This window comes from Kitasatospora sp. NPDC048545, assembly GCF_040651155.1.
In the GTDB taxonomy this organism is placed as follows: Bacteria; Actinomycetota; Actinomycetes; order Streptomycetales; family Streptomycetaceae; genus Kitasatospora.
Genome location: NZ_JBEZIQ010000021.1, coordinates 1 through 115,343 on the forward strand (window position 1 = coordinate 1; position 115,343 = coordinate 115,343).

Consider the following 115,343-nt stretch of genomic DNA (forward strand, 5'->3'; position numbering starts at 1 on the left):
TTGCGCCCCGGTCTCCCGCGGCGACTCCGGAACTGTACGGGGACGGACCCGCCACATGCAAATCGCCCCTGCCCGGGCTCCCGGGCAGGGGCGATCAGGGCCGGTCACGACCGATCAGCGGACCTCGGTGATCTCCGGACCGCGCGCGAACGGATCGAGCGAGGTGCCGCCGAAACGGTTGTCGCCCTCGCCGGCGGTGGCGGCCGCCCCACCACCGTCGGCGACCATCTGGGCGTCCTCGGGAAGCTTCAGCACGATCGGGTCGCGGGGAGCCATCGGGGCCTCACCACGCACGACGACGGTCTGGCGGAAGACCTGCTCCAGGATCCCGGCCATCTCCGGCTGCACGGCGGCCTGGCCCGAGATCACACCGCGCAGGAACCAGCGCGGACCGTCACAGCCGACGAACCGCACCAGCTGGACACCCTGGGTGCCGTCCGGCAGCTGCACCGGGACCTGGGCGCGGAGGTGCCAGCCGAGCGGGCCCTCCTCCTCGTCGATGATGCCGCCCTGCGAGGTGATGCCGTTGGCGATCTCCTCGCGGACCTCTCCCCAGATGCCCTCGGACTTCGGGGCCGCGAAGGCCTGGAGCTGGATGGCGCTGTTGCCGAGCACGAGGGTGGCGGCCACGATCGCGTCACCGGCGACCTCGACGCGCAGCTCCATGCCCTCGACACCGGGGACCAGCAGACCCCCGAGGTCGACTCGCCCCTCCTCGGGGTTCTCCAGCTCCGAGTGGTCCCACGGACCGTCCGGCCGGGGGGCCGGCGGCAGGCCGACCCTGTCGGCCGGGTCCAGCTCGGTCACGTTCTCGCTCTCGGCGGAACCTTCGACGTCATCGGCCGTCTCGTCGGCGCTGATGGCGTCGTCGGCGAGCTGCTCGACAGCGTCCTCGCTCTTCTGGCGACGACGGAACACGGTCACTGTCCTTCCCGGTCCAAGACCGATGCGAATACCTGCTCGGCTTCCTGCGAGGCCGCGGGCATGCTAGACCGCGGCGTGGCCGCCGGTCGACCCGAACCCACCCTCGGCACGTGCCGACCCAGGCAGCTCCTCCACCTCGTGGAAGCGGGCCTTCTCGACCTGCTGGATGACCAGCTGGGCGATCCGGTCCCCTCGGCGGAAGCTGACCCCCTCGCGCGGGTCCAGATTGACGACGATCACCTTGATCTCTCCACGGTACCCGGCATCGACCGTCCCCGGGGCGTTCACGAGAGCAACTCCGCAACGAGCTGCCAGCCCGGAGCGGGGGTGGACGAAGGCCGCGTAGCCGTCCGGGAGCGCGATGGCGATGCCGGTGGGCAGGACAGCCCGCTCACCGGGGGCCAGCTCGGCGTCGACGGTGGTCCGCAGGTCCGCGCCGGCGTCCCCGGGCTGCGCGTAGGCGGGCAGCGGCAGCTCGGGGTCGATGCGCTTGATCAGGACGTCCAGCTGCGGGCGGGGGGTGTCGCTCAAGGGTTCACCTCAAAGGCTCGTGCGCGCTTCATCAGATCCGGGTCGTCGAGGACCTTGTCGATGTCCTCGGCACGACCGTGCGTGGTGAAGTGTTCCAGCTTCACCTGGACGAAGAGCGCCTGCGCGCGCACGGCGACCGGTCCGTCCGGGCCGCCGATCCGTGCCTCGGCGGCGCTGTAGATCTTGCGGCCGTGGACGCCGGTGATCCGGGCGCGCACGTGCAGCACCGAGTCGACGGGCACCGGGGAGAGGAAGTCCGTCTCCAGCCGGCCGGTCACGGCCGGGGCGTGCAACAGCCAGTTGAGCGTGCCGAGGATCTCGTCCATGGCGGTGGTCAGCAGGCCGCCGTGGGCCAGGCCGGGGCCGCCCTGGTGGACGTCCCGGACGGCGAACTCGGCCGTGACGTCGAGTCCTTCGCCCGCGACGGCGTCGATCCGCAGGCCGCCGGGGTGCTGCGGGCCGCAGCCGAAGCAGTGTTCGTAGTGGGAGCCGAGCCGGGTGCCGGGGGCCGGTGCCTCGGGGGCGCGCGGCGGCAGGACGGCGTCCGGCGGCGGGGTGGTCGGGGACGGCGGCATCGCGGGCGCCGGCCGGTCGGCGGGGGTGCTGGGGGCTGTCGTACCGGTCACGGGCCCCAACCCTACCCAGGGGTAGGTGGGCCCCCGGTGGGGGTGGCGTCCCGCGCCGGGCGTCAGGGCGCCCACAATGGGGGCATGTACGACGAACGCCTCACGGTGCCGCGCTCCTGGTGGCTGCTCCCGGCCGCGGTGGGCCTCACGCTCGCGCTGATCCTGATCCGGGTCAGCGGCCCGGCCGCGCTGGTCGGGCTGGTGGTCGGCGTGGCCGCCGGCGCGGTCGCGATCAGCAGCTACGGCTCGGCCCGGATCCGCGTGGTCCAGGGTTCGCTGGTGGCCGGACCGGCCCGGATCCCGGTGGACGCGCTCGGCACCGCCCGGGCGCTGAGCCCCGCCGAGGCGGTGGCCTGGCGCGGTCCGAAGGCCGATCCGCGCGCCTTCATGCTGCTGCGCAGCTACGTCCCGACGGCGCTGCGGGTCGAGGTGAGCGATCCGGCCGACCCGACGCCGTACCTCTACCTGTCGACCCGCTCGCCGATGAAGCTGGCGGAGGCGCTGGAGGAGGCCCGGCGCGGCGCCCGTACCTGAGCGGGCGGGCGGGGCCCGGAAGGGCCCGACGAGGACCTGGAAACGGAGAGGGACGGTTCCGCTGCTGCGGGACCGTCCCTACGACTTCGTGCGTGCCGACGCGTCGGCCGACTCCGTCCTGCCGGGTCCGTCCGACCGGACGGTTCCCGGAACTGCCGTCCGGCCCCGCTGCCCGGGGCCGGAAGGAGCGGTGTGCCGGTCCCGCGGGAGCCGCGGGCACCGGGCCGTGTCCGCCGCGGTGCTCAGGCGCCGCAGTCCCGGCAGATCGGGTTGCCGTTCTTCTCGCTGTACAGCTGGCTGCGGTGGTGGACCAGGAAGCAGCTCATGCAGGTGAACTCATCGGCCTGCTTGGGCAGCACCCGAACGGCCAGCTCCTCGTTCGAGAGGTCGGCGCCGGGGAGTTCCATGCCCTCGGCGGCGTCGAACTCGTCGACGTCGACGGAGCCGCCGCCCTTGTCGTTCCGCCGAGCCTTGAGCTCCTCGATGCTGTCTTCGTTGAGCTCGTCGTCGGTCTTGCGTGGGGTGTCGTAGTCGGTTGCCATTTTTCGCTCTCCCCCTCCGGGTTTGTGCGGTGTGTGCGGTATCTCCAGCGCACGTAACGCATGGGGGGTCGGTCTTGTGCCCGACCCGAGGCGGAGATTTTGCCTTACTTCAAGCCCTGTTACTCAATCGACACTCAGCGCAGGGTCCATCGGGGTGATCCTCGGGGCTGCTGAAGGCCTCACGCTGGGCCATCGCAACCCCTCTCCGGACCCGGCGGAGCGACCACGCACAGTGAGCAAGGGTGGCGCGGATACCCGTCGAATCCCTTGCCCATCAGGGATGCCGACCGATCCGGCGGATCCGGCTGGGGGCGAAATCCGGTCACGGACGGCGATCGGCACCTCCGGCCGGGTGATCACTCTCCGGGGTTGACCGAAACCGTGGAGCGACACGGTGTGAGCTTGGTCACGTTATGAATCTTCCGGGGCAAACCACGGAAAATCCACCCACTCCGACCGCTGGCGGGAACGTTCTACTCGGCGCTCCGCCGGGCCGCCCGGCGGGCCAGCATCGCTGCCTGGCGCTCCTCGAACTTCCGCGCCTGCGAGTCCAGCCCGTCCAGGAAGACGCCCAGCTCGTTCTGCGCCATCATCCCCTCCGGGCCCAGGCCGTCGATCTCCATCACCTTGAGGTGGCGCAGCACCGGCTGCAGCACGTCGTCGTGGTGGATGCGCAGGTTGTACACCCCGCCGATGGCGATCTGCGCGGCGGCGCGCTCGAAGCCTGGGATGCCGTGGCCGGGCATGCGGAAGTCGGTGACCACGTCGGCGATGGCCCGCATGGCCTGGTCGGGGGCGATCTCCAGGGCGGCCTTCAGCAGGTTCCGATAGAAGACCATGTGCAGGTTCTCGTCGTTGGCGATCTTCGCCAGGAGCTGCTCGCAGAGCGGGTCGCCGGCGTACTTGCCGGTGTTGCGGTGCGAGATGCGGGTGGCGAGCTCCTGGAAGGCCACGTAGGCGACCGACTGCAGCATGCTGTGCGCGTTGTCGGACTCGAAGCCCTCGGACATGTGGCTCATCCGGGCCCGCTCCAGCTCCACCGGGTCGACGGCGCGGGTCGCGAGCAGGTAGTCACGGATGGCTATGCCGTGGCGGCCCTCCTCGGCCGTCCAGCGGTGCACCCAGGTGCCCCACGCGCCCTCGCGGCCGAACATGCTCGCGATCTCGTGGTGGTAGCTGGGGAGGTTGTCCTCGGTCAGCAGGTTCACCACCAGCGACACCCGGCCCAGCGCGGTCACCTGCGACTGGTCGAGCGCCCAGGCCTCGCCGCCCAGGACGCCGTCGAAGTCACGGCCCTGGCTCCACGGGACGAACTCGTGCGGCATCCACTCCTTGGCGATGCCCAGGTGGCGGTTCAGCTCCTTCTCCACGACCTCTTCGAGGGCCAGGATGAGCCGCGCGTCGGTCCAGCCGCTCGATCCGAGCGAGGTGCTGCTCTGCACGGCACTGCTCTGCACAGGGGCGATGGTCACGGTCTTGCTCCTGGGGGACGGGCACGCGCTGGGACGGGCGCGTTGGGCGGGCACGCGTCGTGCGGGTCGTCGGCGGAGCGTCGACGAGACCCACTTACGGTTGCGTAGGTTACGACACCGTAAGTTGCTCGGGCCGGAAAAGACAAGCCGCCCCCGCCAGGCCTTATGTCGTCTTGACGGGCCTGACGGGGGCGGCTTGTGCTTCGAACCCCTGCGGCTGGGGCTACCGCGAGGGGACGCGGACCCGCATGGTGAGGCCTCCCCCGGCGCGCGGGGTGGCCTCCACGCTGCCGCCGTGGGCGCGCACCACCGAGCGGACGATGGACAGGCCGAGCCCGACCCCCTTGTCGCTGCGGGTGCGGTCGGCGCCCTTGACCCGGCGGAACGGCTCGAAGATGTGTTCCAGCTCGTACCCGGGCACCACCGGGCCGGTGTTGGAGACCACCAGCTCGCCGCCGCCCGGCACCTCGGCCGTGGACAGCTCGACCCAGCCGCCCGGGGTGTTGTACCGGACGGCGTTCTGCAGCAGGTTGAGCGCGAGCCGCTCCAGCAGCACGCCGTTGCCCCCGACCACGGCCGGATCGAGCTTCGAGCGCAGCTCGACCTCGCGCTTGTCCGCCTCGGCCCTGGTCTGCTCCAGCGCCCGGGTGGCCACCTCGGACAGCTCCACCGGGCGGCGGTCGGTCAGCTCGTTCTCGCTGCGGGCGAGCAGCAGCAGGCCCTCGACCAGTTGCTCGCTGCGCTCGTTGGTGGCCAGCAGGGTCCTGCCCAGCTGCTGCAGATCGGGCGAGGCGGCCGGGTCGGAGAGCTGGACCTCCAGCAGGGTGCGGTTGATCGCAAGCGGGGTGCGCAGCTCGTGCGAGGCGTTGGCGACGAAGCGGCGCTGGGAGTCGAAGGACCGGTCCAGCCGGTCCAGCATGTCGTCGAAGGTGTCGGCGAGTTCCTTGAGCTCGTCGTCCGGCCCGTCCAGCTCGATCCGGCGATGCAGGTCGGAGGAGGCCACGTCGCGGGCGGTGCGGGTGATCCGGCCGAGCGGGCGCAGCACCCGGCCGGCCATCGCGTAGCCGGCCGCGAACGCGATCACGGACAGGCAGACGAGGACGGTGAGAAGCTTGCGCAGCAGGGTGTTGAGCGCCTGGCTGGCCTGGTAGGCCTTGTTGTCGTTCAGCCACTGGTCGAGCGCGGACTGGTTGGTGAGGGTGAGGCCGTCGGGGGTCCGCACGGAGATGCCCGGCCCGTTCAGCAACAGGTGCGGCTGGCCGACGTTCTGCAGGGCCTGCTGGACGAAGAAGTACATCACCAGCAGCAGCACCACGCCGGCCATCAGGAACATCCCGCCGTAGAGCAGGGTGAGCCGCATCCGGATGGTGGGGCGGAAGGGCAGCCAGGCGAGCATGCCGTCACCGGGGACGTAGGTCTGGTTCGACCGGGCCGAGCGCGGCGGGTGCACGGGCTTGGGCGGCACGGCGCGCGGGCCGCCGGCGGGCGCGCCGGAGGGCCCGCCGGCCGGGGGCGGGGTGGTCATGATCGTCCTCTCGGGGCGTCCGCCGGGGCGGGCGCGGGGTGGTGGGATCCGGGGCCGGGCCCCGCGGCGGGGATCCGGGGGTCAGATCCGGTAGCCGGAGCCCGGCACGGTGACGATGACCGGCGGGTCGCCGAGCTTGCGGCGCAGCGTCATCACGGTGACGCGGACGACGTTGGTGAACGGGTCGGTGTGCTCGTCCCAGGCCTTCTCCAGCAGCTGCTCGGCGGAGACGACGGCTCCGCCGGCCCGCATCAGCACCTCCAGGACGGCGAACTCCTTGGGGGCGAGCTGGACGGTGCGCCCGTCGCGGATCACCTCGCGCCGACCGGGGTCGAGCGAGATGCCGGCCCGCTCCAGCACCGGGGGCAGCGGGACGGTCGCGCGGCGTCCCAGCGCCCGTACCCGGGCGACGAGTTCGCTGAAGGCGAACGGCTTCGGAAGGTAGTCGTCCGCGCCGATCTCCAGGCCCTCGACCCGGTCGCTGATGTCGCCGGAGGCGGTCAGCATGATCACCCGGGTCGCCAGGCCCTGCTCGACCACCTTGCGACAGACGTCGTCGCCGTGGACCAGCGGGAGGTCGCGGTCCAGGACCACCACGTCGTAGTCGTTGACCGCGATGCGCTGGAGCGCGGCCTCCCCGTCGTACACCACGTCGACGGCCATCGCCTCGCGGCGCAGGCCGGTCGCGACGGCCTCGGCAAGCAGCTGCTCGTCCTCGACGACGAGAACCCGCACGGTCGTTGTCCCTTCTCCAGGCCGGCCCCGGAAAGCGGACGCACGGCTCCGACGGTGGCTCCATCCTGCCTGGTCCTGCGGTAAAGCAGCGATAAGCTGCCCCTCGGGCAAGGGGTGCGGCTCCCCGGCGGTGACCGTTCGTGTCGGCACCAGTCCGGTTGGACTGTGACACGGGCAACTTTCTTCCACCGGGAGGTTTCCCGGCCGCCCCCCGGGGGAGGACAGCTGCACACCCGCGATCTGGCTGTTGGCCGGTCGCACCCACCCGCCGTGCGTTCATCCGCGCCGGCCCTGGGGCTGGGACATCACCGGGAGCGGCCAAAAGCCGTCTCCGCGTCCGACCGGAGATCCACCGCCGGCCGGGACGCTTTCACCGGCTGGACCTTCCTCGGGGCGGAGAGCGCACGACCGTGCACGTCCGACACAGTAAGGGGGCCCGTATGGACGCCTTCAAGGCCGGAATCCTGCAGCGCATAGCCAACGCCGAGCAGGATCTGCACCGCGCGATCGAGGCCGGGGACGAGTTCCTCGCCGAGGTGGAGCAGTCCGAGCTGGACGACCTCCGCCGACTCGCCGCCGAACACGGCGTGGACACGGTGCTGGAGCGCCACCGCACCGCTGCCTGACCCGTTCGGCACCACCGACCCGTCGCCGGTACTCCGGCACCTGCGGCCCTGAGGGGGCCGTGCGAAACCCAGGCCCTGGCATCCCCCGTATGCCAGGGCTCTTCGCATGTCCGGGCCCTTCGCGGGTCCGGGCTCTTCGCGGCTGCCGGTGAGAGTGCTTCCGGCCGGCCGGGTCCGGCGGACCCGGCCGGAACCGGTCGGAACCGGTCAGTCCGCCCAGGCGCGCAGCGCGGCCAGGCGCTCCTGCAGCGGCTCGTACACGCCCGGGGCCGCGGCGACGGTCAACTCGCCCTCCGGGCCGTGCCCGGGGCGGCCGCCGGTCAGGGCGCCGGCCTCGGCGGCGATCAGGCAGCCGGCCGCGCGGTCCCACGGGGCGAGGCCGCGCTCGTAGTAGCCGTCCAGCCGCCCGGCGGCGACGTCGCAGAGGTCGACCGCGGCTGCCCCGCCCCGGCGGATGTCCCGCACCTCGGGCATCAGTGCCAGCAGCACCTCGGCCTGGCGCACCCGCACCGGCTGGACGTAGTTGAAGCCGGTGGCGATCAGCGCCTGGCCCCACGGCGGGGCCGGGCGGGTCGCGAGCGGCCGGCCGTTCAGCCGGGCGCCGCGACCCAGGACGGCGTGGAACAGCTCGTCGCGCGCCGGGGCGTACACCACTCCGACGACCGCCCGGCCGTCCACCTCGGCGGCCACGCTGACCGCCCAGGAGGGCAGTCCGTACAGGTAGTTGACCGTGCCGTCGAGCGGGTCCACGACCCAGCGGACCCCACTGGTGCCGGGCCGCTCGGCGCCCTCCTCGCCGAGGTAGCCGTCGGCCGGGCGGCGCCCGGTGATCAGCTCCAGCACAAGCTTCTCGGAGGCGAGGTCCATCTCGGTGACCACGTCGACCGGGCTGCTCTTGGTGCCGGCCACGCCGAGGTCGGCGGGGCGGCCGTCGCGCAGCAGGGCGCCGGCCTGCCGGGCCGCGTCCAGGGCGACGTCCAGCAGGTCGTCGAGGAGCCGGTCGTCGGGCTGGGCGGGGGCGGTCACGGGATTCTCCTCCATAGCGGCGGGACGGGCGGTCAGCGCTCGGCGACGGCCGGGCGGGGGGCGCGCGGGTTGGGACAGCAGGCGACCGGGCAGACGTCGTGGCCGGGGCCGAGCGCGCCGAGTGCGCAGCGGGTCACGTCCTCCCCGCGCTCGGTGGCGGCCCGCTCCAGGACCAGCTCGCGGACGGCGGCGGTGAACCGGGGGTCGGCGCCGACGGTGGCGGCGCGGGCCACCGGCAGGCCGAGTTCGGCGGCCTTGGCGACGGCCTCGGTGTCGAGGTCGTACTTGACCTCCATGTGGTCGGAGACGAAGCCGATCGGGACCATCACCACGGCGGGTGCGCCCTCGGCGTGCTGGGCCTCCAGGTGGTCGCAGATGTCCGGTTCCAGCCACGGCGTGTGCGGGGCCCCGCTGCGGCTCTGGAAAACCAGCTCCCAGGGCCGGTCGGCGACGCCGGTGCGTTCGGCGACGGCCGCGACGACCAGCCGGGCCACGTCCAGGTGCTGGGCGACGTAGGCGCCGCCCGGCGTGCCGCGGGCCGGGTCGTCCGGGGCGCCGGAGGTCTCGGCCATGGTGTCCGGGACGGAGTGGGTGGTGAACGCCAGCCGGGCGCCGTTCCGGACGGCCTCGGGCAGCTCCGCCAGTGCGGCCAGGGTGGCGTCGATCATCGGTTCGACGAAGCCGGGGTGGTTGTGGAAGTGCCGCAGCTTGTCGACCCGCAGGGCGGGCACGCCCTCCTCGGCCAGGGCGGCGAGCGCGTCGGCGAGGTTCTCCCGGTACTGGCGGCAGCCCGAGTACCCGGCGTAGGCGCTGGTGGCGAGCACGGCGATCCGCCGGTGGCCGTCGCCGGCCAGCTCCCGCAGGGCGTCCACCAGGTAGGGCGCCCAGTTCCGGTTGCCCCAGTAGACCGGCAGGTCAAGACCGTGCTCGGCGAAGTCCTTGCGCAGCGCGGCAAGCAGCTCACGGTTCTGCTCATTGATCGGACTGACCCCGCCGAACATGAAGTAGTGCTTGCCCACCTCCTTCAGCCGCTCCGTGGGGATGCCGCGGCCCCGGGTGACGTTCTCCAGGAACGGGACGACCTCCTCGGGGGCCTCGGGGCCGCCGAAGGAGAGGAGCAGCAGGGCGTCGTACGGAGCGGCGCCGGAGGGGGAGGGTTTGCGCGCGTCGGACATGGAACCGATCCTGCCACTGAGGGGCCGGGCGCCGCCGCCGGGGCCGCGCTGGTGTCCGGAAAATACCGTTTGCCAACGTACGTAAGCTGTGTACGCCAGCCTCGTTCCTTACCCCACCCCCGACCCGGAGCTCCCGTGCTGTCCAGCTACCGCCGGATATTCGCCTCCCCCGGCACTCTGGCCTTCTCCACCACCGGTTTCGTCTCCCGACTGCCGATCTCCATGACCGGCATCGGCATCGTGACCATGCTCTCCCAGCTGAGGGGCTCGTACGGGGTCGCCGGCCTGGTCTCGGCCGCCCTCGCGATCTCCGCCGCCGTCCTGGGCCCGCAGGTCTCCCGACTGGTGGACCGGCACGGGCAGCGTCGGATCGTCGTCCCGGCGATGGCGATCACCGTCGTCGCCGTCGTCGGCCTGCTCCTCTGCGCCCGGTTCGAGGCGCCGGACTGGACGCTGTTCGTCTTCGCGGCCGGCATGGGCGTGATGCCGAGCACCGGCGCGATGGTCCGCGCCCGCTGGGCCCACCTCTACCGCGACGACGCCCCCAAGCTGCACACCGCGTACTCCTTCGAGGCCGTCGTCGACGAGATCTGCTTCATCGTCGGCCCGATCCTCTCCATCGGACTGGCCACCTCCGTCTTCCCCGAGGCCGGCGTACTGCTCGCCGGCGTCTTCCTCGCCGTCGGCGTGCTGCTGTTCGCCGGGCAGCGCTCCACCGAGCCGCCGGTCCACCCGGCCGCCCGGCACGAGGGCCGCTCGGTCATCCTCAACCGCGGCCTGCAGGTGCTGATCCTGACCTTCGTCGCCACCGGCGCGATCTTCGGCTCGGTCGAGGTCGTCACCGTCGCCTACTCCCAGGCCCAGGGCCACAAGTCGGTCTCCAGCGTGATCCTCGCCCTGTGGGCGCTCGGCTCCTGCCTGGCCGGCGTGGTGTACGGGACCCTCAAGCTCTCCGGCTCGATGGCCGCGCGGTTCTTCCTCGGCGTCCTGTTCATGGCGCTCAGCATGGTGCCGCTGCTGCTGGTCGCCCACGCGGTGCACGGCATCGGCGGGCTGGCCGCGGTCGGCGGCGCGCTGCTGATCGCGGGCATCGCCATCTCCCCGACCCTGATCACCGCGATGGCGCTGGTCGAGCGGCTCGTCCCGGCCTCCCAGCTGACCGAGGGCATGACCTGGACGACGACCGGCCTCGCCATCGGCGTCGCGGCCGGCTCCTCCGCCGGCGGCTGGCTGGTGGACGCCCGCGGCGCCGCCGCGGGCTACTGGGTCCCGCTGGCCGCCGGCGTCCTCGGCGTGGCCGCCGCCCTCGCCGGCCTCGGCCGGCTGCGGGCCGGACTCACCGCCGACCAGGACCCGGAGGCCCCCGCCGAACCGGTCGGACGACCCGTAGACGCCGAACGGTGAACTGACTAATCTCTCGCCCTACCCGTGGCCCTACCCATGGGTAGGGCGGCCGCGCCGCCCCGGACCGCGCCGACCCCGGTGCCACGGAGCAGGAGGCCGCACAATGCCCCAGGCCAGTACCGCGACCCGCACCCGGTGGACCAACTGGGCCGGGAACCAGAGCTCCCAGCCCACCCGGACCGCCACCCCCGGCACCGCGGAGGAACTGGCCAAGGAGATCCTGCGCGCCGCCGACCGGGGCCGCACCGTCAAGGCCGTCGGTTCCGGCCACTCCTTCACCTCGATCGCCTCCGCCGGCGACGGCGTCCAGATCCGCCCGCACGCGCTCACCGCCGTCCGCGAGATCGACCGCGAGGCAGGCACCGTCACCGTCGAGTCCGGCCTCCCGCTGCGCCGCCTCAACCGGGTCCTGGCCGCCGAGGGCCTCTCCCTCACCAACATGGGCGACATCGAGGTGCAGACCGTCGCCGGCGCCACCAGCACCGGCACCCACGGCACCGGCCGCGACTCCGGCTCACTCGCCGCCCAGATCCGCGCCATGGAGATCGTCCTCGCCGACGGCACGGTCGAGCGCTGCTCCCCCACCGAGAACCCCCGGCTCTTCCAGGGCGCCCGGCTCGGCCTCGGCGCCCTCGGCGTGATCACCGCCCTCACCTTCGGCGTCGAACCGGCCTTCCTGCTCACCGCGCACGAGCAGCCGATGGCCTTCGACGAGGTGCTGGAGCGCCTCGACGACCTCACCGCCGTCAACGAGCACTTCGAGTTCTACTGGTTCCCGCACACCGACCGCTGCGCCACCAAGCGCAACAACCGCAGCCAGGGCCCGGCCGCCCCGCTGCCCCGGTTCAAGGAGTGGCTGGAGGACGACTTCCTCTCCAACACCGTCTGGGAGGGCGCCTGCCGGGTCGGCCGGCGCTTCCCCGGCTCGATCCCCTCGATCGCCGCGCTGGCCAGCCGCGCCTGGTCCGACCGCAGTTACACCGACACCGCGCACCGGGTGTTCACCAGCCCGCGCAAGGTCCGCTTCGTGGAGATGGAGTACGCGGTGCCGCGCGCGACCGTCGGCGAGGTACTGCGCGAGCTGAAGGCCCTCGTCGAACGCTCCGACTGGAAGGTCAGCTTCCCCGTCGAGGTCCGGTTCGCCCCCGCCGACGACCTCTGGCTCTCCACGGCCTCCGGCCGGGACAGCGCCTACATCGCCGTCCACCTCTACCGCGGCACCGCCGACCAGGGCTACTTCACCGGCGTCGAGAAGCTGATGACCGCCCATCAGGGCCGCCCGCACTGGGGCAAGCTGCACACCCGCGACGCCGAGTACCTGGCCGGCGTCTACCCGCACTTCGGCGACTTCACCGCCCTGCGCGACGAGGTCGACCCGCAGCGGGTCTTCGGCAACGACTACCTGCGCCGGGTGCTGGGGGCCTAGGGTCCGCCCCCGCACCGCCGCCTACGGGGCTTGGTCCGCCGGGGCCTGGGTCCCGGCGGCCGGCGGCGGGGCCACCGTCGACCGCGCCGACCCGTCGCCGGTCGCGGGCGGCTGCGAGGGGGTCTCGTCGGTGGGCTTCCCCCCGCCCGCCGACGGGGAAGCGCCGGCCGACGGGGTCGCGCTCGCGCCCGCCGAGGGCGAAGCCGTGCCCGCGCCGCTGCCCGGGGTGCCACTCGGCTCCCGGCTCGGCCGCGCGGTCGCCGGGGACGAGGCCGCGCCGGAGGGCGTGGCCTCGGAACCGTGCGGGCCGCCCGGCTCTCGGCGCTCCGCGGGCGCGTCCTGCGGTTGCGAGGACCTGGGCGCCACCGAGCCGCCGAAGGACGTGCCGTTGCCGGACTCGCCCTTGACCGTCGCCGACACCGGCTGCCCGGTGGCCAGTTCGAAGGCCACGATCGGCGTCATCGCCAGGACGAACACCAGCCCGGACACCACCGCGTAGGTCTTCCACGTCCATCGGCGTCGCGCCCGCGCCACCTGCGGCTCGTTCCACTCCGCGGTGATCACCGGCGCACCCGCCACCCGCTCGGGCCCGTCGGGCCGGCCGCCCCCTCCGGGCCGCCCGGACTCCACCGGCACCTGGCGCAGCGCGTTCGCGGTCCGGTTCGGCCCGCGGTCCACCGCCCCGCGCAACTGTTCGCCGGTCCGCTTGAAGGCGTGCTGGAGCACCGCGCCGCCGGTGGTGGCCCCGATGCTGACCACCGCGGCGCCCATGATGGTTCCGTACACGCCCAGTTCGGAGGCCAGCAGCGCGCCGACCACGGCAGCCAGGGCGCTCGCGACGACCTGAGCCACACTCAGATCGATCCGCTTGCGCTCCTCCTTCCCGCCCTCCTCGACGGGGCTCCGCTCCGGCATCGACATCCCTCGGTCCGTACGACTGTTTCTCGAACAAGCCACTCCATCTTGCCCAAAGAAGGACACAAGGGGCGAAAATGCGGTTCTGCACGCCCGGATTGTGTGAAGATGATCACCGTCCATCCGCCGGTGGTCCGCCATTGCGGGGGCGCGCTCTTGAGATTCCCGTGAATCGCGGGAGACTTGAGCGGCGAGCCGCCCCTTCGGATGCCACGAATGGAGTACTGTTCGTAAAGCCTGAGCCTTGGGTCGACTTGTCGACTGCGCCCACACCGGTAGCTTGACGAAGAGCCACGGAGCAGGCACGCACGGCGACGCCCGTCCCGGATCGTCGCGATCACTGCGCGTGCGAGGACGGCCGGGACACCCAGGCGCGACGTCGACGGATGGCGTGGCAAAAAGGCAACCGTGCCACAGCGGCGTGCCCGGGCCTAAGCCCGACACGCCGGGGAACTCAGCAAGGTTGTGGCCAGTCGCGAGTGGGCAGGCCACACTCAGTACGGGAGCAGCGACGCAGGTGACGTCGGCAGGCACCACCCGGGAGGTAACCGTGCCCGAACTGCGGGTTGTGGCCGTCAGCAACGACGGCACACGGCTGGTGCTCAAGGCTGCCGACAGCACGGAGTACACCCTCCCCATCGACGAGCGGCTGCGCGCCGCCATCCGCGGCGACCGGCCGCGTCTCGGCCAGATCGAGATCGAGGTCGAGAGCCATCTGCGGCCCCGGGACATCCAGGCCCGGATACGAGCCGGTTCCTCCGCTGAGGAGGTCGCCCAGGCCGCCGGGATCTCCGTCGACCGCGTCCGCCGCTTCGAGGGTCCGGTCCTCGCCGAGCGCGCCTTCATGGCCGAGCGCGCCCGCAAGACCGCCATCCGCCGCAACGGCGAGTCCACCGGCCCGCAGCTCGGTGAGGCCGTCTCCGAGCGCCTCGCGCTGCGCGGCGCCGAGAAGGACACCGAGCGCTGGGACTCCTGGCGCCGCGACGACGGCACCTGGGAGGTCATCCTCTCCTACCGGGCCGACGGCGAGGGCCGCAGTGCCTCGTGGACGTACGACCCGCCCCGGCGCCTGGTCCAGCCCAACGACGACGAGGCCCGCGCGCTGATCGGCGAGAACGTCGAGCGCGAGGAGGAGTCGGTCTTCCCGTTCATCCCGCGGATCGCCCGGCTCCCCCAGGACCGGCCGCCCCGCCCGATGATCGACCGGCCCTCGGCCGACCGCATCATGTCGGCCCGCGAGGTCCGCGAGTCGCGGGAGGCCACCGCCGAGTCCAGGGACTCGCTGACCAGCCTGCTCGACGTGGTCCCCGCCTTCCGCGGCGACCTCGCCGTCGGCAGCCCCACCCCGATCGAGCCGGTGCCCGCCGAGGTCGCCGAGGAGACCGAGGAGCCGGCTGCGGCCGCCCCGGCGGTCGGCGCGGGCTCGGCCTACGCCGACATCCTGATGCCGCGCGCCGTCGCACCGCACCGCGAGCGCCTCGTCGGCACCACCGACCGGCAGGCCGAGGCGGACGGCGTCCGGCCCGGGCGCCGGGCCACCGTGCCCAGCTGGGACGAGATCGTCTTCGGCAGCCGACGCAAGAAGCAGGAGTAACAGCGGTCCGCGGGGCGGGAGGCCAGGCCTCCCGCCCCGCAGCGTTTCCCCGGCTCAGCCCGGCCGGCCGGTGACCGCCACCGGGCGGCCCGCGTCGCTCGACCACTCGCTCCACGACCCCGGGTACAGCGTGGCCGGCAGGCCCGCCACCTCCAGCGCCAGGATCTGGTGCGCCGCCGTCACACCCGAACCGCAGTACACCGCGGTCTCCCGCTCCCCCGCGCCCAGCGCCCGGAAGCAGGCCGCCAGCTCGGCGGCCGGACGGAACCGCCCGTCCGGGCCCACGTTCTCGGTCGTCGGCGCCGACACCGCGCCCGGGACGTGCCCGGCCCGCGGGTCCACCGGCTCCGTCTCGCCCCGGTAGCGCTCGCCCGAGCGGGCGTCCAGCAGCAGGTTGCCGCGCGCCCACGCGGCCGCGCCGTCCGCGTCCACCGTCGGCAGCTGCCCCGGCACCGGCTTGAAGTCGCCCGCCGCGGGCTCCGGCAGCTCGGCCGTCACCGGCAGCCCGGCCTCCCGCCAGGCCGCGAATCCGCCGTCCAGCACCCGGACGTCCCGGTGCCCGGCCCACCGCAGCAGCCACCAGGCTCGGGCGGCCGCCATCGAGGCCGCGCCGTCGTACACCACGACCGGGCGCCCGCCGCTCACCCCGAAGCCGCGCATCGCCGCACCGAAGTCCTCCGGGTCCGGCAGCGGGTGGCGCCCGCCCCGGCCGGGCGCGCCGGGCGGAGCCGCCAGGTCCCGGTCCAGCTCGACGAAGTGGGCGCCGGGCAGGTGCCCGGCCCGGTACTCCTCGGCCGCGGTCGGGCCGCCCGGCGCGGCGCCGACCAGCTGGTAGCGCACGTCCAGCAGCACCGGCGGACGGGCGGAGGCGAGCGCCTCCCGCAGCTCGGCCGCGGAGATCAGCGGGGAACCGTCGTTGTAGGTGGTCATGGCGGCCATTGTCGCGCAGCAACGCCGACCCGCCGCTCTTTGTGCGGACTTTGCCGGGATTTCCGCGCGGCCCGAGGGTTGGGCGCCCGTCAGGGTGGAAGCATCACCCTCGCGCCCGAGGATTCCGTGCGCCAACCACCCACGAGGAGGCCCGCATTGCCCGCGGTGGAACTCCGACTGGCCCAGGGCACGCCCTGCTGGGTCAGCCTGCTGACCGACGACCCGGCCGGAGCCCGAGCCTTCTACGGCGCGCTGCTCGGCTGGACGTACACCCCAGGGCCCGGCCAGCTCGGCGACTACGTCCGGGCCGAACTCGACGGGGCGCCGGTCGCCGGCCTCGGCCTCTCCACCGCCACCGGCTTCCCGGTGCAGTGGACCACCTACTTCGCCGTGGACGACGCCGACCGCACCGCCCAGCTGGTCCGCGAGTGCGGCGGCACCGTCGCCGTCGGGCCCCTGCAGGCCGAACGCGCCGGGCGGATGGCGATCGCCTCCGACGTCTCCGGCGCCGTCTTCGGCCTCTGGCAGGGTGAGGAGCACCTCGGTCGGGAGACCGGCACCGACCCCGGCGAACCGGCCTGGGCAGAACTGCTCACCCCCGACACCGAGGGCGCCGCGGTCTTCTACGCCACCGTGCTCGACCGCCAGGTCCGGCCCGGCGCGGACGAGAGCGCGCTGCTCGTGCACGGCCGGCCGGTCGCCGGCATCCGGCACCGCGCCGACCTGCGCGGCCACCCGCCGCGCTGGCGCACCCACTTCGCCGTCCGGGACGTGGCCCTGACCGCTCGTCACGCCGTGGAACTCGGCGGCCGGATCCTGGTCGAACCGCACGACACCGCCCGCGGCCGGGCCGCCCGGCTGGCCGACCCGCAGGGCGGGCACTTCTCGGTGCTGGAGACCGCGGCCTAGGACGGTCTTCCGGACACGCCACGGGGGGAGCCCGGCGGCCTGCGCCCCCGGGGACCGCTCAGGCCTGCTGCTCCTCGAAGGGCAGCACGTCCGGCGAGAGCACCGAGGCGCGGGCCGTCGCCGCGGTCAGGCGGCGACGGTGGTGGCGGCGGCACAGCACCTCGTAGCCGACCTCGTCGTCGCGCACCGAGATGTCCCCGATCACCACCTGGGCGCCCTCGACCACCATCACCCCGCCGACCGTACGGGCATTGTGGGTCGCCCGCGCACCGCACCAGCACAGCGCCTCGACCTGCAGCACCTCCACCCGGTCGGCCAGCTCGATCAGCCGCTGCGAGCCCGGGAACAGCCGGGTGCGGAAGTCGGTGGTGATGCCGAAGGTGTAGACGTCGATGTCCAGTTCGTCCACCACCCGGGCCAGCTGGTCGACCTGCTCGGCGGCGAAGAACTGGGCCTCGTCGCAGATCAGGTAGTCCACCCGGCCGCCCGCCGAGAGCCGCTGCACCACGTGCGCGTGGAAGTCGAAGTCGTCCGTCACCTCGACCGCCTCCGCCTGCAGGCCCAGCCGGCTGGAGATCGTCGCGGCGCCCGCCCGGTCGTTGCGGGTGAGGATGACGCCCCGCCGGCCGCGCGCGGCATGGTTGTGGTCCATCTGCAGCGCCAGCGTCGACTTGCCGCAGTCCATCGTGCCCGAGAAGAACACCAGTTCAGCCATGGGTGGAGCAAGGGCCTTTCAAATCAGGGAAGTTCGGGCACAGAAGGATCAAGGGAGCGACTCAGCCCCGGACTTCGAGCAGCGGCACGAACTGCTCGACCGGAGTCATCGAACCGTGCAGGCCGATCATCGCGGACTCGCCGGGCTCGTTGCGGGAGGCGACGATCGCGATGTCGTCGCGCGCCGCGGCGACCACGTCACCGATCCGGCCGTACACCCGCTCGTCCACGACCGGCCCGAACCAGCCCGCCTCGATCGCCTGGTCCCGGGTGGCGACCCACATCCGGTCGCCCAGCACCTCGCTCCACACCGTGTGCACGTCGGCCGCGGCACCGGGCACCGCGTACACGTGCCGGGCTCGGCCCTCGCCGCCGAGCAGGGCCACGCCCGCGCCCAGCTCCCAGTCCTCGTCGAAGTCGATCCGGTCCTCCGGCGCGATGTCGATCATGCCGTGGTCGGCCGTGACGTACATCGCCGAACGCGGCGGCAACCGCTCGGCCAGGCGGCGGGCCAGCCGGTCCACGGCGTCCAGCGTCATCCGCCACTCGTCGGAGTCCACCCCGAAGCGGTGGCCCGCGCCGTCCAGCTCGCTGACGTAGGTGTACACCAGCGCCCGGTCGTGCTCGGCCAGCCAGGAGGCCGCCAGGTCCATCCGCTCCTCGCCGGTGGTGCGGCCCAGGAAGGTGCCGCCGGACAGCGCCACCCGGGTCAGCGGGGTCTGCGCGAACAGCGGGGAGGAGACCTGCGCGGTCGCCACCCCGGCCTCGTGCGTCCGCTCGAAGACCGTCGGGTACGGCTGCCAGGCGTGCGGCTCGGTCGGCGGCTGCCAGCGCAGTTGGTTCATCAGGTAGCCGGCGCCCGGCACCGCCACCGTGTACCCGGCCAGGCCGTGCAGGCCCGGCGGCGTCCCGGTGCCGACCGAGGCCAGCGAGGTCGCCGTGGTGGACGGAAAGCCCGCGGTCAGCGGACGGCCGCTGCCGCCCAGCGAACTCCCGGCCAGCGAGGAGAGGAACGGTGCGTACTCGGGGTGGCGCAGCAGCAGCTCCCACCCCAGGCCGTCCACCAGGAACACCACCACCCGGTCCGCCGGGGCGATCGGCAGCGTCGCGGTGAACCCGGGGACACCGAGCCCCGCCGCCACCGAGGGCAGCAGGTCGCACAGCGAACCGCTGCCGTAGGGGGGCGCGGGGGCAGCGGCCGGGTCAAGGATCTCGAAGGCGTCGTAGCCGTCGGCAGGAACGAAGGACATGGAACCGGATTCGTAGCGGTCGGAGGCGGCGGCGATCAGACCCGCGGGCCGTTGTCGATCGTCGCGTCGGACAGGGCCCGGGCGAACAGGAGCGCCTGGGACACCGTCTCCGGGCCGTCACCGGCCTCGCTCACCCGAAGCGAGAGGTCGTCGGCCGTCGCCGAACCCGTGTAGCCGTGATCCGCCTCGCAGTTCGGGTCCGAGCAGCCGGCCGGCTCCAGGTCCAGGCGCTGCACCGCGCCCCATCCGATCGTCAGGACCACCTCGCGCGGCAGCGTCCCCGGCGTGTACGTCTCCGGGTTCGCCACCATCCGGCTCACCACGACCGAACCGATCCGGTCCAGCCGCACGCTCTCCGTCGAGGTCGTCGCGAACGGCACCGAGGGGCTGCCCTCGGCCCCCGACTGCTCGTCGGTGTGGCTCACCACGAAACGGGTCGGGGTCAGCACCAGCACCGTCACGTGCCGGCGAACCTCGTTGGCGTCGAATGTCGTCTCCTGGTGCACCAGGTAGGAGCTGATCGGCTCCGGGCCCACCGCGGACTCCACCGCCTCGGACACCAGGGCCGGGTAGTAGCCGCTGCGCTCGATCGCCGAGCGCAGGTCCTGAGTGGTGGTGGTACCGGTCTTCGCCATATCTCCATCCTGGCATGGTCCGCCGACGAAGCGGGCGGCACGGCGCCGAGCTTCGGACAACAGCGCCCGGGCAGGGCGCAACCAAGGAAGGTTACAGCGTGCTCATCGCGCGCGGGCCCAGATCGCTGCGGACCGGCAGGGGCGCGACCCGCACCCGCGCCCCCAGGATCGCCAACCCGTGCGGGGCCACGACCACGGGTTCGAGGTCCACCGACGCGATCTCCGGGACGTCGTCCACCAGCTGCGACACCCTGAGCAGCAGTTCCTCCAGCGCACCGGTGTCCACCGCCTCGGCGCCGCGCCAGCCGAACAGCAGCGGCGCCGCCCGCACCTCCCGGATCAGCCCGGCGACGTCCTGGTCGGTGGCCGGAACCAGCCGGTGCGCCGTGTCGCCCAACAGTTCGGCCGGCGCACCGGCCAGGCCGAAGGACAGGATCGCGCCGACCGCCGGGTCCACTGTGGCACCGATCACCGTGTCCACGCCGCGCGGTGCCAGTCGCTGCACCACCAGTTCGGCCTGCGCGGCGCCGCCGAGCAGCACGTCCAGCTCGCGGTGGGCGCGGCGCAGGCCCGGCTCGCCGGTCAGGTCCAGCCGGACGCTGCCCAGGTCGGGGCGGTGGCGCAGGTGGGGGGCGGTCGCCTTGAGGGCCACCGGGTAGCCGAGCGAGGCTGCCGCCGCGACCGCCGCCGCCTCGTCCGGGGCCGGCAGCGTCGGCGAGACGTCGATGCCGTAGCGGGCCAGCAGCTCACGGGCCTCGGCGTCGGACAGGGTGATCCGGGCGCCGCCGGGCTGGGTGCGGGCGGCGACGGCGGTCCGGGTGCTCAGCGCCGCCGCCACCAGGGTGCGGGCGCCGGGCTCGTCGATCCGGTCCAGATCCGGGACGCGCGCGGTCTCCTCGGCCTCGGCCGTCCGGCGCCGCCACTGCGCGTAGTGGACGGCGTGGGTGAGGGCGAGGACTGCCCGCTCGGGCGCCGGGTACGCGGGGATGCCGCCCGGACGCAACCGGGCCGGCAGGTCGGTCAGGGCCAGGTGCGCGAGCAGCAGCGGCTTGCCCAGTTCCTCGGCCCGCTGACCGGCTTCGAGCAGGCCGGCGGCGATCTCCGGGTCGTCCGAGCCCATCTCCGGGTCGTCGTCGCCGGTCAGCCGGCCGCCCATGAAGGCGTGCGCGGAGGTGCCGATCGGCGGGATCGCGACCGCGATCACTGCGTCGACGGCGGGGTCGGCGAGGGCGACGTCCAGCGCGATCCGGAAGTTCTCGCCGGTCGCGGCGGTGGTCAGGTCGACCGGGGTGTGCGGGCGCAGACCGGCGCTCAGCAGGGCGTCGTAGGTGAGCAGGCCCAGCGAGTCCGAGTTGCCGACCACCGCGACCCGGTCCCCCGGCGGCAGCGGCTGCAGGGCCAGCAGCTCGCCGGTGTCGTACAGCTCGGTGATGGTGGAGACCCTGGTGACGCCCGCCTGTTCGAACAGCGCGTCGACGGTCGCGTCCCGCAGGCCGGTGGCGGTGGCCGGGACGGCGTGGCCCGGCGGCAGGCTGCCGGTGTGCCGGGCGCCCTTGACCACCACGACCGGCTTGGCGGCGGCCAGGCGCCGGGCGATCCGGGTGAACTTGCGCGGGTTGCCGAAGGACTCCAGGTACAGCAGGACGACCCGGGTGGCCTCGTCCTCCGCCCAGTACTGCAGGAAGTCGTTGCCGGAGACGTCGGCGCGGTTGCCGACCGAGGCGAAGGAGGAGACGCCGAGGCCGCGGCGGTGGGCGGCCTCCAGCAGGGCCACGCCGATCGCGCCGGACTGGCAGAAGATCCCGAAGCCGCCGCGGCCGGGCAGGCGCGGCGCGAGCGAGGCGTTCAGCGGGTTCGCCGGGTCGGTGTTGATCAGGCCGAAGGCATTCGGGCCGACCACCCGCATCCCCGCCGCGCGGGCCTGGCGGACCAGGGCGCGCTGCCGGTCCCGGCCCTCCGGACCGGTCTCCGCGTAGCCGGCCGTGAGCACCACCAGGCCCTGCACGCCGTGCGCGCCGCACTCCGCCACGGCGGCCGGGACGGCTCCCTCGGGGACGGCGATCACGGCGAGGTCCACCGGCCCGGGAATGTCCAGAATCGAACGGTGCACCGGGACGCCGTCCAGTTCGGTGCCGGGCGGGGCGTTGCGGTTCACCGCGTAGACCGGGCACCCGGCCGGGGCGCCGGCCAGCACGTCGCGCAGGACCGCCCGGCCGACCGTCTGCGGGGTGCGGGAGACCCCGATCACCGCGACCGAGCGCGGCGTGAGCAGGCGCTGCACCGAGCGCGCCTCGGCGCGGTGCTCGCGGGCACGCATCACGGCGAGCGAGCGGTCGGTCTGTTCGAGGTCGAACTCCAGGTGCACCACGCCGTCGGCGAAGCTGCGGTGCTGGGTGTAGCCGGCGTCGGTGAAGACCTTCACCATCTTCCGGTTCTCCGGCAGCACCTCGGCCTGGAAGCGGCGGATGCCGCGCTCCTGGGCGACGGCGGCGATGTGCTCCAGCAGCGCCGAGGCCACGCCGCGGCCCTGGTGGGCGTCCTGCACCAGGAAGGCCACCTCGGCATCGGTCCCGGTGACGGAGGGGCGGCCCTCGGCGTCGATCCGGTCGTACCGGACGGTGGCAATGAAGTGGTCCCGGACGACCACCGCGAGGCCGACCCGGTTCACGAAGTCGTGGTGGGTGAAGCGGCGGACGTCCTTGTCGGAGAGCCGGGGATAAGGGGCGAAGAACCGGAAGTACTTGGACTGGTCGGAGACCTGCTCGTAGAACTCCACGAGGCGGCCGGCGTCGGAGGGAGTGATCGGCCGGATCCGGGCCGTGCCTCCGTCGCGCAGCAGGATGTCGGCTTCCCAGTGCTGCGGGTAGTCCGGATGCCGCTCGGGGTTCGTTGCCGCGGGGTCGTCCACATTCGTCAGGTTATCCGGCGGTGGGCCGGATGGCGCCGGGCGCGTGCCCACGGCAGGGTGGACGGGACCGGGCGCCGGGGTTTATGCCCCGAAAAGAAACAATCACAAGTCCTGAACACCGCGGTTCTCAGGGCCCCCTGCGTGCAACACTGGTCTAGACAACATGGCCGCTTCCCCCGCTCCCCGAGCACGGCCGTGACCAGCTTCACCGGAAAGGCACGTCTCATGGCTGAGCGCCGCGTCACCATCGGTTGGGCCGAGGGCCTGCACGCCCGTCCCGCCTCCGTCTTCGTCCGGGCCGTCACGGCCACCGGCGTGCCGATCACCATCGCCAAGCCCGGCGGCAACCCGGTCAACGCCGCCTCCATGCTCGGCCTCCTCGCCCTGGGCGCCCAGGGCGGCGACGAGGTCGTCCTGGCCTCCGACGCCGAGAACGCCGACGACGCGCTCGACCGTCTCGCCAAGCTCGTCCAGGAGGGCCTCGACGAGCTCCCCGCCGCGGCCTGAGGCCCCGCGAACGCCCGATCGGGGTGCCGCCGGATTCCGGCGGCACCCCGATCCATTGTGGTCAGCCCTTGACGCAGACGACCTGCTTGAGGTGCGCGACCACCTCGACGAGGTCCTTCTGCTGCTCGATGACCTTCTCGATGTTCTTGTAGGCGCCCGGGATCTCGTCCACCACGCCGCTGTCCTTGCGGCACTCCACGCCCGCGGTCTGCTCGGCCAGGTCCCGCGTGGTGAACCGCTTCTTCGCCGCGTTGCGGCTCATCTTGCGGCCCGCGCCGTGCGAGGCGGAGTTGAAGGACGACGCGTTGCCCAGGCCGCGGACGATGTAGGAACCCGTCCCCATCGAACCCGGGATGATCCCGAGGTCCCCGGAGCCGGCCCGGATCGCACCCTTGCGGGTCACCAGCAGGTCGACGCCGTCGTACCGCTCCTCCGCCACGTAGTTGTGGTGGCAGCTGATGACCTCGTCGAAGGTGACCTCCGCCTTGGCGAACTCGCGCCGGACGACGTCCTGGAAGAGCGCCATCATCACGGCACGGTTGTGCTTCGCGTACTCCTGCGCCCAGAACAGGTCCTGGCGGTAGGCCGCCATCTCGGAGGTCTTCGCGAGGAAGACCGCGAGGTCCTGGTCGATCAGGCCCTGGTTGTGCGACAGCGAGCGGGCGACGCCCATGTGGTGCTCCGCCAGCTCCTTGCCGATGTTGCGGGAACCGGAGTGCAGCATGAGCCAAACAGAACCGGATGTATCGACACAAACCTCGCAGAAGTGGTTCCCCGAGCCGAGCGTTCCCATCTGCTGCATCGCCCGCTCGCGGCGCCACTTGACCTCCTCCGCGATGCCGTCGAAGCGCCGCCAGAAGTCGTCCCAGCCGCCGGCGCTTACGCCCTGCAGCTTCGCCGGGTCGACCGGGTCGGCGTGCAGGCCACGGCCGACCGGGATGGTCCGCTCGATCTCGGAGCGCAGGCCCGACAGGTCGTCCGGGAGGTCGTCGGCGGTGAGCGAGGTCTTCACCGCGCTCATCCCGCAGCCGATGTCGACGCCGACCGCCGCCGGGCAGACCGCGCCCTTCATCGCGATGACGGAGCCCACCGTCGCGCCCTTGCCCAGGTGCACGTCGGGCATCACGGCGAGGCCGTGCAGCCAGGGCAGCGAACTGATGTTGCGCAGCTGCTGCAGGGCCTGGCCCTCGACCGTCGCCGGGTCGGTCCACATCCGGATCGGGACCCGGACGCCGGGTACCTCGGTGTACGTCATGATCGAACGACCTCCACGGGTCGGGTGGTTCACGGGAAACGGGGTGCCGCGCGAAAGGATCCCGGCGCGGCTCGGGGAAGTTCAGGGGGGGCTCAGGCGCCCGGCGCGGCGGCACGGGGGGAGTACGGCCTCGGGGAGCGTCGTCGTATGGCTTGCTCGACCCGCATGGTGACCGCCTCCCTTCGTTCGTCCCGATCCGCGTTCGCACGTGCTGTGCGTCGGGGAACATCTATCCATGGAACGGGTTGGGCCCGCAACGGATTTAGGAACGCGTCCGGCCCGGCGGAGCGGGTGCTCCACCGGGCCGGTGCGACAGGGTCCGGGGCCGTCAGCCGACGACGGTGACCTCGCCGATGCCGAGCGCCCGCACGTCCTCGGCGATCACGGCCGCGTCGCCGACCAGGACGGTGACCAGACGGTCCGGCGGGAAGGCCGCGACGACCGCCTCGGTGGCGGCGGCGGTCGGCAGGTCGGCGAGCTGCCGGTAGATCTCGGCCTGGTAGTCGTCCGCCAGGTACTGCTCGACCTGGTCGGCCAGGGTGCCGGCCACCGAGCCCGCGGTCTCGTACTTGAGGGGCGCCACGCCGACCAGGAACTGCACGGCCTCGTCGCGCTCGGCGTCGGTGAGGCCCTCGGCGGCGAGGGTGCGCAGGATGGTCCAGGTGTCGGCGAGCGCCGGGGCGGTGGAGGCGGTGTCCACCGAGCCGCTGATGGCGATCAGCGAGCGCCCGCTGCCGTCGGCGGCGGAGCGCAGCGGCTGGACGAAGGCCCGGACGCCGTAGGTGTAGCCCTTCTCCTCGCGCAGGACGCGGTCCAGTCGGGACGTGAGGGTGCCGCCCAGGCAGTAGGTGCCGAGGGTCTGCGCGGCCCAGACCGGGTCGTGGCGGTCGGGGCCGATCCGGCCGATCAGCAACTGGGTCTGGACGGACCCGGGGCGGTCCACGATGACGACACGGCCGTGGTCGTCACCGGCGACCGGGGCGTGGACGGAGGCCTCGGCGGCCGGGCCGGTCCAGGTGCCGAGGGTGCCCTCCAGGAGGGCGGGCAGGTCGACGCCGGTGAGGTCGCCGACTACGACGACGGTGCTGGTCGCCGGGCGCACGTGGGCGTCGTAGAAGGCCTTGACGGCGGCACGGTCGATCGACTTGACGGTGTCGGAGGTGCCGGCGCGGGGCCGGGAGAGCCGGTCGGCGGCGTCGAAGAGCTGGGCGTAGAGGGCCTTGGCGGCGCGCCGGGCGGGGTTGGCCTGCTCGTGGACGATCTCGTCCAGGCGGTTGGCGACCAGGCGCTCGATCTCGGCCTCGGGCAACGCGGGCGCGCGCAGGGCGTCGGCGAGCAGGGACAGGCCGCGCTGCAGGCGGGAGGCGGGCACCTCCAGGGAGACCCGGATGCACGGGTGGTCGGCGTGCGCGTCCAGAGTGGCACCGGCCCGCTCCAGCTCGCCGGCGAACTCCTCGGCGCTGAGGGTGTCGGTGCCCTCGTTGAGGGCGCGGGCGAGGATCGCGGCGATGCCGTCGAGGCCGTCTGGCTCGGCGGCGAGCGGGACGTCGAGGAGGACCTCGACGGCGACCAGCTGCTGGCCGGGCCGGTGGCAGTGCAGGACGGTGATGCCGTTGCCGAGGGCGGCCCGCTCCGGAGCGGGGAAGGCCCACGGGCCGGGGGTGCCGGGCTGGGGCTGCGGGTGGAAGGTCATGGCGGGGACGTAGTCGGTGCTCATACGGCGGCACCCTCCTCTTCGGAAGCGGCGTCGGAGTCGGCGTCGGTGTCGGCGGCGGTCGGCTCGTAGGCGAGGACGGCCCGGTTGTCGGGGTGGAGCCGGGCCGCGGCGACGGCCCGGACCTCCTCGGCGGTGACGTCGAGGACCTTGGGGAGGGCGTCGTTGAGCAGCTTGGGGTCGCCGAACAGGACGGCGTAGCGGCAGAGTTCGTCGGCGCGGCCGGCGACGGTGGTGAGCCGGTCCAGCCACTCGCGCTCGATCTGGGCCTGGGCGCGCTCCAGTTCCTCGGGCGTGGGGCCCTCGGCGGCGAAGCGGGCGAGTTCCTCGTCGACGGCCGCGTCGATCTGCGCGAGGGTGGCGTCGCCGGAGGTCTTGACGTCGAGCCAGCCGAGGCTGGGGGCGCCGGCCAGGCGCAGCAGGCCGAAGCCGGCGGCGACGGCGGTGCGGTCGCGGCGGACGAGCCGGTTGTAGAGGCGGCTGGACTCGCCGCTGCCGAGGACGGTGAGGGCGAGGTCGGCCGCGTCGGCCTCACGGGTGCCGTCGTGCGGGAGGCGGTAGGCGGCCATCAGGGCGCGGGAGGGGACGTCCTCGTGGACCTCCTCGCGGATCTCGCGGCCGATGGTGTCCGGGAGTTCGCCGGAGCGCGGGGGCTGCTTGCCGTCGTGGGCGGGGATGGAGCCGAAGTACTTCTCGACCCAGGCGACGGTCTGCTCGGGGTCGATGTCGCCGACGACGGACAGGACGGCGTTGTTGGGCGCGTAGTAGGTGCGGAAGAACGTCCGGGCGTCCTCCAGCGTGGCCGCGTCGAGGTCGGCCATGGAGCCGATGGGCGTGTGGTGGTACGGGTGGCCGTCGGGGTAGGAGAGCGCGGTGAGCTTCTCGAAGGCGGTGCCGTACGGGACGTTGTCGTAGCGCTGGCGGCGCTCGTTCTTGACGACGTCGCGCTGGTTCTCCATGGACGTCTCGTCGAGCGCGGCGAGCAGCGAGCCCATCCGGTCGGCCTCCAACCAGAGGGCGAGCTCCAGCTGGTGGGCGGGCATGGTCTCGAAGTAGTTGGTGCGCTCGAAGCTGGTGGTGCCGTTGAGCGAGCCGCCGGCACCCTGGACCAGTTCGAAGTGCCCGTTGTTGGAGACGTTGGCGGAGCCCTGGAACATCAGGTGCTCGAAGAGGTGGGCGAGGCCGGTGCGGCCCTTGACCTCGTGGCGGGAGCCCACGTCGTACCAGAGGCAGACGGCGGCGACCGGGGTGAGGTGGTCCTCGGAGAGGACGACGCGCAGCCCGTTGGCCAGGCGGTGCTCGGTGATGGCGATGCCTCGGCTGGAGGCGGGGGCCGGGTTGGCCATGCGCTCGGGTCCTTCCCGTCGTCGATGTCGGGGGTTCGTGTGGCGTCCCCCATTGTGGTGCAACGTGCGGGAGCCGTGTTCGTGTCCGCGCGGACGGGGTCGTTCGCCAGGGGCGGAAGAGGGCCGCTGACCGGGAGTGTCCGCGCGAGGGTCCACAATGGGGGCGCCGCGCCCTGTCGACCACGCCGGGTTGACGGGTCCGGCGCGGGGCGGCACCGACCGCCGCCCCACCGAGACACAGCCAGCGACACGTAAGGGAGCCCCGCCGCGATGGCCCGCCGCAGTTCGCAGACCCCGCCGCCCGGAGACTTCGAGGAGCGGATCCTCGACGTCGACGTCGTGGACGAGATGCAGGGCTCCTTCCTGGAGTACGCCTACTCGGTGATCTACTCGCGTGCGCTGCCCGACGCGCGGGACGGTCTGAAGCCGGTGCACCGCCGGATCCTGTACCAGGCCAACGAGATGGGCCTGCGCCCGGAGCGCGCGCACGTCAAGTGCGCACGCCTGGTGGGCGAGGTGATGGGCCGGCTGCACCCGCACGGTGACGCGTCGATCTACGACTCCGTGGTGCGCATGGCCCAGCCGTTCTCGATGCGGCTGCCGCTGATCGACGGGCACGGCAACTTCGGTTCGCTGGGCAACGACGACCCGCCGGCCGCGATGCGCTACACCGAGTCGCGGCTCACCGCGGCGTCGATGGCGATGGTGGAGTCGATCCACGAGGACACCGTCGACTTCGGCCCGAACTACGACGGCAGCGAGCAGGAGCCGCTGGCGCTGCCGGCCGCGTTCCCGAACCTGCTGGTGAACGGCGCGACGGGCATCGCGGTGGGCATGGCGACCAACATGCCGCCGCACAACCTGTCCGAGGTGGTGGCGGCGGCCCGGCACCTGATCAAGCACCCGACCGCGGACCTGGACACGCTGATGCGGTTCGTCCCCGGTCCGGACCTGCCGACCGGCGGGCGGATCGTGGGCCTGTCCGGGATCCGGGACGCCTACGAGTCCGGCCGCGGCACGTTCAAGATCCGGGCGACGTGCACGGTGGAGGCGGTGACGGCCCGTCGCAAGGGCATCGTGGTCACCGAGCTGCCGTACAACGTCGGCCCGGAGAAGGTCATCTCGAAGATCAAGGACCTGGTCAACGCGAAGAAGCTGCAGGGCATCGCGGACGTCAAGGACCTGACCGACCGCGAGCACGGGCTGCGGCTGGTGATCGAGGTCAAGAACGGCTTCGTGCCGGAGGCGCTGCTCGAACAGCTCTACAAGCTGACGCCGATGGAGGAGACCTTCGGCATCAACAACGTGGCGCTGGTGGACGGGCAGCCGCTGACGCTGGGCCTGAAGGAGCTGCTGGAGGTCTACGTCGACCACCGCTTCACCGTGGTGCGCCGGCGCAGCGACTTCCGCCGCCGCAAGCGCCAGGAGCGGCTGCACCTGGTCGAAGGCCTGCTGGTGGCGCTGCTCGACATCGACGAGGTCATCGCGATCATCCGGTCGAGTGACAACGCGCAGCAGGCGAAGGAGCGCCTGATGGAGCGCTTCTCGCTGTCGGACACGCAGACCGCGTACATCCTGGACACCCCGCTGCGCCGGCTCACCCGCTTCGACCGGGTGGAGCTGGAGCAGGAGAAGGCGAAGCTCAACTCGGAGATCGCGGACCTGACCGAGATCCTGGAGTCGGACACCAAGCTGCGCAGCGTGGTGTCGACCGAACTGGGCGCGGTGGCGAAGCAGTTCGGCACGGAGCGGCGGACGGTCCTGCTGGAGGCGGGGGCGGCGCCGTCGGCGGCGCTGGCGGTGCCGCTGGAGGTCGCGGACGACCCGTGCCGGGTGCTGCTGTCCTCGACCGGCCTGCTGGCACGGACGGCGGACGGCGAGCCGTTCGAACTGTCCGAGAAGCGGTCGAAGCACGACGTGATCGTGTCGGCGGTGCACGCGACGGCGCGCGCCGACGTGGGCGTGGTGACGTCCGCGGGCCGGGTGCTGCGGCTGCCGGTGATCGACCTGCCCGCGATGCCGCCGACCCCGTCTCCGAACCTGGCGGGCGGGGCCGCGGTGGGCGAGTTCCTGCGCCTGGAGACCGGGGAGCGGGCGCTGGCCCTGACCACGCTGGACGAGTCCTCGCCGGGGCTGGCGCTGGGCACGCTGCAGGGCGTGGTGAAGCGGGTGGTGCCGGAGTGGCCGGCGAACAAGGACGAGTTCGAGGTGATCGCCCTCAAGGAGGGTGACGAGCTGGTCGGCGCGGTCGAACTGCGCACCGGTGAGGAGGACCTGGTCTTCATCGCCTCCGACGCGCAGCTGCTGCGCTACCCGGCGGGCCAGGTCCGCCCGCAGGGCCGTCCGGCCGGTGGCATGGCCGGCATCAAGCTCTCCGACGGGGCGCGGGTGCTGTCGTTCACGGCGGTGGACCCGGCCGCCGACGCCGTGGTGGTCTCGGTCGCGACGGCCTCCGGCACGCTGTCCGACGGCGAGCAGACGACCTGGAAGGTCACCCCGTTCGAGCAGTACCCGCGCAAGGGCCGCGCCACCGGCGGCGTCCGCTGCCAGCGCTTCCTGCGCGGCGAGGACGCCCTGGCCTTCGCCTGGGCGGGTGCCGCGCCGGCCCGCGCCGCCACCGCCAAGGGCGTCCCGGTCGACCTGCCCGACCGTGACCCGCGCCGCGACGGGTCCGGCACGCCGGTCACCGCCCGGGTCGACGTGGTCGCCGGCCCGGCGTAACGGCCGGGTCGACGTGATCGCCGGCCCGGCACAACGGCCGGCCGCGGCGGAGGGAGGGGCGTTCCCGGGCGTCCCTCCCTCCGCCGTTCCCGGACCCGCGCCGTCACGGGCTCCGCCACGACGGGGCCTCCCCCGCCCCGGTCCCGGGCCTCCCCTGGGGCCGGTCCCGGGCCTCCCCCGCACCGGTCCCGGCCGTCCCGGGCTCGGCGACCGCTCCGGCAGGTGAGGGTAGCCTTGCCCGGGTGAGCACCTGTGCGACGCTGTCGCGTGAACTTTCGGAACCGCTGGCCGCGACAGCGGCGGTGGCGAGCACCTGGCTGCTGGTGGAGCAGAACGGGCCGTGGGGTGCGAAGGCGCTGCGCGAGAGCCACCTGGACCCGGCGGTCGGGCGGGCCCTGGAGGAGGCCGCGGCCGGGACGGGTGTGCGGGTGGCGCTGGTCCGGCGGCCGGGTCGGCACGCGGACTGCCTGCCGACGGCACGGCACGAGGTGGTCGTGGCGCACACGGTGCCGGGCCGCGGCTGGGTGCGCCGGACGCAGGTGGCGGACCCGGCGGAGCTGCTGGGCCTGGACTTCGCGGCGCTGGGTGCCGGCGACCACACGGGCTTCGGTGCGGAGCACGTCGGCGGCCCGGTGGCGCTGGTGTGCACCAACGGGCGGCGGGACCGCTGCTGCGCACTGCTGGGCCGGCCGCTCGCGGCGGAGCTCGCGGCGGCCGGGCACAGCGAGGTGTGGGAGGTGACCCACCTGGGCGGGCACCGCTTCTCCCCCACGATGCTGGTGCTGCCGCACGGCTACGCGTACGGGCGGCTGACGGCGGAGAGCGCCAAGGAGGTGCTGGCGGCGACGGCGGCCGGGCACGTGGTGCCGGAGTGGTCGCGGGGCTGCTCGGGCTGGGAGCGTCCGGGTCAGGCGGCGGAGCACGCGGTGCGGCTGGCGACCGGCGAGACCGGGGTGGACGCGCTGACGCTCACCCAGCGGCCGGACGGCGGGGGCCGCTGGCTGGTGACGGTGCTGCACCGGGACGGCCGGGCCTGGGAGGTGGACGTGATCGAGTCGGCGAGCGAGCCGCCGCGTCCGGAGAGCTGCGGCAAGGCGGCGGGGACGCCGTCGCGCATGGACGTGCTGTCGGTGCGCGGGATCTGAGCGGGGGTCCGGACGGCGGCGGCCCCGCGCCCGTGGGGGTGAGCGCGGGACCGCGGCGGCACGGGGGCGGGCTCAGCCGGTGGCCTTGCCGACGAACTCGGTGGTGTACGTCCTGGACAGGTCGATCGACCCCTCCTTGCCCTTGACGTCCGGGTGGAACGCCGCGAGCACCGCGAGCACCGTCTTCGGCCCGTCGGCGGGCATCACGCCGTCCGTGGTGAACATGGGCAGCGTCGCCTTGATCGCCGCCGCGTACTGCTCGGCGCCGCCCTGCGCGTAGTCGGCGGGCATCTTCGCGGCGATCTCCTCGGGGGTGTGGGTGGACATCCACTTGAGGGTCTTCACGAAGGCGTTGGCGAGCTTCTGGGTGGTGTCCTTGTTCTTCTCCACCCAGTCGGCGTTCATGTACAGCGAGGACGACGGGTACAGCCCGCCGAGCGCCTGGCGCGAGCCCTCGGGGGTGCGCATGTCGTAGAGGACCTTGCCGAGGCCCTTGTCCAGGATGGTGGCGACGGTGGGGTCCGTGGTCATCCCGGCGTCGATGCTGCCCTGCTGGAGCGCGGCGATGAAGGTCTGGCCGGCGCCGACCGCGATCGGGCTGAACTCGCTGACGGCGGTGCCGTTCTTGACCGCGAGGTACTTGGTGAGGAAGTCGGTGGAGGAGCCGAGGCTGGTGACGCCGAGCTTCTTGCCCTTGAAGTCGGCGCCGGACCTGACGGTGTCGGCCTGCTTGGTGGAAACCACCTCGACCTCCCCGGGCGCCTGGGCGAACTGCACCACGGACTCGACGTTCTTGCCCTTGGCCTGCAGGTCGATGGTGTGGTCGTAGAAGCCGACGGCGCCCTGGACGTCCCCGGCGAGCAGGGCGGTGGTGGCGTTGACGCCGGCCGGCTCGGTCATCAGCTCGACGTTGACGCCGGCCTCGGCGAAGGCGCCGAGCCGCTGGGCGAGCATCGCGGGCAGGTAGATGACCTTGTCCAGGCCGCCGACCATGATCTTGACCTTGGGTCCGTCGACCTGCTGCCCGGCCGGGGCGGCGACCGCCCCGTGCCCGGCGGTGGCGGCGTCGTTGGCGCAGGCGGAGAGCGGGACGAGCAGGGCGGCGGCGAGGGCGGCGGCAGCGGCTCTGCCAGTGGAGTTCGGGCGCATGGGTGGGGGTGCCTCTCTCTTCTTCTCAGGCAGGGGTGTCAGCGGCCGTCGCCCGCGTCGGCGGGCTTCCAGCGGAACAGCTTCTTCTCGGCGAAGGTCAGCAGGCCCTCGGTGAGCAGCGCGACGACGGCGAGGATGGTCATGGCGGCGTACACGCCGGCCGCGTTGAAGGTGCCCTGGGCGGCCGCGACCAGCAGGCCGAGGCCCTTGGTGGCGCCGATGTACTCGCCGACGATGGCGCCGATCAGCGCGAAGCCGAAGCTGACGTGCAGGCTGGTGAAGATCCAGGTGGTGGCGGCGGGAATGACCACCTGGAGGGTGACCCTGCGGTTGTCGGCGCCCAGGATGCGGGCGTTGGCGACGAGGTTGCGATCCACCTCGCGGGCGCCCTGGAAGGCGTTGAAGAACACCGGGAAGAACACCAGCACCACGGCGGAGGCGACCTTGGAGGCCGGGCCGAGGCCGAACCAGATCAGGAAGATCGGTGCGAGCACGATGCGCGGGATGGCGTTGAGCACCTTGATGTACGGCCCGAACACGTCGGCCAGGAAGCGGATCCGGCCGAGCGCGATGCCCAGCAGCACACCACCGGTGACACCGATCACCCAGCCGGTGAGGGCCTCGTAGAGGGTGTAGCCGATCTGCTCGCCGAGCGAGCCCTGGGCGGTGCCGTGGGTGATCCACTGCCAGATCTGGTCCCAGATCTTCGACGGCTGCGAGAAGTTGAACGGGTCGACGACGTTCGTCCGGGCGCAGACCTCCCACAGCCCGAGGAAGGCGACCAGGACCGCGACCCGGGCGCCGTAGACGCCCAACTTCCGGTTGCGGGCGGCCCGTTCACGGGCCTCGGTCCTCGTGGTGACGACCGGGGGCTTCCCGGCGACGGCGGATACGGACTCAAGCGGCACGACCCGCTCCTCTCTCCCGGGTGATGCGCACCTCTTCGCCGAGCGAAGCCCAGATCTCGCGGTACAGCTCGACGAACCTGGGTTCCAGCCGGACGGCCTCCACGGTGCGCGGTCGTGGCAGGTCGACGGTGAAGACCTCCTTGACGGTGGCCGGTCCGGCGGTCATGACGACGACCCGGTCGGCGAGCGCGATGGCCTCGTCCAGGTCGTGGGTGACGAAGACGACCGACGAGCCCGTCCCGGCCCACAGCTCCAGCAGCTGGTCCGACATGAGGGCGCGGGTCTGCACGTCCAGTGCCGAGAACGGCTCGTCCATCAGCAGGATCGTCGGGTCGTTGACGAAGGTCTGGGCGAGCGCGACGCGCTTGCGCATGCCGCCGGACAGCTGGTGCGGGTAGCGGTCCTCGAAGGCGGCGAGGCCGACCCGGCCCAGCCAGTCCCGGGCCCGCTCCCTGGCCTCGGCGGCGGGCACGCCGCGGAAGCGCGGGCCGGCCATCACGTTGGACAGGACGGTGCGCCAGGGGAAGACGGCGTCCTGCTGGAAGACGAACCCGACCTTCGAGTCGATCCCGGTGACGAGCTCGCCGTCCACCCGGACCTCGCCCTCGGTGGGCTCCTCCAGGCCGCTGACCAGTGTCAGCGTGGTCGACTTGCCGCAGCCGGTGGGCCCGACGACGGCGACGAACTCGCCCTGGGCGACGGTCAGATCGAGATCACGGACGGCGGTGTGCAGCGCCCCGGACGGGGTGCGGAACCGTTTGGTGGCGCCGGTCAGCTCGATCGCCGGGGTCTTGCTCATTCGTTCCTCCCGGGTCAGTGCTTGCCCCGGAAAGGTAGGAGCGGCCCCGGCCCCGGCGGGAGCCTTCTCCGCGTACTGCGGGTTCTCCGCGTTGAGGGGTGTTCTGCTCGTTTTGCTTCCGCTACAACTGCGGGGGCGCGGCTGACAGAAACACGCCGGAAACGTAGGGTGTCCCGACCCCCACCCCCGCGGAACGCCCTACCCCCCGCTCGGAACCATCCCCCTCGGAACCACCCCGCCCCTCGCGGACGCCCCCCACCCCCGCAGAACCGCCCGAAGCCGCCGAGAGGAGGCCCGGATGAAGCTCCCCCACTGGCCCCGCCGGGTCTTCGCACAGCTGCTGCTGAGCCAGACCGTCGTCACCGTCGGTGTCACCGCGGTGACCGCCGGGCTGTTCCTGGCCCCCGTCAGCAGCGAGCTGGACCACGACGCGATGCAGCGCGCGCTGTCGATCGCCCAGGCCACCGCCACCGACGAGGCGATCGCCCGGGCCGCCGACACCCGCGACGTGGTGACCGCGCAGCGCAACGCCGAGCAGATCCGCCTGGCCACCGGCGCCAGCTTCGTGGTGGTCACCGACCTGGACGGGATCCGGCTCTCGCACACCGACCCGGGCCGGATCGGCCAGCGGGTCAGCACCGACCCGGAGCCGGCGCTGGGCGGCCGCAGCGTCACCGCGATCCAGCAGGGCACGCTGGGCCGCACCGCGCGCGGCAAGGTGCCGCTGCGGATGTCGGACGGCCGGATCGTCGGCGAGGTGTCGGTGGGCATCAGCGACGACTCGATCCGCCGCCGGCTGCTGGGGATGCTCACCGGCATCCTGCTGTGCGCGGGCGCCGGCCTGGCCGCCGGTACGGTCGCCACGCTGGCCCTGGCCCGCCGGCTCAAGCGCCGCACCCACAACATCGCGCTGGCCGACATCTCCGCGCTGCTGGTCGAGCGGGAGGCGATGCTGCACGGCATCCGCGAGGGCATGGTCGCGCTGGACGAGCACGACCGGATCCGGCTGGCCAACGACGAGGCGGTCCGGCTGCTCGGCCTGCCCGAGGGCTGCACCGGCCGCCCGATCGCCGACGTGCTGCCGCCGGGCCGGCTTGCCGACGTGCTGACCGGGCGGATCACCGGCGCCGACCTGCCGGCCGTCCGGGACGACCGGGTGCTCGTGGTGAACCGGATGGCGACCGCCCCGGGCGGGCCCGCCGGCGGGGCGGTGGTCACGCTGCGCGACCGCACCGAGCTGGAGTCGCTGGTCCGCGAGCTGGACACCACCCGCAGCCTGACCGAGGCCCTGCGCGCCCAGGACCACGAACACGCCAACCGAATGCACACCCTGCTGGGTCTGCTGGAGCTGGGCCGCCACGAACAGGCGGTGGCGTTCATCTCGGAGCAGTCCGGCTCGCACGCCGTGGTCGCCGCCCGGATCGCCGAGCAGGTGCAGGACCCGCACGTCGCGGCGCTGCTGGCGGGCAAGACGGCGGTCGCCGTCGAGCGCGGGGTCCGGCTGGTGCTGGCTCCGGCGGCGCACCTGCCGGACGCGGTGGTGGACGCGCGGGCGCTCGTGACGGTGCTCGGAAACCTGGTCGACAACGCGGTGGACGCGGTGGCGCCGGACGGGGGCGGCCGGGTGGAGGTGAGCCTGGCGGCGGCCGGCTCCACCCTGCTGCTGCAGGTCGCGGACAGCGGCCCCGGCGTGCCGGAGGAACTGCGCGAACAGGTCTTCGAGGAGGGGTGGACCAGCAAGGACGCACCCGCGCACCGCCCGCGCGGGCTGGGGCTGGCGATGGTGCGGCGGCTGGTCGAGCGGACCGGCGGCCGGATCGTGCTCGACACCGGGCCGGTGGGCGGCGCCCGGTTCACGGTCGAACTGCCCGAGGCCCTGCTCACCGACCGGCTCGTGGAGGCGTGATGATCGACGTACTCGTGGTGGACGACGACTTCCGGGTCGCCGACGTGCACGCCGCGTACGTGGCCAGGGTGCCGGGCTTCCGGGTCACCGGCACCGCGCACTCGGCCGGGGAGGCGCTGGCCGCGCTGGAGCGCCGACCGGTGGACCTGCTGCTGCTCGACCACCACCTGCCCGACGAGACCGGGCTGGCCCTGGTGCGCCGGCTGCGGGAACGCCAGGTGGCCTGCGACGTGATGATGGTGACCGCCGCCCGGGACGTGTCGACGGTGCACGCCGCGATGCAGCACGGCGCGCTGCAGTACCTGGTCAAGCCGTTCACCTTCGCCGGGCTGCGGGACAAGCTGACGGCGTACGCGCAGCTGCGGCACGCGCTGGCCGCACCGGCCCGGGAGGCCGGCCAGGACGAGGTGGACCGGCTGTTCGCGACGCTGCGCAGCGCCGCCGCCCCGGCCGGGACGCTGCCCAAGGGCCACTCGGCGCCGACCACCGACCTGGTGATGGGCGTGCTGCGCCGGGCGGGCCGGCCGCTGTCCGCCCAGGAGGTCGCGGACGCCACCGGGCTGAGCCGCTCCACGGCGCAGCGCTATCTCAAGCAGCTGGAGCGGGACAGCCGGCTGCGGCTGACCCTGCGCTACGGCGACACCGGCCGGCCGGAACACCGCTACGGGCTCGCGGCGCGGGCGTAGGGCCCGTCTTCGAACCGCCGGCCCTGTGGACGCGGGCTCGGGGACGGGCCCTGGCCGAGGACGGCGCGGACACGGCGAACCCGGCGGCCCCAGGGCCGCCGGGTTCCCCGGGCGCGACGGCTCAGGCCGCGCCCGCACCGGTGAGGGCACGGACCTCCAGCTCGGCGAAGCGGTCGGCGTCGGCCGGCTCGGACGAGGTGACCGTCCCGATCCAGCCCGCCAGGAAGCCGAGCGGGATGGAGACGATGCCGGGGTTCTCCAACGGGAACCAGTGGAAGTCGACGCCGGGGAACAGCGCCACCTTGGTGCCGGAGACCACCGGGGAGAAGAACACCAGCACGATCGCCGGGACCAGCCCGCCGTACACCGACCAGACCGCGCCGCGGGCGGTGAACCGCGACCAGAACAGGCTGTACAGCAGGACGGGCAGGTTGGAGGAGGCGGCGACGGCGAAGGCCAGGCCGACCAGGAAGGCCACGTTCAGCTGCTGGGCGTAGAGGCTGATCACGATCGCCGCCGCGCCGATCCCGCCCGCCGCGAACCGGGCCACGACCACCTCCTGCTGCTCGCCGGCCCCGGGCTCGGGGTCCTCGGCCGCCCGGGAGGCCGTGACGCCCTCCTCCGACCGGGACGCCGGGACGGCTTCGGTCCGACGGCGGCGACCCCGGCCGCCCGCTGCCCGGTCGCGCAGTGCCCGTCCGCGTCCCCGCCGCGGCCGGTTGCGCCAGGCCCCGGCCCAGATGTCGTGGGCGAAGGCCGCCGAGGAGGCCAGGGTCAGCCCGGCGACCACGGCGAGGATGGTGGCGAAGGCGATCGCCGAGATCAGCGCGAACAGCACCACCCCTCCGGTGCTGCCGTTTCCGCCGCCGAGGACCAGGGCGAGCAGCGGCACGGCGGTGTTCCCCGCCGAGTTGGCGTGCCGCACCTCGGCTGAGCCGACCAGCGCGGTGGCGCCGAGGCCGAGCACGATGGCCATCAGGTAGAAGCCGCCGACCAAGCCGATCGCCCACATCGTGGAACGGCGCGCGGCCCGCGCGGTGGGCACGGTGTAGAAGCGGGACAGGATGTGCGGCAGGCCGGCGGTGCCGAGCACCAGGGCGAGGCCCAGGCTGAAGAAGTCCAGCCGGCTGGTGAAGCCGTGGCCGTACTTCAGGCCCGGTTCCAGGTAGCGGTGCCCGGCGCCGCTGTGCTGCGCCGCCTGGCGCATCAGCTCGCCGAGGTCGCCGTGGAAGCGGACCACCAGCAGCACGGTGAGCAGCACCGAACCTGCGGTGAGCAGGAAGGCCTTGACGATCTGGATCCAGGTGGTGGCCCGCATCCCGCCGATCGTGACGTAGACGATCATCAGGGCGCCGACCGCGATGATCGTCCAGGTCCGGGCGTGCGGACTGCCGGTGCCGAGCAGCAGGGCGACCAGCGAGCCGGCGCCGACCATCTGGGCGACCAGGTAGAGCAGGGTGACGACGACGCTGGCGCCGCCGGCCGCGGCCCGCACCTTGCGGCGGCGCAGTCGCAGCGCGAGCACGTCGGCGAGGGTGTACCGGCCGGCGTTGCGGACGAGTTCGGCAACCAGCATCAGCACGACCAGCCAGGCGACCAGGAAGCCGATGCTGTACATCACCCCGTCGTAGCCATACAGGGCGATCAGCCCGGCGACACCGAGGAAGGAGGCTGCGGAGAGGTAGTCGCCGGAGAGCGCGAAGCCGTTCTGCAGCGGGGTGAAGTCGCGGCCGCCGGCGTAGAAGTCCTCGGCGGCGTTGCCCTGGCGGCCGACCCACAGGGTGATGCCCAGGGTGACCAGGACGACGACGGCGAACAGCGCGATCGCGAGCGAGTGGTGGTCACCGGTGGGGGCGACGGGGGGCGGGGTGGCGGTCGTCAGCACGGTCGTCACCGTGTTCTTCACCGCGCCGGGCATCAGGGTGGTCATCACGCTCGTCATCGCAGTTGGTCCTGGGTGTCCCAGCGCAGGCCCAGGGCGGCGCGGTCGCGCTTGGTCCGGGCGTTGCGGGCGTAGAGCCAGGTGAGCAGGAAGGTGGAGGCGAACTGCAGCAGGCCGAGCAGCCAGGCGACGTTGAGCGGACCGGCCACCCGGGTGCGCATCAGGTCCGGGGCGGCGGCCTGGGCGGCGACGTACATCAGGTACCAGCCGAGGAAGGCGCCGGTGACCGGGAAGGCGAACGACCGGTAGCTGCGGCGGATGTCCTGGAAGGCCGCTCCGGCCTGGACGGCCCGGTAGACCTCGGTGCTGTCGGTGGCCTCCGGGACGGCCGCGGGCCCGGTCGGGGCCGGCTGCTCCGCGACGGTGGAGGCCGTACGGGCCGGGGAGGGCTGCGCCGGTACGGCCGTGCGGCGGTGCGGCGCAGCGGGTTCGGACGGGAGGTCCGAGCGGACGCCCGGCGGGGCGTCCGGGGGTTCACCGACCGCGGCGCCGGAGGAGGTGGCGGCGGCCGGAGCGGCCCACCAGTCGAATCGCTGTCCCTGCCCGGGACTGCTCGTCTGCTGTTGTGGCACTGCTGCTCCTGAACGGCCGGACGTTCTGACCCGAACCATGATGGCGGCCGCCGGACAGCCTCTCGGACCATCGCAGATACGTTCACTCGATGAGGTGATCGATCATCAGACAGGCGCTCATCTGACTACTGCTGCGTACCGGTGATTCCGTGTCGGAACGCGTACGCGACCGCCTGTGCCCGGTCCCGCACCGCGGTCTTGGCGAACAGGTTGTTGATGTGCGTCTTCACCGTGGCCTGGCTGACGAACAACCGCTGGGCGATCTCGGCGTTGGAGAGGCCCTCCGCGATCAGTGCCAGCACCTCCGCCTCCCGGGCGGTCAGCCCGTCGGGCAGCTCCCCCGGCCGGGCGGCACGTCGTTCGACCGACGGCACGACCCGGTCCGGCCGCTCCGAAAGCCTCTCCAGCAAACGGAGTTGGACCTGCGGGGAGAGTCCGGCCGCGCCCGCGCGGACGTCAGCGATGGCCCGGGCGATCTCCTCGCCACCGGCGTCCTTGGTGAGGTACCCGCGGGCCCCCGCCTGCAACGCCGGGAACAGCGAGTCGTCGTCGGCGTAGGTGGTGAGGACCACGACCTCGGTCTCCGGGTGGGCCGCCCGGATCCGCCGGGTCGCCTCGACGCCGTCGCAGCGCGGCATCCGCAGGTCCATCAGCACCACGTCCGGGTGATGCCGCTCCACCAGGGCGACGGCCTCCTCCCCGTCGCCCGCCGCACCGACCACCTCGATGCCGGGCAGCAGCCCCAGCAGCATCACGATGCCCTCGCGCACCACCGTCTGGTCGTCCGCCACCAGCACCCTGGTGACCGCCGCCGTCATGCCGGCACCCGCAGCAGCACGCGCCACCCTCCGTCCTCCGGGCCCGCCGTCAGCGTGCCGTCGAGCAGTTCCGCGCGTTCGCGCATCCCCAGCAGACCGTACCCGCTGCCGCTGCCGGCCAGCTCCGCCGGCGACGGCCCGTCCGCCAACTGGCCACGCGGTGGGCGGGTGTTGCGCACCTCCAGCTCCACCGCCCCCTCCAGGTAGCGCAGTTCGACGGAGCAGCGGGTACCGGGCGCGTGCTTGCGCACATTGGTCAGCGCCTCCTGCGCGGTGCGCCGCACCGCGAGGGCGCACTCGGCGGCGAGCGGGCGCGGGGTGCCGACGACGGCGAGGGCGGCCCGCTCCCGGCCGGTCAGCTCGACCAGGAAGTCCCCGACCGGGGTGAACTCGCCGCGCAGCGCGGACAGCGCCTGCCGGGTCTCGGCCAGGCCGTCCTGCGCCATCCGCCGTGCGGCGACGACCCGTTCGCGGATCTGCTCGCGGTCGGTGTCGCGCTCCAGCATCAGCCGGGCCGCCTCCAGGTGGACGAGCTGCGCGGACAGGCTGTGGGCGAGCACGTCGTGGATCTCCCGGGCGATCCGGGCCCGTTCGGCGAGCGCCGCGCTCTCCGCCTCGGCGGCCCGGGCGGCCCGCTCCTGTTCGAGTAGCCGGCGCGCGGTGCCGCGCGCCTCGACGTCCAGCCGCAGCAGGTAGCCGAGCAGACCGATCCCGACCACGGTGGCGCCGACGCCCAACCAGTCCGCCGGGTTGACCGCCGCGTACGAACCCATCGCGGCCCCCGCGACGACCACGGCGGGGGCGAGCGGCAGCCGGACCAGCGAGAGCACGGCCAGCCCGCACCACAGGACGTCGCCGAGCGTGGGGGCCTGCCCCCGGTGGGCCAGCCAGCCGGCCGCGAACAGGGTGGCGGCGAAGGCGAACGCGGGCGCCGGGCGCTGCTCCCGGGAGGCGCGCAGGAAACCGGCGCCGATGACGACGGAGGCGGCCAGCCCGACCACCGCGGCCACCAGCGACCAGCCGGCGTACCTGCCCCCGGAGAAGGTCCCCCAGCACACGGCGGTCAGCATCACGACCCGGCCGAGCACCGTCAGGGTCCGCCGCGGTCGGCTCTCCGCCTCGCGTTCCAGCCCCTCGCGGGACGGCCAGCGGGTCCAGTACCACCCGGCCACGGGTGCCTCCTCGGTGCTCACGGCGGCTCGGGGCCCACCTGCGGGATCACTGCGGTGTACCGGCGGTCACGGTCGACGCGCCGACGGGTCACCGCGCTACGGCGGTCCGCTCCGCGGGCTCCAGCATCCGGGCCCTCCAGTTCACCACGAGCGAGCGGACCAGCAGCATGACCGCCATGCCGAGCATCAGCGCGCTGCCGGACTGGTGGACGTGCAGCGCCGATCCGATCCCGTACAGGCCGATCCGGACGGCGATCATCCCACCCCAGGCGGCCATGGTGGCCTTGGTGCCCTTGGCCAGGACGGAGCCGTCGGTGTCCCGCCAGAGCCGGACGGTCCAGCCCCAGACGGAGCCCATCGCGAGTACCGTCAGCAGCCCGGCGGCCAGCAGGGCCGCCGAGAGCCCGGTGTGGTGGTGGTCGATGATCTGCGGGTCCCGCAGCGCGAGCACGCCCAGGATCAGCGGCAGCAGCCAGAACCGGCGCTCGGAGTCCAGGCGTTGGACGCGCATCTGGCGCTGGACCACCAGGACCACCACGGCGGCGACCACGAGGACGTCGGTGAAGGCGTTCATGCCGTCACCTCGCCGCACTCGGCAGGGGCGCCCGCCCGCACGCGCCTCTCGACGACCCGCTCGTTGCGCTCGTTCATGGGAGCTTCTCCGTCCCGACGGAAGGGTTTCTGCTGACCCCTCCGACGCTACGGACCGGGCCGTTCCCGCTGATCGGAGCCGGGGTGGACCTCGGGTGGAACGGAACCGGCCGGGCCCTCCACCCGTGGGTGGAGGGCCCGGCCGGACGGGGTGCGTCAGGCGTCGATGCGCGAGCGGTCCAGGGTCGCCGCCGAGTCCACGATGAACTCCTTGCGCGGGGCGACGTCGTTGCCCATCAACAGGTCGAAGATCCGCTCGGCCTGCTCCAGGTCGCCCAGGTTGATCCGGCGCAGCGTGCGGTGGCGCGGGTCCATGGTGGTCTCGGCCAGCTGGTCGGCGTCCATCTCGCCGAGACCCTTGTAACGCTGCACCGGGTCCTTCCAGCGCTGCCCCTTGCGCTGGAACTCCAGCAGGGTGGAGCGTAGTTCGGCGTCGGAGTAGGTGTAGTGGTACTTCTCCTGGCCGCGCTTGGGGTTGGTGAGCTCGATCCGGTGCAGCGGCGGGACGGCGGCGAAGACCCGGCCCTGCTCGACCATCGGCCGCATGTAGCGGTGGAAGAGGGTGAGCAGCAGGGTGCGGATGTGCGAGCCGTCGACGTCGGCGTCGGCCATGAAGATGACGCGGCCGTAGCGGGCCTGGTCGATGTCGAAGGTGCGGCCCGAACCGGCCCCTATCACCTGGATGATCGCGGCGCACTCGGCGTTCTTGAGCATGTCGCTCACCGAGGCCTTCTGCACGTTGAGGATCTTGCCGCGGATCGGCAGCAGCGCTTGGAACTCGGAGTTGCGGGCCAGCTTGGCGGTGCCGAGCGCGGAGTCGCCCTCGACGATGAACAGTTCGCTGCGCTCGACGTCGTCGCTGCGGCAGTCGGCCAGCTTGGCGGGCAGCGAGCTGGTCTCCAGCGCGGTCTTGCGGCGCTGGGCCTCCTTGTGCTGGCGGGCGGCGACCCGGGTACGGGCAGCCGCTACGACCTTCTCCAGCACGGCCCGGGCCTGGAGCTTCTCGTCCTTCTTGGCCGAGGTGAGGAAGGCCTTGAGCTCCTTGGCGACGACGGCGGCGACGATCCGGTTGGCCGCCGAGGTGCCGAGCACCTCCTTGGTCTGGCCCTCGAACTGCGGCTCGGCGAGCCGGACGGTGACCACCGCGGTGAGGCCCTCGGTGGCGTCGTCCTTGGTGACGTCGTCCTCGGCGACGCGCAGCAGCTTGCCCGCCCGCAGCGCCTCGTTGACGGTCTTGGCCAGCGAGCGCTCGAAGCCGGTGACGTGGGTGCCGCCCTTGGGGGTGGCGATGATGTTGACGAAGGAGCGCAGGGTGGTGTCATAACCGGCGCCCCAGCGCAGCGCGATGTCCACGCCGAGGGTGCGGGTGACCTCGGTGGGGGTCATGTGGCCGAGCTCGTCCAGAACCGGCACGGTCTCCTTGAAGGCGCCCTCGCCGCGCAGCCGCAGCACGTCGCAGACTGGCTTGTCGGGGGCCAGGAACTCGCAGAACTCGGCGATGCCGCCGTCGTAGCGGAAGACCGACTCGTCGACCTGCTCGCTCTCGGTGAGTCGCTCGTCACGCACGACGATGGTCAGGCCGGGCACGAGGAAGGCCGTCTGCCGGGCGCGGCTGTGCAGCGTCTCCAGGGAGAGCTTGGCGTCCTTGAGGAAGATCTGCCGGTCGGCCCAGTAGCGGATCCGGGTGCCGGTGCGGGTCTTGGGCACCTTGCGGGCCTTGGTCAGCCCGTTGGCCGGCTCGAAGGGCGCGTCCGGACTGGTCTCGGTGAAGATGCCGGGGGTGCCGCGGCGGAAGCTGATCGCGTGGGTGTGGCCGCCGCGGTCGACCTCGACGTCCAGCCGGGCGGAGAGCGCGTTGACGACGGAGGCGCCGACGCCGTGCAGACCACCGGAGGCCGCGTAGGAGCCGCCGCCGAACTTGCCGCCCGCGTGCAGCTTGGTCATCACGACCTCGACGCCGGAGAGCCCGGTCTTGGGCTCGACGTCGACCGGGATGCCGCGGCCGTTGTCGCGGACCTCGACCGAGGAGTCGGGGTGCAGCACGACGTCGATGCGGTCGCAGTAGCCGCCGAGCGCCTCGTCGACGGAGTTGTCGATGATCTCCCAGAGGCAGTGCATCAGGCCGCGGCTGTCGGTCGAGCCGATGTACATGCCGGGGCGCTTGCGGACGGCCTCCAGCCCCTCCAGGACGAGCAGGTGCCGCGCGGTGTAGTTGGAACCGTCGTCGCCGGCCAGCAGCGCGGACGGCACGGTCGTTTCGGCACTCACGCGGCACTCTCCTCGGTGAAGTTCTGTCTCATCGGTCACATCCGGACGGATCCGGACCAAACGCCAGTGCAGCACGCCGCACCGACATTCGTCGCTCTGCGTGCCCACACCCCTCCGCCGGGTACGCAGCACGCCGGCCCGGCCCCGCGCAGCTTGTACGCGCTGCGCGAACAAGGACCGCGTCCGGGCGTTGGCCCCGGGGGCGCCATCTCCTCCCGGTACCACCGGTCCTGGCGGTCCGTGGGGCCCGGCACAGGCTCGGGAACTGCCGTTATGCAGGCTACCGGGGCCCGGGACGGGGCTTATGCTCCAACCCGGCAGAGGATTATGCTACGCGGACCTCGAACCCGATCCCGATCGGACGTTCGAGCGACGGGCGGATCCCGGGATTTCGGCACGCATGAACCACCGGCACCCGGGGCACGTCCTCATCAACGACAGCAGAATCCTCAGAGAAGAAAAGCCACGAGCGGGAACGTTTTCGGCCTGGTTGGATGTTGACCCTGGTACGACAGCTCGTCGAGCTAGAGAAGAGGCGACGTGACTACTGTTCTGACACCTGCGAGCCCGCTCACCGCGGCTGACCGCTGCGACCGCTGCGGCGCCCAGGCCTACCTGCGCGTCGTACTCGCCAGCGGCGGAGAGCTGCTCTTCTGCGCCCACCACGGCCGGAAGTTCGAGCCCGAGCTCAAGAAGATCGCCGTGGAGATACAGGACGAGAGCGGCCGTCTCACCAGCACCACGGCCACGGCCGACGACGACGACGAGCGCTGATTCCTGGCGCCACCGACAGCCGACGTCGAGCTGTGTCCGGCCGCGCACTGCGCGCGACCGGTGAGCCGGGCGACCGACCCCGAGGGGTCGATCGCCCGGCTCTGCCGTTCTCCGGCTGTCCTCCGGTCGTTCTCGGAACTGCCCTCCGGACTGCCCTCCGGGCTGTTCTCCGGACGGTTGCCCCTCGTTCACCCACCCCGGCCCGGACGACCCGACGTGACGTCATAACGTGATCGCCACATCACTCACCGCGAGGAACGCGCCCACTGCCGGCCGCTCCTGACCGCTCACAGCACCGAGTGCACCGCGTCCACGACCGTGGACAGCCGCGTGTAGACCCCCGGGTGGGCCGCCTCCGCACAGCCCGTCCCCCAGGACACCAGGCCCACCAGCCGCCCGCCCACGACGAGCGGGCCACCGCTGTCGCCCTGACAGGCGTCCTTGCCACCCTTCTCCTCGCCCGCGCAGACCATGCCGCGGGCGTCGAACTTGCCATCCGGCCCGCCCGGGTAGGCGTGGGCACAGGTCTCGTCCGGGACCATCGCCACGTCCACCCCGCGCAGCACCGGCGAGTAGTCGCCCCGCCCGGTGGTGTCGCCCCAGCCGTACACCTGCGCCGTGGTCCCGGCCTCGTAGGGCGCCGCCTCACCCTGGCCGACCAGCTCGACCACCGGCCGGGAACCCTGGGACTCGCCGAGGGTGAGCACCGCGACGTCGTTCATGTTGGCGGCGAAGGAGTAGTCGGGGTGGATCCATACCGACCGCACCGCCACCTCCCGGCCGGACGTGCCGCGCATGTCGTCCCGGCCGACGATCACCTTGAGGCCCGGCCGGTCCACCCGACCCTTGGCCTCTTCGAAGAAGCAGTGCGCGGCCGTGACCACCTTGGTCGGGCTGACCAGCGCACCCCCGCAGAACTGGCCCGAGCGCCCGCTGCCGAACTGCTGGCGGCTGGCCAGTGCCACGATCCACGGGTGGTCGGCGGTGCTCGCGGCGTTGCCGCCGACCACCCGGCGCTGCGCCTCGGCCGGCGCGGCCGATCCGAGGGAGACCAGCGGGACCGGCGCGGCGGCGAGCAGCGCCAGCGCGGCCACCCGGCGACGGCGGCCCACCCGGGCGGCGGCCGGGTCCACCACGGACTGGACGGGGGTCGGCAGGTCAGTGCGGTCCGGCTCGGTCGGCACCGTGACTCCAGAAGGCTCGGCAGCAGGCAACCGGCACAGCGTAGGTGATCGACTACGTTGGGCGATCGGCAACCGTCGTGCCGCCACCCGGACGAGCGACAACCACCACCCGGACGCTGACGCACACGGGCCCGGACAGCCGCGAAGGCCCGGAGCCGTACGGCTCCGGGCCTTCGCTTCGACGATCGCCGCCGATCAGTCCAGGTAGTCGCGCAGCACCTGGGAACGCGACGGGTGGCGCAGCTTCGACATGGTCTTCGACTCGATCTGGCGGATGCGCTCACGGGTGACCCCGTACACCTTGCCGATCTCGTCGAGCGTCTTCGGCTGGCCGTCGGTGAGGCCGAAGCGCATCGAGACCACGCCGGCCTCGCGCTCGGAGAGGGTGTCCAGCACCGAGTGCAGCTGCTCCTGGAGCAGGGTGAAGGAGACCGCGTCGGCCGGGACGACCGCCTCGGAGTCCTCGATCAGGTCACCGAACTCGCTGTCGCCGTCCTCGCCCAGCGGGGTGTGCAGCGAGATCGGCTCACGGCCGTACTTCTGGACCTCGATGACCTTCTCGGGGGTCATGTCGAGTTCCTTGGCCAGCTCCTCCGGGGTGGGCTCGCGGCCCAGGTCCTGGAGCATCTGGCGCTGGACGCGGGCCAGCTTGTTGATGACCTCGACCATGTGCACCGGGATGCGGATGGTGCGGGCCTGGTCGGCCATGGCGCGGGTGATCGCCTGACGGATCCACCAGGTGGCGTAGGTCGAGAACTTGTAGCCCTTGGTGTAGTCGAACTTCTCGACCGCACGGATCAGACCCAGGTTGCCCTCCTGGATCAGGTCCAGGAAGAGCATGCCGCGGCCGGTGTAGCGCTTGGCCAGCGAGACCACCAGGCGGAGGTTGGCCTCCAGCAGGTGGTTCTTGGCCCGGCGGCCGTCCTCGGCGATGATCTCCAGCTCGCGCTTGAGCTTCGGGGCCAGCTTGTCGGCGGCCGAGAGCTTGTCCTCCGCGAACAGGCCGGCCTCGATGCGCTTGGCGAGCTCGACCTCCTGCTCGGCGTTGAGCAGCGGGACCTTGCCGATCTGCTTCAGGTAGTCCTTGACCGGGTCGGCGGTGGCACCGGCGACGGCGACCTGCTGGGCCGGCGCGTCGTCCTCGTCGTCGTCGGAGAGGACGAAGCCCTCCGACTCCTCCTCCGGGCCCTCGGCCTCGGCCTTGTCGCCCGGCAGCGCGGTCTCCTCGAGGATCTCCTCCTCGCCGAGCAGCTCCTCGTCGCCCTTGCCGGACTTCGTGGCGGCGGTCTTCTTGGCAGCGGTCTTCTTGGCCGGCGCGGCGGCCTTCTTGGCCGCGGCCTTCTTCGCCGGGGCGGCCTTCTTCGCCGCGACAGCCTTCACCCCGGTGACGACGGAGGTCGTCTCGGCGGTGATGTCGGCGGAGACGGTGGGGGCCGGGGCCGCGGCGGCGGCGACGGCCGGAGCCGCGACGGGAGCGCCGGGGGCGATCCGCACGGGCGGCTTGGTCGGGGCCGACGGGGTCCGGGTGGTGACAGCCTTGGTGGCGGTGCGCTTGGTGGGGCTCTTGGCAGCAACGCTCTTGCGCTTGGCGCCGGCCGGTTCGGCCGCGCTGACCATGAGGTCCACCCCCTCCTCAATCAACACCTGGTTGAGGCTGCGCATGACGTTCTTCCACTTGGTGACCGGGATCTGGTCCGCCTCGAACGCCTGGCGCACGTCGTCACCGGCGATCTGCCCCTGGGCCTTGCCCCGCTCGATGAGCGCCAGCAGAGCCGCGGACTCGGCGATCTCGGGGGGAAGTGAACGGGATGTGCTGGCCGACACGAACAACCTCTCGGACGATGAGTGGACTCGAACCCGTACCGGCCGCCCGAGCGGGCGGGGAAGGAGATCGCGCGCCTGACGCGCGGTGTCGATTCCGACCGACTCGGGCTTGAGGACTGGGTTTGCAGGACGGCAGCAGCGCCGCGGACCAACACAGCATTCTGACATGTTGGAGTATTCCGCAGCTGCTCCCGCTCAGGAGACATCGCTGCTACTCGTCAAGTGTTACGCATGGCCTTCGTGTCGCGGGTCACACCACACGGCGCCCGCGGCCACCGGGCCGGGTTCCATCATCGCGCACACTCGCCGAAGTGTTTTGTCATGGCCGCGATGACTGTCGGGGCCGACCGCCCCGGGCCCCGGAGGACCGTCCGCATGCGGAGGCCCTCCGGCTGCGCCGCGCGGTGCGGCCGGAGGGCCCTGGCGGAGCGGACCGCCGGACCCGGCGCCTCCGCTCGTCGGAACAGCCCGCTCAGTGCTCTCGGGGCGCGGGGACGGACGGCTCGATCTCGGGGTGGACGGTGAGCAGCGCCCGCATCGCGACCTCGGCCGCGGCGCCGTCGCCGGCCCCCAGGGCGTCCACCAGCCGGGCGTGCAGGCCGACCGAGGACTCGGAGGGCCGCTCGCAGGAGATCGCCGGGCCGCCCGAGACCTGCAGCGCACAGGCGACGATCCCGGACAGGTGCTCCAGCATCCGATTGCCGGCCATCTGCAGGACCAGGCCGTGCAACTCGGCGTCGGCCCGGGTGTAGGTGGACAGGTCGGCCTGGGAGGCGGCGTGGCCCATGATCTCGACCAGCTCGACCAGCCGCTGCTGGACGTCCTCCCGGCCGTGGCCGGCAGCCAGCCGGGCGGCCAGCGGATCGATCGCCCAGCGGAGCTCGAACAGCTCGCGCCGCTGCTCGTCCCGCTGCGGACCGAAGGCCCGCCACTCGATGATGTCGGGGTCCAGCAGGTTCCAGTCGCCGACCGGGCGGACCCGGGTGCCGACGTTCGGCCGGGCGCTGACCAGGCCCTTGGCCTCCAGCACGCGCAGCGACTCGCGGACGACGGTCCGGGAGACCTCGAAGCGCTGGCCGATCTCCTCCGGCACCAGCGGGCGGTCGGCGCCGAGGTCGCCGGAGACGATCATCTGGCCGAGCTGCTGGACCAGCTGGCCGTGCAGACCGCGGCCGCGGCTGCTGGTGGTCTTGCGGCCGACCCGGGCGATGTCGGACTCGGCGCCCTCCCAGCGGGGCGCCGGCGGGGTCGGCCGGTCGGCGTACGAGAAGCGGTCCGGATCGCCGGAGCCGTGGATCGGCCCGTCGGCGGAACGGGCGGGGGTCATGGTGGGGTGCGCAAGGGTACTCACGCCTCCTTTGTCGGCGATCGGCAGGCGCGGCTTGAGAATTCTCGTGAAAAGCACACGAAAGGGTGATCGACCGTGACTGGATAATTGACTTCTTATCAGGAAGAACCGCTCATTTCGGCCACTGCTGGTCGATCTTGGTTCTTCGGGACGGCCGACCCCCCGGCGCTCGCCGCAGCGGGCCCTATAGCGCGCGCCGACGCGCCTGGACGAGCAGCGCCGCGAGCAGCAGTACCGCCCCGGGAGCCGCGACCGCCACGATCAGCGCCGGGTCCGTCAGCGCCGCGCTCCCGGCCGCCCCTCCGCGCGCGCCGCCGTACACCCAGCCGTAGGCCCACTCGATGCCGGACTGGAAGGGCAGCAGTTCCGCCGCCCGCGCCGGCCACGGTCGGCCGGTCCGGCGCAGCAGCAGGGCGACACCGGACTCCAGCAGCGGCGGCAGCGCGCACAGCAGCAGCACCCCGGCGGCGGCACTGCGGGTCAGCGACGCGGTCAGCACCCCGGTCCAGGCGGCCACGACGGCCACCAGGACGAACGCCAGCAGCGCCGCCGGCACCCCGTGGCCGACCACCAGCGCCAGCGGAGCGAAGGCACCCGGCAGGTCGGACAGCCCGGACAGCCCGGACAGTCCGGCACCGCCCACCGCCTCGGACACCCGCGCCGACAACGCGGTGGGCTCCGCCCAGGCCTCCACCGTCACCCCGTCCGGCAGCGCGAGGTGCACGGCCACCGTGTCGAGCAACAGGCTGGCCAGCGCCAGCAGCGCCGCCACCGGACCGACCACCAGCAGCTTGGCCAGCAGCAGCCGCACCCGGCGCGGGTACGACACCATCGAGGCGGGCAGCCCCGGGTGGTTCACCTCGTGCCCGTACGAGAGCGCGCCCAGCACGCCGGCGGCGAGGGCCGCGAACGGCAGCGGGACGAGCGGGACGGTGGCGGTCAGCAGGCGCACCCCGGCGGGCGCGGCCAGCGGGCCGGCCGGAGTCTGGCTCGCCAGGACGGCGGCCACCGCGGCGTCGCCGAGCAGCACGGCGGCGAGCAGCAGCCAGGTGGAACGCAGGCCGCGCAGACGGCGCAGCTCGTAGGCCAGGACACGCACGGTTCACTCGCTCCGGTGGTCGTCGGTGGTGGCGGGGGCCGAGGCGGCGGTCGCGCCCGAGGTGAGGCGGCGGAGCCGGACGGTGTCGTCGGTGAGCAGGTCGGCGTTCTCGCGCCGGCCCGGGGGCTTGGCCCGGGTGGCTTCCCCGGCCGGGGCCCGGTCGTCGCGGAAGAGCCGGTCGACGGCGACGATCGGGACCGGCTCGTCGCCCCCGGTGCACTCGATGGACCGGCTGGGGTTGGCGGACGCGGCCCGGGGGGCGGGCGTACCGGCGGTGGGTGTACCGAGGGCGGGGAGCGCGGCGGCGACCACGGCGACGGGCAGGGCGCGGGTGGGCAGCGAAGCGTCGTCCTGGGGGCGCGGCGTCCGGCGCCGCGGGGTGGTGGCTTCGGAGTCGGGATCGACGGCCGGCCCGGTGACGGGCGCGAAGGCAGCGGTGGCGGGCGCGGCCGCCGCTGCCTCGACAGGGGCCTCGGTGACCGCTTCGGCCGCGAACCGCCGGACCGACGCGGAGGGCGACTCGGGGTTCGGTCCGGTGCGCGGTTCGGGGTTGTTTCCGGAGCTCGACTCGGGGCTCGGTCCGGAGTTCGGTGCGGCGTCCTGGGCCGCCCGGACGCGGAGGTGACCGGAGCGGCCCGAGGCGGCCGGCAGGACGACCCGGGGCACGGGCTGCTCGACCACCCGGTCGGCCAGCTCGTGCAGCAGGATCCCGTGCCGGTAGGCGAGTTCACCGATCTCGGTGCGGTCGACGCCGGCCACCGCGAGGCCCACGCTGCCGTCCTGGCGGACCTCGGCTCCCTGCTCGACCAGCAGGTCGGCCAGTCGCGCCATCTGCGGCCCCCGGACGGCCACTTCGGGCCTGAGCCGGGTCCGCCGGAACTCCTCGACCGGCTGGTCGGCCACCAGTCGGCCGCGGTCCAGGGTGACGACCCGGTCGGCGAGCTGCGCGGCCTCCTGCGGGGTGCGGGTGGTCACCAGGACCGTCCCGCCGGCGACACCGAACGCGCGCAGGAAGGAGTGGAACCACTCGACGTTGCGCGGCGACAGGCCCTCGGTTGGCGCGTCCAGCAGCAGCGTGCCGGGGTCACCCAGCAGGGCGGCGGCCAGGGCCAGCCGGCGGTGCATGCCGGGCGAGAAGGTGCGCAGCCGCTGCCCGGCGACGGCGGCCAGCCGGGTCTGCGCCAGCAGCTCGTCAACGCGCCGGGCCGGCGCGCCGACGGCCGCCGCGAGCATCCGCAGGTGGCCGTGCGCCCTGCGGCCCGGGTGCCCGGCCACCGCGGTCACGCCCTCGCCCGGACCGGCCAGCAGCACGCCGACCTCCCGCTCGGGGCGGCGGATCCGGCGGTAGGGGCGCCCGTCGAAGAGCGTGACGCCCTGGCCGCGTTCGAGTTCCAGCATCAGCCGCAGCGCGGTGGACTTGCCCGCACCCTCGGCGCCGAGCAGCACGGTCACGGCGCCGGGCCGGGCGTCGAAGGTCAGGTCCAGTACGGCGGGCGGGGCACCCTTGCGGTAGACCCTGGTCAGTCCGGTGATCTGAATCATCGCTGGCTCCCGTGCCCTCGGCCGACCTGCTCGACGCGGAGCACCCCCTGATGGGCCGGCGTTGCGCCCGCCGCACGGCTCCGCGCCAGCACATTAGGGGGCCACGGCGGCTATTCCGGACATTGCGGGAACGGCACGGGCCCGCCGACTGCCCACCTCACCCGATCAGGGGAAAATCCGATCCTGCGATTCACGGGACCACCCGCTGCGGGGCCCGGGCCGGAGCCGCGCCGTCCCCCGGTCGCCGGTCCTACCGGGACGGCCAGGGCAGCGGCGGGAGCTGCTCGCCGCCGCAGACCGCCCGGAACTCGTCGACGGCGGCCTGGCCCTCGACGGTGGTCTCGCCCAGTTGCTCGCGCTCGGCGGCCAGCCGCTCCTGCACGGCCGCGATCGTCTCGGGTGCGGCCCGCTCGGCCTCCAGCTCTGCCAGCTCCTTCTCCGTGGCGGTGGTGGTCGCGTCGAGGCTCTTGTAGTCGGCCGCCAGCCCCTCGATGAGGAATCGCTGGTGCGCGCAGTCCTTGAGGGCCATGACGGGGCTCCTGGGTGCCAGAAGGCCTCCGGCCCGGCGGCCGGAGCGTCCACCGACACTCTGCGCCGGTGCACCCGCGGCCGCAGCCAGGCCGGGCCATTCGGTTGCCCGGCACACGCCGCTGGGGAGGAGGCCGGGGGTGCCGTCGGGGGCGCCGCCGGGACAGGGCGCGGGACGGGCCCCGGGCGCGGCCCGGACGCGCCGGGTGGGGCGCGGCCCGGCCCCGCGAGGTGGCCTCAGGACTCCGGGCGGAGCATGGGCGGGTTGAGGACGGTCGCGCCGCCGGCGGTGAACAGCTGGGCGGGGCGGCCGCCCTGACGGGTCGTCGTGCCGCCGGAGGGCAGCAGGAAGCCGGGGGTGCCGGTGACCTTGCGGTGGAAGTTCCGCGGGTCCAGCACCACGCCCCAGACCGCCTCGTAGACCCGGCGCAGCTCGCCGACGGTGAACTCGGTCGGGCAGAAGGCGGTTGCGAGCGAGGAGTACTCGATCTTGGAGCGGGCGCGTTCCACGCCGTCGGCGAGAATCAGGCCGTGGTCGAAGGCGAGCGGGACGCCGTCGGTCGGGTTCCCTCCGAGGAGTTCTGCCACCGGGGCCCACCGGGCGCTGCTGGCGTCGCCGCCGGCCCGGGGCGTCGGCAGGTCGGGGGCGAGCACCAGGTAGGCCACGCTGACCACGCGCATCCGGGGGTCACGCTGCGGGTGGCCGTAGGTGGCGAGCTGCTCCAGGTGGGCTCCGGCCGCACCGGGGCCGGCCGCGTCGTGGCCCGGGGCCGAGTGCGCGCGCAGGCCGGTCTCTTCGGCCAGTTCCCGGGAAGCGGCCTCGGCCAGGCCCTCATCCGGCCGGACGAAGCCGCCGGGCAGCGCCCAGTACCCCTGGAACGGCGGCTCGCCGCGTCTGACCAGCAGGGCGCAGAGCGCGTGGTCGCGCACCGTCAGCACCACCAGGTCAACCGTGACAGCGAACGGGGGGAAGGCCGACGGATCGTAACGCGACATGGCGCCGATCATAGTCGTCTCTCTGACGATAAGCACAGGCCTTGCGCGCGGCCCGCGCACGGCCCGTTCGGGGCCGGTCGTCCACCCGCCCGGAACGGTTCGCGCACGGGCGGGCTGGGGCTCCCGGGCTGGAGGCGCCGATGGGCGGTCGGTGGGTCCGGCACCGGCGCTGCGCGGCACCGGGTGCGGTGGCACGGGCCGAGCGCGGCCGCGCCGGGCCGGGGTGCGCGGTCAGCGGGCGACGAGCTGCAGGTCCGCGGAAGCCTCCTCGACCATCGCGACGCCGATCCGGCTCACCCGGACCGAGAACGGTTCGCCCGCCACCCGCAGCCCGGTCAGCCCCAGCTCGCCGAGCGGCGCGGTGCTGGCCGGGCGGATCAGGACCCGGCCGCCCGGAACGTCGGGCCGCACCCCGGCGAGGGCGAACACCGCGTGCACGGCACCGGCCGCCGACACCGCCGCCGGACGGCAGGCGGCCGGGTGCGGCACCGGCGGGCAGCCGGGGGTGCGCTGCTCCCCCGCGTACATCTCCGGCAGTCGCCCCTCGAAGTGGGCGGCCGCGGCGAGCAGGCCCTCCAGCAGGGTGCCGGCCTCGTTCTCATGGCCGGCCTCGGCCAGTCCGGCGATCGCCAGCGCGGTTTCGTGGACCCGTACCGCGCCGCCGCGGTGGCCCAGCGGGTTGAACCGGGGGGACTTGGCGCTGAGCGTGCGCAGGCCCCAGCCGCTGTCCAGCTCCGGGGCGACCAGGCGCTGGGCGAGCAGCCGGGTCTGCTCGCGGTCCAGCAGGCTCTCGTGGCGGCCGCCGTCGGCGGCGAGCCCGGTGTCCAGCAGGTGCACCAGGCAGGAGGCGACGGCGGGCAGCGGTTGACCGCCCGGGGCCAGCCCGGCGGCGGGGCGGCCGCCCGAGAGGTCGTCGACCCAGAACCGCTCGCGGAAGCGCCCGCGCAGATCGGCGGCCCAGGTCCGCCAGCCCCCGGCGCCCGGGCGACCGAAGGCCTCCAGCAGTTCGGCGCCGTGCAGGGCGGCGCGGTGGGCCTGCGCCTGGACCTCGGCGCGGGCGGCGACCGGGTGGGCCGAGCGCTCCTCGGCAGGACGGCTCAGATCGGTGACGAAGCCGTCGACCAGCCCGTCGCGCAGCGCGGCCAGGGCCCGCTCCGCGGCCGGGAGCAGGTCGGCGACCTCCGACCCGGGCAGGCCCCAGCGCCAGGCCTCGGCCAGCACCGTGACGAACAGCAGGGTGGCCTCGGTGGCGGTGCAGGTGGGCGGCAGCTCCGGGCCGCCGTGCCGCAGGCTCCCGGGCAGCAGGCCCTCGGTGCGGCCCGGGGCGGGGGCCGGCTGCTGACGGCGGGCCAGTGCCCGCAGGGTGCCGACGGCCAACCGGGTGCCGAGCGGCAGGGTGAGCCGGGCGGCCCAGAGCGCGTCGGCCGGGGCGAGGCCGAAGCGCCAGGGCGCGCCGGAGGCCGGGTAGAGGTCGGTCGGGCGGTCCGGATCGGCGAACAGCAGCCCGCCGAGGGCGTCCAGGGAGCGGGAGACCAGCGGGGCGGCCCGAGAGTCGTCGCTGCGGACCTCCGGCTCGGACCAGGGCAGTGGGACACCGGTGCCACGCCCACCGGGCGGCCGCGGGCCGGTGGCGGCGCTCTCCAGCTCGGTGCGCAGCTCGACCGACCAGCGGGCGCCGGGCTGGACCTCCAGGTCCCAGCGGAGCACCCCCGCGCCGGCCAGGACGGCGTGCGGCGAGGGCTTGGCACTGACCACGGCACTGTGTCCGGGGCCCGTCCAGCGGAGCCCGGCGGACTGCACCTGGCCCGGCAGGTCGGGCGGGCGGTGTCCGGCGGCGATCTCGGCGACCGGGCCGAGGTCCGTGCCGACGGCGATCTCCAGCGGCAGCCGGGCGGGCCGCGGGCCGGTGTTGCGTACGACGACGGTCTCCACGCCGTCCGCGTGGCGCAGCCGCTCGACGGTGAGCGCCGGGTCCGGGTCGAGGTCGCCGGGGACCCGGACGGCGCCGAGGAAGCGGGCCTGGGCGGTGCCGGTCAGGGCGCCCTGGAGCGGCAGCGGCTCCATGCCGCCCAGCCGTACCTCCATCCGGGCGAGTGCCCGGACGCCGTTGCGGTAGAAGCCGTGCAGGCCGTGGCCTCGCAGCTGGCCGTCGGGGCCGGAGGCGGCCATCGCCGGGGCGTTGACGCAGATCACCGCGTGGTGGACCGCGGGGGGCTGCGGGCGCGGCGGGGCGGCGGGGCGGCCCGGGCCGGCGGGTGCTCCCCCTGGCCCGGTCGGCGGGACCAGGTCGGGACGCCCGACCGGTCTCGGCGCTCCGACAACGCTCTCGGCCGGCATGGCCTGTGGCTGCCTCATGGCGGTCACCGGACTCTCCTCCCCTCGGCGGTCCGTGGCCGGGTCAGGCCGGTGGGCCGCGAGCATGCTCGATCGCATGCTGATGGTGCCGGGCCGACGGGGTTTCCCGTCGGCGGTGTGCCGTGTCTGGCCGTACCCGGCGGCAGGTCGTGCCAAGCGGTGCTCGGTACCGGGCCGGTACCGGCGCGCCGCGCCGTCGCGATGGGCCCGCCACCGCGCCAGCACGTCCTCGGGGCGGGCGCCCCGGCACGCCGGGGCCACCTGCCGCGTGGCCCGCGCCCGCCGGGCCGGCCGGTTCCCGCACGGCGACCGGCCCCGCTGCCGCACTTGCGCCGCCGACCGCCGCCGGTGGCCGGGGTCCCCGGTCCCGCGTCGCCGGGCGGACGACCCGGCCGGATATGCACCCGGCCGGTCTCCGTTCGGACACAGGGCCCCCGGGGTGAACGCCGCGCACCGCCGCCAGGTCACGCCCCACCCCGACCGGCACCGGTCGGCGCCCGCCCCACCGGGCGGTCGTGCCGCTTCCGTCGGAGCGGCGCCGGGTCCCGCCACGAGCCCGTCGTGGCCTGCGGCCGAGGCTTCGTCCCGGGCTTCCCGTGCTGCCGTCGGCGCTGCTCGGAGCGGGTGTCGACCGGGGTCGGCCGCCCGATCGGACGGACAAGGACGGTCGAACCGGCGCTCGACCGCCGCCAGGATACGGTGCGGGGGTCGCGGCCCCGCATCCGGTGACCCCGTGAACCGCGACGCCACCACTGTGACCAGCAGAGACCGAGGAGTCCCATGTCCACCGTCAGCCGGCTGCCCGGGATCGTCACGACCGACCGCGTGTTCCAGGTCCCCCTCGACCACGCGGCCCCGCAGGGCGAGCAGATCGAGGTGTACGCCCGCGAGGTGGTGGCCGCCGGCCGTGAGCGGGACGACCTGCCCTGGCTGCTCTTCCTCCAGGGTGGGCCCGGTGGCAAGGCCGCCCGGCCGCTCACCCGGGACACCTGGCTGAAGCGCGCCTTGGACGACTACCGGGTGCTCCTGCTCGACCAGCGCGGCACCGGGCGGTCCACGCCCGCGACCCGGCAGACCCTCGCCCGGCGCGGCGGCCCACGCGAGCAGGCGGACTACCTCGCCCACTTCCGGGCGGACTCGATCGTCCGGGACTCCGAGCTGATCCGCACCCGGCTGCTCGGCGCCGACCGGCCCTGGAGCGTGCTCGGCCAGAGCTTCGGCGGCTTCTGCACCCTCACCTACCTCTCCGTCGCACCCGAAGGCCTGACCGAGGCCTTCATCACCGGCGGTCTGGCCGGGCTCGCCGACTCGGCCGACGACGTCTACCGCGCCGCCTACCCGCGCGTGGTCCGCAAGAACGAAGACCACTACGCCCGGTTCCCGCAGGACGTCGAAGCGGCGCGGCGGATCGCCGCCCACCTCGCGGACTCCCCCGCGACCCTGCCGGATGGCGGAGTGCTCACCGTCGAGGCCTTCCAGGCCCTCGGGATGCTGCTCGGCGGCGGCAACGGCTCCGGCGCCCTGCACTACCTGCTGGAGGAGGCCTGGGTGGAAGGCGCGGCCGGACCCGAGCTCTCGGACACCTTCCTGGCCTCCGCCCAGGCCCAGCTCTCCTTCGCCGGCGGCCCGCTGTACGCGGTGCTGCACGAGTCGATCTACGGCCAGCGGTCGGTGGACCAGGGCGGCACCGGCTGGTCGGCCGGGCGGCTCCGCAAGGAGTTCCCGCAGTTCGACGCCCGGGCCGCGCTGGAGTCCGGCGCACCCGTGCTGTTCACCGGGGAGATGATCTACCCCTGGATGTTCGACTCCGACCCGGCACTGCGCCCGCTGAAGGAGACCGCGGAGCTGCTCGCCGCCCGCACCGACTGGCCCGACCTGTACGACCGGGAGCGCCTGGCCGCCAACCGCGTACCGGTCGTGGCGGCGGTGTACCACGACGACATGTACGTGGACACCGCCGCCTCGCTGGAGACCGCCCGCGCGGTGCGCGGCCTGCGGACCTGGATCACCAACGAGTGGGAGCACGACGGCCTGCGGGTCAGCGGCGGCACGGTGCTGGACCGCCTGATCGCGATGGCGCGCGGCGAGGCGTAGCCGCCGAGAGGCCGGTGCGGCGGCGAACTGGTCAGTGGGCACGGCGGCTCCCCCTGGCCGCCCGCCGGACCCCGGGGCACCGGTGCCGTCCGCTCCCGGAGCGGGCGGCGGCGGGCGCGCACACCGCCGCGCGGCCGAGCCTCAGACCCCGGGCGGTCCGTTCCCCGGCCGACCGGACACGCCCGGGCGCCGAGGCCCGGCCCGGCGTGGGCAGCAGGGCAAGCGAGCCGGCGGCGCTCCCGCCCGGGGCCGGGCCGCTGGCGCCGGCCTGACCGGCGGGGCCGCCCGGGCCGTGGTCGGCCGCGGCCGGACCCGATGCCGTGGACGAACCCTTCCGACGGGCTCCCCGGCGACGTCGGCGGCCGCCGGAGGCCCGACCGGGCCCCTCCGAGGGGAGGCTGTCCGCCGGAGCCCCGGGCACCGGGCCCGGCCCGTCGGCAGGCGGCGACGGGTCGCCGGTCTGGGCCGACGCGGGCGCCTGCCCCTCGCGCCGCCGTCGCTGGGCCTCGACGGCAGCCAGCAGCGCCCCGGGCGTCATGCCGTCGTTGACCGACTCGTGGAGCAACTCGGCCAGCAGGTAGTCCGGGGCGAGCCGCAGGACGTGGCCGAGCACGACCCGCGTCGTCGCCGTGTCACCGGCGACCCAGGACGCCCAGGCCAGCAGGGTGAGCGGGGCCACCGCGCAGCCCTCGTACGGCGGCACGGCCCGCCGGGCGAGGAAGCGCCAGAGCCGTTCGGCGGGAGCCAGCTCGTCGGGCCGGGCGTACTCGACGCCGCGGTCCCGGACGGTCCGGTCCCGTAGGGCGAACAGCAGCCGGGCCGTCCGCTCCGGGTCGAGCTCCCGGGCGCCGGCCCCGAACTCGGCGACGGCCTGGTCGAGCAGGGCGATGCCCTGCTCCCGGGAACCCGCGCTCTCCCCGGCCCGGACGAGCGCCTCGCGTTGGGCCGCGTCCCCGGGCGGGCCGACCGGGGCCAGCCCGCCGAGGATCGCCTTCCGGCTACCGCGCGGCACCAGTCCGGCGACCGTCGCGGCGGCGGCCGCCGGGCCCGGGCCGCGCCGCACCGGGTTGCCCGCCGGGTCACAGCACCCGGTGCCCCGGCAGAGGAAGGACCACCAGCGGCCGTCCGAGACGCACAGCGACTCCTTCACCGCGACGCCCCGCCGCCCGAAGGCCGCCCGGAGGTCGTCCGCCAGCGGCTGCAGGCCGTCCACGACCGGCGGGGCGTGCGGGGCGCCGGGATCCTGGCAGAGGTAGAGGAGCACCTGAAGCGGCCGGGCGCCGTTCCGCTCCGAGAGGGCGACCAACAGGGCGGCCGTCTCCTCCGCGGCGGCCGGCCACTGCGCGGGCGATTCCGGCAGGTCGGCCCGGACCACCCCGCCCTGGTGCAGGTCGGGGCCCTGGAGACCGACCGCGACGATGCTGTCGTCGGGGTGGAACCCCAGGAAATAGGGCAGCAGCTCGGCCATGTCGGCCGGGCCCCGCATGACGACCGGCCGGTGCTCGGAGGCCGGGCCGAGGGACAGAATGACGTTTTCGTTGTTCATCGCGTTCATGACCGCAAGAGTGAACGCGATCCGCGAACGGCACCGGACCCGACTTTTTTCTGTGGATAACTCCGCCTCCGAATTTCCCTTCGCTCATTCGGAGCAAGCGACACTCCCTCCGAAGAGTGGATTTTGACTGCCGTTCAGCGGACCAGCGGATGAAATGCACCCCGCCTTCGCCTCGCTCCCCACCCCGGCATTCGCCCCTTGTCGGCGGTACGGGGTTACATGGACGCCATGCAGCAGCCCGACACCCACACCACCGCCACCGCCGACCGCGCCGAGGTCCGGGCGCGGGCCGAAGCCGTCCTGCGCGAGCTCGCCGGCGCCGCCGCCACCCTGCGCGAGGACCAGTGGACGGCCATCGAGGCCCTCGTGGTCGACCACCGCCGCGCCCTGGTCGTCCAGCGCACCGGCTGGGGGAAGTCCGCGGTCTACTTCATCGCCACCGCCCTGCTCCGGGCCCGCGGCGCCGGGCCGACGGTGATCGTCTCGCCGCTGCTCGCCCTGATGCGCAACCAGGTCGAGTCGGCGGCCCGGGCGGGCATCCACGCCCGCACCATCAACTCGGCCAACACCGACGAGTGGGACGAGGTCCAGGCCGAGGTCGCCGCCGGGAAGGTGGACATCCTGCTGGTCAGCCCCGAGCGGCTGAACAACCCGGACTTCCGCGACCAGGTGCTGCCCAAGCTCGCCGCCTCCACCGGCCTGCTGGTGGTCGACGAGGCGCACTGCATCTCGGACTGGGGGCACGACTTCCGGCCCGACTACCGCCGGCTGCGCACCATGCTCGCGGAGCTGTCGCCCGGCGTCCCGGTGCTGGCCACCACCGCCACGGCCAACGCCCGGGTCACCGCGGACGTCGCCGAGCAGCTCGGCACCGGCACCGCCCACGAGCACGCCCTGGTGCTGCGCGGACCGCTCGACCGGGAGAGCCTCACCCTGGGCGTGCTGACCCTGCCCGACCCGGCGCACCGGCTCGCCTGGCTGGCCGACCACCTCGACCGGCTCCCCGGATCGGGCATCGTCTACACCCTGACGGTGGCCGCGGCCGAGGAGGTGACGGCCTTCCTGCGCGAACGCGGCTTCCCGGTGGCCTCCTACTCCGGCCGCACCGAGGACGCCGAGCGCCGCACCGCCGAGGCCGACCTGCTGGCCAACCGGGTCAAGGCCCTGGTCGCCACGTCCGCGCTCGGCATGGGGTTCGACAAGCCCGACCTCGGGTTCGTCGTGCACCTCGGCTCGCCCAGTTCGCCGATCGCCTACTACCAGCAGGTCGGCCGGGCCGGGCGCGGCGTGGACCGGGCCGAGGTGCTGCTGCTGCCCGGGCGCGAGGACGAGGCGATCTGGCGCTACTTCGCCTCGCTGGCCTTCCCCCCGGAGGAGCAGGTGCGGCGCACCATCGACGCGCTGGCCGAGGCCGGCCGCCCGCTCTCCACCGCCGCCCTGGAGCCCCGGGTGGACCTGCGCCGGGCCCGGCTGGAGACCATGCTCAAGGTGCTCGACGTGGACGGCGCCGTCCGCCGGGTCAAGGGCGGCTGGACGGCCACCGGGCAGAGCTGGGCGTACGACACCGCCCGGTACGCCAAGGTCGCGGCCTCCCGGGAGGCGGAACAGCGGGCGATGCGCGACTATGCGGCGGGCACCGGCTGCCGGATGGAGTTCCTGCGCCGCCAGCTGGACGACGAGCAGGCCGTGCCGTGCGGCCGGTGCGACAACTGCGCGGGGCCGCTGCACACCCCGGACGTCTCCGCCGAGGCGCTGGCCGCCGCCCGGGCCGCGCTCGGCCGCCCGGGCGTCAGCTTCGAGCCGCGCCGACTCTGGCCGACCGGGATGGACGCGCTCGGGGTGCCGCTCAAGGGCCGGATCCCAGCGAGCGAGCAGGCCGAGACCGGCCGGGCGCTCGGCCGGCTGTCCGACATCGGCTGGGGCACTCGGCTGCGCACCCTGCTCGCCGAGCAGGCGCCGGACGTGCCGGTACCCGGCGAGGCGGTGGACGCGCTGGTGGCGGTGCTGGCCGACTGGGCCCGCGGGCCAGGCGGTTGGGCCGGGCCCGCGACGGCGGAGGGATCCCGGCTGGAGCGGCCGGTCGGCGTGGTGATCATGGCCTCCTCGAACCGCCCCCAGCTGGTCGGCAGCCTCGGCGCGCGGATCGCCGAGATCGGGCGGCTGCCGCTGCTCGGCCGGATCGAGTACGTCGGCGGGCTGCCGCCGCACGGGGCCCGCAGCAACAGCGCCCAACGGCTGCACTCGCTGGCTGGGGCGCTCGTCCTGTCGCCGGAGGTGGAACAGGCGGTGGCGGCCGCCGGCGGGCCGGTGCTGCTGGTGGACGACCTCGTCGACTCGGGCTGGACGGTCACTGTGGGTGCCCGGCTGCTGCGCAGGGCCGGGGCGAGTGCGGTGCTGCCGCTGGTGCTGGCCGTTCAGGGGTGACGGGAGGGTCGCAGACCGTCGAGAGAACGACGGTCATCACTCGAATGGCCTAACAGAAAGGATCAAGCCAAGCGATTTCGATCACACCCGCCGGCCGGAGCGAAAAGGGGGTGGTCACCGTGCCGCCGACGGTTCACGTCGCGCTTCGAGCGTTGTGGATCAAGGCTCGGTGACACCTCGGCGACGCATGAGCGACAGTGGAACATATCCGGCAGACCATGGGCTATCGGATGGCGTTCGTCATTTCATCGTTGCCGCTCTGCCCCTCATGCCCCGAGAATTGGGAGGTACCCGAAACTCGGTCCGCCGGACTCGCCCTTCGGCGTACCCAGGCACCCCGCCTACCCACGGGTCAGGAAGGAGGATCGTGATCAACGGTATCGACCGAGGTCAGAATCCCCTCTCCGGGAGTTCGGCGCCAAGACGGGTGCTGGACCTGGAGACCTGGGCCGCCTCGGGGATCCCGTTGCTGCGCGACCCGCGCGAGTTCGTCCTGGAGCTGCACCAACGCCACCTGCCCCAGCCGGGCACGGTCGTGGTCGCCGTCCTGGACGCCCTCCACCACCTCGTCGCCTCGGCCTCCTTCACCCCTTGGCCGCACGACACCGACGGCTGGCAGCACCGGAACGCCCTGCTGGCGCACGTCCGGCGGATCGTTCCGCACGACCTGCGGCTGTCCGAGCCGAGCCGCACGGCCATACTGTTGCGCTGCCGCGACGGCGCGCCCGGCTGGACGGAACAGGACGGCGCCTGGATGTGGGCGCTGCGGGACGCGGCCGCGCTGCACGGGCTGCGCTGCGGCTCGTACATCGGGCTCACCCCGGCGGGCTGGCAGGTCCTCGGGGACGGGCGGGGCGGGCGCAACCCGCACGCGGGCTCGTGGGCGGACGGCCCGGTGCACACCGTGACGGAGCTGCCACCGCGCTCGGTGCTCGACACCCCGCGCGGGCAACGCACCCGCCTCCCGGCGGCGGAGGCGGTCGAACCCGGCGCCGACGCACAGCGCCCGTCGAAGTCCGGGCCCCCGTGGGTCGCGGCGGCCGAGCCGACGCGCCGCACCGGCACCCGCTGACCCCGCCGACCCCGCCGGACGGACGGGACGAGGACGGACAGGACCGGACGGACGGGACGAGGGCAGGAAGGCCCGACTCCCGGAGGACACACAGCCCCCGGGCCCTTCGGGCACGGGCACGGGCACCGTGCGCAGGGGCCGACGACTCGACGCACCCGGGTCGACGCACCCGGGTCCACCCACCGCGGTACGGACCCGGATCCGGTCCGGGTACGGCCCGTCGCGGGAAGGTCTCAGGGCCCGGCACCGTCGTACGGCACCGGGCCCGGAACGGATGGGCTGGGGTCAGGCCTTGACCGGGCGGCCGGGCGCGGCCGCCTCCGTGGTCGCCGGGCCGGCGTCGCCGCAGACCACCAGCAGGGCGGTCGCACGGCCGAGCGCCTCGGCGTACGCCTCGGCGGTCCCGGCGGGCGTGCCACCGTTGACCACCAGGACGACCGCCTCGCGGCGGACCGGACGGGTCAGCGCGGCGTCCGCGTAGAACACGTCCCCGCCCTCGGCGAGCTGCGCCCAGTAGCGCTCCTCGCCGAAGGACAGTTCGTGCTGCTGCCACGGGTGCGCCTCGCCGACCGTCAGCACCAGGATCTGGGCCGGGTCGCGACCGGAGTCCAGGAGCCGGTCGACCGCCTCGTCGGCGCGTTCCACGGCCAGATCCGGGGTGGCGGCGATCCACTGGACCTCGACCTGCGGCGCGGCCTGGCGGCGCGGCGCCGGACCGGGCTTGGGAACGGACCGCGGCGGACCGGGCCGGGCGGCGCGCGGCGCGGCCGGGCGCGGGGGCGCCGGGCGGGGGCCGGGCACCGTGACCGGGGCCGCGACGGTGGTGGGTGTGATGGTGGGCGCGCCGCCGGTGGCAGGCGCGCGGAGGGCTTGTGCGTCCGACTCGCGGGGGAAGGGAACGCCGGGGCCCGGGAGGCTCTCGTGAATCTCCGGCTCCTCGGGGAAGACAGGCATACCCGGATATCTATCAAATGCCGGTCGAACGCGCACGGGCACCCCACCCCTTGGGCACCGGACGCCCACTGCCCCCACCCGGGGCAATCCCAGACGGACCATCAGAAACCGAGCGTCAACTGTTCGTCCGCGGATCCCGAGGCTTCGCCCGCGCCCTCCCGAACGCGCTTCAGGTGACGCCACTTCGTCAGTCCGTCCATGTATGCCCAGGAGACCCGGTGGTGCTCGGTGGGGCCGAACTCCTCCAGCGCGGCGCGGTGCACCGGGGACGGGTAGCCGGCGTTGTCCGCGAAGCCGTACTCCGGGCACCCGTCGCCCAGTTCGGCCATCAGGCCGTCACGGTGGACTTTGGCGAGCACCGAGGCGGCGGCGACGCAGACACAGGACTGGTCGCCTTTGATCACCGTGCGCACCCGCCAGGGGCCACCGAGATAGTCGTGCTTGCCGTCCAGGATCACCGCGTCGGGCTCGACCGGCAGCGCCTCCAGCGCGCGTACGGCGGCCAATCGCAGCGCCGCCGTCATGCCGAGTTCGTCGCACTCCTGAGCCGAGGCCTGCCCGAGGGCGTACGCGGTGACCCAGTCGGCGAGGACGGGGGCGAGCGCGCGGCGGCGCAGCTCGGTGAGCAGCTTGGAGTCGGTCAGCCCCTCGGGCGCCTTGCGCAGGCCGGTGACGGCCGCGCCCACGGTGACCGGTCCGGCCCAGGCGCCGCGCCCGACCTCGTCCAGGCCAACGACGATCCTGGCGCCGGCCCGGCGGAGCGAGCGTTCGACGGAGTGCGTCGGCGGGACGATGGGCATGGCGATTTCCGTTCAGCTGGGCAGCCTCCAGCCTAAGCCCGCCCCGCGCCCACCGGATCCGCCGCCCGAGCCCGCTCCCGAGCCCGCACCCGAGCCGTCCGCCGGCCCGACGCCACCCCGGGCCGGGAGCGCACCCCGGGGCCGAGGTCGCTCCCGGCCCGAGCCCACCCCAGCCCGGACGCGCCCCCCGGCCTGGGTCCCCGGCCCCGGGCCACGCCCTGACCCGGACCGACCCTCAGGCGCGGATCATCGGATGCAGCACATCGTCCACCAGCCTGGTGGCGAAGTCCGGCCCCACGTCCTGGAATCCACGGATCTTGGCCTGGTAAAGCAGCATCGCCGGGATCACGTCGGCCACCAACGGGGTGGCCGCGCCGGGCCGCACGTCCCCGCGCGCGGCGCCGCGGCGGAGGATCTCCAGGATGGTCGCCGTGATCGGCCCGATGACCCGGTCCTCGATGAAGCCCTTGAAGACCTCGGCCTGCTCCTGGTCTATCTCGGCCATCAGCGCGTGGAGGGCCGCGCCCACCCGGGAGGCCACCGCGGCGGTGAACGCCTCGATGAGCTGCAGGAGTTCGTCCCGGGCGGACCCGAGGTCGGGGGTGTCGTAAGGGCGTGGAAGAGTGGCGTCCAGGGCGTCGATGACGAGTTCGTCCTTGGACGCCCAGCGCCGGTAGAGCGCGGCCTTCCCGGTCCGCGCCGCGCCGGCGACCCCTTCCATGGTCAGTCGCGCGTATCCGCCGGAGGTGAGCTGGTCGAGCGCGGCCTCGAAGATCGCGTTCTCCAACTCCTTTCCCCGGCGCCTCCCGGGCCGCGTCAGGGCCTGACGCGCGGTCCGCACCGGGCAGTGGGCCGACCCCGCACCCCGCTCCGGTCCGGGCACATCAGACGCACCAGGCACACCAGGTACATCCGGAACGTCCGGGACCGCCGAGGCTCCCGCCGGCCCCGCCACAGGGGCCGACCCGCCCGCTGACCTGCCCGCTGACCTGCCGGTCGGCCACCCCGAGGACCGACCGGACCGGTCCGCCACCAGGCGTCGTACCAACCGCTCCATCGCCACCACCCTTAAGGAACGCTTGCGTTCACAATCACGGCCAGGATATCGTCCGGATTAGTGAACGATCCCGTTCCTTCTCGGTCTGCGCAAGGGCGCAGCGCCACACCCGGAAACCGGCGGTCCGCCGGATCCACGGCACCGAGGCACATGGCCAGCAGGGGGCACATTCGTGGCTATCTCCGACACGCTCGACAAGAACTCACCACCACAGGCCACGAAGGGGCGGGGCAAGGGGATCACCCTGACCGTCATCGCGGCCACCCAGCTCATGGTGGTGCTCGACGCGACCATCGTGAACATCGCGCTGCCGCACATCAAGGACGCCCTGAACTTCTCGACCACCGACCTGTCGTGGGTCATCAACGCCTACACGCTGACCTTCGGCGGGCTGCTGCTGCTCGGCGGTCGCGCGGGTGACATCCTCGGCCGCCGTCGGGTGTTCATCTTCGGCACCCTGCTGTTCGGCCTGGCCTCGCTGCTCGGCGGTTTCGCGCAGGACAGCGGCCTGTTGCTGGCCGCCCGCGCGCTCCAGGGCATCGGTGGCGCGATCTGTTCACCGACGGCCTTCGCGCTGATCGCCACCAACTTCGAGGAGGGGCCGGAACGCAACAAGGCGTTCGGGGTGTTCTCGGCGGTGGCGGGTTCGGGCGCCGCGATCGGCCTGCTGGCCGGCGGCCTGCTCACCGAGTACCTGAACTGGCGCTGGGTGTTCTTCGTCAACGTCCCGATCGCGATCCTGATCGCGATCGCCGCGCCGCGCCACATCGCCGAGTCGGAGCGCCACCCCGGCCGCTTCGACCTGCCCGGTGCGCTGACCTCGACGCTGGGCCTGGTCGGCCTGGTCTATGGGTTCATCCGGGCCGCCTCGGACGGCTGGTCGGACGGCCTGACCCTCGGCTCCTTCGCGGCCGGCGCGATCCTGCTGGCGGCCTTCCTCGTGGTCGAGAACCGCACCGACCAGCCGATCACCCCGATGCACCTGTTCGCCGACCGCAACCGGACCGGTGGCCTGGTGATGATGCTCTGCCTGGCCGCGGCCATGTTCGGCATCTTCTTCTACGTGGTGCTGTTCGTGCAGGGCCCGCTCGGCTACAGCCCGCTGATGGCCGGTGTGTCCTTCCTGCCGATCAGCGTCTCGATCATCATCGCCGCGCAGCTCGCGTCCAACCTGCAGGCCAAGTACGGTCCGAAGCCGTTCATGGCGGGCGGCGCCCTGCTCGTCACCATCGGCCTCAGCTGGCTGACCCAGATGGGCAAGGACAGCGGCTACGTGGACGGCGTGCTCGGCCCCACGGTGGTGTTCGGCTTCGGCATGGGCCTGATCTTCGTTCCGGTGATGCTGCTCGCCGTCGCGGGCGTCCCGGGCGAGGAGACCGGCGCCGCCTCCGGCCTGCTCAACTCGATGCAGCAGATCGGCGGTTCGCTCGGCCTGTCGATCCTGACCACGGTCTTCGCGCACTACGCCACGGCCGAGGCCGCCACGCAGCTGCCGAAGTTCATGCAGAGCGCGACTCCGGACCAGCTGGCCTACCTGCAGCAGCACCACGAGTTCCCGGCGGGCACGGACGCCGCCAACACCGTGCTCACCCAGGGCATTTCGCACGGCTTCGTGGTGGGCGCCGCGCTCGCGGCGGTCGCCCTGGTGGTATCGGTCTTCGTGATCAAGGCCAAGGCGAGCGACCTGCCGAGCGGTGATTCGTCCGCCGTGGCCATGCACTGAGGCCACGGCGCACCATCCGCACGGCGCACCACCACCACGGCTCGGCAGCGCGCCGACACCGCACCGGCACGGCGCAGTGACGACGGCAGGGCCGGCCGGGAGCACCACGCTCCCGGCCGGCCCTGCCGTTTCCGCAGCTCCGCCGACCTCACCGGCCCCGCACCAGAGTTCGTACCGCGGCCCGCACCGAGGCATGTTCCGAGGGCCGCAGCAAGCCCGCCCCAAGGCCCGCATGAGGCCGCCGCCGGGCCGCCGCCGGGCCGCCGTCTGGCCGCTGCCGGGCACCGCGGCGGTCCCTGCCGCGTCGGACTACCGGGCCCCGTCCGCCGGCCCCGCCCGGTCGCAGGCCCGGCGGCCGATCGACGCCGAGTCCCGCAGCGGCCGGTCCGCCAGGATCTGCCGGGCCCGGGCGGCCGCGAGGTTGGTCGCGTACCAGGGCTTCGACTCCCGGTCCAGGTCCTGCCCGATCAGCTGCAGCGCACAGCTCCGCTTCGGTTCGGGGAGCCGGTCCAGGGCGGGCACCGCGTCCGCCGAGAGCAGGCGGACGTTGCGCAGGTCGATCGTGGCGGTGCGCGGGTCGGTCCGCAGGGCCTGCTCGTACCGGCTGACGTTCTGGTCGGCGACGATCGCGTCCGGCCCCATCAGGCCGTACACCGCGACGGTGAGCATCCCGCTGAGAACGACGACGCGCGGCAGCCAGCCGGTGCCGCGGGTCAGCCCGGCGGTGATCAGCAGCAGGAAGACGACGCCCAGCCAGACTTCGACCACGAGCACCCAGAGCCGCAGCCGGGTCAGCCCGGAGGCGTCCACGTAGAACCACATCCGGCCGAGCGCCGAGGCGACCACGGCCAGCGCGAGCACGCAGAGCAGTCCGAGCAGGATCCGCGCCAACCGGCGGTCGGCGTCGGTGCTGCGCGGCGCCCAGCGCTTGGCGACCGCCACCACGGCCAGCGTCAGCACGGTGATCACGCTCAGCTGCCAGAACCCCTGCCGGGCGTACTCGGAGCGGCTCATCCCCGTTTTGCCGAGCACCGCGTCCGCACCGCCGAGCACCACCACGGCCTGGATGACCGCGAAGACGCCGAACATCAGGTCGAGCGCGACCAGCGGCAGCGCCCACTCCAGCCGCCGCCGCTCACGGCCCGGCCGGATCACCGTGCGGTCCCAGCGGCGCGGGCCGGCCGCGATCCGGGCGAAGCCGAGCACGGTGAGCGTCCCGAGCAGGAACAGCAGCCCGCGCGCCGGGAGTTGGCCGAGGTCGAGGTCCGGGCTGAGGTTGCCCAGCAGGTCCGCCATGGCGGCGTCGGCGCTGGCGAAGAGCAGGCCGAAAACGGTCAGCAGGACGGCGGCGACCGCGAGCGCCTTGAGGACCGGGACGACCCGGCCGCGGCCGGGCAGCGGGCGACCCTCCATGCTGATCCAGGCCCACCCGACGGCCGGCACGAGCTGCCAGAGGAGGCCGGGCAGGGCGAGCAGGACGCCCGGCCAGCGGCGGCCGCCGTGCAGGGCCAGCGAGGCCAGGCCGAGCGCGCCCGCGCCGGCCAGCAGCGCGGGCCAGCCGGCGTCCCACCAGGCCGGGACGGCGAGCAGGGCAAGCGAGAGCAGGCTCCACGCGGCCGTCCAGGGCCGGATCCGGCGGCCCGCCACCCGGGCAGCGAAGCCGGCCCCGACCGCGGTGGCGGCCCCGCAGATCAGCAGGTTGACGCCCAGGCCGTCGTACAGCAGCCAGGCCGTGAGCAGACCGGTGAGCAGGGCGGCCAGAACGACCCCGGGGGTGGCCCCGGCCCGGCGCTCGGGGTCGCTGTGGCGCAGCCAGCTCGCGGTCGGCGCGGCGGGCGCGCCGGGTGCCCGGCGGGGCCCGGCGGCGCCGTACGGACCGGCCGCGCCGTGGGGAACCCCCGGGCCGTGGGGAACCCCCGGGCCGTACGGGCCCCTCGGACCGTACGGGGCTTCCGGGCCGTGCGATGCAGCCGGCCGGTACGGGTCCCACGAGGCGTACGGCCCGACGGGCCCCTGCACACCGTCCGGCACTGGCGCACCGTCCGGAACCAGCCCGTCGTCCGGCACCGGCGCATGGTCCGAGGTCGACGAACCATCCGTAACCGGCAAACCGTCCGCAACCGGCGCACCGCCCGGGCCGGGTGGGCCCTGCGGGTCGGCCGGGTCCTGCGCCCCCGGGACGGGTGACGGATCGGCCGAGGCGGGCGCGTTGGACAGACCGGACATCGGGTCCCCCTGAGTGGTCAACGGGCATGCGGAAGCCGCCCTCGGGGCAGTCCGCCGGCGGGCGCGCTCAGCGCCGCCGTCGCTGCCGACTGTAGACCATTCTGAACAGGTTCAAAAATTGCTTCTGAACGCGTTCAGATCGCCCGTCCCGGCGCCCACCCCTCCGCCTACCCCTTCACCGACCCGGCGAGCAGCCCCCGGACGAAGTACCGCTGCAAACTGAAGAAGACGATCAGCGGCACGATGATCGACAGGAACGCCCCGGCCGTCAGCAGCTCCCAGCGCCCGCCGAGGGAACCGGACAACTGCGCCAGCCGCACCGTCATCGGCGCGACCTCCGGCGTTCCGCCCGCGAAGGTGAGCGCGACCAGCAGGTCGTTCCAGACCCAGAGGAACTGGAAGATCGCGAACGAGGCCAGCGCCGGAGCGCTCAGCGGCAGCACGATCGAACGGAAGATCTTGAAGTGCGAGGCGCCGTCCACCACCGCCGCCTCCATCAGGTCGCGCGGCAGCTGGGCGATGAAGTTGTGCAGCAGGAACACCGCGAGCGGCATCGCGAACATGGTGTGCGCCAGCCAGACCGGCGCGTAGCTGCCCTTCAGGTCCACCGCCGGGATCAGCGTCAGCGAGCCCAGGTGCGCGCCGCTGGAGAACAGCCGCAGCAGCGGGATCAGCGCCATCTGCAGCGGTACCACCTGCAGCGCGAACACGGTGAAGAACACCGCGTCGCTCCCCCGGAACCGCACCCAGGCCAGCGCGTACGCCGCCATCGCCGCGAGCACCAGCGGGAAGACGGTCGCCGGGACGCTGATCGCCAGCGAGTTCACCAGGAACGGCACCAGGCCGGTCGAGGCGCCGGAGCCGCCCTCGAACAGCACCGAGTGGTAGTTGTCGAAGCCGAAGTCCGGGTGGATCAGAGCGCTCCACCAGCCGCTGGAGGTCACGTCCTGCTTGGGACGCAGCGAGGTCACCAACAGGCCCAGCGTCGGGATCGTCCAGAGCACCGTCATCGCGATCACGAACACCGAGGCCAGCGGGCTGCCGAAGGCCTTGCGGACCGGATTGCCGAGGCCCCCGGCCACCCGAGGGGCCGACCCCGCGAGGACCGGCTTCCGGACCGCGGACCCCGGCACGGAGGTCTTCCGCGGCGACGGCCCCGGGACGGACGGCTCCGCCGCAGCAGCCTCCGCGGCAGCGGCCTTCGGGACGGAGGTCTTCGGGACGGAGGTCTTCCGCAGCGGCTTCACCGCACCTCACGCTCCTTCCGCAGCTGGACGATGTTGTAGGCCACCAGCGGCAGCACCGCGAGGAAGAGGATCACCGCGAGGGCGCTGCCCCGCCCGGCGTTGAACTGCACGAAGGACTGCGAGTACATCTCGTTGGCGAGCACCTGGGTGCCGAAGTTGCCGCCGGTCATGGTGCGGACGATGTCGAAGGCCTTCAGCGTGATGATCATGACGGTGGTCAGCACCACCATCACCGTGGTGCGGATCATCGGCACGGTGACGTACCAGAACAGTCGCAGCCCGCTCGCGCCGTCCAGCCGGGCCGCCTCCACCACCTCGGCCGGGATCGCCTTGATCGCCGCCGACAGCACCACCATCGCGAAGCCGGTCTGCACCCAGACCATCACCGCCATCAACAAAAAGGTGTTCAGCGGCTGCGAGAGCATCCAGTTCGGCGGGTCGTCCCAGCCCGCCGCGACGGCGATCCGGCTGAGCAGGCCGATCTGCGGCTGCCCCGACCCGCGCGACTCGTAGACGAACTTGAAGATGATCGAGGCGCCCACCAACGAGATCGCCATCGGCATGAAGATCAGCGACTTGTACACCGACTGGCCGCGCATCCGGTCCACCAGCAGCGCCAGCGCCAGCCCCAGGCCGGTCGCCGCCAGCGGTGCGACCACCAGCCACAGCAGGGTGTTGAGCAGCACCGTCTGCACCGAGTCGGTGGTGAGCGCCCAGCCGAAGTTCTCGCCGCCGACGAACCGGGTGCCGTCGTCGTTCTGCAGGCTCAGGTACACCGTGCGGACCAGCGGCACCACCAGGCCGACCGCCAGCAGCAGTACCGCCGGGCCGAGGAACACCGCGACGGCCAGCGGGCGGGCCAGCCGTCCACGGGCCCGGCCGGCGACCAGGAAGACCACCAGCAGGATGCCGAGGAAGCCCGCGACGGCGCCGAGGGTGTTGCCGAACTTGACCGCCGCGTCGCCCCAGGAGCCGGCCGCCAGTCTCTCGGCGGCGGGCGCGACGGCGGATGACGGGTATCCGGGTACGGACATGGCTGCGCGTCCCTTCGGGTGCGGTGGGAAGGGGGCGGGCGGTGCGGGTGGGTGGCCCCGCACCGCCCTCGACAGGTGGTCCCGGTGGGTCCGGACCCGCGGCGGGTTCGGACGGTCGGCCCGCCTGCTGCGGCCGTGCGGCGTCCTACTGCGGCCAGGCGGCGTCGATGTCGGCGGCGGTCTTCTGGATCGACTGTCCTTCGGCGAACCAGGCGGTCAGCGACTTCCACTCCTGCCCGGCGCCGACCGCCGCCGGCATCAGGTCGGAGCCGTCGAAGCGGAAGGTGGCCGCCGGGTCGGTCAGCGCGGCAGCCGACAGCTTGTCGATCGGGTCGGTGTACAGGCTCTTGTCCACGCCCTGGTTCGCCGAGACCCAGCCGCTCGCGGTCCGCACCCGGCTGCTCGCCCAGTCCGAGCTGGACAGGTAGTTCTGCACCGCCTGCACCTCGGGCCGGCCGGCGAAGGCGGCCAGGAACTCGCCGCCGCCCTCGACCGGGTTGGCGACGGACGGGTTCACCGCGGGCAGGTGGAAGGCGAAGACGTCCCCGTCCGGGCCGACCTTGGTGCCCTTGGGCCACTGCGCCTCGTAGAAGGAGGCCTGCTGCAGCAGCATGCACTTGCCGCTCAGGACCGGTGTGCCCGCGTCCTGGAAGGTGGTGGTGGCGATCGACTTCACGTCGCCGAAGCCCGCGTTGGCCCAGGCGGGGTTCTGCATCCAGTCGGCGACCGTCTTCATCGCCGTGGTGATCTTCTCGTCGGAGAACTTCACCTGGTGGCCGACCCACTGGTCGTACACCTCGCCGCCGTAGCTGCCCAGCACCACCTCCTCCAGCCAGTCGGTGGCCGGCCAGCCGGTGGCCGTGCCGGAGGCGATGCCACCGCACCACGGCTTGGGGCCGCCCGCCTTGGCGATCCTGTCACTGAGCGCCATCAGGTCCGCCCAGGTCTTCGGCTCCTCGTAGCCGGCGGCCTTGAAGGCCTTGGGCGAGTACCAGACCAGCGACTTCATGTTGGCGCTCATCGGGGCCGCGTAGAAGGTGCCGTTGACCGAGCCGTAGGTCTTCCAGATCGGGCTCCACTTGTCCTGGTTGGCGACGGTCTGGGCGGGCGGCTTCACCACCTTGCCGCTCTTCACCATCTGCGCCAGCAGGCCCGGCTGCGGGACGATCGCGAAGTCGGGGGCGTTGCCGCCGGCCACCCGGACCGGGAGCTGGGACTCGAAGTCGTTCGAGCCCTCGTAGCTGATCTTGATCCCGGTGCACTTGCTGAACTCGGACCAGGACTTCTCCAGGTTGTCCGACTCCGGGCTCAGGATGGAGGCGAACATCGTCACCGTCGTCCCCGAATGCCCGGCGTACGGCTGGTACTTGGCGCAGTCGCCGGACAGCGACTGGGCCGCGCCGCCGCCGTCACCCGAACCGCCGGAGCTGTTGGAGCAGGCGGCGGTCAGCGCCAGCGCCGCCACCAGGGCGGGCACGGCGGCCAATCGCCGACGGGAACTCGGTTGCGGCGCGGTCGGGTTGGGAGTCAATGCGGTCCTCCTCGCCAGGGCATGCTGCCGATGGTGGCTGAACGACATTGCGCTGTACCGGAGATGGGCCTACGGAGATCGCGGACGGACGGCGGCCGAACTGATCGAAGACGTTAACGCAGCAGCCGCCCTCCGCCAAGGTCCACGTTCGACCTTCACAAGCCGGTGTCCCGACCGTGACCCGCGACCAGGCACGATTCGGACCGGAAACGCCAGAAGTCGAAGACCCGCCCGGAAACCCGTACGGGGCCCTCGCCATGACGCTACGTCAGAAAAGTCGGATCGGCAGCTCCTGCAGGCTGTTGACCACCAGCGACCCGCTCGGCCGCAGCTCGGCGTCCGGCACCGCCGCCGACAGCTCGGGGAACCGCTCGAACAACGCCGGCAGCGCGATCCCCGCCTCCAGCCGCGCCAGCGGCGAACCCGGGCAGACGTGCGGACCGTGCCCGAAGGACAGGTGACGGGACGGGTCCCTGGTGATGTCGAACAGCTCCGCCGTCACCCCGTGCTGCAGCGGATCACGGCCGATCGCGTTGTACGAGACCAGCACCGGCTCACCGGCCGGGATCACCACGTCCCCGACCGGGACGTCCGCAGCGGTGAAGCGGAACAGGAAGTTGCTGGTCGGAGGCGTCCAGCGGAGCGACTCCTCCACCACCGCATCCCAGGACACCCGCCCCGAGCGCACCAGCTCCAGCTGGTCCGGGTGCGCCAGCAGCGCCCGCACCGCGTTGCAGATCAGGTTCACCGTCGTCTCATGGCCGGCCGCGATGATCACCCGCAGGGTGGCCGCCGCCTCCGCGTCGGTCAACGCCCCGCCCTCGGTGTCCGCCGCCAGCAGCACGCTCGCCAGGTCCTCACCGGGAGCCGAACGGCGCTGCGCCACCAGCTCGTTGACGAAGGCGTTCAACCCCGCGATGGTCGCCTGGATGCCCTCCGGGTTCGGCTTGGCGCCGAAGAACCGCTCGTACAGGTCGCGCAGCACACCGTGGTCCGACTCCGGGACGCCCAGCAGCGAGCAGATCACCGTCATCGGCAGCGGGAAGGCGAAGGCCGTCTTCAGGTCGACCTCCGGCTCCCCCGCCGCCAGCGCGTCCAGAAGCCCGCGGGTGATCTCCTCGACGCGCGGACGCATCAGCTCCACCCGGCGCGGCGTGAAGGCCTGCGCGACCAGCACCCGCAGTCGGCGGTGTTCCGCGCCGTCCGTGGTCACCATGCTCGGGCCGGGCACCGCCAGGCCGATCAGCGGCCAGGTCTTCGGCACCTCGCCGCGCTGGTAGGCCCCCCAGTGCGCGGCGTCCTTCACCAGCCGGGCGTCCGTCAGCAGCTCACGCGCCTCCGCGTGCCGGGTCACCGCCCAGGCGGCCACACCGCCGGGCAGCACGACCGGCACCACCGGGCCGGCGGCCCGCAGCAGGGCGCCCTCGGCCGCGTTGTCGCGGGCCAGCGGGTCGAGGACGATCGGGGCCGGGGCGGCGGTCATCGCAACTCTCTTTCGGACGACGGGAATCAACGGATACGGGCAGCGGCGGGCCCGGACGGCACCCGACCCCGGCGGCGCGGACACCGACGGGCCCGGGAACCACCGGGAACCGGCGGCGCGGACACCGACGGGCCCGGGAACCACCGGACCTCGAGGGCGCGGGTACCGACGGATCAGGCCTGGTGGCCCGGGGTGAACGCGACCGGCAACGCCACCAGCCCGCGCACCCAGGCCGACGGCCGCCACACCAGCGCGTGCTCGGCCGCCGCCAGCCGCAGGTCCGGCAGCCGGTCCAGCAGCACCTCGATCGCGGTGGTCGCGATCACCTCGGCCGCCTCCTGGGCCGGGAACGGGCAGCCGTGCTCGCCGTACGAGTAGCTCATGTGCGCCCGGTTGCCCTCGGCCGGGCGGCCGTCGGCCTGCCGGACCGACGGGTCCGCGTTCGCCCCGGCGAAGCCCAGCAGCACCATGTCGCCCGCGCCGATCCGCTGGCCGCCCAGCTGGGTGTCCCGGATCGCCCAGCGCCCGGCGAAGATCTGCGTCGGAGTGTCCTCCCAGAGCGCCTCGTTGAGCGCCTGGCTGATGCTTCGCCGCCCGCCCGCCAGCGAGGCGGCGAACCGCTCGTCGGTGAGCATCAGCCGCAGCGCGTTGGAGATCCAGTACGAGGAAGGCTGGTGGCCGGCGATCAGCAGCACCCGCAGGTCGCGCATCACCTCGTCGTGGGTCAGCCCGGCCTCGTGCTCCAGCATCCGCGAGGCCACGTCGGCGCCCGGGTGCTCGGCCTTCTCCTCGACCATGGCGAGCATCATCTCCAGCAGCCGCTGGGCGCCGGCCGGGGCGTCCGGGCCGCCGTCCAGCATCGACAGCAGCGCGGCGGTCAGCTGCGGCGCCTGCTCCTCGTCCAGGCCGAGCACCCGGCACAGCACCAGCAGCGGCATCCGGTGCGCGTACTCGGCGACCAGGTCCGCCTCGCCGCGGCCGGCGAAGTCGTCGATCAGCCGGTCGGCGATCTCCTCGGAGTACTTGCGCAGCTCGTACGGGTCGATCCCGGCCAGCGCGTCGGTGACCGCGCGGGAGCGCCGGACGTGCTCCTCGCCCTCGGCGTACAGGATCGAGGGGGCGGGCGCCATCATCGGCTTCAGCGGCCAGTCGGCGGGCAGCGACTCCCAGGCGTGCCAACGGCTGGAGTCACGGCCGAACAGCTGCGGCTGACCGGTCACCAGCTGCAGCTCGCGGTAGCCGATGACCAGCCAGGCCGGGACGCCGCCGGCCAGCTCGACCGGGGCGACCGGGCCGTGCGCGGCCCGCAGCTCGCGGTAGAGCTGGGCCGGGTCGGTCTGGAAGCGCGGCCCGTACAGCGGAGTGGCGCCGGCGTGTGCCGGGCAGCCCGGGGGCGGGGTGACGGCGGGCTCGGTCACGGGGTGCTCTCCTCGTACATCGCGGTGGGGGCCGCTGCCGGGGCGGCAGCCTGGCCGGAGCCGGTCGGATCGGCCGGGTGGACCCCGTGGGCTCCGGCCGGGTCGGCACCATGGGCTCCGGCCGGGCCGGAGCCGGCGAGGTCGGCCTCGTCGGCCCCGGCCAGGGCCGCCAGGTGGTGGACCAGCCCGATCAGCACCCGCTTGCCGGACTCGCGGTCGCGCGCGTCGCAGTCCACCAGCGGCACCTCGGCCGACAGGTCCAGTGCCTCGCGGACCTGCTCCAGGCTGTGGGTCGGCTCGCCGAAATTGTTGCGGGCCACGATGAACGGGGTGCCGTGGTGCTCCAGCCGGTCGATCGCGTACCAGGACTCCTCCAGCCGCCGGGTGTCCACCAGGACGACCGCGCCCAGGGCGCCGCTGAACAGGCGGTCCCAGAGGAACCAGAAGCGCTCCTGCCCGGGCGCGCCGAACAGGTACAGCACCTGGCGCTCGGAGAGGGTGATCCGGCCGAAGTCGAAGGCGACCGTCGTGGAGCGCTTGCCCCAGGACCCGGCCGGGTCGATGCCCTCCCCCGCCCGGGTCATCACCTCCTCGGTGTTCAGCGGACGGATCTCGCTGACCGAGCCGACCAGGGTGGTCTTGCCCACGCCGAAGCCGCCGACCACGACGATCTTCAGCGCGTTGTCGGCGGTCGCCCGCAGCGGGGTGCGCTCGGCGGCGGGCCGGACGTCAGAGCCGTTGGAGGCCGTGCAGCACCTGCTTCAGCGTGTCGAGGTCGGGCAGCCGGGCCTTGTTGGGCGCGAACCGGGGGTGGCGGGCGGTGACCGCCCCGGACTCCAGCAGATCGCCGAGCAGGATCTTCACCACCGAGATGGGCAGCGCCAGCTCCGCCGCCACCTCCACGACGGCGGTCGGGGCCTCGCACATCCGCAGGATCCGGGCGTGCTCCGACTGCATCCCGGCCGTCGGCTGCCGTTCGGCGACGATCAGGGTGACCAGGTCGAAGGCGTTCTCCGGGGCGCGGCTGCGGCCCTTGGTGATGGTGTAGAGGCGGTCCGGGTCGTCGTCACGGCCCGGCAGCACCGGCCCGTCCGTCATATCCCCGCGCCCTCCGCTGTGGCGGCGCTCCCGTCCACGGCCCCGTCCGGCGTGCCGCCCTCCGGGTCCCGGGCCGGGGCACTGAGGTGGGCGCCGATCTGCTCGATCAGGCCGTGCATGTTGTGGCCGACCACGCCGACGTCCGCTTCGTCGTCGGTGACCACCGCGAGGTGGGCGCCCTCACCGGCCGCCACGATGCACAGGATGCCGCCGTGGAACTCGGTCATCGACTGCCGGACGCCGCCGCTGCCGTCGCCGAACTCGATCGAGGCGCCGTGCGCCAGGCTCTGCAGACCGGAGGCGATCGCCGCCAGCTGGTCGGCCTGGTCGGTGCTCAGCCCGTCGGTGTGGCAGAGCTTGAGGCCGTCGGCGGAGAGAACCAGGGCGTGCCGGGTGCCGGGGGTGGCCGCCAGCAGGTTCTCCAACAGCCAGTCGAGGTCGCGATCGGGGGCGCTGCTCATCAGGTGTCCTTCTCGGTGGCGGGGGAAGCGTCGGGTGTGGTGTCGGGGGCCGCGGACGGCGTGCCGGTGGAGTGCTGCTCGTCCTCCGCCGGACGGGCGGCGGCCCGGCGGAACGCACCGAACCGGGCGGCCGCGCTCACCGTGTCGGTGCGGACGGGCTTCGCGGCCCGGTCCGTCGCCGGGGCGGTGGTCAGCGTCTGCCCGCGCCGACGCTGCGGAAGGCCGCTGTCGGTCATCCGGGCGGGCGAGGGCGGCAGGGGGGCGGCGGTGACGGCCGTCGGCGCGACCGGGGCGGTGAGCGCGGTCGGCGCGGCGGGCGCCGGCGGCAGCGGCGCGGGGGCCGGACGGGCCGAGGCCGGGCGGGCGGGGGCCGGGCGGGCGGGGGCCGGGCGGGCGGGCGTGAGCGCGGGGCGCACGGACTCGACGGCCGGCGCCTGCGTCGGGACGGACGCCGGGGCGGGCACCGGGGCCGCGTGCGAGACCAGCTGCTGGGGGATCAGCATCACCACCCCCGTACCGCCGCGCGCCGACGGCCGGAAGGAGATCTGCAGCCCGTGCTTGCGCGCCAGGACGCCGACCACCGCGAGCCCCAGCCGGGTACCGGCGGACAGCGTGGTGAGGTCCAGCGGTTCGGCGGAGACGGCCCGTTCGGCCCGGCGCAGCCAGCTCTCGCCCAGGCCGAGCCCGCTGTCCTCGACGGTGACCACCAGTCCGGCGGGCACCTCCTCGACGTAGACGTGCACCTCGGCCGGCGGGGCGGAGAAGTTGGTGGCGTTGTCCAGCAGCTCGGCCAGCGCGTGCATGACACCTTCGGCGGCGTACCCGGCGACCGCCGCGGTGCTGGCGTTGTGCAGCCGCACCCGCTGGTAGGCGCCGATCCGGCCGAGCGCGCCGCGCAGCACCGACTCCACCGCGATCGGCTTGGCCCAGCGGCGGCCCGAGCGGGCACCGGTGAGCACCGCGATGCTGTCCGCCATCCGGCCCGCCTGGGCGGTCGAGTGGTCCAGGCTCAGCAGGTCGCCGAGAACCTCCTCGTCGTGCCGGTGCTGCATCTCGCGCAGCTCGGCGTGCATGCTCGTGGCCAGTGCCTGGACCCGCCCGGCGGCGGTCGCGCAGACCGCGAGCGCCGCGGCCCGCAGCCGCTCGCCCCGGCCGATCTCCTCACCGACCGCACGCAGCAGCGCGTACTGGGGGTGCTTGCGGTGAGCGGCCAGCGCACTGTCCACGGCCGCGCCCCCGCGCAGCTTCCTCACCACCTCGGGCAGCACATCCTCGGTGATCCGGTCCAGCTCGGCGCGCTCGGCCTCGGCCCGCAGCCGCTCCGCCTCGACCCCGGCCCGCTCGGCGTCCAGTTCGGCCCGCACCAGGTCCAGCTCGGCCCGCGCGGCGGCGGACTCCTCCTCCGCGCGGGCCCGCTCGGCGCGCGCGGCGTCCCGCTCGGCCTCGGCGGCGGTGGCACGCCCCCTGGCCGCCGTCTCGGCCTGCCGGGCGGAGCCCGCGACGACCAGCGCCGTCATCGCCTCCCGGTGCTGCTCCTCCACGTCCTCGGCGAGCCGTCGGGAGCGCTCCGCGCCGGTCGCCGCGAGGCCGACGGCGATCATCCACAGGACGGCGACGGCGCCCACGGCGAGGGCGGTGAGCGGCTGGTGCGCGCCCAGGGCCCGGGTGACGCCGACCGGTGCGGCGACCAGCGCCAGCAGGACGGCGGCCGCCGTCAGGGCGACGGTGCGTGGTGCGGGCCGTCGGGGCGGCCGGCCGTCGGGGCTGGTGGCTTCTCTCATCGGTGCGGTCCTCGGCAACGTCGGCGGGCGGCGGCACAGCGGCGGGTCTGCGACGATCGCGACCGCCGACAGCTGGTCGGGCGCATACCAGACCGCCCGGGACGTCATGAAACGTCTCCGGGCGGCTGATCGGTTCACGCTTTCGGCCGATCATATCGATTCAGACATTGGCCTCAAGTGGCCAGTTGACGGGCAGTCTCCTCCATCCACGTCCCGTACACCGATTGGCGACGCAACCGCCGCACGACCGAGTGGCTCGCTTCACAACCGGCACCCGGCCGGGGGGGGGTCAGCCCAGCGCCCGCTCGACCGCCCGCCGGACGGCCGCCGGGTCCAGCCCGTGGTCGACCACGACCCGCACCGCCACCCCCTCCCCCTCGCGGAGCACGCCCAGCAACAGGTGCCCGACCGCGATCTCCCCCGACTTCAGCCGCAGCGACTCCCGCAGCGACAGCTCCAGGACCTTCTTCGCCCGGGCGTCGAACGGGAGGTGCCCGCCGAAGGCGCCGCCGGAGCGGAACCAGCCCCGGCGCTTCGGCTCCTCCGCGGGCCGGGCGTCCAGGGCGCCCTCCCCGAACACGGCCTCGACCGCTTCCCGCACCGCGCCCAGGTCGACCCCGATCGAGGCCAGGGCGGCGGTGTCGTCCCCGGGCCCGACCAGTCGGCGCACCGCCCGCCGTGCGGCCTCCTGGTCCAGGCCCGCCTCGACCAGGACGGCGGCCGCCGGGTCGTCCGGCACGCCGAGGGCCGCCAGCAGCAGGTGCTCCGTCCCGACGCGGCCGTGCCGCAGCTCCCGCGCCTCCTGCTGCGCTCCGGTCACCACCTGCCGGGCCCGTTCGGTGAAACGCTCGAACATTACTCAGCCTCCGTCCTGGTCGCCATGGGTCCCGCGCTTCGCGTACTTCTTGTGCACCGCCTGCCGGGTCACCCCGAGGCAGACCGCGATGTCCTGCCAGGACCAGCCCTGCGACCGGGCGCTGCCCACCTGCAGGGCCTCCAGGCGGTCCGCCAGATCGCGCAGGGCGCGGACCGCCCGGAGCCCCACGGCGGGGTCACGACTGCTCGCAGCGGCTGCGAGTTCTCCGCTCTCGCTCATGCTGTCAACCTTGGTTGACACTCGCGCGGATGTCAACCCCGGTTGACGGATGTCGACCTCAGCGGCCGCCGAACCGCCGCTCCAACGCCTCTTCGAAGGTCCCCCGGCCCACCGCCCGCTCCGGCGCCAGGTTCCCGCCCGCGCGCAACCCCCGGCCACCGGCCCCCGGCATCCGCACCGGCAGCAGCACCCGCCGCTTGCCCGCCGCCCGCAGGTACGCCCCGGCCAGCTCCCGGTACGACCGCACCCGCGGCCCGCCCACCTCCGGCGCGAACCCGACGGGCTCCTCCACCAGCCCGACGACCGCCGCCGCCACCTCCCGCACGTCCACCGGCTGGAACCGCACCCCGCCGAGCACCGGGAACAGCGGCAGCTTCACCGAGACGTCGAAGAACTTCAGCAGCAGGTCGTGGAACTGCGTCGCCCGCAGCACCGTCCACCCCAGCCCCGACTCCCGCACCACCCGCTCACAGGCGAGCTTCGTCCGGTAGTACGCGATCGGCACCCGGTCGATCCCCACGATCGACACGTACACCAGGTGCCGGACCCCCGCCTCCCGCGCCCGCGCCACCAGCGTCCGGACCCCCGTCACGTCCGCCTTCCGCTGCGTGGTCGCGCAGTCCACCACCACCTCGACCCCGGCCACGGCCTCCGCGATCCCGGCCCCGCTCACCAGGTCGCCGACCACCCACTCGACCCCGTCACCCCCGCCCCGCGCCCGCCGGCTCAACCCCCGCACCGCCACCCCGCGCGCCACCAGCAGCCGCACCACCTCCCGCCCCAACGTCCCCGTCGCCCCGGTCACCAGCACCGTCCCGTTCACCACACCACTCCTTCCGTCGGACGCCTTCACTCCCTACGGACCGATCACGGCCCCGATCCGTGACATCGGCGGTTCCGGGGACGGGGAGGAGGCCGGAAATGCGGAAGAGGCGGGGCGAGGACGTGAAGTCCTCGCCCCGCCTCAGCGGTGGCTCACCCGGCCGGGCTCAGCGCCGCCGGCCGCGGCCGACGGTCCGGCCGGTGCTCAGCTGCAGCCGCTGGTCGAGCCGCAGCCCTCGCAGAGGTAGCAGCTGCCGGCGCGGCGCATCTTGGTGCCGCAGGAGAAGCAGAGCGGCGCGTCGGCGTTGAGGCCGAGCTGGATCTCCATCAGCTCCGTGGAGTTGTGGGCCTGCTTCGGCGCCGGCTTGGGCGCCTCGACGACCGGGGCCGGGGCCGGGGCCGGCTTCGCGGTCACCGGGGCGGACTGGGCGAGCGACTCGGTGTCGAGTTCCTCGGCCTCCAGCGGCTCGTAGGAGCCCGTCTCCAGGTGGCGCTGGCGCTCCTCGACGGAGTGGATGCCGAGCGCCGAGCGGGTCTCGAACGGCAGGAAGTCCAGTGCGAGGCGGCGGAAGATGTAGTCGACGATCGACTGCGCCATCCGCACGTCCGGGTCGTCGGTCAGACCGGCGGGCTCGAAGCGCATGTTGGTGAACTTCGAGACGTAGGTCTCCAGCGGCACGCCGTACTGCAGGCCGACCGAGACGGCGATCGAGAAGGCGTCCATCATGCCCGCGAGGGTCGAGCCCTGCTTGGACATCTTCAGGAAGACCTCGCCCAGGCCGTCGTCCGGGTAGGAGTTGGCGGTCATGTAGCCCTCGGCGCCACCGACCGTGAAGGAGGTGGTGATGCCCGGACGGCCCTTGGGCAGGCGCTTGCGGACCGGACGGTACTCGACGACCTTCTCGACCGCGGCGGCGGGGGCCTCGGCCTGCTCGGTCCCGACCTCGGAGTCCTTCTTCTTGGCCGAGAGCGGCTGGCCGACCTTGCAGTTGTCGCGGTAGATGGCGAGCGCCTTGACGCCCATCTTCCACGCCTCGAAGTAGATCTCCTCGATCTCCTCGACGGTCGCGGACTCGGGCATGTTCACGGTCTTGGAGATGGCACCGGAGATCCACGGCTGGATCGCGGCCATCATCCGCACGTGGCCCATGGCCGAGATGACGCGCTCGCCCATCGCGCAGTCGAACACCTCGTAGTGCTCGGACTTGAGGCCCGGCGCGTCCACCACGTTGCCGTGCTCGGAGATGTGGGCGACGATCGCCTCGGTCTGCTCGTCCTGGTAGCCGAGGCGCTTGAGGGCGCGCGGGACGGTGCCGTTGACGATCTGCATCGAGCCGCCGCCGACGAGCTTCTTGAACTTGACCAGGGCCAGGTCGGGCTCGACGCCGGTGGTGTCGCAGTCCATCATCAGGCCGATGGTGCCGGTCGGGGCGAGCACCGAGGCCTGGGCGTTGCGGAAGCCGTTCTGCGCGCCGATGCGCACGACGTCCTGCCAGGTGCGGTTGGCCTGCAGCCAGACCGGGGCGTCCAGTTCGTCCACCGAGACGGCGTCGAGCGAGGCGTCCGCGTGCTGCTTCATGACCTGCTGGTGCGCGACCGCGTTGCGGGCGTAGCCGTCGTACGGGCCGACCACGCCGGCGAGTTCGGCACCGCGGCGGTAGGCGGTGCCGGTCATCAGCGAGGTGATGGCGCCGGCCAGGGCGCGGCCGCCCTCGCTGTCGTAGGCGTGGCCGGTGGCCATCAGCAGGGCGCCGAGGTTGGCGTAGCCGATGCCGAGCTGGCGGAAGGCGCGGGTGGTCTCACCGATCTTCTCGGTCGGGAAGTCGGCGAAGCAGATGGAGATGTCCATCGCGGTGATGACGAGTTCGACGACCTTGGCGAAGGTCGCCGCGTCGAAGGAGTCGTCGTCGCGCAGGAACTTCATCAGGTTGAGCGAGGCGAGGTTGCAGCTGGAGTTGTCCAGGTGCATGTACTCGGAGCAGGGGTTGGAGGCGTTGATCCGGCCGGACTCCGGGCAGGTGTGCCAGCGGTTGATGGTGGAGTCGTACTGGATGCCGGGGTCGGCGCAGGCCCAGGCGGCCTCGGCCATCTTGCGGAACAGCTTCTTCGCGTCCACGGTCTCGATGACCTCGCCGGTCATCCGGGCGCGCAGGCCGAATTCGGTGCCGTTCTCGACGGCGGTCATGAATTCGTCGGAGACGCGGACCGAGTTGTTGGCGTTCTGGTACTGGACGGAGGTGATGTCGTCCCCGCCGAGGTCCATGTCGAAGCCCGCGTCGCGCAGGGCGCGGATCTTCTCCTCCTCCTTCACCTTGGTCTCGATGAAGGCCTCGACGTCCGGGTGGTCGACGTCGAGCACGACCATCTTGGCCGCGCGGCGGGTGGCGCCGCCGGACTTGATGGTGCCGGCCGAGGCGTCGGCGCCGCGCATGAAGGAGACCGGGCCGGAGGCGTTGCCGCCGGAGGACAGGAGTTCCTTGGAGGAGCGGATCCGGGAGAGGTTGAGGCCGGCGCCGGAGCCGCCCTTGAAGATCATGCCCTCTTCCTTGTACCAGTCGAGGATCGACTCCATGGAGTCGTCGACGGACAGGATGAAGCAGGCGCTGACCTGCTGGGGCTGCTTGGTGCCGACGTTGAACCAGACCGGCGAGTTGAAGCTGAACACCTGGTGGAGGAGGGCGTACGTCAGCTCGTGCTCGAAGACCTCGGCGTCGTCCTTGGTGGCGAAGTAGCCGTGCTTCTCGCCCGCGGCGCGGTAGGTGAGCACCACGCGGTCGATGATCTGCTTGAGGCTCCACTCGCGCTGCGGGGTGCCGACGGCGCCGCGGAAGTACTTCGACGTGACGATGTTGACGGCGTTGACCGACCAGAAGTCGGGGAACTCGACGCCGCGCTGCTCGAAGTTGATCGAGCCGTCACGCCAGTTGGTCATGACGACGTCGCGCCGCTCCCACCGGACCTCGTCGTACGGGTGCACGCCAGGAGTGGTGTAGATGCGCTCCGTCCGGAGACCGCCCTTCGAGGCCTTCGCGCCCTTGGCCGCGGCCTTCTCGGACTTCGACCCGCGTGCGGAACCGCTCGTGGTGTCTGTCACTTCTCGCTCCTCCTCCTGGGCAAACGCCCGGGGTGCCCCGAAAAGTCCGGGCACCGCTGGTTCGTTCTTCCGGTGTGCGGGCAGGCGGAGACCCTGCCTGTGATCGCACGGTTTGTAGTGTTCTGCGCCCCGTTTCCGGGCACGCCGGGGCCCCGTGGGGCCGTTGTGGTGCGGCTGGGCCCGCCTGGGGGCCAGTGCGCCGGCGCCTCCTAGGGCGCGGCGGCGGAGACGGACACGCGGGCGTCGTCCGTCTCCGGGGTGCGGGGCCGTTCCGCGCGGAGTTCCGCGATGGCGGCCTCGAAGTCTTCCAGTCCGTCGTACGCCTGGTACACGCTGGCGAAGCGCAGGTACGCGACCACGTCGAGTTCCTTGAGCGGGCCGAGTATGGCCAGGCCCACGTCGTGGGTGGTCAGCTCGGCGCTGCCGCTGGCGCGCACGCACTCCTCGACCCGCTGGCCGAGCTGGGCCAGCGCGTCCTCGGTGACCGGTCGCCCCTGGCAGGCCTTGCGGACGCCGGTGATGACCTTCTGCCGGGAGAACGGCTCGGTGACGCCGCTGCGCTTGATGACCATCAGTGCGGCCGTCTCCACCGTGGTGAAGCGGCGGCCGCAGTCGGGGCACTGCCGGCGGCGGCGGATGCAGCTGCCGTCTTCGGTGGTCCGGCTGTCGACAACGCGGCTGTCGGAGTGCCGGCAGAACGGGCAGTGCACCTCGGGATCCCTCCCTGGCAGATCGTGCGGACCGGTCGAGTCTAAGCGATGTGCCCCCGCCCTCGGCAAGCTGATCATGCGGGTGACCACTAGTACTGGGCACGGAGAGGACTCTAGCCACTACATCTAGGCCTCCGGGGCAAGCACCGCCCCTGGCGTGTCGACGCCGATTAGACTGCCGGAGTCGACTTCTGGTCGAACATTTACTCGATGTACAACAAAGCCTTGATCGAGTCAGCCAACTCCCGAATAATTCACTCGAACGTGTGTTTGGCGCAACCTTTCGATACGAGGTGCGTTGGGCTGGAAAAGGGAGAGGACAGCCGTCGAGAGGGGCCGCCGTGAACACGATCGAAAGCAACACCATCCCGGTGCAGGAACACTCCCAGTTCAAGGTGGGGCAGCGCACCACGAATCAGCAGAGTGTGGACATCAGCATGGACCGCAGCGAAGACCACCGACTCTCCGGCACGGCCCTTTCCGGCTCGAACCGCGTGCCGGACCAGCCGATCGAACACTCGCCCGCCATGGACGACACCCACCCGTCGCCCGCCCGTGCGATGCCCGGCCGCCCCCCCGGCATCCGGACCGACGAGGCCGGCCTCACCGAGCGCCAGCGCCGGGTGATCGAGGTCATCCGGGATTCCGTCCAGCGCCGGGGCTACCCGCCGTCCATGCGCGAGATCGGCCAGGCCGTCGGCCTGTCCAGCACCTCCTCGGTGGCCCACCAGCTGATGGCCCTGGAGCGCAAGGGCTTCCTGCGCCGGGACCCGCACCGTCCGCGCGCCTACGAGGTCCGCGGCGTCGAGGTGGCCCGCCCCAACACCGCCGAGACGGCCGGCCGGCCGTCCACCTCCTACGTGCCGCTGGTGGGCCGGATCGCGGCCGGCGGGCCGATCCTGGCCGAGCAGACGGTCGAGGACGTCTTCCCGCTGCCCCGCCAGCTGGTCGGCGAGGGCGAGCTGTTCGCGCTCACCGTGCGCGGTGACTCGATGATCGAGGCGGCCATCTGCGACGGCGACTGGGTCACCGTGCGCCGCCAGCCGGTCGCCGAGAACGGCGACATCGTGGCCGCGATGATCGACGGCGAGGCCACCGTCAAGCGGCTCAAGCGCGAGGACGGCCGGATCTGGCTGATGCCGCACAACCCGGCGTACGAGCCGATCAACGGCGACAACGCGACCATCCTGGGCAAGGTCGTCGCGGTCCTGCGCCGCCTCTAGGCGCCCGACGAACTCCGGGCGCCCGGCCTCCCCCGCGGGGCGGCGCGCAGCGACCCGCGCGGGTCGCGGACACCGGGGAGGGGCTCCGCCGCTCACGCGGGGAGCCCCTCCGTCGTTCCGTCGGGCCCTGTGCCCGGGGCGGGACTCAGCCGCGCTTCTCCACCGGCCGCACGGGCGCCGCCGAGGCGTCGATCGCCGCCAGCGAGCGGCGCACCTGGTTGCGGTCCGTGGTGTACCAGAACTCGGGCATCGAGGAGCGGAAGAAGCCCCCGTACCGCTTGGTCTCCACCCGCGGGTCGAGCACCGCCACCACGCCCCGGTCGTCCGCCGCGCGCACCAGCCGGCCCGCGCCCTGCGCCATCAGCAGCGCCGCGTGCGTCGCAGCGACCGCCATGAAGCCGTTGCCGCCGCGCTGTTCGACGTCCTTCTGGCGGGCGCTCATCAGCGGGTCGTCCGGCCGCGGGAACGGGATCCGGTCCATCACGACCAGCTGGCAAGACGATCCGGGAACGTCCACACCCTGCCAGAGCGAGAGCGTGCCGAACAGGCAGGTGGACGCGTCCGCGGCGAAGTCCCGGATCAGCTCGCCCAGGGTGTCCTCCCCCTGGAGCAGGATCCGCTGGTCCAGCCGCTCGCGCATCGCCTCGGCGGCGGCCTGGGCGCCGCGCATCGAGGAGAACAGCCCCAGGGTCCGCCCGCCGGCCGCGCCGATCAGTTCGGCCAACTCGTCGAGCATGTCCGGCCGTTCCGGGTCGCGCCCGGGGTCGGCCAGGTGCTTGGCGACGTACAGGATGCCCTGCTTGGGGTACTTGAACGGGGAGCCGACGTCGATCCCGCGCCAGTGCGGCACCGCGTCCTCGCCGAACCCGGGGCCGGGCTCGGGGTTGTCCCCGTCCGTGCGGACGTCCGGCAGCCGCGTCTCGGGGGGCAGGCCGACGGAGGCGGCGACGCCCTTGAAGTCCCCGCCGAGCTTGAGCGTGGCCGAGGTGAGGACGACCGAGCGCTCCTTGTACAGCCCCTCGCGCAGCAGTCCGGAGACGCTCAGCGGGGCGACCCGCAGCGAGGCGGTGCCCAGCCCGTAGCGGTCGCTGCGCTCGATCCAGACCACGTCGTACTCGGAGTCCTCCAGCAGCCGCTCGGCGGTCTCGTGCAGCGTCTCGGCCGAGGCCATGGCCTGCTTGCGGACGGCGTCCTCGTCGCTGAGCCCCTTGTCCCTGGTCTCCCCCAGCGAGGTGATCACCTGGCGGGAGGCGTCCCGGATCGCGGTGACCGCGTACGCCAGGTACTCGGGCAGTTCCTCGACCCGGCCGGGCTGGGCGGTCTCCATCAGGCCGTGGTAGTTCTCGGCGGCGGCCTGCAGGGCGTCCACGGCCTTCTCGTTGGCGAGCCGGGCGGCCCGCTTCACGGCCCGGTTGACCGCACCGACGGTCAGCTCGGCGGTGGCCGCGCCGGTGACCCGGTTGACCAGCTCGTGGGCCTCGTCGACGATCAGCAGACCGTGCTCGGGCAGCACCGGCGCGCCCTCGATCGCGTCGATCGCGAGCATCGCGTGGTTGGTGACCACGACGTCCGCCAGCTTGGCCCGTTCCCGTGCCTTCTCGGCGAAGCACTCCTGCCCGTACGCGCAGCGGGTGGCGCCCAGGCATTCCTTGGAGGTGACCGCCAGCTGGGCCCAGGCCTTGTCGGAGACGCCGGGGCTGAGGTCGTCGCGATCCCCGGTGTCGGTCTCCTCGGCCCAGTCGCGCAGGCGCAGGACGTCCTGCCCGAGCTTGCCGGTGGGCCCGCCGAGCGCGTCCACCGGGTCGAACAGGCCTTCGCCCTCCTCGCTCGGAGTGCCCTCGTTGGCCCGGTGCAGGCACAGGTAGTTGGAGCGGCCCTTGAGCATCGCGAACAGCGGGCGGCGGCGCAGCGCCGGGTGCAGCGCCTCGACGGTGCGCGGCAGGTCCCGCTCCACCAGCTGACGCTGCAGCGCCAGGGTGGCGGTGGCGATCACCACGCGGTCCCCGTGGGCGAGCGCGGGCACCAGGTAGGCGAGGGACTTCCCGGTGCCGGTGCCGGCCTGGACGAGCAGGTGCTCGCCGTTGTCGACGGCGTCGGCGACGGCCTCGGCCATCCGGACCTGGCCGGGGCGCTCGACGCCGCCGACGGCCGCCACCGCGGCGTGCAGCAGGTCGGGGATCCGCGAGCGCGGGACGGCGACGGGCTCGTCGGCGTCTTCGCCGTGGTCCGCCGCGAGCTGGGATTCGGAGTCGTTCGTCATGACACTCCCACCCTACGGGGCGGGGGTGACAATCCGGTCCCGTTGCGCGGGCGGCCGCACGTCCACCTCCACCAGCGCGTTGGGCACGGTCCCGAACCGAGCGGCGTGCGGGCGGTGCGGGCGGTCCTGGTAGCCGTCGAGGAGCAGCCGGTTGCGGTTGAGGCAGAGCCGGTCGATCCGGGGCCGGAAGAGGTCGAACAGCTCGAAGCGCTCGCGCAGTTCGGGGAAGTGGTCCTGGTGGCGGCGGACCTCCGCGCGCAGCAGGGCCCAGAACTCGGCCTCGGCCAGTCCGGTCTGCGCCTCCAGCAGCGGGGCGAGGTAGCGGAAGACGCCGATGAACAGTCCGGAGTGGATGAACTGGCAGAGCCCTTGCGGGCCCTCCCGCAGCAGGACGTCGGCCACCTCGGCGGGCAGGTCGCGCAGCTCGGGGAGGTCGAGCGAGCTGAGGTTGACGTCGTCCACGAAGTCCTTGACCGCAAGCCGGGTCGGGGTGTCCCGCTCGTCGAAGACCACGATGGCGTTCTCGCCGTGCGGGGAGAAGACCAGGCCGTAGCGGTAGAGGAAGTGGAGCAGCGGCGGCAGCATCGCGGCGAACAGCCGGCCGGTCCACTCGGCGGGGGTGAGGCCGGAGCGGGAGATCAGCTCGGCGGCGAGGGCCCGCCCGTCGGAGCCGGTCTGCAGCAGGGCGGCCAGGGTGCGGGCGCGCTCGTCGTCGTCCAGGAAGGGGCCGAGCGGTTCGCGCCAGATCGCGCCGAGGAGTTCCTTGTACTGGTAGGGCGCCTCGGGCATCTCCCCGTACAGCGGGTGGTCGACGGTGACGGAGGCGACCTCGCCGAGCAGGACCACCCGGCACTCGTCGCGCAGGAACGGGTCGGCGTCGCGAAGGCCGTGCAACCAGGCGGTGACGGCGGGCGCGACGAGGGTGCGTTCGGTGGGCAGGCCGCGCCAGACCAGGGTGTTGAGGATGGACAGCGGCAGCTTGACGGTGCAGCGCTCGGGGCGGGCGGTGTTGAAGAAGGAGCGGATGGACTGCTGGGGCAGCCGTGGGTCGCCGTCGGAGGGCAGCGGGACGATCTCGCCGGAGGCGATCCAGGGCGCGAACAGCGGCAGGACCGTCTCGTCCCACTGCCAGGGGTGGACGGGCAGCAGCAGGTAGTCGTCGGCGGCCGGTCCGAGCGCGGCGCGCAGCGCGTCCACGTCGTCCAGCTCGCGGGCGTACAGCTGCTCGGGGCGGTCCAGACCGGGCACGCCGCGGTACCGGGCGAGCCGGCGGTGGACGGCGATCCAGGGCAGCGGTCGGGGGCTGCGGGCCTCGGGGGCCCAGCGGGCGGCGTCGGAGGCGGAGAAGCCGATCCGGCCCTTGTTGGGGACGATCCAGGGGTGGCCGCCCTGCCGGCCCTCCAGCGCGGTGTGGTCGAGCTCGGCGAGTTCGGCGGCGGTGAGCGCGGTGGCGAGCTGGCGGGCGTCGGCGGTCAGGGTGGCGGAGAGTTCGCGGATCAGGTGGGCGGTGGTATCGCCCCGCATCCCGAGGGTCTCCCGGGCGTAGGGGAGGAAGCGCAGCGGGTCCAGGCCGTCCGGGCGGGAGCAGCGGATCGACGCCGGCTCGACCTGCCAGCCGTCGTAGGCGCCGCGCCGGGCGGTGAAGTGGTACTCGGCCTCCGGCAGCTTCAGCAGGTACTCGCCGTCGAGGGCCCCGGGGACGGGTTTGAGCAGTTCCTCGTAGGCGAACTCGCCGAGCATCTTGGCCAGCATGGCGCGGCCGGCCCGCTGCCAGTGCCCGGCGGTGAGGTGCGGGGGCAGGTAGAGCGGCGGTTCAGCGGCCGGCTGTTGCGGCACGGGTCAGCTCCTGGGGGCGGGGGAGGACGGGGGTCTGTTCCGGGGGTGCGGACACCGGTGGTGCTTGGCCGGCCTGCGCCTGGGCGGCCGGGACGGGCGGCGCGAAGCCGGTCCAGGCGGTGCGGCCGGGCAGCCGGTGGACGGTCCGCCCGGTGACGGCGTTGAGGATCACGGCGGCCCGGTGGGCGCCGAGCCCGAGGTCGGGCGTGCCGACGCCGTGGGTGTGCAGTTCGGCGTTCTGGACGTAGAGGCCGCCGCCGAGTCCGGGCCGGGTGGCGACCCGGTGGTCGAGGTCGACCCGGTAGCGCCCGGCCTCGTCCCAGTCGATCAGGTCGGCGAGCGGTTCGAGCGCGGCCGGGCGGGCGGCCCGGTAGCCGGTGGCGAGCACCACGGCGTCGGTGCGCAGGACGTGCTCGGCGCCGGAGTCGGTGTGCCGGCAGTGCAGTTCGAGGCCGCCGCAGGGGCCGGGCCGGGCGTCGGTGACGGCGGTGCCGGGGGTGATCTCGACCGGGGCGGCGTCGATCGGGCGGCCGATCGTGCGCTCGTAGAGGTGGTCGTGGATCTCGGCGAGGGTCTCGGCGCTGGCGGCCTTGTGCAGTTGCCACTGGGCGGTGACCAGGGCGTCCCGGACGGGCCCGGGCAGGCTGTGGAAGTAGCGGGTGTAGTCGGGGGTGAAGTGCTCCAGGCCGAGCTTGGAGTACTCCATGGGCGCGAGCGCGCGGGTGCGGGTGAGCCAGCGGAGCCGGACGCCGTCGCCCTCGTGGCGGCGGAGCAGGTCGAGGAAGACCTCGGCGCCGGACTGTCCGCTGCCGATCACGGTGATGTCCCGGGCGTCCGCCAGGTTGTCCCTGCGGTCCAGGTAGTCGGCGGAGTGGAAGGCCCGCGGATGGCCGGCGAGCCCGGCGAAGGCCTCGGGCAGCACCGGCCGGGTGCCGACGCCGAGGGCGAGGTTGCGGGCCCGTACGGAGGAGCGCCGGCCGGTCGCGGTGTCGGTCAGCTCGGCCCGGTAGCAGTCGCCTTCCCGGTGCAGGGCGGTGACCTCGGTGCCGAAGCGGCAGTTGGTCAGCCGCTCGGCGGCCCAGCGGCAGTAGTGGTCGTACTCGCGGCGCGGCAGCTGGAAGCGCTCGGCGAAGTAGAACGGGAACAGCCGGTCCTGCTCGCGCAGGTAGTTGAGGAAGGACCACGGGTTGGTCGGGTCCACCAGGGAGACCAGGTCGGCGAGGAACGGCACCTGCATCCGGGCCCCGTCCACCAGCATCCCGGGGTGCCAGCGGAACTCCGGGCGCTGGTCGCAGAAGAGCGTGCGCATTCCGGGGACTGGCTCGGCGAGCGCGGCGAGCGAGAGGTTGAACGGTCCGATGCCGACGCCGAGCAGGTCGTACGGCGGCGGGGGTGCTGGGGTGTCCACGGGGTTTCCTAGGCGGGGTCGGGGTCAGGCGGACCGGGGCCCGTCGGGGTCGGACGGGCGGCGACCGGACGGGCGGCGGCCGGGATCGGACGGATCGGGGTCGGACAGTCGGAATCGGACGGATCGGACGGGCCGTGGTCAGGCGGGCCGGGCCCGGACGGTCAGGGGTGCCCGGGCGCGCACCATCAGGGCGGCGCGCTTGTCGGGCAGGTCGAGTTCGGCGGCCGCCCGGAACCCGGCCCGTTCGAAGGCCCGGACCGAGCGCCGGTTTCGGACGTCCGGTTCGGCGACGACCCGTTCGCAGGACGGTCGGCGGCGCAGGATCCGCTCCGCGAGGGCGGCCAGCAGGACGGCGCCCAGTCCCCGGCCGCGGCTGGCGGAGGGGCCGAGCAGCAGGTGGACGCCGGTGTCGTGCGGCCGGGCCGGGTAGTGCGCGGCCAGCGGGTCGAGGTCGGCGCGGTAGACCTCCCAGTAGCTCATCGGCTCGCCGTCGAGCAGGCCGAGGCAGGGAACGCTGCGGCCGTCGCCGTCGAGCTGGGTCCGCACGTGCCGGCCGGTGACCTCGGGCGGTCCGGCGAGTTCCCAGAAGGCGGCGACCTCCGGGTCGTTCATCCACCCGGCGAGCAGGTCCAGGTCGGCGGGCAGCCGGACCGGGCTGAGCCGGAACTCGCCGGCCGGGGTGGGGATCGCGCCCCACCCGGGCAGGTCGTCCAGCATCAGCCACCCGCCACCGGGTTGGGGATGTCCACGTAGACGGACTGGCTCTCGACCGGGCCGACCAGTTCGTCCATGCCGTTGATCCGGGTGAGCAGGTTGGCCTTGCAGGGCAGCGTGGGCGCGTCCAGCAGCAGCCCGGGCAGCGCCGAGCCGGTGGCGGCGGCCCGCGGTCCGGCCAGGAACCGCCGCAGTGCGGCCAGCAGCACCGTCTCGTCGGCCAGCCGCTGGGAGCCGAAGGCGCCGATCAGGCCGAGGACGTGGTTGATGCCGAGGTAGTAGGCGAAGTGGTGGTCGATCACCGGGTCGGGCAGGAAGGTGTCGCTGTCGGTGCCGAGTCCGGGCAGCCGGTCGGTGAGCCGCTCGGCGGCGCTCTCCCGGTAGTAGTAGCCCTGGTTGTCGCGGTAACGGCCGCCGCGGGGCCAGCCGGCCTCGTCCAGCAGGACGAGGCTGTTCTGCTGGTGCGCCTCCAGGGCAATACCGCCCCGGCCGTCCAGCCACAGGATGGGCAGCACGACGGCGTCCAGGTAGCGCAGGAACCATTCGGCGGCGACGGTCCGCAGCGGGCGCCCGCAGCGCGCGGCGAGGGCCCGCAGGATGTCGCCGAGCCGGGACGGCACGGTGTCGCCGGTGCCCAGCGGCTGTTCGGCGACCAGTCCGGCGACGCACAGCGCGCGCTCGTCGGGCGCGAAGGGCTGGGCGCGCAGCACCGTGTCCAGGCCGCCCGGGTCGCCGAGCGCCGGATGGTCGACGCCGATCCAGGCCGGGTCGCGGACGATGTCGAAGCCGGGGTGGGCGGCCCGCCACTCGGCGGCCAGCCCGCTCTCCAGCAGCCGGTGCATCTCCAGGCCGCGGTGCAGTTCCTTGCGCAGGTTCTCCCGGCGGGAGTTGGTGATCCGCAGGCCGAGCGAGAGCTTGAGCATCCAGGGGGTGCCGGGCCGGTAGACCGTGCGGACCGAGGAGGTGGGGTGCCAGGGCTCGCCGGCCGGGCCGAGGTCGTGCAGCAGCCCGTCGGCGAGCAGGGCGGCGACGGCCGGGCGGTGGGCGAGTTCGCGGGCCTGCCAGGGGTGCAGCGGCAGGGCGGCGGTGCCGGGCGGCAGGGCGAGGCGTCCGTCGAGCAGGCCGGCGGTGATCCCGTCGGCGCTCTCGGCGACGGCGGAGCCGACGGCGAGCAGTTCGCGGGCGACGGCGTACCAGTGGAGCTGGAAGGAGCCGTGGAGTTCGGGCGAGTAGGCGGCGCTCTGCGCCGGGCCGAGGCCGTCGCGGCTCTTCGGGGTGGGGTGCAGCGGGTGGCCGAGGAGCAGGGACTGTTCGGCGGCGAGGAAGTGCGAACGCTCGGGGCCGCCGGGCGCGGCACCGGCGCGGCGGCGGGTGAGGATCTCGGCGGTGCGGACGACGGAGTCGGCGACCCGGGCGGCGAGGTCGGCGACCTGCCCGGGGTCCGGCCGGTCGGCGGCCGCGGCGGCGAGCAGCGCGGCGGCGGTGACGGCGTCCACCGGGGCGTCGTGGGAATCCCCCGCGGCGACCTCGCCGGCCGCGAGGGTGGCCGGGCCGAACCGGTGCCAGCCGCCGGGCGACCAGTAGCGGACCGGGGCGGTGAGCCGGGCGGCGCCGCCGAGGACGGCGATCCGCAGTCGGCCGTCGGGCCCGGGCCGGGCTCCGGTCTCGCGCGTCCAGCAGCGCAACAGGGCTTCCACGGCGGCCTGTTCGGCGGCGACGGTGGGATCGTGGTGCAGCAGCGGATCGCGGTGCGGCGCCTGGTCATGGTGCGGCAGCGGGTCGCGGTGCGGCAGCGGGCCGGAGTGCGGTACCGGGTCGCGGTGCGGCAGCGGATCGGGCCCGGGCCGCTCCCCCGCGTTCGCCTCCGGGCGTTCGGGGCCCGGCGCCGTCCCCCCGCCCCGGGCCGGGGGTGCCCCCACCGCGCACTGGTCGCTCGCCGCTCTCGGCGTCGGCGCGCCCTTGGGCTCCCGAGGGGGCTCCGTGGGCTGCGGCGGTTCGGGCGGGGCTCCGGTGAGGGCGGTGCTCAAGGCTGCTCCTTGGGGCGCGTGGGGGTGCGGACGCGCGCTGGTGGTGGAGGGGGTCGGCGGGCGCTCGCACCGTCGCGTCAGGTAAGGGTTACCTATCCCTGAGGGGTGATCACAAGGACGGCTCACTCGTCCGGGTGAAGATCGGGCATTGTCCACCACGGGGGCGAAAGGCCCTGCTGCGCCGGTGAGTCGACCGGGTCCGCGTCACGGATCGGTGATCTCCGGCCGGTACCGCAACCCGGGGGGTGGGCACGGCCGTCCTCCTCCGCGGTGGAAGACTCCAGGGCGGCGGGCCGCCGCAGCACGGACCGGCCGCGCACGGACGACCCGTCACCGACCGGCCCGGAACCACGGGCCCGATGCCGGCCGGCCGACCGGGCACGGACGACCGACGACGACCCGGCACCGACCGACCCGCCACCGACCGACCCAGTACAGACCGACCCAGTACAGACCGAGCACAGGGGGAAGCGCACAGATGCCTACGATCCACCGGTCAGCCCTGGCCGCCGCCGTGGTCGCGGGAAGCCTGCTCGCCGTGAGCGCCTGCGGGCCGGACGGCCCGGCGGGCGACGGGGGAGGCAGCGCCGCGCCGCCGCCCGCCTCGGCCCCGGCGAACGGCACCGCCGGCGGAGGCGGCGTGATCGGCGGAATCACCCTCCCGTCCGGCCTGCCGACCAGCCTGCTGGAGGGCCTGCCGAGGAGCTGGGACGACCTGAAGAAGTGGAAGTTCGAGGACTGGGACAGCTGGGCGTCCAAGCACGTCTTCAACAACCCGGTGGTGAAGGACTTCTGGGACCCGGACACGATGGGCGACTCCAAGCCCGCCGACCCGGCCCCGCCCGCCGCCAAGCCCTCCCCGGTGACCCCCAGGCCCGCCACCGACGACGGCGTGACCGACCCCGAGCCGCCGGTGGTCAACGCCGTCGCGGTGCCCCGCCCGTACACCAAGCAGCCCTCCGGCAAGGTGTTCTTCTCCGCCGAGGGCGGCCGCGGCAACTGCTCGGCGACGGTGATCGCCGACCCGCAGCACCCCGGCAAGAGCAACCTGGTGTGGACGGCCGGCCACTGCGTGCACGAGGGCAAGGGCGGGAGCTTCTACAAGGACCTGGTGTTCGTGCCCGCCTACAACAACTCGGGCGCCTCCAGCGGCGGCAAGCGCGCCCCGCTGTCCGAGCTGGCCCCGCTCGGCACCTGGTGGGCCGACCAGGTCACCACCTCGCCGCAGTGGATGGTCGAGGGCGGTGGCACCGGCGACGCCGCCAACCAGTACGACTTCGCGGTCATGCGCGTGCACAATCAGAACGACACCGGCAAGTCCCTGGAGGAGACGGTCGGTTCGGCCGTCCCGGTGTGGTTCGACGCCCCGCGCGACAAGATCGGCGTGTCGGCCGTCGGCTACCCGCTGCTCAAGCCGTTCGACGGCCAGGAACTGTACAAGTGCGACGGCGGCAAGCCGACCCGGCTCTCCTTCGACGCGAAGCGGCCCTCGATGCTCACCATCGGCTGCAACATGACCCAGGGCTCCAGCGGCGGCGGCTGGTTCGCCACCATGCCCGACGGGAAGACCGCCCTGGTCAGCAACACCTCGATCGGCACCCAGGACCACACGTCGCTCAGCGGCCCGTACCTGGAGACGGTCGCCAAGCAGGCCCTGGACTGGATCTCCAGGAAGCAGTAGCCGCCACGGGGGGCGGTCGTACGGAAACACCAGCACAGCACGGGGGACGATGCAGCATGCCGAGAACCACCAACCGGGGGCGCCGGGCCGGGACGGCCGGCGCCGCACTGCTCGCCGTGACCGCCCTCGCGGCGGCGGCCTGCGGCCCGGACGGCCCCGCCAGGCCGGCCACCCCGCCCCCCGCCCTCCCCAAGTCCGCGCCCACCAGCCTGGGCGACCTGACGGGCTGGAAGCTGGAGGACTGGACGAAGTACGTCACCGAGAGCAGGTTCGCCAACGAGACGGCCCGGGGCTTCTGGTCGACCGCCCGGATGGACGCCGCCAAGCCCCGGCCCACCCCGGAGTACTCGCTCACCGCCCCGGCGGCCCCCGGCGTCGAACGGGACGCCCCGCCCGCCGCAGTCCGGGCCGAGCCGCAGCCGCACCCGTACGGCCAGGCCGCGGCCGTGGTCGGCCGGCTCTTCGTGACCACGCCGCAGGGCGACGCGGCCTGCTCCGCGACCGTGGTCTCCGACCCGGTCAACCCGGGCCGCAGCAACCTCGTCTACACCGCCGCGCACTGCCTGCACGACGGCAAGGGCGGCGGCTGGCTGAAGAACGTGGTCTTCGTGCCCGGCTTCAACCGGGACGGCCAGGCGAACCACGGCAAGCCGTACACCGACGCCCAGGCCGCCCCGTACGGCCGGTGGACGGCGGTGCGCGCGCTGGTGTCGCCGACCTGGCTCCAGGAGAGCGGCGTCGGCGCCCACAACCAGTTCGACTACGGGATCCTGCGGGTGCAGGCCGAGGGCGACTCCGGGAAGTCCCTGGAGGAGACCGTCGGCGGGTCGGTCCCGGTCTGGTTCAACGCCCCGCGCGACCAGATCACCTCGGCCGCCGCCTACGGCTACCCGGCCGAGCGGCCCTTCGACGGCATGGAGCTGGATCACTGCGACCACCCGGTCCCGCCCGCCCGGCTCTCCTTCGACCGGAGCCGCCCTCCGATGTACGTGATCGGCTGCACCATGACCGCCGGCTCCGGCGGCGGCGGGTGGTTCGTCACCAGGGACGGCAAGCCCAACCTGATCAGCGTCGGTGCGATCGGCGACCGCGGTCCGGCCGGCTACCAGGCCGGGCCCTCGCTGCAGGACCAGGCGAAGCAGGCCTTCGACTTCTTCGCCAAGAACGTCCGCTGACCCGGCCGGGGCGCCCCCGCCGGACGACCCCGGGGAGCGCCCCAGCCCGGACGACCCGCGCCGCGGACGCCCCTCACCGGCACACGGGGACGGCACCCGGGACGGCGCACGGGACGGGCCCCCGGGACCGGTGTCGGTCTCGGGGGCCCTTCGCACCGCTCGGGTGGCCTCAGCCGTGCAGGGCCACCGTGAAGTGCTCCAGCTCGGCGGCCAGCTCGGCCGGTACCTTGGCGTGCAGCAACGTGCCCTCGCCGGTGTGCTCGGTGGAGAGCAGCTCGCCCTCCGCGTGCACCCGGGAGACCAGCGCGCCCTGGGTGTAGGGCACCAGGGCCCGCACCTCGACGGCCGGTCGCGGCAGTTCGTCGTCGATGAGCTTGAGCAGCTCCTCGATGCCGGCGCCGCTGCGGGCCGACACCACGATGGCGTGCGGCTCGCGGCGCAGCAGGCGCTGCAGCACGTGCGGGTCGGCGGCGTCCGCCTTGTTGATCACCACGATCTCCGGCACGGTCTGCGCGTCGACCGAGACGATGACCTCGCGGACGGCGGCCAGCTGGGTCTCCGGCTCGGGGTGCGAGCCGTCGACCACGTGCAGGATGAGGTCCGCGTCGGCGACCTCCTCCATGGTCGAGCGGAACGCCTCGACCAGGTGGTGCGGCAGGTGCCGGACGAAGCCGACGGTGTCGGCCAGGGTGTAGACCCGCCCGCTCGGGGTCTGGGCCCGGCGCACGGTCGGGTCCAGGGTGGCGAACAGGGAGTTCTCGACCAGCACGCCCGCGCCGGTGAGCCGGTTGAGCAGGGAGGACTTGCCGGCGTTGGTGTACCCGGCGATGGCCACCGACGGCACCTGGTGGCGCCGGCGCTCCTGGCGCTTGGTGTCGCGGCCCTTCTTCATGTCGGCGATCTCCTTGCGGAGCTTCGCCATCTTCTCGCGGATCCGGCGCCGGTCGGTCTCGATCTTGGTCTCACCGGGACCACGGGTGGCCATGCCGCCGCCGGACGAGCCGGAGCCGCCACCACCCATCTGCCGGGACAGCGACTGACCCCAGCCCCGCAGTCGCGGCAGCATGTACTGCATCTGCGCGAGCGAGACCTGCGCCTTGCCCTCCCGGGACTTGGCGTGCTGGGCGAAGATGTCCAGGATCAGGGCCGTCCGGTCGACGACCTTGACCTTGACCACGTCCTCCAGGTGGATCAGCTGGCCCGGGGTGAGTTCACCGTCGCAGACGACGGTGTCGGCGCCGGTGGAGGCGACGATGTCGCGCAGCTCCTGCGCCTTTCCGGAGCCGATGTAGGTGGCCGCGTCCGGCTTGTCGCGACGCTGGATGACGCCGTCCAGCACCTCGGAGCCGGCGGTCTCGGCGAGCGCGGCGAGCTCCGCCATGGAGTTCTCCGCCTCCTCCAGCGTGCCGTCGGTCCAGACGCCGACGAGCACCACGCGCTCCAGGCGGAGCTGGCGGTACTCGACCTCGGTGACGTCCTCGAGTTCGGTGGAGAGGCCGGCGACCCGGCGCAGGGCGGCGCGCTCGCTGCGGTCGTACTGGTCGCCGTCGTAGTGGTGGCCGAGGTCCTCGTCGATGGCCGCGAGGTCCTCGTCCATGAGGGCTTCCGCCCGCTGACCGTCGAAGCGGCGCGGAGCGTCGGCGTGGTCGCGGGTGTCGAACGTGGAGGTCATTCTGTCCTTTGGCTGGCTGGTACGGGAGGCCTTCGGGGACCGCGGGGCGGTCCCTCAAGGAGTCTGCCCAGCTGCCGCCCCGGCTACCGTCCGGGCGGGGTGAGCTACCCCTCGGGTCCTCGGTGCCACCGGGGCACCTGTGCCCTGTGAACGCCGTGGACCGGCCGTGAATTCCCCATGATGGTCGCACGCCCGGCGAGGCCCGGTCATCCCCATTTCCGGTCGGACGGCCGGGCCGTGGCCGGGCGGGGCGGGGCCTGGCCACCCTCCGGAGCGTGCGGGCGGTCGACGTCGTACACCCCGGAGACCCGCAGCATCGCGCGCATCAGGCCCGGCAGGGCGGCCGGCTCGGGCAGTTCCACGGTGTAGGTGTGCCGCACCCGCGACTCCTGCGGCGGCTCGACGTCGGCCGAGACGATGCCGACGCCCGCGGCGGAGATCGCCGCGGTGAGGTCGGCCAGCAGCCGGGGGCGGTTCAGCGCCTCGGCCCGCAGGGTGACCCGGTGCCCGGCCGCCGGGGCGTCCTGGGGCTGCCAGTGCACCTCCAGCGCGGCCCGCCCGTCCGCCCGCATCCGCTCCCCGGCGGGGCAGCCGGTGCGGTGCACGGCCACCGCGCCGCCGCGGATCGGGTAGCCGGCCACCTCGTCCGGCGGGACGGGCGTGCAGCAGCGCGCCAGCCGTACGGTCGCCCCGGGCCGGCCGGCCACGGCGACCGGTGCGGACCGCCTCTCGGCGGTGCGGCGGCCGGGCGGGGCGGGCTGGGCCGCGGCCGGACCGGTGCGCACCGCCGGCAGCCGGGCCGGCGGGTCGGCCAGCCAGCGTTCGATGGCGAGCCGGGCGGCCGGGGTGCGGGCGTGCGCCAGCCATTCGGGGGCGGGGCCGGAGGGCTGTCCGCCGCCGGCCGGGAGGGTCTCGGTGAGCACCGCGACCAGGTCGCCGTCCTCCAGCACGGTGGAGAGCGCGCTGAGCCGTCCGTTGACCCGGACGCCGATACATCGGTGGCCGGTCTCCTCGCCGAGCAGGTAGGCCGCGTCCACGCAGGTGGCGCCGGCCCGCAGCTGAAGCGTTTCGCCGCTCTCGGTCACCACGGTGATCTCGCGGTCGCCGGCCAGGTCGGCGGTGAGCGTGGACCAGAAGGCGTCCGGGTCGGGCGTCTCCTGCTGCCACTCCAGCAGTCGGCTGAGCCAGCCCGGCCGGGCCGGGTCGGTGCGGTCCAGCTCGTCGGTGTCCTGGGCGGCGGCGGCCGGGGACGGGTCGCCGAGGGCGACCACCCCGGTCTCGGCGACCTCGTGCATCCGGCGGGTGCGGACCAGCACCTCGACCACCGCGCCGCCGCTCAGCGCCACGGCGGTGTGCAGCGACTGGTAGAGGTTGAACTTGGGCGCGGCCACGAAGTCCTTGAACTCCCCGGGCAGCGGCGTCCAGCAGGTGTGCAGTTCGCCGAGGACGGCGTAGCAGTCGGCGTTCTCCTCGACCACCACCAGCAGCCGCCCGAAGTCGGCCGGGCGCGGCCCCTGCGGCCGCCCGTCCGGGCCGGGCGCGCCGGACCGTTTGAGCAGGACCCGGTGCAGCGAGACGCAGTGCCGGGGACGCACGGTCACCTCGGCGGCCACCCCGGCCTCGGCGAGTTGCCGGGCCAGCTGCCGGGCGAAGGGCTCCAGCACGGTGTCGGGCGCGGCCTCGTGGCCGGCCATCAGGGTGCGGGCTCGGGCGTGCTCCTCGGGGTGCAGGGTGGCGAAGACGATGTCCTCCAGCTCCGCCTTGAGCACGTGGATGCCGAGCCGTTCGGCGAGCGGGATCAGCACGTCCCGGGTGACCTTGGCGATCCGCACCTGGCTGGCCGGCTTCATGTGCCGGATGGTGCGCATGTTGTGCAACCGGTCGGCCAGCTTGATCACCATGACCCGGACGTCGTCCCCGGTGGCGACCAGCATCTTGCGGAAGGTCTCGGCCTCGGCGGCGGCGCCGAAGTCGACCTTCTCCAGCTTCGTCACCCCGTCGACCAGGTAGGCGACTTCGGGACCGAAGCCCGCGCCGACCTGCTCCAGCGTCAACTCGGTGTCCTCGACGGTGTCGTGGAGCAGCGAGGCGACCAGGGTGGTGGTCCCGGCGCCGAGTTGGGCCAGGATCATGGTCACGGCCAGCGGGTGGGTGATGTACGGCTCACCGCTCTTGCGCTTCTGGCCGCGGTGGCTGGCCTCGGCGAGCCGGTACGCCCGGGCGAGCAGGCCGAGGTCGCCCTGCGGGTGGTGCAGGCGGTGGACCCGGACGAGCGGTTCCAGGGCGTCCGGCACGAGCGGCCGGCCGGTGGCCAGTAACGCGGCCCGGCCGGCCCGGCCGAGGGCGGCCCGGCCCAGCTCTCCGAGGGGCCTCCTGGCCCCGCCCTGCCGTACGGTCGTCGGCTGCCCCGTCAGGGACTGCCCGGCTTCGATGGTCATCGGCACCTCCGGCAACGTCGCCGGGCGCGGCCCCTCCTGAGGGGGTGATCGTGCTACCCCTCCCAGGGGTGATCGACCCGGTGGTCCATGCTACCGAGCAGAGCACGTTCCGCGACGTCGTGATTCCCGTCCGCGACCGGTATCACCCGATCGGGGGGATTCGTCACCGCACGAATTGGGCAAACCGAGCTGTCAGCCCCGACGCACGGACTCCCACCAGCGCTCGTCCAGCCGCCCCTCGGCCACGATCACCGCCGGTCCGGCCATCTCCACCCGGCCGTCCGGGTGCTCGGTGATGACCAGGCGGCCGCCCAGCACGTCCACGGTGTACGCGACGGCCTCACCGGTGACCGCCGGGTCGGCGCCGTCCCGGCGGATGGCGGCCACCGCGACGGCGCACGCGCCGGTGCCGCAGGAACGGGTCTCGCCCGAGCCGCGCTCGTGCACCCGCATCGCGACGTGGCGCGGCCCGCGGTCCACCACGAACTCGACGTTGACGCCCTCCGGGTACGCGCCCGCGGGGCTGGTGAGCGGCGCGGTGAAGAGGTCACCGGCGTGGTCCAGGCTCTCCACGAACGCGACCGCGTGCGGATTGCCCATGTTGACGTTCAGCGCCGGCCAGCGGCGCTCGCCGACCGCGACCTCGATGCCGTCCGGCCCGGGGAACCGGGCACTGCCCATGTCGATGGTGACGTCACCGGGCGTGCCGTCCGCGGCGGCCTCGGCGACCTTCGCGGTGAGCACCCCGGAGCGGGTGGCGACGGCCAGTTCACCGGGCTCGGCCAGGCCGGCCGCGACCAGGAAGCGGGCGAAGACCCGCAGGCCGTTGCCGCACATCTCGGCGATGCTGCCGTCGGAGTTGCGGTAGTCCATGAACCACTCGGCCCGGTCGGCCATCCCGGCGGCGGCCGGGTCCGCGGCCGAGCGCACCACGCGCAGCAGCCCGTCCCCGCCGACGCCGGCCCGCCGGTCGCACAGCGCGGCGACGGCCGCGGGACCGATCTCCAGCGCGCCGTCCGGGTCCGGGACGATGACGAAGTCGTTCTGGGTGCCGTGCCCCTTGAAGAAGGGGAGGCCACCGTGCTGGGGAGAGGATGCGCTCACCCCACCGATGGTACTGAGCCCCGCCGGACCGCTCAGCGCAGGTGGGCGACCCACCGGGCCGCTCGGCGCAGGTAGGCGACCCGCCGGACCGCTCAGCGCAGGTAGGCGACCCGCCAGACCGCGAGCGCGCAGGCGGCGAGCGCGATCAGGGTGTAGACCACGATCGCCTTCCAGCCGGCCCGCTGCGCGGAGCCGCGGCGCGGCAGTCCCGGCCACTTGTAGCCGGCGTGCCGGGCGGCCATCGCGCCCCAGCCGACCGAGGCGGCGGTGAGCAGCAGTCCGAGCATCCCGACCATGGTGGCGCGCGCCCCGGCCGAGCCGAAGGCGAGCGGGAAGGCGAACATCAGTGAACCGAGGGTGCCCAGCAGGGCGATCGGCAGCGTCTGCCACCAGCGGAGCCGGCGCAGCGGGCGGATCTCCCGTTCGTGCACCGCGCCGCCGGGCGGCGTGCGGGTGTCCAGGGCGGGCAGCGCGACCGCGTAGGAGGTCGGCGCCTCCAGTCCGGTCAGCACGGGGAGGTCACCCATCGTCGACTCGTCGAACTCCTCGGCCGGCGCGGTGACGCTCCCGCTCTGACCGGGCTCGGGGCCGGTACCCGTCGACACACGGCCTCCCCTGACTGTTCGACACGAGCGGACTCGCGGCCGGGCACGGCCGGCCCGTTCGGCCGACCCCTATGGCATCGATGATGGCATGTCCAGAGGGTGGTTCCGGGCTCGACCGGGGCCGACGGGTGATCCGTGGCCATCACGTGATCGGGCCGTGACCGCCGGTTCGTCCTGCACGGCCGCCTGCGCGCGCAGGTGCACCGCCGAATTGGCCGGATCCCGTCCTATGCGGCCGGAACTCCCTGACGCCCGATCAGTTCGAGGGATTCCGCCAGCAGCTCGACGGGGTCGGTGCCGGCCGGTCGGGAGAGCCAGTGGATCCGGTCGTCGCGGCGGAACCAGGACTCCTGGCGGCGGGCGAAGCGCTTGGTCGCGCGGACGGTCTCGGCCCGCGCCTCGTCCTCGGTGCACTCGCCGGCGAAGTGGTCGAGCACCTGCTGGTAGCCGAGCGCCCGGGAGGCGGTCCGCCCCTCCCGCAGCCCGACGGCCTCCAACGCCCGCACCTCGTCCAGCAGGCCGGCCTCCCACATCCGGTCGACCCGCAGGGCGATCCGCTCGTCCAGCTCGGGGCGCGGCACGGCGACCCCGATCTGCACCGCGTCGTACACGGCGGTGTTGCCGGGCAGGTTGGCGGTGAACGGCTGCCCGGTGATCTCGATGACCTCCAGTGCGCGGACGATCCGCCGCCCGTTGCCGGTGAGGATCGCCTCGGCGGCCGCCGGGTCCAGTTCGGCCAGCCGTCGGTGCAGCGCGTACGGGCCGACCTGCGCCAGCTCCGCCTCCAGCCGGGCCCGCACCTCGGGGTCGGTGCCGGGGAACTCCATCTCGTCGATCGCGGCCCGGACGTACAGCCCGGAGCCGCCGACGAGGACGGCGGTGCGCCCGGCGGCGAGCAGGCGGTCGATCTCGGCCCGGGCCAGCCGCTGGTACTCGGCCACGCTGGCCGCCTCGGTGACGTCCCAGACGTCCATCAGGTGGTGCGGCACTCCCCCGCGCTCAGCCACGGTGAGCTTGGCGGTGCCGATGTCCATGCCGCGGTACAGCTGCATCGAGTCGGTGTTGATCACCTCGCCGTCGAGGCTGCGCGCGACGGCGACGGCCAGGTCGGACTTTCCGGCGGCGGTCGCGCCGACGATCGAGATGACGCGCGGGGTACGGAGGATGCTCACCGTTCCAGTCTCCCAAAACCCGTTCGGTACCGGAGACCGGGCTGCCACCGGCCCGCTTCCGCGCGACGATATGACTGCCTCCGGGACCGCTTCCGGTCGTTTCCCCAGTTGGCGCCCGGTTTGCGAACGCTTCGGCGGACCGGGACGTTGGGCAGAGGACGGGGATGGACGGACGGACGACAGGGAAGGGTGAGACCGCCATGGGTCTGATGGACAACCTCAAGGGCAAGGCCGAGGAGCTCAAGGAGAAGGCCAGCGAGCTCGCGGGCAAGCACAGCGACCAGATCGAGAAGGCCGTCGACAAGGCCGGCGGCGCGATCGACAAGGCGACCAAGGGCAAGTACAGCGACAAGATCGAGCACGGTGCGGGCAAGGCCAAGGACGCCGTCGGCGACTTCGCCCACAAGCCCAAGCCCGGCGACGACGGACAGCCGCCGCGGTCCTGACCCGCCCGGGCCGCCGCGGTCCTGAGCCGCCCGGGCCGTCCGGTCCTGAGCCGTCCCCGCCCGACTGGCCCCGGCCCCGGCCCCGACCCCGGCCCCGACCCTTGCCCCGGGTCCGGGACTAGGACCAGGAGGCCACGAAGTACCCGACCCCGTACGGTGCGTCGCGGTAGCCCAGCCGTCCGGTGAGGCCGGCGCCCTCGGCGGCGCCGGCGAGCACCTGCCAGGGTGCCCGGCCCTCGGCCTTGAGTTCGGCTGCCAGGCCCGCGTCCAGCGCGGCCAGGGCGGGCAGGTCGGCCGTGCCGAGGGCGTCGGCCAGCGCCGCGTCGTAGCCCTCGGCCCGCTCGTCCAGGTAGCCGGGGGCCTTCACCGAGCGGCAGGCGCTGCCGTCGCCGAGCACCAGCAGGGCGACCCGGTCGGCGAGTCCGGCCAGGCCCTGGCCGAGGCCGAGCATCCGGTCGGCCGGGGCGTCGGCGGGCACCGCGCAGGCGTGCGTCGGCAGGGTCACCCCGGCGCGCTCCAGCAGCCACGCGCCGACGGTCAGCGCGGGCGCCAGTTCCGGGCCCTCGACCCGGTCACCGGGCAGCTTGGCGACCAGCGGCACCCCGTAGCGGCGGAAGGAGCCGGCCCCGCCCTCGGTCCACACCTCGGCCTCCGGCCCGGTGCCGACCACCACGACCAGCTGCGGCCCGGCCGCGACCAGTGCTGCCAGCGCCTCGTCACAGGCGGCGCGCAGCGCGTCCAGCTCGCCCGCCGCCCCGGCGGCGACCTCCGGGACGAGCAGCGGCGGACAGGGGCACACGGCGGCGGCTACCAGCATGTGGATCACTCTAGCCCGGAAGCCGGACGGCCCGGCGGGAGCCGGAGCTCCCACCGGGCCGTCCCCGGGGCGCGTGCGTCAGTCGCCGCAGCAGGCCCCGCCCGCGGGCGCGGCGAGCGGCAGCGCGGCCGGGGCACCGATGGACGGCAGGCCGAGCATCACGCCGGCCGGCTTGTCGGCGGGCTTCGCCTGGCGTTTCTCCCAGGCGTCACCGGCCCGGGTGCGGCGCACCGCGAGCGCCGGGCCCTCGGCGAGCAGGTGGTGCGGGGCGGCGTAGGTGATCTCCACGGTCACGGTGTCGCCCGGGCGCACCGGCTCGTCCGGCTTGGTGAAGTGCACCAGGCGGTTGTCGGGGGCGCGGCCGGAGAGCCGGTGGGTCCGGTCGTCCTTCTTGCCCTCGCCCTCGGCGACGAGGATCTCCAGGGTGCGGCCGACCTGCTTCTTGTTCTCCTCCCAGGAGATCTCCTCCTGGAGGGCGATCAGCCGGTCGTAGCGGGCCTGGACGACCTCCTTGGGGACCTGGTCCGTCATCTCCGCCGCCGGGGTCCCGGGGCGCTTGGAGTACTGGAAGGTGAAGGCGTTGGTGAAGCGGGCCTCGCGGACGACGTGCATCGTCTCCTCGAAGTCCTCCTCGGTCTCGCCGGGGAAGCCGACGATGATGTCGGTGGAGATCGCCGCGTCGGGCATCGCCTCGCGGACCTTCCGGATGATCCCGAGGAAGCGGTCCTGCCGGTAGGAGCGGCGCATCGCCTTGAGCACCCGGTCGGAGCCGGACTGCAGCGGCATGTGCAGCTGGTGCATCACGGTCGGGGTCTCGGCCATCGCGGCGATCACGTCGTCGGTGAAGTCGCGCGGGTGCGGCGAGGTGAAGCGGATCCGCTCCAGGCCCTCGATCTGGCCGGCGGCGCGCAGCAGCTTGGAGAAGGCCTCGCGGTCGCCCAGGTCGGAGCCGTAGGCGTTGACGTTCTGGCCGAGCAGGGTCACCTCGATGACGCCCTCGTCCACCAGCGCCTCGATCTCGGCGAGGACGTCGCCGGGACGGCGGTCCTCCTCCTTGCCGCGCAGTGCGGGGACGATGCAGAAGGTGCAGGTGTTGTTGCAGCCGACCGAGATGGAGACCCAGGCGGCGTACGCCGAGTCGCGGCGGGTCGGCAGCGTGGAGGGGAAGGTCTCCAGCGACTCCAGGATCTCGACCTGGGCCTTGCGCTCGATCGCGGCCCGCTCCAGCAGGGCCGGCAGGTGCCCGATGTTGTGGGTGCCGAACACCACGTCGACCCAGGGGGCGCGCTTGACGATGGTGTCGCGGTCCTTCTGGGCCAGGCAGCCGCCGACGGCGATCTGCATGCCCTTGTGGCGGGTCTTGACCGGCGCCAGCTGGCCGAGGTTGCCGTACAGCTTGTTGTCGGCGTTCTCGCGCACCGCGCAGGTGTTGAACACCACCAGGTCCGGGTCGCCCTCGGGCCCGGCCTTGACGTAGCCCGCCTCCTCCAGCAGCCCGGACAGCCGCTCGGAGTCGTGGACGTTCATCTGACAGCCGTGCGTGACGACCTTGTAGCTCTTCAATCCGCTCTCACCGCTCACCAGACCAGGGTACGGGCAGCCGCGAAGGGCTTTTCCCGGAGCTTCCCGGTCCCGTTCCCGGAAGCCCCGGAGCCCTGTTCCCCGGGGCCTCCCCGTCCCGTTCCCGGATCTTCCCCGTCCCTTTCACAGGACTTTCCCCGTCCCGTTCCACTCCCGTTCGGCCGGAGCGCCTGGCAGTATCCCAGCATGACCCCCACCAACCCGTCCCGTCTCGGTGCCGCCGTCCGCACCGCGGCCCGCAGCCCGCTGTGGCGGACGGTGCTGGTGCTGGTGCTGCTGGTCGCCGGCTTCGGCGGCTGGTGGCTGTCGGCGGGCCGCTCACCCGGGTACCCGCGGGGCGAGGTCCGCTTCGCCACCGGGGTGCAGCGCGGCGTCTACGACCGGTACGGGCAGCTGCTGCAGACGCACGTCTCCCGGACGATGCCCGGGGTGCGGCTGGCCCTGGACAACACCGAGGGCTCGATAGACAACCTGACCCGGGTGATCACCGGCCGGGACACCTTCGCGATCGCCACCGCCGACGCGGTCGCCGACTACCAGGGGCTCGGCAAGGACCGGCTGAGGGCGATCGCCCGGCTCTACGACGACTACCTGCAGCTGGTGGTGCCGGCCTCGTCCACGGTGCGCCGCACCGCCGACCTCAAGGGCCTGCGGGTCGGCGTCGGCCTGCCGCAGTCCGGGGTGAACCTGGTGACCAAGCGGCTGCTGGGCGCGGCCGGGCTGGACCCGGACCGCGACATCGTCCCGGTCCCGGCCGGTGTCGGCGACGCCGCCGACGAACTGCGTGCCGGCCGGCTGGACGCCTTCTTCTGGTCCGGCGGTCTGCCGACCAGTGCGCTCACCGACCTCTCCGACCACGTCCCGATCCGGATCGTGCCGCTGGGCGACCTGTCCGAGGCCCTGCACAAGGCCGAGGGCGGCGGCACCGACGCCTACCGGGCGGCCACCATGCCCAAGGGCACCTACCCGAACGCCGAGCCGAAGGACGCGGTCGCCACGGTGGCCGTGCCCAACCTGCTGATCACCCGGGACGACGTGGACCCGGACCTGGTCGAGGGCATGACCCGCGCGGTGATCGACAGCCGCGACCAGATCGGTGCCCAGGTGCACGCCGCCCAGCTGGTCGACCTGCGCACCGCCGTCTACACCGACCCGCTGCCGCTGCACACGGGCGCGGCGCGCTACTACCGCTCGGTGAAGCCGTAGGGCCCCGCCCCGGGACCCGTCCCCGGGGTGCCCCCGACGGGCCCGCCCCCGTCAGCTCTCCGGCCGCGGCACCGCCAGCGTCACCGCGAGCCCGGTCGGCTTGACCGGCGCGAAGCCGAGCGAGCCGCCGCCGGCCGCCAGCAGGGTGCGGGCGATGGACAGGCCCAGCCCGGAGCCGTCCACGTTCTGGTGCCGCGGGCTGCGCCAGAACCGGTCACCGGCCCGTGCCAGTTCGTCCTCGGTGAGGCCGGGCCCGGCGTCGACGACGGTCACCGCGACCTCGTCCCGGCGCACCGCGACCCGCAGCCGCACCTCACTGCCGGCCGGGCTGAACTTGATCGCGTTGTCCACCACGGCGTCCAGCGCCGAGCCGAAGCCGATCGGGTCGGCCATGCCGACCGCCAGCGCCGGTCCGTCCCAGCGCAGCCCGATCCCGCGCTGTTCGGCGACCGGCCGCCACGCGTCCACCCGGGCCAGGGTGAGTTCGGCGAGGTCGGTGCGCTCCGGTTCCGGGCGGGCGTGCTCGGCGGTGGCCAGCCCGAGCAGGTCGTCCAGCACCCGGGCGAGCCGGACGCCCTCCTCCCGGACGCCGCTGAGCTCCTCCTCGTGGCCCTCGGGGAGTTCCAGGCCGAGCACCTCGACCCGCAGCAGCAGGGCCGAGAGGGGGTTGCGCAGCTGGTGCGAGGCGTCCGCGACGAAGGACTTCTGCTGGTCCATGGCGAGCACCACGTGGTCCGCCATCTCGTTGAAGGAGCGCGCCAGCCGCTGAAGTTCGGGCGGTCCGCCGCCGGGGGCGACCCGGGCGGCCATCCGGCCGGTGGCGATGTCGTGGGTGGCCCGGTCCAGGGTGCGCACCGGGCGCAGCACCCATTCGGTGAGCCGGACGGCCAGCAGCACGGCGACGATCATCGCGACGGCCTCGCCGGCGACCAGCACCAGCCACTTGTGCAGCACCCGGGTGCGCAGCGCCCCGGTCGGGGACTCGCTCAGCACCACCGCGACCACGTCGCCGTCGCGCACCACCGGGGCGGCGACGGTGATCGTCCGGTCCGGTGTCCACGGCCAGACCTGCGGCGGGTTGTGGCTGCGCCGCCCGTCCAGCGCCTCCTGGAACGCCTGGGCGCCCCAGCCGCCGACCGGCACCCGCCAGTCGGCGGGCGCGGCGGCGATCGGCAGGCCGTCGCGCTGGAAGATGGCCAGGCGGACGCCGTACAGGTCGTAGTAGCGGCGGACCTCGGCGTCGATCGAGTGCTGTCGGCTGAGGTCGCCGGGGGCGGGCCCCGGGTCGCCCTTGCGCGCGGAGTCGGCGGCGCCGGAGGTGGGCAGGTCCTGGGCGAAGCGCGCGGCGTCGTCGAGCCGGTCGACGACGACCTTGGTCTGTTCGGCCGCCGCGACCGCCGCCGCGAGCGGCAGCCCCAGGGCGGCCAGGACGCAGAGCATGAGGGCGATCAGGATGCCGAGCAGGCGGGTGCGCACGTGCGGTCAGTGCTCCGCGGGGGCGTTCGGGGCCTGGTCCGCCGCGGCGGGCGCCGGGGACTCGGGGATCAGGCGGTAGCCGACGCCGCGGACGGCCTCGACCAGGCCGGGCAGCGCGAGCTTGTTGCGCAGCGAGCCGATGTGCACCTCCAGGGTGCGCCCGTTGCCCTCCCAGCCGCTGCGCCAGACCTCGCTGAAGATCTGCTCGCGCCGGTAGACCACGCCCGGGCTCTGCGCGAGCAGGGCGAGCAGGTCGAACTCCTTGCGGGTGAGCGGCACGTCGCGGCCGTCCACGCTGACCCGGCGGCGCTCCCGGTCGATCCGGATGCCGCGGGACTCCAGCGGGCCGCGCTGCTGGGGCACGGCGTCGGGCGCGGGCGCCGACGCCGAGGAGGGGGCGGCGCCGCGGCGGGCCACCGCGTGGATGCGGGCGAGCAGCTCGCCCATGTCGTACGGCTTGGTGACGTAGTCGTCGGCACCGAGGTTGAGGCCGTGGATCCGGGAGCGGACGTCGGCGCGGGCGGTGACCATGATCACCGGCACGCCGCTGCCGGCCCTGATCCGGCTGCACACCTCGAAGCCGTCCCGGTCGGGCAGCCCGAGGTCGAGCAGCACCACCCGGTACGGCTCGTTTCCGTCCGGCACCAGGGCGTCCAGCGCCTCGTGCCCGCTGCGGGCGTGCCGGACCTGGAAGCCGTGCCGGCCCAGCACCGCGACCAGCGCGGCGGCCACGCGTTCGTCGTCCTCGACGAGCAGCAGTCGCATCCTGTTCTCCTCCTTCCCCCACGTGATCACCGGTGATCGCCGGACCGATCGGTCTGGTCCCGGTCCTGCGCAGTATGGGCCAGCGAACGGCGCGACGCCAGGTTCGACCGAGCACCGGGCTCGTGGGGGACGGGGAGCACCGGTACGGATTCCCGCTGTGACATGCCCCGTCGGCGCCCTTGCGAACAGTACGCGCCCGGCGTGTGGCCGTTTCGTGATCCTCAAGTTCCGCTCAGATCGGCTGACGGCGCGCGGTCACGGCTCCTATGGTCGGCCCACCGGGGGCTGCGGCTCCGCCGGTCGCGGCTCCCGGATTCGCACCACCATTGCCTCCCAAGGGAGTTGAGAACTTCTCGGGCAGGCACGATCCGATAACAGAGGGAGCAGGCGCGATGACCGAGAGCCCGGTCCAGGACTCCACCCCCGCAGCCGCCCCGCTGGTCGTGCTGAGCAACGTCAACAAGCACTACGGCGCACTGCACGTACTGCAGGACATCGACCTCCGGATCGCCCAGGGCGAAGTGGTCGTGCTGATCGGCCCGTCCGGCTCGGGCAAGTCCACGCTCTGCCGGACGATCAACCGACTGGAGACGATCGACTCCGGCGAGATCACCATCGACGGCCGGCCGCTGCCCGCCGAGGGCAGGGAACTGGCCCGGCTGCGCGCCGAGGTCGGCATGGTGTTCCAGAGCTTCAACCTGTTCGCGCACAAGACCGTGCTGGAGAACGTGGTCATCGGCCAGGTCAAGGTGCGCAAGGTGCCCCGCCCGCAGGCCGAGAAGACCGCCCGGGAGCTGCTGGACCGCGTCGGCGTCGGCGCGCAGGCCGACAAGTTCCCGGCCCAGCTCTCCGGCGGCCAGCAGCAGCGGGTGGCGATCGCCCGGGCGCTGGCGATGAAGCCCAAGGTGATGCTCTTCGACGAGCCCACCTCGGCGCTCGACCCGGAGATGGTCAACGAGGTGCTGGAGGTCATGCGCCGGCTGGCCGCGGACGGCATGACGATGGTCGTGGTCACCCACGAGATGGGCTTCGCCCGGTCCGCCGCCAACCGCGTGCTGTTCATGGCCGACGGCAAGATCGTCGAGCAGAACACCCCGGACGCCTTCTTCACCGCGCCGCGCTCGGACCGCGCCAAGGACTTCCTCTCGAAGATCCTCCACCACTGACGTTCCGCGACCACGCGGGGCCACCTCCGGCAACGGTGCCGGCCTGCCCTGCCCGTGCACGACTTCCAGACGCCAGAGCCCGGTTGAAACCGCGGCCCAGCCCCAGGAGAACAACCCTCATGAGGACTTCCCGCACTCTCGCCGTCGCGCTCTGTGCCGTCGCGCTCACCGCCACCGCCGCCTGTGGCAAGGACGGCACCCCCGGCGCCGCCGCCACCGCGAGCGACGCCCCCAAGCTCCCGACCTACACGGTCAAGACCGACGCCAAGATCGACTCCCCGATCATCGCCGAGGCCAGGAAGCGCGGCCAGCTGATCATCGGCGCCAAGGCCGACCAGCCGAACCTCGGCTGGGAGGACGTCGCCAGCGGCGACCGCAGCGGCTTCGACATCGAGGTCGCCAAGATGATCGCCGCCGACCTCGGCTTCACCCCGCAGCAGATCAAGTGGCAGACCCTGGTCTCCTCGCAGCGCGAGCCGGCCATCGCCAAGGGCCAGATCGACTTCTACGTCGGCACCTACAGCATCAACGACGAGCGCAAGAAGACCGTCTCCTTCGCCGGCCCGTACTACATCGCCGGCCAGGACCTGCTGGTGAAGCAGGACAACAGCTCGATCACCGGCCCGGAGAGCGTGACCGGCAAGAACGTCTGCACCGCCACCGGCTCGACCTCGATCAAGAACATCCAGCAGTACAACCCGAAGATCACGCAGTTCGACACCTACTCGGCCTGCGTCGAGAAGCTCCTCTCCGGCGAGGTCGACGCCGTCACCACCGACGACGCCATCCTCAAGGGCTACGCCTCCAAGTACACCGGCAAGCTCAAGGTCGTCGGCAAGCCCTTCACCAAGGAGAACTACGGCGTCGGCCTCAACAAGGACGACAAGACGCTGCGGGACGCGATCAGCGACGCCCTGAAGGCCCACGAGGACAACGGCGACTGGAAGAAGGCCTACGACGCGACCCTGGGCGCCTCCGGCTCCCCGGCCCCGGACGTCCCGGCCCTCGACCGCTACTGATCAGAACGCCGACCGACACCTTCTGATCGACATTCCCTGATCGACATTCCCGACCCTGATTGAGAGGAGGGCCGCCGGATGGGGTTCCTGTTCGAGGACGACAACTTCGCGTTGTTCCGAGACGGCTTCCTGCAGACGATCGAGCTGAGCGCCCTCAGCGCCCTGCTCGCCCTGCTGCTGGGCACCCTGCTGGCGGCCTTCCGGGTCTCCCCGGTGCCGGTCCTGCGCGCTTTCGGCACCACCTGGGTGACGCTCTTCCGCAACACCCCGCTGACGCTGCTGTTCTTCGCCGTCACCTTCGGCCTGCCGCCGCTCGGCGTGCACTTCAGCCACCTGGTGTTCGCGGTACTGGCGCTCGGCGGGTACACCGCCTCGTTCGTCTGCGAGGTGATCCGCTCCGGCATCAACACCGTGCCGCTCGGCCAGGCGGAGGCCGCCCGCAGCCTCGGCATGACCTTCGGCCAGACCCTCACCATGGTCGTCCTGCCGCAGGCCGCGCGGACCGTCCTGGCCCCGATGAGCAGCGTGTTCATCGCGCTGCCGAGGAACTCGGCGATCGCCGGCGCGTTCAGCGTCCCCGAGCTGTACAGCGCCCAGCAGACCTTCTCCGAGCGCGGCTACTCGATCTTCGCGATCTTCTTCTGGGTGGCCTGCGCCTACCTGCTGATCAGTGCGACGGTCGCCACGCTCTTCCGCTTCCTGGAATCCCGACTGGCGGTGGCCCGATGACCATCTTCAACCGCCCCGCGGCGGCCAGTGTCCTCTACGACACCCCCGGCCCCAGGGCCCGCGCCCGCTACCGCCTGTTCGGCGTCCTCTCCCTGATCGGCGTCGCCGGTCTCCTCTGGTACGTCGTCACCGCGCTCGCCGACAACGGCCAGTTCGACGCCGGCATGTGGGACGCGTTCCAGTACAACACCGTCCAGCAGCGCATCCTGGACGGCCTGCTGTCCACCCTGGAGGCCTTCGGCCTGGCGGCACTGTTCTCGCTGACCCTCGGCGCGCTGCTGGCCGCCGGTCAGCTCTCCGACCGCAGGCCGGTCCGCTGGCTCTGCGTCAGCATCGTCCAGTTCTTCCGGGCGATGCCGCTGCTGATCCTGATCGTCGCGCTCTACTACGCCTTCTTCGCCAAGGATCCGATGTGGGCCCTGGTGCTGGGGCTCACCCTCTACAACGGCTCGGTCCAGGCGGAGATCATCCGCAGCGGCGTCAACGCCGTCCCGCGCGGCCAGGGCGAGGCGGCGTACGGGCTCGGCATGCGCAAGACCCAGGTGATGATGTCCATCCTGGTGCCGCAGGCCGTCCGCTCGATGCTGCCTTCGATGATCGGCCAGCTGGTCGTCACCCTCAAGGACACCTCGCTCGGCTTCATCATCACCTACCATGAGCTGCTGTTCGTCGGTAAGGCGATCGCCAGCCAGCCGATCAACGCCGCCGGTTTCCCCTACATCCCCGTGGTGCTCGTGATCGGCCCGATCTACATCGCCATGTGCCTGCTGCTGACCGCGCTCGCGCGCTGGATCGAGGCACGCGGCCGTCGCGGCGCGAACCGGCGCACTTCAGCTGCTGCTTGACGCACACGCAGGTGAACTGTTGCATTGCTCTTCGTGACACCTCCCGGGAGCATCCACGCGGCATATGCGGCAGCGGTAACTGACGCCGGCCCATCGGCCGGTTCGTGCCCGGAGGTCCCCTCATGGACCCGGTGATCGTGGTCGGGGCCGGACCGGTCGGTCTGGCCCTGGCCCTCGCCCTGGCCCGGCACGAGGTCCCGACCGTCGTCCTGGACGAGGGATCCGGGCTCTGCCCCGAAGGCCCCCGCAGCCTCGTCATCGGCGCCGACACCGCCGCCTTCCTGACCCGGATCGGCTACCCCCGGGCCATCTCCGACTCCGCCCTGTGGGACTCCTTCACCATTTGGCGGCGCCGCCAGGAAGTGCTGCGGATCGACCTCACTGACTCGCCCACCTTCCACCTCCCCCAGCACCGCCTCCAGCGCGGCCTGCGCGACGCCCTGACCGGCACCCCGCTGATCAGACTGGTCCCGCTCCACCGGGTCGTCGAACTCGAACAGGACCGGGACGGCGTCAGCATCCGCACCACGGGCACCCAGAGCGGCGCCGGCACCTGGTGGCGCGGCAGCCACCTGGTCGGCTGCGACGGCGCGAGATCCACCGTCCGCAAACTCCTGAAGATCCGCTTCCCCGGCCGCCCGGCGGTCGACCGCAACGCCATCGCCACCGTCCGGGTCGACCTGCCCTT

94 protein-coding genes (1 of these 94 running past the window's edge) are annotated in these 115,343 nt (G+C 73.5%); 26 read left to right on the forward strand and 68 right to left on the reverse strand.

The window, feature by feature from the left end:
- Positions 1-114: 114 nt before the first annotated feature.
- From AB0D10_RS20780 to AB0D10_RS20790, 3 genes are all read right to left on the reverse strand, one after another.
- Entirely contained in the window at positions 115-918 is an 804-nt protein-coding gene (locus AB0D10_RS20780; RefSeq protein WP_360258269.1) for a DUF3710 domain-containing protein, read from the reverse strand.
- A gap of 69 nt (positions 919-987) precedes the next feature.
- Positions 988-1,455, reverse strand: coding sequence for a dUTP diphosphatase (gene dut / locus AB0D10_RS20785; RefSeq protein WP_350629222.1), 468 nt, complete (start codon positions 1,453-1,455; stop codon positions 988-990).
- A complete protein-coding gene (locus AB0D10_RS20790; RefSeq protein ID WP_360258479.1) occupies positions 1,452-2,030 on the reverse strand; it encodes a PaaI family thioesterase in 579 nt (192 codons plus the stop codon). The genes dut and AB0D10_RS20790 overlap by 4 nt, the downstream gene beginning before the upstream one ends.
- A 135-nt stretch (positions 2,031-2,165) precedes the next feature.
- Here AB0D10_RS20790 and AB0D10_RS20795 point away from each other — a divergent pair, with 135 nt between their 5' ends.
- Positions 2,166-2,615: a DUF3093 domain-containing protein gene (locus AB0D10_RS20795; RefSeq protein WP_360258274.1), complete on the forward strand. Its 450-nt coding sequence runs from the start codon at positions 2,166-2,168 to the stop codon at positions 2,613-2,615.
- A 242-nt stretch (positions 2,616-2,857) separates the two neighbouring features.
- Here the strand turns inward: AB0D10_RS20795 and AB0D10_RS20800 are convergent, their stop codons facing one another.
- The 4 genes from AB0D10_RS20800 to AB0D10_RS20815 all read right to left on the reverse strand — a co-directional run bounded on the left by AB0D10_RS20800 (position 2,858) and on the right by AB0D10_RS20815 (position 6,889).
- Complete coding sequence (locus AB0D10_RS20800) at positions 2,858-3,157, reverse strand: DUF4193 domain-containing protein (RefSeq protein ID WP_030057692.1); 300 nt, start codon at positions 3,155-3,157, stop codon at positions 2,858-2,860.
- Positions 3,158-3,630: 473 nt separating this feature from the next.
- Complete coding sequence (locus tag AB0D10_RS20805) at positions 3,631-4,623, reverse strand: acyl-ACP desaturase (protein WP_360258482.1); 993 nt, start codon at positions 4,621-4,623, stop codon at positions 3,631-3,633.
- A 229-nt stretch (positions 4,624-4,852) separates the two neighbouring features.
- Positions 4,853-6,154: a HAMP domain-containing sensor histidine kinase gene (locus AB0D10_RS20810; protein ID WP_360258276.1), complete on the reverse strand. Its 1,302-nt coding sequence runs from the start codon at positions 6,152-6,154 to the stop codon at positions 4,853-4,855.
- An 81-nt stretch (positions 6,155-6,235) separates the two neighbouring features.
- On the reverse strand, positions 6,236-6,889 hold the full coding sequence (locus tag AB0D10_RS20815) for a response regulator transcription factor (RefSeq protein ID WP_097235981.1): 654 nt from the start codon (positions 6,887-6,889) through the stop codon (positions 6,236-6,238).
- 440 nt (positions 6,890-7,329) lie between these two features.
- On the opposite strand from AB0D10_RS20815, the gene AB0D10_RS20820 reads away from it, so the two are divergent.
- A complete protein-coding gene (locus AB0D10_RS20820; protein ID WP_030057688.1) occupies positions 7,330-7,515 on the forward strand; it encodes a hypothetical protein in 186 nt (61 codons plus the stop codon).
- Positions 7,516-7,722: 207 nt separating this feature from the next.
- Here the strand turns inward: AB0D10_RS20820 and AB0D10_RS20825 are convergent, their stop codons facing one another.
- A complete protein-coding gene (locus tag AB0D10_RS20825) occupies positions 7,723-8,556 on the reverse strand; it encodes an inositol monophosphatase family protein (RefSeq protein WP_360258278.1) in 834 nt (277 codons plus the stop codon).
- A 17-nt stretch (positions 8,557-8,573) separates the two neighbouring features.
- Complete coding sequence (locus AB0D10_RS20830) at positions 8,574-9,716, reverse strand: ferrochelatase (protein ID WP_360258280.1); 1,143 nt, start codon at positions 9,714-9,716, stop codon at positions 8,574-8,576.
- 135 nt (positions 9,717-9,851) lie between these two features.
- Between AB0D10_RS20830 and AB0D10_RS20835 the strand changes: the two genes are divergently transcribed.
- Both AB0D10_RS20835 and AB0D10_RS20840 read left to right on the forward strand, forming a co-directional pair.
- Positions 9,852-11,120: an MFS transporter gene (locus AB0D10_RS20835; RefSeq protein WP_360258283.1), complete on the forward strand. Its 1,269-nt coding sequence runs from the start codon at positions 9,852-9,854 to the stop codon at positions 11,118-11,120.
- 103 nt (positions 11,121-11,223) lie between these two features.
- Positions 11,224-12,546 (forward strand): D-arabinono-1,4-lactone oxidase, encoded by a 1,323-nt coding sequence (locus tag AB0D10_RS20840; protein WP_360258286.1) that lies wholly within the window; start codon positions 11,224-11,226, stop codon positions 12,544-12,546.
- 21 nt (positions 12,547-12,567) lie between these two features.
- On the opposite strand, the gene AB0D10_RS20845 is transcribed toward AB0D10_RS20840, so the two are convergent.
- A complete protein-coding gene (locus tag AB0D10_RS20845) occupies positions 12,568-13,461 on the reverse strand; it encodes a hypothetical protein (RefSeq protein WP_360258288.1) in 894 nt (297 codons plus the stop codon).
- 517 nt (positions 13,462-13,978) lie between these two features.
- Between AB0D10_RS20845 and sepH the strand changes: the two genes are divergently transcribed.
- Positions 13,979-15,055 (forward strand): septation protein SepH, encoded by a 1,077-nt coding sequence (gene sepH, locus AB0D10_RS20850; protein ID WP_360258291.1) that lies wholly within the window; start codon positions 13,979-13,981, stop codon positions 15,053-15,055.
- A gap of 54 nt (positions 15,056-15,109) precedes the next feature.
- Here the strand turns inward: sepH and AB0D10_RS20855 are convergent, their stop codons facing one another.
- On the reverse strand, positions 15,110-15,985 hold the full coding sequence (locus tag AB0D10_RS20855; RefSeq protein WP_360258293.1) for a sulfurtransferase: 876 nt from the start codon (positions 15,983-15,985) through the stop codon (positions 15,110-15,112).
- Positions 15,986-16,150: 165 nt separating this feature from the next.
- Here AB0D10_RS20855 and AB0D10_RS20860 point away from each other — a divergent pair, with 165 nt between their 5' ends.
- Entirely contained in the window at positions 16,151-16,894 is a 744-nt protein-coding gene (locus tag AB0D10_RS20860) for a VOC family protein (protein WP_360258484.1), read from the forward strand.
- Between the two features lie 58 nt (positions 16,895-16,952).
- Here the strand turns inward: AB0D10_RS20860 and AB0D10_RS20865 are convergent, their stop codons facing one another.
- From AB0D10_RS20865 to AB0D10_RS20880, 4 genes are all read right to left on the reverse strand, one after another.
- Positions 16,953-17,609, reverse strand: coding sequence for a thymidine kinase (locus AB0D10_RS20865; protein WP_360258296.1), 657 nt, complete (start codon positions 17,607-17,609; stop codon positions 16,953-16,955).
- A gap of 61 nt (positions 17,610-17,670) precedes the next feature.
- Positions 17,671-18,858: a nucleotide pyrophosphatase/phosphodiesterase family protein gene (locus AB0D10_RS20870; RefSeq protein ID WP_360258298.1), complete on the reverse strand. Its 1,188-nt coding sequence runs from the start codon at positions 18,856-18,858 to the stop codon at positions 17,671-17,673.
- A gap of 35 nt (positions 18,859-18,893) precedes the next feature.
- Positions 18,894-19,493, reverse strand: coding sequence for a DUF5998 family protein (locus tag AB0D10_RS20875; RefSeq protein ID WP_360258300.1), 600 nt, complete (start codon positions 19,491-19,493; stop codon positions 18,894-18,896).
- 91 nt (positions 19,494-19,584) lie between these two features.
- A complete protein-coding gene (locus AB0D10_RS20880) occupies positions 19,585-22,401 on the reverse strand; it encodes a GNAT family N-acetyltransferase (protein WP_360258302.1) in 2,817 nt (938 codons plus the stop codon).
- A 225-nt stretch (positions 22,402-22,626) separates the two neighbouring features.
- Here AB0D10_RS20880 and AB0D10_RS20885 point away from each other — a divergent pair, with 225 nt between their 5' ends.
- Positions 22,627-22,908 carry an HPr family phosphocarrier protein gene (locus AB0D10_RS20885; RefSeq protein WP_360258304.1) on the forward strand — a complete coding sequence of 94 codons (282 nt, stop codon included), beginning with the start codon at positions 22,627-22,629 and terminating at the stop codon, positions 22,906-22,908.
- 61 nt (positions 22,909-22,969) lie between these two features.
- On the opposite strand, the gene AB0D10_RS20890 is transcribed toward AB0D10_RS20885, so the two are convergent.
- The 3 genes from AB0D10_RS20890 to AB0D10_RS20900 all read right to left on the reverse strand — a co-directional run bounded on the left by AB0D10_RS20890 (position 22,970) and on the right by AB0D10_RS20900 (position 27,223).
- The gene (locus tag AB0D10_RS20890; protein WP_360258306.1) at positions 22,970-24,163 is read right to left on the reverse strand and encodes an RtcB family protein; all 1,194 of its coding nucleotides are present in this window, start codon (positions 24,161-24,163) and stop codon (positions 22,970-22,972) included.
- 328 nt (positions 24,164-24,491) lie between these two features.
- A complete protein-coding gene (locus tag AB0D10_RS20895) occupies positions 24,492-25,856 on the reverse strand; it encodes a pitrilysin family protein (protein ID WP_360258487.1) in 1,365 nt (454 codons plus the stop codon).
- Positions 25,857-25,876: 20 nt separating this feature from the next.
- On the reverse strand, positions 25,877-27,223 hold the full coding sequence (locus AB0D10_RS20900; RefSeq protein WP_360258308.1) for a pitrilysin family protein: 1,347 nt from the start codon (positions 27,221-27,223) through the stop codon (positions 25,877-25,879).
- A 270-nt stretch (positions 27,224-27,493) separates the two neighbouring features.
- Here AB0D10_RS20900 and AB0D10_RS20905 point away from each other — a divergent pair, with 270 nt between their 5' ends.
- Both AB0D10_RS20905 and AB0D10_RS20910 read left to right on the forward strand, forming a co-directional pair.
- Positions 27,494-29,944, forward strand: coding sequence for a DNA topoisomerase IV subunit A (locus AB0D10_RS20905; RefSeq protein ID WP_360258310.1), 2,451 nt, complete (start codon positions 27,494-27,496; stop codon positions 29,942-29,944).
- A 242-nt stretch (positions 29,945-30,186) separates the two neighbouring features.
- The gene (locus AB0D10_RS20910; protein ID WP_360258312.1) at positions 30,187-31,089 is read left to right on the forward strand and encodes a sucrase ferredoxin; all 903 of its coding nucleotides are present in this window, start codon (positions 30,187-30,189) and stop codon (positions 31,087-31,089) included.
- A 72-nt stretch (positions 31,090-31,161) separates the two neighbouring features.
- Here AB0D10_RS20910 and AB0D10_RS20915 read toward each other — a convergent pair whose 3' ends face one another.
- Genes AB0D10_RS20915 through AB0D10_RS20925 form a run of 3 tightly spaced genes read right to left on the reverse strand, consistent with a single transcriptional unit; the run spans position 31,162 to position 33,945 of the window.
- Positions 31,162-32,238 (reverse strand): ABC transporter substrate-binding protein, encoded by a 1,077-nt coding sequence (locus tag AB0D10_RS20915; RefSeq protein ID WP_360258314.1) that lies wholly within the window; start codon positions 32,236-32,238, stop codon positions 31,162-31,164.
- Between the two features lie 38 nt (positions 32,239-32,276).
- Complete coding sequence (locus tag AB0D10_RS20920; protein ID WP_360258316.1) at positions 32,277-33,146, reverse strand: ABC transporter permease; 870 nt, start codon at positions 33,144-33,146, stop codon at positions 32,277-32,279.
- The gene (locus AB0D10_RS20925; RefSeq protein WP_360258318.1) at positions 33,136-33,945 is read right to left on the reverse strand and encodes an ABC transporter ATP-binding protein; all 810 of its coding nucleotides are present in this window, start codon (positions 33,943-33,945) and stop codon (positions 33,136-33,138) included. Before AB0D10_RS20925 ends, AB0D10_RS20920 begins: the two co-directional genes overlap by 11 nt.
- 298 nt (positions 33,946-34,243) lie before the next feature.
- On the opposite strand from AB0D10_RS20925, the gene AB0D10_RS20930 reads away from it, so the two are divergent.
- A complete protein-coding gene (locus tag AB0D10_RS20930; protein ID WP_360258320.1) occupies positions 34,244-35,851 on the forward strand; it encodes a sensor histidine kinase in 1,608 nt (535 codons plus the stop codon).
- Positions 35,851-36,537: a response regulator gene (locus AB0D10_RS20935; RefSeq protein WP_360258322.1), complete on the forward strand. Its 687-nt coding sequence runs from the start codon at positions 35,851-35,853 to the stop codon at positions 36,535-36,537. Before AB0D10_RS20930 ends, AB0D10_RS20935 begins: the two co-directional genes overlap by 1 nt.
- A 121-nt stretch (positions 36,538-36,658) precedes the next feature.
- On the opposite strand, the gene AB0D10_RS20940 is transcribed toward AB0D10_RS20935, so the two are convergent.
- The 6 genes from AB0D10_RS20940 to AB0D10_RS20965 form a co-directional block, all read right to left on the reverse strand.
- Positions 36,659-38,479 (reverse strand): cation acetate symporter, encoded by a 1,821-nt coding sequence (locus AB0D10_RS20940; RefSeq protein WP_360258324.1) that lies wholly within the window; start codon positions 38,477-38,479, stop codon positions 36,659-36,661.
- Positions 38,476-39,051: a DUF485 domain-containing protein gene (locus AB0D10_RS20945; protein WP_360258326.1), complete on the reverse strand. Its 576-nt coding sequence runs from the start codon at positions 39,049-39,051 to the stop codon at positions 38,476-38,478. Before AB0D10_RS20945 ends, AB0D10_RS20940 begins: the two co-directional genes overlap by 4 nt.
- Positions 39,052-39,176: 125 nt before the next feature.
- Entirely contained in the window at positions 39,177-39,869 is a 693-nt protein-coding gene (locus AB0D10_RS20950; RefSeq protein WP_360258328.1) for a response regulator transcription factor, read from the reverse strand.
- Positions 39,866-41,062 (reverse strand): histidine kinase, encoded by a 1,197-nt coding sequence (locus tag AB0D10_RS20955; RefSeq protein ID WP_360258330.1) that lies wholly within the window; start codon positions 41,060-41,062, stop codon positions 39,866-39,868. The genes AB0D10_RS20950 and AB0D10_RS20955 overlap by 4 nt, the downstream gene beginning before the upstream one ends.
- Before the next feature lie 67 nt (positions 41,063-41,129).
- Complete coding sequence (locus AB0D10_RS20960; RefSeq protein WP_360258332.1) at positions 41,130-41,615, reverse strand: DUF1453 domain-containing protein; 486 nt, start codon at positions 41,613-41,615, stop codon at positions 41,130-41,132.
- A 233-nt stretch (positions 41,616-41,848) separates the two neighbouring features.
- Positions 41,849-43,960 carry a DNA topoisomerase IV subunit B gene (locus AB0D10_RS20965; protein ID WP_360258334.1) on the reverse strand — a complete coding sequence of 704 codons (2,112 nt, stop codon included), beginning with the start codon at positions 43,958-43,960 and terminating at the stop codon, positions 41,849-41,851.
- Positions 43,961-44,500: 540 nt separating this feature from the next.
- Here AB0D10_RS20965 and AB0D10_RS20970 point away from each other — a divergent pair.
- A complete protein-coding gene (locus tag AB0D10_RS20970; protein WP_360258336.1) occupies positions 44,501-44,734 on the forward strand; it encodes a hypothetical protein in 234 nt (77 codons plus the stop codon).
- Positions 44,735-45,021: 287 nt separating this feature from the next.
- Here the strand turns inward: AB0D10_RS20970 and AB0D10_RS20975 are convergent, their stop codons facing one another.
- The 8 genes from AB0D10_RS20975 to AB0D10_RS21010 all read right to left on the reverse strand — a co-directional run bounded on the left by AB0D10_RS20975 (position 45,022) and on the right by AB0D10_RS21010 (position 55,610).
- Positions 45,022-45,918, reverse strand: coding sequence for a serine protease (locus AB0D10_RS20975; RefSeq protein ID WP_360258339.1), 897 nt, complete (start codon positions 45,916-45,918; stop codon positions 45,022-45,024).
- Between the two features lie 195 nt (positions 45,919-46,113).
- Positions 46,114-47,742, reverse strand: coding sequence for an RNA polymerase sigma factor (locus tag AB0D10_RS20980; RefSeq protein WP_360258342.1), 1,629 nt, complete (start codon positions 47,740-47,742; stop codon positions 46,114-46,116).
- 472 nt (positions 47,743-48,214) lie between these two features.
- Positions 48,215-49,147 carry an FCD domain-containing protein gene (locus tag AB0D10_RS20985; protein ID WP_360258344.1) on the reverse strand — a complete coding sequence of 311 codons (933 nt, stop codon included), beginning with the start codon at positions 49,145-49,147 and terminating at the stop codon, positions 48,215-48,217.
- 127 nt (positions 49,148-49,274) lie between these two features.
- On the reverse strand, positions 49,275-50,189 hold the full coding sequence (locus tag AB0D10_RS20990; protein WP_360258347.1) for a hypothetical protein: 915 nt from the start codon (positions 50,187-50,189) through the stop codon (positions 49,275-49,277).
- Positions 50,190-50,192: 3 nt separating this feature from the next.
- Positions 50,193-51,731, reverse strand: a complete 1,539-nt coding sequence (locus tag AB0D10_RS20995; protein ID WP_360258349.1) for an ATP-binding cassette domain-containing protein — start codon at positions 51,729-51,731, stop codon at positions 50,193-50,195.
- 250 nt (positions 51,732-51,981) lie between these two features.
- Positions 51,982-52,260: a hypothetical protein gene (locus AB0D10_RS21000; protein ID WP_360258351.1), complete on the reverse strand. Its 279-nt coding sequence runs from the start codon at positions 52,258-52,260 to the stop codon at positions 51,982-51,984.
- Positions 52,261-52,496: 236 nt separating this feature from the next.
- Positions 52,497-53,255, reverse strand: a complete 759-nt coding sequence (locus AB0D10_RS21005; protein WP_360258353.1) for an NUDIX domain-containing protein — start codon at positions 53,253-53,255, stop codon at positions 52,497-52,499.
- A 231-nt stretch (positions 53,256-53,486) separates the two neighbouring features.
- Positions 53,487-55,610: a glycogen debranching N-terminal domain-containing protein gene (locus AB0D10_RS21010; RefSeq protein WP_360258490.1), complete on the reverse strand. Its 2,124-nt coding sequence runs from the start codon at positions 55,608-55,610 to the stop codon at positions 53,487-53,489.
- 780 nt (positions 55,611-56,390) lie between these two features.
- Between AB0D10_RS21010 and AB0D10_RS21015 the strand changes: the two genes are divergently transcribed.
- Entirely contained in the window at positions 56,391-57,704 is a 1,314-nt protein-coding gene (locus tag AB0D10_RS21015) for an alpha/beta fold hydrolase (RefSeq protein WP_360258355.1), read from the forward strand.
- A 31-nt stretch (positions 57,705-57,735) separates the two neighbouring features.
- On the opposite strand, the gene AB0D10_RS21020 is transcribed toward AB0D10_RS21015, so the two are convergent.
- A complete protein-coding gene (locus AB0D10_RS21020) occupies positions 57,736-59,259 on the reverse strand; it encodes a DUF4192 domain-containing protein (protein WP_360258357.1) in 1,524 nt (507 codons plus the stop codon).
- A 228-nt stretch (positions 59,260-59,487) separates the two neighbouring features.
- Here AB0D10_RS21020 and AB0D10_RS21025 point away from each other — a divergent pair, with 228 nt between their 5' ends.
- Together AB0D10_RS21025 and AB0D10_RS21030 are read left to right on the forward strand one after the other, a co-directional pair.
- Positions 59,488-61,683 carry a RecQ family ATP-dependent DNA helicase gene (locus tag AB0D10_RS21025; RefSeq protein ID WP_360258360.1) on the forward strand — a complete coding sequence of 732 codons (2,196 nt, stop codon included), beginning with the start codon at positions 59,488-59,490 and terminating at the stop codon, positions 61,681-61,683.
- A gap of 367 nt (positions 61,684-62,050) precedes the next feature.
- Positions 62,051-62,755, forward strand: a complete 705-nt coding sequence (locus AB0D10_RS21030) for a hypothetical protein (RefSeq protein WP_360258363.1) — start codon at positions 62,051-62,053, stop codon at positions 62,753-62,755.
- Between the two features lie 285 nt (positions 62,756-63,040).
- Here the strand turns inward: AB0D10_RS21030 and AB0D10_RS21035 are convergent, their stop codons facing one another.
- The 3 genes from AB0D10_RS21035 to AB0D10_RS21045 form a co-directional block, all read right to left on the reverse strand.
- Positions 63,041-63,709, reverse strand: a complete 669-nt coding sequence (locus AB0D10_RS21035; protein WP_360258365.1) for a hypothetical protein — start codon at positions 63,707-63,709, stop codon at positions 63,041-63,043.
- Between the two features lie 101 nt (positions 63,710-63,810).
- A complete protein-coding gene (locus AB0D10_RS21040) occupies positions 63,811-64,509 on the reverse strand; it encodes a ribonuclease HII (RefSeq protein ID WP_360258368.1) in 699 nt (232 codons plus the stop codon).
- Positions 64,510-64,744: 235 nt separating this feature from the next.
- Entirely contained in the window at positions 64,745-65,296 is a 552-nt protein-coding gene (locus AB0D10_RS21045) for a TetR/AcrR family transcriptional regulator (protein ID WP_360258370.1), read from the reverse strand.
- Positions 65,297-65,744: 448 nt separating this feature from the next.
- Between AB0D10_RS21045 and AB0D10_RS21050 the strand changes: the two genes are divergently transcribed.
- Positions 65,745-67,289: an MFS transporter gene (locus AB0D10_RS21050; protein ID WP_360258492.1), complete on the forward strand. Its 1,545-nt coding sequence runs from the start codon at positions 65,745-65,747 to the stop codon at positions 67,287-67,289.
- A gap of 309 nt (positions 67,290-67,598) precedes the next feature.
- Here AB0D10_RS21050 and AB0D10_RS21055 read toward each other — a convergent pair whose 3' ends face one another.
- The 15 genes from AB0D10_RS21055 to nrdR all read right to left on the reverse strand — a co-directional run bounded on the left by AB0D10_RS21055 (position 67,599) and on the right by nrdR (position 85,290).
- Positions 67,599-69,320 carry a DUF4173 domain-containing protein gene (locus AB0D10_RS21055; protein ID WP_360258372.1) on the reverse strand — a complete coding sequence of 574 codons (1,722 nt, stop codon included), beginning with the start codon at positions 69,318-69,320 and terminating at the stop codon, positions 67,599-67,601.
- A gap of 362 nt (positions 69,321-69,682) precedes the next feature.
- Positions 69,683-70,762, reverse strand: a complete 1,080-nt coding sequence (locus tag AB0D10_RS21060) for a carbohydrate ABC transporter permease (protein WP_360258374.1) — start codon at positions 70,760-70,762, stop codon at positions 69,683-69,685.
- A complete protein-coding gene (locus AB0D10_RS21065; protein ID WP_360258376.1) occupies positions 70,759-71,796 on the reverse strand; it encodes a sugar ABC transporter permease in 1,038 nt (345 codons plus the stop codon). The genes AB0D10_RS21060 and AB0D10_RS21065 overlap by 4 nt, the downstream gene beginning before the upstream one ends.
- Positions 71,797-71,941: 145 nt before the next feature.
- Entirely contained in the window at positions 71,942-73,273 is a 1,332-nt protein-coding gene (locus AB0D10_RS21070; RefSeq protein WP_360258494.1) for an ABC transporter substrate-binding protein, read from the reverse strand.
- A gap of 322 nt (positions 73,274-73,595) precedes the next feature.
- Positions 73,596-74,810, reverse strand: coding sequence for a cytochrome P450 (locus AB0D10_RS21075; protein ID WP_360258378.1), 1,215 nt, complete (start codon positions 74,808-74,810; stop codon positions 73,596-73,598).
- Between the two features lie 173 nt (positions 74,811-74,983).
- Positions 74,984-76,228 (reverse strand): cytochrome P450, encoded by a 1,245-nt coding sequence (locus AB0D10_RS21080; RefSeq protein WP_360258380.1) that lies wholly within the window; start codon positions 76,226-76,228, stop codon positions 74,984-74,986.
- Positions 76,225-76,929, reverse strand: a complete 705-nt coding sequence (locus AB0D10_RS21085; protein ID WP_360258496.1) for an ATP/GTP-binding protein — start codon at positions 76,927-76,929, stop codon at positions 76,225-76,227. Before AB0D10_RS21085 ends, AB0D10_RS21080 begins: the two co-directional genes overlap by 4 nt.
- A 28-nt stretch (positions 76,930-76,957) precedes the next feature.
- Positions 76,958-77,326 (reverse strand): DUF742 domain-containing protein, encoded by a 369-nt coding sequence (locus AB0D10_RS21090; protein WP_360258383.1) that lies wholly within the window; start codon positions 77,324-77,326, stop codon positions 76,958-76,960.
- On the reverse strand, positions 77,323-77,787 hold the full coding sequence (locus AB0D10_RS21095; protein WP_360258385.1) for a roadblock/LC7 domain-containing protein: 465 nt from the start codon (positions 77,785-77,787) through the stop codon (positions 77,323-77,325). Before AB0D10_RS21095 ends, AB0D10_RS21090 begins: the two co-directional genes overlap by 4 nt.
- A complete protein-coding gene (locus AB0D10_RS21100) occupies positions 77,787-79,568 on the reverse strand; it encodes an ATP-binding protein (protein WP_360258388.1) in 1,782 nt (593 codons plus the stop codon). The genes AB0D10_RS21095 and AB0D10_RS21100 overlap by 1 nt, the downstream gene beginning before the upstream one ends.
- Positions 79,569-79,857: 289 nt before the next feature.
- A complete protein-coding gene (locus AB0D10_RS21105) occupies positions 79,858-80,424 on the reverse strand; it encodes a Clp protease N-terminal domain-containing protein (RefSeq protein WP_360258391.1) in 567 nt (188 codons plus the stop codon).
- A 3-nt stretch (positions 80,425-80,427) separates the two neighbouring features.
- Entirely contained in the window at positions 80,428-80,664 is a 237-nt protein-coding gene (locus tag AB0D10_RS21110; protein WP_360258393.1) for an RNA polymerase subunit sigma-70, read from the reverse strand.
- Positions 80,665-80,722: 58 nt separating this feature from the next.
- Positions 80,723-81,487 (reverse strand): NAD(P)H-binding protein, encoded by a 765-nt coding sequence (locus AB0D10_RS21115; protein ID WP_360258395.1) that lies wholly within the window; start codon positions 81,485-81,487, stop codon positions 80,723-80,725.
- A 204-nt stretch (positions 81,488-81,691) separates the two neighbouring features.
- Positions 81,692-84,580 carry a vitamin B12-dependent ribonucleotide reductase gene (locus tag AB0D10_RS21120; protein WP_360258397.1) on the reverse strand — a complete coding sequence of 963 codons (2,889 nt, stop codon included), beginning with the start codon at positions 84,578-84,580 and terminating at the stop codon, positions 81,692-81,694.
- A 209-nt stretch (positions 84,581-84,789) separates the two neighbouring features.
- Complete coding sequence (gene nrdR / locus AB0D10_RS21125) at positions 84,790-85,290, reverse strand: transcriptional regulator NrdR (protein ID WP_350523372.1); 501 nt, start codon at positions 85,288-85,290, stop codon at positions 84,790-84,792.
- A 527-nt stretch (positions 85,291-85,817) separates the two neighbouring features.
- On the opposite strand from nrdR, the gene lexA reads away from it, so the two are divergent.
- Positions 85,818-86,513, forward strand: a complete 696-nt coding sequence (gene lexA, locus AB0D10_RS21130) for a transcriptional repressor LexA (RefSeq protein ID WP_188299320.1) — start codon at positions 85,818-85,820, stop codon at positions 86,511-86,513.
- Between the two features lie 145 nt (positions 86,514-86,658).
- Here lexA and AB0D10_RS21135 read toward each other — a convergent pair whose 3' ends face one another.
- The 5 genes from AB0D10_RS21135 to AB0D10_RS21155 form a co-directional block, all read right to left on the reverse strand.
- Positions 86,659-88,773, reverse strand: coding sequence for an ATP-dependent DNA helicase (locus AB0D10_RS21135; RefSeq protein ID WP_360258399.1), 2,115 nt, complete (start codon positions 88,771-88,773; stop codon positions 86,659-86,661).
- A 12-nt stretch (positions 88,774-88,785) separates the two neighbouring features.
- On the reverse strand, positions 88,786-90,609 hold the full coding sequence (locus AB0D10_RS21140) for an IucA/IucC family siderophore biosynthesis protein (protein WP_360258402.1): 1,824 nt from the start codon (positions 90,607-90,609) through the stop codon (positions 88,786-88,788).
- The gene (locus tag AB0D10_RS21145) at positions 90,587-92,017 is read right to left on the reverse strand and encodes a SidA/IucD/PvdA family monooxygenase (RefSeq protein WP_360258404.1); all 1,431 of its coding nucleotides are present in this window, start codon (positions 92,015-92,017) and stop codon (positions 90,587-90,589) included. Before AB0D10_RS21145 ends, AB0D10_RS21140 begins: the two co-directional genes overlap by 23 nt.
- A gap of 138 nt (positions 92,018-92,155) precedes the next feature.
- Positions 92,156-92,842 (reverse strand): GNAT family N-acetyltransferase, encoded by a 687-nt coding sequence (locus AB0D10_RS21150; RefSeq protein ID WP_360258499.1) that lies wholly within the window; start codon positions 92,840-92,842, stop codon positions 92,156-92,158.
- Positions 92,734-94,506: an IucA/IucC family protein gene (locus tag AB0D10_RS21155; protein WP_360258502.1), complete on the reverse strand. Its 1,773-nt coding sequence runs from the start codon at positions 94,504-94,506 to the stop codon at positions 92,734-92,736. The genes AB0D10_RS21150 and AB0D10_RS21155 overlap by 109 nt, the downstream gene beginning before the upstream one ends.
- 730 nt (positions 94,507-95,236) lie before the next feature.
- Here AB0D10_RS21155 and AB0D10_RS21160 point away from each other — a divergent pair.
- Positions 95,237-96,439: a hypothetical protein gene (locus tag AB0D10_RS21160; protein WP_360258406.1), complete on the forward strand. Its 1,203-nt coding sequence runs from the start codon at positions 95,237-95,239 to the stop codon at positions 96,437-96,439.
- A 56-nt stretch (positions 96,440-96,495) separates the two neighbouring features.
- The gene (locus AB0D10_RS21165; RefSeq protein ID WP_360258408.1) at positions 96,496-97,614 is read left to right on the forward strand and encodes a hypothetical protein; all 1,119 of its coding nucleotides are present in this window, start codon (positions 96,496-96,498) and stop codon (positions 97,612-97,614) included.
- 169 nt (positions 97,615-97,783) lie between these two features.
- Here the strand turns inward: AB0D10_RS21165 and hflX are convergent, their stop codons facing one another.
- The 5 genes from hflX to miaA form a co-directional block, all read right to left on the reverse strand.
- Positions 97,784-99,286 (reverse strand): GTPase HflX, encoded by a 1,503-nt coding sequence (hflX, locus tag AB0D10_RS21170; RefSeq protein ID WP_360258410.1) that lies wholly within the window; start codon positions 99,284-99,286, stop codon positions 97,784-97,786.
- Positions 99,287-99,492: 206 nt separating this feature from the next.
- Entirely contained in the window at positions 99,493-101,724 is a 2,232-nt protein-coding gene (locus tag AB0D10_RS21175; protein WP_360258413.1) for an HD domain-containing protein, read from the reverse strand.
- A 192-nt stretch (positions 101,725-101,916) separates the two neighbouring features.
- On the reverse strand, positions 101,917-102,828 hold the full coding sequence (gene dapF / locus AB0D10_RS21180) for a diaminopimelate epimerase (protein WP_360258416.1): 912 nt from the start codon (positions 102,826-102,828) through the stop codon (positions 101,917-101,919).
- A 92-nt stretch (positions 102,829-102,920) separates the two neighbouring features.
- Positions 102,921-103,433 (reverse strand): hypothetical protein, encoded by a 513-nt coding sequence (locus tag AB0D10_RS21185; RefSeq protein WP_360258418.1) that lies wholly within the window; start codon positions 103,431-103,433, stop codon positions 102,921-102,923.
- 227 nt (positions 103,434-103,660) lie between these two features.
- A complete protein-coding gene (gene miaA, locus AB0D10_RS21190; protein WP_360258420.1) occupies positions 103,661-104,605 on the reverse strand; it encodes a tRNA (adenosine(37)-N6)-dimethylallyltransferase MiaA in 945 nt (314 codons plus the stop codon).
- A 200-nt stretch (positions 104,606-104,805) separates the two neighbouring features.
- Between miaA and AB0D10_RS21195 the strand changes: the two genes are divergently transcribed.
- A complete protein-coding gene (locus AB0D10_RS21195) occupies positions 104,806-105,051 on the forward strand; it encodes an antitoxin (protein WP_360258422.1) in 246 nt (81 codons plus the stop codon).
- A 118-nt stretch (positions 105,052-105,169) separates the two neighbouring features.
- On the opposite strand, the gene AB0D10_RS21200 is transcribed toward AB0D10_RS21195, so the two are convergent.
- Both AB0D10_RS21200 and miaB read right to left on the reverse strand, forming a co-directional pair.
- Positions 105,170-105,868: a class III extradiol dioxygenase subunit B-like domain-containing protein gene (locus AB0D10_RS21200; RefSeq protein WP_360258424.1), complete on the reverse strand. Its 699-nt coding sequence runs from the start codon at positions 105,866-105,868 to the stop codon at positions 105,170-105,172.
- A gap of 78 nt (positions 105,869-105,946) precedes the next feature.
- Entirely contained in the window at positions 105,947-107,449 is a 1,503-nt protein-coding gene (gene miaB, locus AB0D10_RS21205) for a tRNA (N6-isopentenyl adenosine(37)-C2)-methylthiotransferase MiaB (protein WP_360258426.1), read from the reverse strand.
- Positions 107,450-107,635: 186 nt separating this feature from the next.
- Here miaB and AB0D10_RS21210 point away from each other — a divergent pair, with 186 nt between their 5' ends.
- Positions 107,636-108,655, forward strand: a complete 1,020-nt coding sequence (locus AB0D10_RS21210; RefSeq protein WP_360258429.1) for a TAXI family TRAP transporter solute-binding subunit — start codon at positions 107,636-107,638, stop codon at positions 108,653-108,655.
- 51 nt (positions 108,656-108,706) lie between these two features.
- Here AB0D10_RS21210 and AB0D10_RS21215 read toward each other — a convergent pair whose 3' ends face one another.
- Together AB0D10_RS21215 and AB0D10_RS21220 are read right to left on the reverse strand one after the other, a co-directional pair.
- Positions 108,707-110,131, reverse strand: a complete 1,425-nt coding sequence (locus AB0D10_RS21215; protein WP_360258431.1) for a HAMP domain-containing sensor histidine kinase — start codon at positions 110,129-110,131, stop codon at positions 108,707-108,709.
- Positions 110,132-110,137: 6 nt separating this feature from the next.
- The gene (locus tag AB0D10_RS21220; protein ID WP_360258434.1) at positions 110,138-110,896 is read right to left on the reverse strand and encodes a response regulator transcription factor; all 759 of its coding nucleotides are present in this window, start codon (positions 110,894-110,896) and stop codon (positions 110,138-110,140) included.
- 392 nt (positions 110,897-111,288) lie between these two features.
- On the opposite strand from AB0D10_RS21220, the gene AB0D10_RS21225 reads away from it, so the two are divergent.
- The 5 genes from AB0D10_RS21225 to AB0D10_RS21245 all read left to right on the forward strand — a co-directional run.
- Positions 111,289-112,062 carry an amino acid ABC transporter ATP-binding protein gene (locus AB0D10_RS21225; RefSeq protein ID WP_360258437.1) on the forward strand — a complete coding sequence of 258 codons (774 nt, stop codon included), beginning with the start codon at positions 111,289-111,291 and terminating at the stop codon, positions 112,060-112,062.
- Between the two features lie 119 nt (positions 112,063-112,181).
- On the forward strand, positions 112,182-113,081 hold the full coding sequence (locus AB0D10_RS21230; protein ID WP_360258439.1) for a glutamate ABC transporter substrate-binding protein: 900 nt from the start codon (positions 112,182-112,184) through the stop codon (positions 113,079-113,081).
- Between the two features lie 78 nt (positions 113,082-113,159).
- Positions 113,160-113,810, forward strand: a complete 651-nt coding sequence (locus AB0D10_RS21235) for an amino acid ABC transporter permease (RefSeq protein ID WP_360258442.1) — start codon at positions 113,160-113,162, stop codon at positions 113,808-113,810.
- Positions 113,807-114,655, forward strand: coding sequence for an amino acid ABC transporter permease (locus tag AB0D10_RS21240; RefSeq protein WP_360258444.1), 849 nt, complete (start codon positions 113,807-113,809; stop codon positions 114,653-114,655). Before AB0D10_RS21235 ends, AB0D10_RS21240 begins: the two co-directional genes overlap by 4 nt.
- Positions 114,656-114,777: 122 nt before the next feature.
- Positions 114,778-115,343 carry the 5' end (the start) of an FAD-dependent monooxygenase gene (locus AB0D10_RS21245; protein ID WP_360258446.1) on the forward strand. It continues 1,210 nt past the right edge of the window, so 566 of the gene's 1,776 nt are visible here — the first part of the coding sequence; the start codon lies at positions 114,778-114,780; its stop codon lies beyond the right edge, outside the window.

Excerpts from the sequence above, each read along its gene's own strand:
- AB0D10_RS21100 (WP_360258388.1), bottom strand. The coding sequence starts at position 79,568 with ATGAGAGAAGCCACCAGCCCCGACGGCCGGCCGCCCCGACGGCCCGCA.
- AB0D10_RS21075 (WP_360258378.1), bottom strand. The coding sequence starts at position 74,810 with ATGACCGCCGCCCCGGCCCCGATCGTCCTCGACCCGCTGGCCCGCGAC.
- AB0D10_RS21105 (WP_360258391.1), bottom strand. The coding sequence starts at position 80,424 with ATGTTCGAGCGTTTCACCGAACGGGCCCGGCAGGTGGTGACCGGAGCG.
- AB0D10_RS21005 (WP_360258353.1), bottom strand. The coding sequence starts at position 53,255 with ATGTCGCGTTACGATCCGTCGGCCTTCCCCCCGTTCGCTGTCACGGTT.
- AB0D10_RS21230 (WP_360258439.1), top strand. The coding sequence starts at position 112,182 with ATGAGGACTTCCCGCACTCTCGCCGTCGCGCTCTGTGCCGTCGCGCTC.
- AB0D10_RS21160 (WP_360258406.1), top strand. The coding sequence starts at position 95,237 with ATGCCTACGATCCACCGGTCAGCCCTGGCCGCCGCCGTGGTCGCGGGA.
- AB0D10_RS20895 (WP_360258487.1), bottom strand. The coding sequence starts at position 25,856 with ATGACCTTCCACCCGCAGCCCCAGCCCGGCACCCCCGGCCCGTGGGCC.
- AB0D10_RS20870 (WP_360258298.1), bottom strand. The coding sequence starts at position 18,858 with ATGTCCTTCGTTCCTGCCGACGGCTACGACGCCTTCGAGATCCTTGAC.
- AB0D10_RS20855 (WP_360258293.1), bottom strand. The coding sequence starts at position 15,985 with ATGACCACCTACAACGACGGTTCCCCGCTGATCTCCGCGGCCGAGCTG.
- AB0D10_RS21095 (WP_360258385.1), bottom strand. The coding sequence starts at position 77,787 with ATGAGCAGCGCCCCCGATCGCGACCTCGACTGGCTGTTGGAGAACCTG.
- AB0D10_RS20795 (WP_360258274.1), top strand. The coding sequence starts at position 2,166 with ATGTACGACGAACGCCTCACGGTGCCGCGCTCCTGGTGGCTGCTCCCG.
- AB0D10_RS20950 (WP_360258328.1), bottom strand. The coding sequence starts at position 39,869 with ATGACGGCGGCGGTCACCAGGGTGCTGGTGGCGGACGACCAGACGGTG.
- AB0D10_RS21175 (WP_360258413.1), bottom strand. The coding sequence starts at position 101,724 with ATGACCATCGAAGCCGGGCAGTCCCTGACGGGGCAGCCGACGACCGTA.
- AB0D10_RS20810 (WP_360258276.1), bottom strand. The coding sequence starts at position 6,154 with ATGACCACCCCGCCCCCGGCCGGCGGGCCCTCCGGCGCGCCCGCCGGC.
- AB0D10_RS20885 (WP_360258304.1), top strand. The coding sequence starts at position 22,627 with ATGGCTGAGCGCCGCGTCACCATCGGTTGGGCCGAGGGCCTGCACGCC.
- AB0D10_RS21020 (WP_360258357.1), bottom strand. The coding sequence starts at position 59,259 with ATGAACGCGATGAACAACGAAAACGTCATTCTGTCCCTCGGCCCGGCC.
- AB0D10_RS21090 (WP_360258383.1), bottom strand. The coding sequence starts at position 77,326 with ATGACGGACGGGCCGGTGCTGCCGGGCCGTGACGACGACCCGGACCGC.
- AB0D10_RS21010 (WP_360258490.1), bottom strand. The coding sequence starts at position 55,610 with ATGAGGCAGCCACAGGCCATGCCGGCCGAGAGCGTTGTCGGAGCGCCG.
- AB0D10_RS20960 (WP_360258332.1), bottom strand. The coding sequence starts at position 41,615 with ATGAACGCCTTCACCGACGTCCTCGTGGTCGCCGCCGTGGTGGTCCTG.
- AB0D10_RS20845 (WP_360258288.1), bottom strand. The coding sequence starts at position 13,461 with ATGCCGGAGCGGAGCCCCGTCGAGGAGGGCGGGAAGGAGGAGCGCAAG.
- AB0D10_RS21135 (WP_360258399.1), bottom strand. The coding sequence starts at position 88,773 with ATGACGAACGACTCCGAATCCCAGCTCGCGGCGGACCACGGCGAAGAC.
- AB0D10_RS20790 (WP_360258479.1), bottom strand. The coding sequence starts at position 2,030 with ATGCCGCCGTCCCCGACCACCCCGCCGCCGGACGCCGTCCTGCCGCCG.
- lexA (WP_188299320.1), top strand. The coding sequence starts at position 85,818 with ATGGACGACACCCACCCGTCGCCCGCCCGTGCGATGCCCGGCCGCCCC.
- AB0D10_RS20995 (WP_360258349.1), bottom strand. The coding sequence starts at position 51,731 with ATGATTCAGATCACCGGACTGACCAGGGTCTACCGCAAGGGTGCCCCG.
- AB0D10_RS21165 (WP_360258408.1), top strand. The coding sequence starts at position 96,496 with ATGCCGAGAACCACCAACCGGGGGCGCCGGGCCGGGACGGCCGGCGCC.
- AB0D10_RS20890 (WP_360258306.1), bottom strand. The coding sequence starts at position 24,163 with ATGACGTACACCGAGGTACCCGGCGTCCGGGTCCCGATCCGGATGTGG.
- AB0D10_RS21040 (WP_360258368.1), bottom strand. The coding sequence starts at position 64,509 with ATGCCCATCGTCCCGCCGACGCACTCCGTCGAACGCTCGCTCCGCCGG.
- AB0D10_RS20875 (WP_360258300.1), bottom strand. The coding sequence starts at position 19,493 with ATGGCGAAGACCGGTACCACCACCACTCAGGACCTGCGCTCGGCGATC.
- AB0D10_RS20900 (WP_360258308.1), bottom strand. The coding sequence starts at position 27,223 with ATGGCCAACCCGGCCCCCGCCTCCAGCCGAGGCATCGCCATCACCGAG.
- AB0D10_RS21225 (WP_360258437.1), top strand. The coding sequence starts at position 111,289 with ATGACCGAGAGCCCGGTCCAGGACTCCACCCCCGCAGCCGCCCCGCTG.
- AB0D10_RS20830 (WP_360258280.1), bottom strand. The coding sequence starts at position 9,716 with ATGTCCGACGCGCGCAAACCCTCCCCCTCCGGCGCCGCTCCGTACGAC.
- AB0D10_RS21220 (WP_360258434.1), bottom strand. The coding sequence starts at position 110,896 with ATGCGACTGCTGCTCGTCGAGGACGACGAACGCGTGGCCGCCGCGCTG.
- AB0D10_RS21240 (WP_360258444.1), top strand. The coding sequence starts at position 113,807 with ATGACCATCTTCAACCGCCCCGCGGCGGCCAGTGTCCTCTACGACACC.
- AB0D10_RS20825 (WP_360258278.1), bottom strand. The coding sequence starts at position 8,556 with ATGGAGGAGAATCCCGTGACCGCCCCCGCCCAGCCCGACGACCGGCTC.
- hflX (WP_360258410.1), bottom strand. The coding sequence starts at position 99,286 with ATGACCTCCACGTTCGACACCCGCGACCACGCCGACGCTCCGCGCCGC.
- AB0D10_RS21200 (WP_360258424.1), bottom strand. The coding sequence starts at position 105,868 with ATGCTGGTAGCCGCCGCCGTGTGCCCCTGTCCGCCGCTGCTCGTCCCG.
- AB0D10_RS21000 (WP_360258351.1), bottom strand. The coding sequence starts at position 52,260 with ATGGCCCTCAAGGACTGCGCGCACCAGCGATTCCTCATCGAGGGGCTG.
- AB0D10_RS20865 (WP_360258296.1), bottom strand. The coding sequence starts at position 17,609 with ATGGCTGAACTGGTGTTCTTCTCGGGCACGATGGACTGCGGCAAGTCG.
- AB0D10_RS21235 (WP_360258442.1), top strand. The coding sequence starts at position 113,160 with ATGGGGTTCCTGTTCGAGGACGACAACTTCGCGTTGTTCCGAGACGGC.
- AB0D10_RS20915 (WP_360258314.1), bottom strand. The coding sequence starts at position 32,238 with ATGCGCCCGAACTCCACTGGCAGAGCCGCTGCCGCCGCCCTCGCCGCC.
- AB0D10_RS21035 (WP_360258365.1), bottom strand. The coding sequence starts at position 63,709 with ATGCCTGTCTTCCCCGAGGAGCCGGAGATTCACGAGAGCCTCCCGGGC.
- AB0D10_RS21065 (WP_360258376.1), bottom strand. The coding sequence starts at position 71,796 with ATGTCCGTACCCGGATACCCGTCATCCGCCGTCGCGCCCGCCGCCGAG.
- AB0D10_RS20935 (WP_360258322.1), top strand. The coding sequence starts at position 35,851 with ATGATCGACGTACTCGTGGTGGACGACGACTTCCGGGTCGCCGACGTG.
- AB0D10_RS21210 (WP_360258429.1), top strand. The coding sequence starts at position 107,636 with ATGACCCCCACCAACCCGTCCCGTCTCGGTGCCGCCGTCCGCACCGCG.
- AB0D10_RS20940 (WP_360258324.1), bottom strand. The coding sequence starts at position 38,479 with ATGACGAGCGTGATGACCACCCTGATGCCCGGCGCGGTGAAGAACACG.
- AB0D10_RS21110 (WP_360258393.1), bottom strand. The coding sequence starts at position 80,664 with ATGAGCGAGAGCGGAGAACTCGCAGCCGCTGCGAGCAGTCGTGACCCC.
- AB0D10_RS21015 (WP_360258355.1), top strand. The coding sequence starts at position 56,391 with ATGTCCACCGTCAGCCGGCTGCCCGGGATCGTCACGACCGACCGCGTG.
- AB0D10_RS20930 (WP_360258320.1), top strand. The coding sequence starts at position 34,244 with ATGAAGCTCCCCCACTGGCCCCGCCGGGTCTTCGCACAGCTGCTGCTG.
- AB0D10_RS20905 (WP_360258310.1), top strand. The coding sequence starts at position 27,494 with ATGGCCCGCCGCAGTTCGCAGACCCCGCCGCCCGGAGACTTCGAGGAG.
- AB0D10_RS21195 (WP_360258422.1), top strand. The coding sequence starts at position 104,806 with ATGGGTCTGATGGACAACCTCAAGGGCAAGGCCGAGGAGCTCAAGGAG.
- AB0D10_RS20800 (WP_030057692.1), bottom strand. The coding sequence starts at position 3,157 with ATGGCAACCGACTACGACACCCCACGCAAGACCGACGACGAGCTCAAC.
- AB0D10_RS20840 (WP_360258286.1), top strand. The coding sequence starts at position 11,224 with ATGCCCCAGGCCAGTACCGCGACCCGCACCCGGTGGACCAACTGGGCC.
- AB0D10_RS20820 (WP_030057688.1), top strand. The coding sequence starts at position 7,330 with ATGGACGCCTTCAAGGCCGGAATCCTGCAGCGCATAGCCAACGCCGAG.
- AB0D10_RS21025 (WP_360258360.1), top strand. The coding sequence starts at position 59,488 with ATGCAGCAGCCCGACACCCACACCACCGCCACCGCCGACCGCGCCGAG.
- AB0D10_RS20925 (WP_360258318.1), bottom strand. The coding sequence starts at position 33,945 with ATGAGCAAGACCCCGGCGATCGAGCTGACCGGCGCCACCAAACGGTTC.